100 protein-coding genes, 1 tRNA gene and 2 pseudogenes (1 of these 103 running past the window's edge) are annotated in these 115343 nt (G+C 71.2%); 58 read left to right on the top strand and 45 right to left on the bottom strand.

Translation table 11 applies throughout. The annotated features are described in order from the left end of the window. On the top strand, positions 1-744 hold the 3' portion of the coding sequence (locus FF096_RS14595) for an HAD-IIA family hydrolase (RefSeq protein ID WP_155218356.1). The gene continues 36 nt to the left of window position 1, outside the view; the window shows 744 of its 780 coding nt (coding positions 37-780); its start codon lies off the left edge, out of view; the stop codon is at positions 742-744. A 194-nt stretch (positions 745-938) separates the two neighbouring features. On the opposite strand, the gene FF096_RS14590 is transcribed toward FF096_RS14595, so the two are convergent. After that, complete coding sequence (locus tag FF096_RS14590; RefSeq protein WP_155218354.1) at positions 939-1733, bottom strand: hypothetical protein; 795 nt, start codon at positions 1731-1733, stop codon at positions 939-941. A 203-nt stretch (positions 1734-1936) separates the two neighbouring features. Here FF096_RS14590 and FF096_RS14585 point away from each other — a divergent pair, with 203 nt between their 5' ends. Together FF096_RS14585 and FF096_RS14580 are read left to right on the top strand one after the other, a co-directional pair. Further along, positions 1937-2749 carry a DUF3097 domain-containing protein gene (locus FF096_RS14585; protein WP_155218352.1) on the top strand — a complete coding sequence of 271 codons (813 nt, stop codon included), beginning with the start codon at positions 1937-1939 and terminating at the stop codon, positions 2747-2749. Positions 2750-2824: 75 nt separating this feature from the next. Further along, positions 2825-4108, top strand: coding sequence for an AI-2E family transporter (locus FF096_RS14580; RefSeq protein ID WP_309223314.1), 1284 nt, complete (start codon positions 2825-2827; stop codon positions 4106-4108). An 18-nt stretch (positions 4109-4126) separates the two neighbouring features. Here FF096_RS14580 and FF096_RS14575 read toward each other — a convergent pair whose 3' ends face one another. Next, complete coding sequence (locus tag FF096_RS14575; protein WP_309223358.1) at positions 4127-5446, bottom strand: serine hydrolase domain-containing protein; 1320 nt, start codon at positions 5444-5446, stop codon at positions 4127-4129. Positions 5447-5529: 83 nt separating this feature from the next. Between FF096_RS14575 and FF096_RS14570 the strand changes: the two genes are divergently transcribed. The 4 genes from FF096_RS14570 to FF096_RS14555 all read left to right on the top strand — a co-directional run bounded on the left by FF096_RS14570 (position 5530) and on the right by FF096_RS14555 (position 10493). Next, on the top strand, positions 5530-6003 hold the full coding sequence (locus tag FF096_RS14570; RefSeq protein WP_309223313.1) for an NfeD family protein: 474 nt from the start codon (positions 5530-5532) through the stop codon (positions 6001-6003). A 3-nt stretch (positions 6004-6006) separates the two neighbouring features. After that, complete coding sequence (locus FF096_RS14565; protein WP_155218345.1) at positions 6007-7116, top strand: SPFH domain-containing protein; 1110 nt, start codon at positions 6007-6009, stop codon at positions 7114-7116. 220 nt (positions 7117-7336) lie between these two features. Then, positions 7337-8146, top strand: a complete 810-nt coding sequence (locus FF096_RS14560) for a hypothetical protein (protein ID WP_155218344.1) — start codon at positions 7337-7339, stop codon at positions 8144-8146. A 157-nt stretch (positions 8147-8303) separates the two neighbouring features. Further along, complete coding sequence (locus FF096_RS14555; protein WP_155218342.1) at positions 8304-10493, top strand: transglycosylase domain-containing protein; 2190 nt, start codon at positions 8304-8306, stop codon at positions 10491-10493. A 120-nt stretch (positions 10494-10613) separates the two neighbouring features. On the opposite strand, the gene FF096_RS14550 is transcribed toward FF096_RS14555, so the two are convergent. Beyond that, the gene (locus FF096_RS14550) at positions 10614-12470 is read right to left on the bottom strand and encodes a thiamine pyrophosphate-requiring protein (RefSeq protein ID WP_309223312.1); all 1857 of its coding nucleotides are present in this window, start codon (positions 12468-12470) and stop codon (positions 10614-10616) included. Positions 12471-12802: 332 nt separating this feature from the next. Here FF096_RS14550 and FF096_RS14545 point away from each other — a divergent pair, with 332 nt between their 5' ends. From FF096_RS14545 to FF096_RS14515, 7 genes are all read left to right on the top strand, one after another. After that, positions 12803-13279 (top strand): hypothetical protein, encoded by a 477-nt coding sequence (locus FF096_RS14545; protein WP_155218340.1) that lies wholly within the window; start codon positions 12803-12805, stop codon positions 13277-13279. 142 nt (positions 13280-13421) lie between these two features. Continuing rightward, entirely contained in the window at positions 13422-15683 is a 2262-nt protein-coding gene (locus FF096_RS14540; RefSeq protein ID WP_309223311.1) for a tetratricopeptide repeat protein, read from the top strand. Between the two features lie 114 nt (positions 15684-15797). Continuing rightward, positions 15798-16088, top strand: a complete 291-nt coding sequence (locus tag FF096_RS14535) for an RNA 2'-phosphotransferase (protein WP_155218338.1) — start codon at positions 15798-15800, stop codon at positions 16086-16088. A gap of 33 nt (positions 16089-16121) precedes the next feature. After that, positions 16122-16418: a metalloregulator ArsR/SmtB family transcription factor gene (locus tag FF096_RS14530; RefSeq protein ID WP_309223310.1), complete on the top strand. Its 297-nt coding sequence runs from the start codon at positions 16122-16124 to the stop codon at positions 16416-16418. Beyond that, on the top strand, positions 16418-16804 hold the full coding sequence (locus FF096_RS14525) for a VOC family protein (RefSeq protein WP_309223357.1): 387 nt from the start codon (positions 16418-16420) through the stop codon (positions 16802-16804). Before FF096_RS14530 ends, FF096_RS14525 begins: the two co-directional genes overlap by 1 nt. A gap of 63 nt (positions 16805-16867) precedes the next feature. Then, positions 16868-17752, top strand: a complete 885-nt coding sequence (locus tag FF096_RS14520; RefSeq protein ID WP_230462627.1) for an RNA methyltransferase — start codon at positions 16868-16870, stop codon at positions 17750-17752. A 24-nt stretch (positions 17753-17776) separates the two neighbouring features. Then, a complete protein-coding gene (locus FF096_RS14515) occupies positions 17777-19690 on the top strand; it encodes a PucR family transcriptional regulator (protein WP_375335347.1) in 1914 nt (637 codons plus the stop codon). A gap of 63 nt (positions 19691-19753) precedes the next feature. On the opposite strand, the gene FF096_RS14510 is transcribed toward FF096_RS14515, so the two are convergent. Beyond that, positions 19754-21121, bottom strand: a complete 1368-nt coding sequence (locus FF096_RS14510; RefSeq protein ID WP_309223308.1) for a hypothetical protein — start codon at positions 21119-21121, stop codon at positions 19754-19756. Positions 21122-21204: 83 nt separating this feature from the next. Between FF096_RS14510 and murD the strand changes: the two genes are divergently transcribed. Beyond that, positions 21205-22554: a UDP-N-acetylmuramoyl-L-alanine--D-glutamate ligase gene (murD, locus tag FF096_RS14505; protein ID WP_309223307.1), complete on the top strand. Its 1350-nt coding sequence runs from the start codon at positions 21205-21207 to the stop codon at positions 22552-22554. A gap of 27 nt (positions 22555-22581) precedes the next feature. On the opposite strand, the gene FF096_RS14500 is transcribed toward murD, so the two are convergent. After that, positions 22582-24036 (bottom strand): acyltransferase, encoded by a 1455-nt coding sequence (locus FF096_RS14500; protein ID WP_155218331.1) that lies wholly within the window; start codon positions 24034-24036, stop codon positions 22582-22584. A 244-nt stretch (positions 24037-24280) separates the two neighbouring features. On the opposite strand from FF096_RS14500, the gene FF096_RS14495 reads away from it, so the two are divergent. Genes FF096_RS14495 through FF096_RS14475 form a run of 5 tightly spaced genes read left to right on the top strand, consistent with a single transcriptional unit; the run spans position 24281 to position 29360 of the window. After that, positions 24281-25243 (top strand): MurR/RpiR family transcriptional regulator, encoded by a 963-nt coding sequence (locus tag FF096_RS14495; protein WP_155218329.1) that lies wholly within the window; start codon positions 24281-24283, stop codon positions 25241-25243. Further along, complete coding sequence (locus FF096_RS14490) at positions 25240-25989, top strand: sugar isomerase domain-containing protein (protein WP_155218327.1); 750 nt, start codon at positions 25240-25242, stop codon at positions 25987-25989. The genes FF096_RS14495 and FF096_RS14490 overlap by 4 nt, the downstream gene beginning before the upstream one ends. 27 nt (positions 25990-26016) lie before the next feature. After that, positions 26017-27420, top strand: coding sequence for an N-acetylglucosamine/diacetylchitobiose ABC transporter substrate-binding protein (ngcE, locus tag FF096_RS14485; protein WP_155218325.1), 1404 nt, complete (start codon positions 26017-26019; stop codon positions 27418-27420). Between the two features lie 22 nt (positions 27421-27442). After that, a complete protein-coding gene (locus FF096_RS14480) occupies positions 27443-28384 on the top strand; it encodes a carbohydrate ABC transporter permease (RefSeq protein ID WP_155218323.1) in 942 nt (313 codons plus the stop codon). A gap of 13 nt (positions 28385-28397) precedes the next feature. Continuing rightward, a complete protein-coding gene (locus FF096_RS14475; RefSeq protein WP_155218609.1) occupies positions 28398-29360 on the top strand; it encodes a carbohydrate ABC transporter permease in 963 nt (320 codons plus the stop codon). Positions 29361-29433: 73 nt separating this feature from the next. Here FF096_RS14475 and FF096_RS14470 read toward each other — a convergent pair whose 3' ends face one another. Beyond that, entirely contained in the window at positions 29434-31035 is a 1602-nt protein-coding gene (locus tag FF096_RS14470) for a DUF6194 family protein (protein ID WP_155218321.1), read from the bottom strand. Positions 31036-31089: 54 nt separating this feature from the next. Here FF096_RS14470 and FF096_RS14465 point away from each other — a divergent pair, with 54 nt between their 5' ends. Further along, positions 31090-31848, top strand: coding sequence for a TioE family transcriptional regulator (locus tag FF096_RS14465; protein WP_309223306.1), 759 nt, complete (start codon positions 31090-31092; stop codon positions 31846-31848). 61 nt (positions 31849-31909) lie between these two features. After that, positions 31910-32287, top strand: a complete 378-nt coding sequence (locus FF096_RS14460; RefSeq protein ID WP_155218319.1) for a nuclear transport factor 2 family protein — start codon at positions 31910-31912, stop codon at positions 32285-32287. A 41-nt stretch (positions 32288-32328) separates the two neighbouring features. Here the strand turns inward: FF096_RS14460 and FF096_RS14455 are convergent, their stop codons facing one another. Further along, a complete protein-coding gene (locus tag FF096_RS14455; protein ID WP_309223305.1) occupies positions 32329-32937 on the bottom strand; it encodes a class I SAM-dependent methyltransferase in 609 nt (202 codons plus the stop codon). A 64-nt stretch (positions 32938-33001) separates the two neighbouring features. Beyond that, a complete protein-coding gene (locus FF096_RS14450) occupies positions 33002-33652 on the bottom strand; it encodes a GyrI-like domain-containing protein (RefSeq protein ID WP_155218317.1) in 651 nt (216 codons plus the stop codon). 186 nt (positions 33653-33838) lie between these two features. Between FF096_RS14450 and FF096_RS14445 the strand changes: the two genes are divergently transcribed. The 4 genes from FF096_RS14445 (at position 33839) to FF096_RS14430 (ending at position 38821) form a co-directional block, all read left to right on the top strand. Next, positions 33839-35548 (top strand): bifunctional 3'-5' exonuclease/DNA polymerase, encoded by a 1710-nt coding sequence (locus FF096_RS14445; RefSeq protein ID WP_309223304.1) that lies wholly within the window; start codon positions 33839-33841, stop codon positions 35546-35548. A 251-nt stretch (positions 35549-35799) separates the two neighbouring features. Further along, positions 35800-36882, top strand: coding sequence for a saccharopine dehydrogenase (locus FF096_RS14440; RefSeq protein ID WP_309223303.1), 1083 nt, complete (start codon positions 35800-35802; stop codon positions 36880-36882). Next, positions 36879-38051 carry a saccharopine dehydrogenase NADP-binding domain-containing protein gene (locus tag FF096_RS14435; protein ID WP_309223302.1) on the top strand — a complete coding sequence of 391 codons (1173 nt, stop codon included), beginning with the start codon at positions 36879-36881 and terminating at the stop codon, positions 38049-38051. The genes FF096_RS14440 and FF096_RS14435 overlap by 4 nt, the downstream gene beginning before the upstream one ends. 176 nt (positions 38052-38227) lie before the next feature. Then, positions 38228-38821, top strand: coding sequence for an NTP transferase domain-containing protein (locus tag FF096_RS14430; RefSeq protein ID WP_155218313.1), 594 nt, complete (start codon positions 38228-38230; stop codon positions 38819-38821). Positions 38822-38882: 61 nt separating this feature from the next. On the opposite strand, the gene FF096_RS14425 is transcribed toward FF096_RS14430, so the two are convergent. From FF096_RS14425 to FF096_RS14400, 6 genes are all read right to left on the bottom strand, one after another. After that, the gene (locus FF096_RS14425; protein ID WP_309223301.1) at positions 38883-39800 is read right to left on the bottom strand and encodes an amidohydrolase family protein; all 918 of its coding nucleotides are present in this window, start codon (positions 39798-39800) and stop codon (positions 38883-38885) included. Beyond that, positions 39797-40606: a metal-dependent hydrolase gene (locus FF096_RS14420; protein ID WP_155218311.1), complete on the bottom strand. Its 810-nt coding sequence runs from the start codon at positions 40604-40606 to the stop codon at positions 39797-39799. The genes FF096_RS14425 and FF096_RS14420 overlap by 4 nt, the downstream gene beginning before the upstream one ends. Positions 40607-40828: 222 nt before the next feature. Next, entirely contained in the window at positions 40829-41407 is a 579-nt protein-coding gene (locus FF096_RS14415; RefSeq protein WP_155218309.1) for a DUF1707 domain-containing protein, read from the bottom strand. Between the two features lie 33 nt (positions 41408-41440). Beyond that, complete coding sequence (locus tag FF096_RS14410; RefSeq protein ID WP_375335339.1) at positions 41441-43213, bottom strand: protein kinase; 1773 nt, start codon at positions 43211-43213, stop codon at positions 41441-41443. A gap of 82 nt (positions 43214-43295) precedes the next feature. Next, the gene (locus FF096_RS14405) at positions 43296-44627 is read right to left on the bottom strand and encodes a glycosyltransferase family 4 protein (protein WP_155218305.1); all 1332 of its coding nucleotides are present in this window, start codon (positions 44625-44627) and stop codon (positions 43296-43298) included. Positions 44628-44767: 140 nt separating this feature from the next. Next, positions 44768-46702, bottom strand: coding sequence for an amylo-alpha-1,6-glucosidase (locus FF096_RS14400; protein WP_155218303.1), 1935 nt, complete (start codon positions 46700-46702; stop codon positions 44768-44770). A gap of 41 nt (positions 46703-46743) precedes the next feature. Here FF096_RS14400 and FF096_RS14395 point away from each other — a divergent pair, with 41 nt between their 5' ends. The 3 genes from FF096_RS14395 to FF096_RS27090 all read left to right on the top strand — a co-directional run bounded on the left by FF096_RS14395 (position 46744) and on the right by FF096_RS27090 (position 50379). Next, on the top strand, positions 46744-49446 hold the full coding sequence (locus tag FF096_RS14395) for a glucosidase (RefSeq protein ID WP_155218301.1): 2703 nt from the start codon (positions 46744-46746) through the stop codon (positions 49444-49446). 74 nt (positions 49447-49520) lie between these two features. Further along, positions 49521-50105 (top strand): TetR/AcrR family transcriptional regulator, encoded by a 585-nt coding sequence (locus tag FF096_RS27305; RefSeq protein WP_309223300.1) that lies wholly within the window; start codon positions 49521-49523, stop codon positions 50103-50105. 139 nt (positions 50106-50244) lie between these two features. Further along, positions 50245-50379 carry a hypothetical protein gene (locus tag FF096_RS27090; RefSeq protein ID WP_255456646.1) on the top strand — a complete coding sequence of 45 codons (135 nt, stop codon included), beginning with the start codon at positions 50245-50247 and terminating at the stop codon, positions 50377-50379. A 91-nt stretch (positions 50380-50470) separates the two neighbouring features. On the opposite strand, the gene FF096_RS14380 is transcribed toward FF096_RS27090, so the two are convergent. Together FF096_RS14380 and FF096_RS14375 are read right to left on the bottom strand one after the other, a co-directional pair. Further along, positions 50471-50740, bottom strand: coding sequence for a hypothetical protein (locus tag FF096_RS14380; protein ID WP_155218299.1), 270 nt, complete (start codon positions 50738-50740; stop codon positions 50471-50473). Between the two features lie 47 nt (positions 50741-50787). Then, the gene (locus FF096_RS14375; RefSeq protein WP_309223356.1) at positions 50788-51219 is read right to left on the bottom strand and encodes a hypothetical protein; all 432 of its coding nucleotides are present in this window, start codon (positions 51217-51219) and stop codon (positions 50788-50790) included. 672 nt (positions 51220-51891) lie between these two features. On the opposite strand from FF096_RS14375, the gene FF096_RS14370 reads away from it, so the two are divergent. Genes FF096_RS14370 through FF096_RS14355 form a run of 4 tightly spaced genes read left to right on the top strand, consistent with a single transcriptional unit; the run spans position 51892 to position 56212 of the window. Then, complete coding sequence (locus FF096_RS14370; protein ID WP_155218297.1) at positions 51892-53178, top strand: ABC transporter substrate-binding protein; 1287 nt, start codon at positions 51892-51894, stop codon at positions 53176-53178. Further along, the gene (locus FF096_RS14365) at positions 53175-54158 is read left to right on the top strand and encodes a sugar ABC transporter permease (RefSeq protein ID WP_309223299.1); all 984 of its coding nucleotides are present in this window, start codon (positions 53175-53177) and stop codon (positions 54156-54158) included. The genes FF096_RS14370 and FF096_RS14365 overlap by 4 nt, the downstream gene beginning before the upstream one ends. 1 nt (position 54159) lies before the next feature. After that, positions 54160-54993, top strand: a complete 834-nt coding sequence (locus FF096_RS14360) for a carbohydrate ABC transporter permease (protein WP_155218295.1) — start codon at positions 54160-54162, stop codon at positions 54991-54993. 10 nt (positions 54994-55003) lie between these two features. Beyond that, positions 55004-56212: a sn-glycerol-3-phosphate ABC transporter ATP-binding protein UgpC gene (locus tag FF096_RS14355; protein ID WP_309223298.1), complete on the top strand. Its 1209-nt coding sequence runs from the start codon at positions 55004-55006 to the stop codon at positions 56210-56212. Between the two features lie 77 nt (positions 56213-56289). On the opposite strand, the gene FF096_RS14350 is transcribed toward FF096_RS14355, so the two are convergent. From FF096_RS14350 to FF096_RS14340, 3 genes are read right to left on the bottom strand one after another with little or no spacing between them, the layout of a single operon-like run. Next, on the bottom strand, positions 56290-58017 hold the full coding sequence (locus FF096_RS14350) for an IlvD/Edd family dehydratase (protein ID WP_155218294.1): 1728 nt from the start codon (positions 58015-58017) through the stop codon (positions 56290-56292). A 15-nt stretch (positions 58018-58032) separates the two neighbouring features. After that, positions 58033-59556 carry an aldehyde dehydrogenase (NADP(+)) gene (locus tag FF096_RS14345; protein WP_309223297.1) on the bottom strand — a complete coding sequence of 508 codons (1524 nt, stop codon included), beginning with the start codon at positions 59554-59556 and terminating at the stop codon, positions 58033-58035. Continuing rightward, the gene (locus FF096_RS14340; RefSeq protein WP_155218292.1) at positions 59553-60737 is read right to left on the bottom strand and encodes a fumarylacetoacetate hydrolase family protein; all 1185 of its coding nucleotides are present in this window, start codon (positions 60735-60737) and stop codon (positions 59553-59555) included. The genes FF096_RS14345 and FF096_RS14340 overlap by 4 nt, the downstream gene beginning before the upstream one ends. 161 nt (positions 60738-60898) lie before the next feature. Here FF096_RS14340 and FF096_RS14335 point away from each other — a divergent pair, with 161 nt between their 5' ends. Next, positions 60899-61657, top strand: a complete 759-nt coding sequence (locus tag FF096_RS14335) for an IclR family transcriptional regulator (RefSeq protein WP_155218290.1) — start codon at positions 60899-60901, stop codon at positions 61655-61657. 98 nt (positions 61658-61755) lie between these two features. Here the strand turns inward: FF096_RS14335 and FF096_RS14330 are convergent, their stop codons facing one another. Then, positions 61756-62010 (bottom strand): flavin reductase, encoded by a 255-nt coding sequence (locus tag FF096_RS14330; RefSeq protein ID WP_230462610.1) that lies wholly within the window; start codon positions 62008-62010, stop codon positions 61756-61758. Then, a complete protein-coding gene (locus FF096_RS14325) occupies positions 62007-62306 on the bottom strand; it encodes a hypothetical protein (protein WP_309223296.1) in 300 nt (99 codons plus the stop codon). Before FF096_RS14325 ends, FF096_RS14330 begins: the two co-directional genes overlap by 4 nt. 307 nt (positions 62307-62613) lie before the next feature. On the opposite strand from FF096_RS14325, the gene FF096_RS14320 reads away from it, so the two are divergent. The 4 genes from FF096_RS14320 to FF096_RS14305 all read left to right on the top strand — a co-directional run bounded on the left by FF096_RS14320 (position 62614) and on the right by FF096_RS14305 (position 65370). Further along, positions 62614-63414, top strand: coding sequence for a helix-turn-helix transcriptional regulator (locus FF096_RS14320; RefSeq protein ID WP_155218288.1), 801 nt, complete (start codon positions 62614-62616; stop codon positions 63412-63414). Beyond that, complete coding sequence (locus FF096_RS14315; RefSeq protein WP_155218286.1) at positions 63405-63596, top strand: DUF397 domain-containing protein; 192 nt, start codon at positions 63405-63407, stop codon at positions 63594-63596. The genes FF096_RS14320 and FF096_RS14315 overlap by 10 nt, the downstream gene beginning before the upstream one ends. A gap of 71 nt (positions 63597-63667) precedes the next feature. Next, positions 63668-64576: a DUF2268 domain-containing protein gene (locus FF096_RS14310; protein ID WP_155218284.1), complete on the top strand. Its 909-nt coding sequence runs from the start codon at positions 63668-63670 to the stop codon at positions 64574-64576. Between the two features lie 26 nt (positions 64577-64602). Continuing rightward, positions 64603-65370, top strand: a complete 768-nt coding sequence (locus FF096_RS14305) for a MerR family transcriptional regulator (protein ID WP_155218282.1) — start codon at positions 64603-64605, stop codon at positions 65368-65370. Here the strand turns inward: FF096_RS14305 and FF096_RS14300 are convergent. From FF096_RS14300 to FF096_RS14265, 8 genes are all read right to left on the bottom strand, one after another. Further along, positions 65341-66348: an oxidoreductase gene (locus FF096_RS14300; RefSeq protein ID WP_155218280.1), complete on the bottom strand. Its 1008-nt coding sequence runs from the start codon at positions 66346-66348 to the stop codon at positions 65341-65343. The genes FF096_RS14305 and FF096_RS14300 overlap by 30 nt on opposite strands. Before the next feature lie 117 nt (positions 66349-66465). Beyond that, positions 66466-67590 (bottom strand): winged helix DNA-binding domain-containing protein, encoded by a 1125-nt coding sequence (locus tag FF096_RS14295; RefSeq protein ID WP_309223295.1) that lies wholly within the window; start codon positions 67588-67590, stop codon positions 66466-66468. A 278-nt stretch (positions 67591-67868) separates the two neighbouring features. Continuing rightward, positions 67869-68456 carry an HAD family phosphatase gene (locus tag FF096_RS14290; RefSeq protein WP_155218587.1) on the bottom strand — a complete coding sequence of 196 codons (588 nt, stop codon included), beginning with the start codon at positions 68454-68456 and terminating at the stop codon, positions 67869-67871. A gap of 52 nt (positions 68457-68508) precedes the next feature. After that, positions 68509-68997 carry a GNAT family N-acetyltransferase gene (locus FF096_RS14285; protein WP_155218278.1) on the bottom strand — a complete coding sequence of 163 codons (489 nt, stop codon included), beginning with the start codon at positions 68995-68997 and terminating at the stop codon, positions 68509-68511. A 65-nt stretch (positions 68998-69062) separates the two neighbouring features. Next, the gene (locus FF096_RS14280) at positions 69063-69686 is read right to left on the bottom strand and encodes a response regulator transcription factor (protein WP_155218274.1); all 624 of its coding nucleotides are present in this window, start codon (positions 69684-69686) and stop codon (positions 69063-69065) included. Further along, entirely contained in the window at positions 69683-70975 is a 1293-nt protein-coding gene (locus FF096_RS27300) for a sensor histidine kinase (protein WP_309223294.1), read from the bottom strand. Before FF096_RS27300 ends, FF096_RS14280 begins: the two co-directional genes overlap by 4 nt. Further along, on the bottom strand, positions 70933-71766 hold the full coding sequence (locus FF096_RS14270) for an ABC transporter permease (RefSeq protein ID WP_155218273.1): 834 nt from the start codon (positions 71764-71766) through the stop codon (positions 70933-70935). The genes FF096_RS27300 and FF096_RS14270 overlap by 43 nt, the downstream gene beginning before the upstream one ends. After that, positions 71763-72503 carry an ABC transporter ATP-binding protein gene (locus FF096_RS14265; RefSeq protein WP_309223293.1) on the bottom strand — a complete coding sequence of 247 codons (741 nt, stop codon included), beginning with the start codon at positions 72501-72503 and terminating at the stop codon, positions 71763-71765. The genes FF096_RS14270 and FF096_RS14265 overlap by 4 nt, the downstream gene beginning before the upstream one ends. 245 nt (positions 72504-72748) lie before the next feature. On the opposite strand from FF096_RS14265, the gene wrbA reads away from it, so the two are divergent. After that, entirely contained in the window at positions 72749-73366 is a 618-nt protein-coding gene (wrbA, locus tag FF096_RS14260) for an NAD(P)H:quinone oxidoreductase (protein WP_155218272.1), read from the top strand. 94 nt (positions 73367-73460) lie between these two features. On the opposite strand, the gene FF096_RS14255 is transcribed toward wrbA, so the two are convergent. Further along, positions 73461-75371, bottom strand: coding sequence for an anthranilate synthase family protein (locus FF096_RS14255; RefSeq protein ID WP_155218270.1), 1911 nt, complete (start codon positions 75369-75371; stop codon positions 73461-73463). 254 nt (positions 75372-75625) lie between these two features. On the opposite strand from FF096_RS14255, the gene FF096_RS14250 reads away from it, so the two are divergent. The 3 genes from FF096_RS14250 to FF096_RS14240 all read left to right on the top strand — a co-directional run bounded on the left by FF096_RS14250 (position 75626) and on the right by FF096_RS14240 (position 80058). After that, entirely contained in the window at positions 75626-77008 is a 1383-nt protein-coding gene (locus FF096_RS14250) for an FGGY family carbohydrate kinase (RefSeq protein WP_155218268.1), read from the top strand. A gap of 237 nt (positions 77009-77245) precedes the next feature. Beyond that, a complete protein-coding gene (locus tag FF096_RS14245) occupies positions 77246-79639 on the top strand; it encodes a nitrate- and nitrite sensing domain-containing protein (protein ID WP_230462609.1) in 2394 nt (797 codons plus the stop codon). Positions 79640-79644: 5 nt separating this feature from the next. Continuing rightward, positions 79645-80058, top strand: coding sequence for a roadblock/LC7 domain-containing protein (locus tag FF096_RS14240; RefSeq protein WP_155218583.1), 414 nt, complete (start codon positions 79645-79647; stop codon positions 80056-80058). Positions 80059-80139: 81 nt separating this feature from the next. On the opposite strand, the gene FF096_RS14235 is transcribed toward FF096_RS14240, so the two are convergent. Beyond that, positions 80140-81633, bottom strand: a complete 1494-nt coding sequence (locus tag FF096_RS14235; protein ID WP_230462608.1) for a GH1 family beta-glucosidase — start codon at positions 81631-81633, stop codon at positions 80140-80142. Between the two features lie 975 nt (positions 81634-82608). Between FF096_RS14235 and FF096_RS14230 the strand changes: the two genes are divergently transcribed. Then, positions 82609-85500, top strand: coding sequence for a glycoside hydrolase family 48 protein (locus FF096_RS14230; RefSeq protein WP_196222536.1), 2892 nt, complete (start codon positions 82609-82611; stop codon positions 85498-85500). 279 nt (positions 85501-85779) lie between these two features. On the opposite strand, the gene FF096_RS14225 is transcribed toward FF096_RS14230, so the two are convergent. Next, the gene (locus FF096_RS14225; protein ID WP_309223292.1) at positions 85780-86493 is read right to left on the bottom strand and encodes a DUF3159 domain-containing protein; all 714 of its coding nucleotides are present in this window, start codon (positions 86491-86493) and stop codon (positions 85780-85782) included. Between the two features lie 83 nt (positions 86494-86576). Here FF096_RS14225 and FF096_RS14220 point away from each other — a divergent pair, with 83 nt between their 5' ends. Further along, the gene (locus FF096_RS14220; protein WP_309223291.1) at positions 86577-87464 is read left to right on the top strand and encodes a phosphatase PAP2 family protein; all 888 of its coding nucleotides are present in this window, start codon (positions 86577-86579) and stop codon (positions 87462-87464) included. Next, a complete protein-coding gene (locus tag FF096_RS14215) occupies positions 87461-88162 on the top strand; it encodes a maleylpyruvate isomerase N-terminal domain-containing protein (RefSeq protein WP_155218264.1) in 702 nt (233 codons plus the stop codon). The genes FF096_RS14220 and FF096_RS14215 overlap by 4 nt, the downstream gene beginning before the upstream one ends. A 28-nt stretch (positions 88163-88190) precedes the next feature. Here the strand turns inward: FF096_RS14215 and FF096_RS14210 are convergent, their stop codons facing one another. Next, complete coding sequence (locus FF096_RS14210) at positions 88191-89054, bottom strand: DUF1028 domain-containing protein (protein ID WP_309223290.1); 864 nt, start codon at positions 89052-89054, stop codon at positions 88191-88193. A gap of 149 nt (positions 89055-89203) precedes the next feature. Here FF096_RS14210 and FF096_RS14205 point away from each other — a divergent pair, with 149 nt between their 5' ends. Next, entirely contained in the window at positions 89204-90184 is a 981-nt protein-coding gene (locus FF096_RS14205; RefSeq protein WP_155218573.1) for an LLM class F420-dependent oxidoreductase, read from the top strand. After that, on the top strand, positions 90181-90975 hold the full coding sequence (locus FF096_RS14200; protein WP_309223289.1) for an SDR family oxidoreductase: 795 nt from the start codon (positions 90181-90183) through the stop codon (positions 90973-90975). Before FF096_RS14205 ends, FF096_RS14200 begins: the two co-directional genes overlap by 4 nt. A 2-nt stretch (positions 90976-90977) precedes the next feature. On the opposite strand, the gene FF096_RS14195 is transcribed toward FF096_RS14200, so the two are convergent. The 5 genes from FF096_RS14195 to FF096_RS14175 form a co-directional block, all read right to left on the bottom strand. Next, positions 90978-93314 (bottom strand): transglutaminase domain-containing protein, encoded by a 2337-nt coding sequence (locus tag FF096_RS14195; RefSeq protein ID WP_155218262.1) that lies wholly within the window; start codon positions 93312-93314, stop codon positions 90978-90980. Then, positions 93290-94489, bottom strand: a complete 1200-nt coding sequence (locus tag FF096_RS14190; RefSeq protein WP_309223288.1) for a DUF58 domain-containing protein — start codon at positions 94487-94489, stop codon at positions 93290-93292. The genes FF096_RS14195 and FF096_RS14190 overlap by 25 nt, the downstream gene beginning before the upstream one ends. 15 nt (positions 94490-94504) lie before the next feature. After that, positions 94505-95500, bottom strand: a complete 996-nt coding sequence (locus FF096_RS14185; RefSeq protein WP_309223287.1) for a MoxR family ATPase — start codon at positions 95498-95500, stop codon at positions 94505-94507. 24 nt (positions 95501-95524) lie between these two features. After that, on the bottom strand, positions 95525-98140 hold the full coding sequence (locus tag FF096_RS14180) for a fibronectin type III domain-containing protein (RefSeq protein ID WP_375335346.1): 2616 nt from the start codon (positions 98138-98140) through the stop codon (positions 95525-95527). Positions 98141-98327: 187 nt separating this feature from the next. Further along, positions 98328-98750 carry a fibronectin type III domain-containing protein gene (locus FF096_RS14175; RefSeq protein WP_309223355.1) on the bottom strand — a complete coding sequence of 141 codons (423 nt, stop codon included), beginning with the start codon at positions 98748-98750 and terminating at the stop codon, positions 98328-98330. Between the two features lie 556 nt (positions 98751-99306). On the opposite strand from FF096_RS14175, the gene FF096_RS26330 reads away from it, so the two are divergent. After that, positions 99307-99672 carry a hypothetical protein gene (locus FF096_RS26330; protein ID WP_196222539.1) on the top strand — a complete coding sequence of 122 codons (366 nt, stop codon included), beginning with the start codon at positions 99307-99309 and terminating at the stop codon, positions 99670-99672. Positions 99673-100952: 1280 nt separating this feature from the next. Here FF096_RS26330 and FF096_RS27490 read toward each other — a convergent pair. After that, positions 100953-101135, bottom strand: a pseudogene (locus FF096_RS27490) (hypothetical protein); the annotation flags it as partial. A 195-nt stretch (positions 101136-101330) separates the two neighbouring features. Here FF096_RS27490 and FF096_RS14165 point away from each other — a divergent pair. The 3 genes from FF096_RS14165 (at position 101331) to FF096_RS14155 (ending at position 104140) form a co-directional block, all read left to right on the top strand. Continuing rightward, positions 101331-101414: transfer RNA gene (locus tag FF096_RS14165), tRNA-Leu, on the top strand. Positions 101415-102602: 1188 nt separating this feature from the next. Beyond that, positions 102603-103295 (top strand): hypothetical protein, encoded by a 693-nt coding sequence (locus FF096_RS14160; RefSeq protein WP_155218259.1) that lies wholly within the window; start codon positions 102603-102605, stop codon positions 103293-103295. Positions 103296-103303: 8 nt separating this feature from the next. Continuing rightward, positions 103304-104140, top strand: a complete 837-nt coding sequence (locus FF096_RS14155; RefSeq protein ID WP_155218258.1) for an AbiV family abortive infection protein — start codon at positions 103304-103306, stop codon at positions 104138-104140. Between the two features lie 162 nt (positions 104141-104302). Here FF096_RS14155 and FF096_RS14150 read toward each other — a convergent pair whose 3' ends face one another. The 4 genes from FF096_RS14150 to FF096_RS14135 all read right to left on the bottom strand — a co-directional run bounded on the left by FF096_RS14150 (position 104303) and on the right by FF096_RS14135 (position 106895). Next, positions 104303-104710 carry an arsenate reductase ArsC gene (locus FF096_RS14150; RefSeq protein WP_155218563.1) on the bottom strand — a complete coding sequence of 136 codons (408 nt, stop codon included), beginning with the start codon at positions 104708-104710 and terminating at the stop codon, positions 104303-104305. Positions 104711-104889: 179 nt separating this feature from the next. After that, positions 104890-105636: an MIP/aquaporin family protein gene (locus tag FF096_RS14145; RefSeq protein ID WP_155218257.1), complete on the bottom strand. Its 747-nt coding sequence runs from the start codon at positions 105634-105636 to the stop codon at positions 104890-104892. Positions 105637-105739: 103 nt separating this feature from the next. Beyond that, positions 105740-106444 (bottom strand): helix-turn-helix domain-containing protein, encoded by a 705-nt coding sequence (locus FF096_RS14140; RefSeq protein ID WP_155218256.1) that lies wholly within the window; start codon positions 106442-106444, stop codon positions 105740-105742. Between the two features lie 100 nt (positions 106445-106544). After that, positions 106545-106895, bottom strand: a complete 351-nt coding sequence (locus FF096_RS14135) for a helix-turn-helix transcriptional regulator (protein ID WP_155218255.1) — start codon at positions 106893-106895, stop codon at positions 106545-106547. A gap of 63 nt (positions 106896-106958) precedes the next feature. Between FF096_RS14135 and FF096_RS14130 the strand changes: the two genes are divergently transcribed. Then, on the top strand, positions 106959-108083 hold the full coding sequence (locus tag FF096_RS14130; protein WP_309223285.1) for an NAD(P)/FAD-dependent oxidoreductase: 1125 nt from the start codon (positions 106959-106961) through the stop codon (positions 108081-108083). Positions 108084-108137: 54 nt separating this feature from the next. Here the strand turns inward: FF096_RS14130 and FF096_RS14125 are convergent, their stop codons facing one another. Then, positions 108138-108521, bottom strand: a complete 384-nt coding sequence (locus FF096_RS14125; protein WP_155218251.1) for a metalloregulator ArsR/SmtB family transcription factor — start codon at positions 108519-108521, stop codon at positions 108138-108140. Positions 108522-108689: 168 nt separating this feature from the next. Between FF096_RS14125 and FF096_RS14120 the strand changes: the two genes are divergently transcribed. From FF096_RS14120 to FF096_RS14095, 6 genes and pseudogenes are all read left to right on the top strand, one after another. Next, on the top strand, positions 108690-109016 hold the full coding sequence (locus FF096_RS14120; protein ID WP_375335338.1) for an ArsR/SmtB family transcription factor: 327 nt from the start codon (positions 108690-108692) through the stop codon (positions 109014-109016). Next, positions 109016-109521: pseudogene (locus tag FF096_RS27295) on the top strand (GNAT family N-acetyltransferase). The gene FF096_RS14120 and the pseudogene FF096_RS27295 overlap by 1 nt, the downstream one beginning before the upstream one ends. Positions 109522-109595: 74 nt before the next feature. Beyond that, positions 109596-111011 (top strand): FAD-dependent oxidoreductase, encoded by a 1416-nt coding sequence (locus FF096_RS14110; protein ID WP_155218249.1) that lies wholly within the window; start codon positions 109596-109598, stop codon positions 111009-111011. After that, the gene (locus FF096_RS14105; protein WP_155218247.1) at positions 111011-111256 is read left to right on the top strand and encodes a hypothetical protein; all 246 of its coding nucleotides are present in this window, start codon (positions 111011-111013) and stop codon (positions 111254-111256) included. Before FF096_RS14110 ends, FF096_RS14105 begins: the two co-directional genes overlap by 1 nt. A 938-nt stretch (positions 111257-112194) precedes the next feature. Then, positions 112195-112332: a hypothetical protein gene (locus FF096_RS14100; RefSeq protein ID WP_155218245.1), complete on the top strand. Its 138-nt coding sequence runs from the start codon at positions 112195-112197 to the stop codon at positions 112330-112332. Positions 112333-112711: 379 nt separating this feature from the next. Further along, positions 112712-114310 (top strand): hypothetical protein, encoded by a 1599-nt coding sequence (locus FF096_RS14095; protein ID WP_155218243.1) that lies wholly within the window; start codon positions 112712-112714, stop codon positions 114308-114310. 101 nt (positions 114311-114411) lie between these two features. On the opposite strand, the gene FF096_RS14090 is transcribed toward FF096_RS14095, so the two are convergent. Beyond that, positions 114412-115140, bottom strand: a complete 729-nt coding sequence (locus tag FF096_RS14090) for a hypothetical protein (RefSeq protein ID WP_155218241.1) — start codon at positions 115138-115140, stop codon at positions 114412-114414. Between the last annotated feature and the right edge of the window lie 203 nt (positions 115141-115343).

The raw sequence follows: 115343 nt of genomic DNA, 5'->3' as shown, positions 1-115343 counted from the left end.
GACATGGACGGGGTCCTGGTGCACGAGGGCCAGCCGGTGCCGGGCGCGCCGGAGTTCATCAAGCGGCTGCGCACCTCCGGCAAGCCCTTCCTGGTGCTGACCAACAACTCCATCTACACGCCGCGTGACCTCCAGGCCCGGTTGGCCCGGATGGGCCTCGACGTGCCGGAGCAGGCGATCTGGTCGTCCGCCCTGGCCACCGCCCAGTTCCTGGCCGACCAGCGGCCGGGTGGCACGGCGTACGTCATCGGGGAGGCCGGGCTGACCACCGCGCTGCACGCGGTGGGCTACGTGCTCAGCGACTTCGCTCCCGACTACGTGGTGTTGGGGGAGACCCGCACCTACAGCTTCGAGGCGATCACCAAGGCGGTCCGGCTGATCAACGACGGGGCCCGGTTCATCTGCACCAACCCCGATGCCACCGGCCCCTCGGTGGAGGGTGCCCTGCCGGCCGCCGGCTCGGTGGCCGCGATGATCTCCAAGGCGACCGGGGTGGAGCCGTACTTCGTCGGCAAGCCCAATCCGATGATGATGCGCTCGGCGCTGAACACCATCAACGCGCACTCGGAGAGCACCGCGATGATCGGGGACCGGATGGACACCGACATCCTCTGCGGTCTGGAGGCCGGGCTGGAGACCATCCTGGTGCTGACCGGGATCAGCTCCCGTGTGGAGGCGGAACGCTACCCGTACCGGCCCTCCCGGATCGTCAACTCCGTCGCCGACCTGATCGACGAGATCTGAGCCGCCGCGACCCCGCAGCGCCGCCGCCGCGACCCCGCAGCGCCGCCGCCGCGACCCCGCAGCGCCGCCGCCGCGACCCCGCAGCGCGGTCGACGGCCACCCGGCAGCGCCGCCGCGCCGTGGCGGGTCGAGGGCGTGGCGGGCCGAGGGCGTGGCGGGTCGAGGGCGTGGCGGGTCGAGGGCGTGGCGGGATGTCAGGGGCGCAGGGGTGCGTTGCAGGCGGCGACGAGCGCCTGGCGGCAGGCGGCGGTGAGCGGGCGCAGGGCGGCGTCGCGCTGCTGGGCCTCGTAGTTGTTGATCGCGCCTCCGGGCGCGGCGTGCCCGGCCAGGGCGAGGACCCGGTCGAGCACGGCGGCGCGGGCGAACAGCCGACGCGACCGGGGGTCGAAGCCGGGGGGCAGATCGGTGGTGCCGTCCGGGCGACGCAACGCCTCCAGCGCACCGGCCAGCTCCGGCCGCCACTGGGCCACGTCGAGCCGGGTGAGCGCGGCGGTGGTGTCGGCCAACGCGGCGGCCAGCTCCGCCTCCGCCTCGGCGGCCCCGGGCAGGGTACGGCAGGCGGCGGGAGCGTCGGCCGGCAGCGGGTGGACCCGCCACAGCACCGTCTCGAAGGTGTCGCCGGAGCCGGAGGTGTGTACGCGTACCTCGGGGATCAGCCCCAGTGGACCGGCGATCACGGCCTCACCGGCGAGCAGCGCGGCACCGGCGAAGTCACCCGGGCCGGGCAGGCCGCGCGGGTCGCCCGGTGCCGGCAGCACCAGACGGATCTCGTCCGGTGAGAGTTTGGCCAGGGCGGGGAGCGCTTCCCGCAGCGGCACGTCCGTCCAGGTGCCGGGCGCGTCGGCGACCAGGTGCTCCTCGGTGCCGGCGACCGCCTCGGCGACCTCGTCGAAGGGCACCAGCCCGGCGCGCCACGCGCGCACCCAGGCAACGAACCGGCTCGACCGGCGCGGCGCGAGGATGGCCGCACCCGCAGCGGGGGTGGACATGCGGAAAGAGTACGTGGTGACCACCGCCCCTGTCTCGACTGCCGCGCCCCCACCTCCCCGCCGCGCCGATCAGGCAGTGGTCTGGGCGGTACGTCGATGTTCACGCCGTTTGTGACATACCACAACCGCATGATCGCGACTGGGAGGGAGGGCGGGGTGTGTCGCGGTTGGGGGGTGTCGGGGAGGGGGATTAGCGTGACGGGATGGGGCGGCGGTACGGCGAGGACGTGTTGGCGGGCAACTGGCGGCGGCGGACGGTGACCCCGGAGGTCGACGCCGAGATCGACCTCGTGGTCGAGGACGCCGAGTCGGGTTTCTGCGGGGCGGTCGTCGGCTTCGAGTCCGGCGCCGTGGTGCTGGAGGACCGGCACGGCCGACGGCGCAACTTCCCACTGCTACCGGCGGCGTTCCTGCTCGACGGCCGTCCGGTCACCCTGCGTCGGCCCACTCGGCCGTCGGTGCCGGCGGCCCGGCGGCGTACCGCGTCGGGCTCGATCGCGGTCGACGGGGTCCGCGCGCGGGTGGCGCGGGCCAGCCGGATCTGGGTCGAGGGTGTGCACGACGCCGCCCTCGTCGAGCGGATCTGGGGCGACGACCTGCGCATCGAGGGTGTGGTGGTGGAGCCGCTGTCCGGCATCGACGCCCTCGCCGCCGAGGTACGCGACTTCGGCCCTGGGCCGGGTCGCCGGCTCGGCGTGCTGGTCGACCACCTCGTACCGGGCTCCAAGGAGAGCCGCATCGTGGCCCAGGTCAACTCGCCGCATGTCCTGGTCACCGGTCACCCCTACATCGACGTGTGGCAGTCGGTGCGGCCCGCTGCGGTGGGCATCGCGGAGTGGCCGGTGGTGCCCCCCGGGCAGCCGTGGAAGGAGGGCGTCTGCGCCGCGCTCGGTGTGGCCGAGCCGGCCGACATGTGGCGGCACATCCTGTCCCGGGTCAACAGCTTCGCCGACGTGGAGACGCCATTGATCAACGCGATGGAACGGCTGATCGACTTCGTGACCGAGCCGGACTGACCCACTCGCGCGGCCGACATGGTCGGCGACCGTTACCGTGAACGACCTGATCCCTACCACCCCGGGGGTGCACACGTGAGCCGGTTCGGGCAACTGCGGCAGCGGTTGCGTCAGGCGTACGCGAAGGGACGCGAGTCGGTGCGTACGGCTCGGGAGCGGGAGAGCGCGCGGCGCGCCGAGGAGGCCGCCGAACGCGATCGGCCGATCCTGGAACCGGTGTCGCCGACGGGCGAACCGGCCGTGTCCACCACGAGCCGCGACGACGCGGACGTGCCGAGGGGCCTGCGGATCGCCGCCGCCTGGTCGTGGCGGATCATCGTCATCGGGCTTCTCGGCTGGGCGTTGCTGCGGGTCTTCGGCGCGGTCCGGGTCGTCATCGTCCCGTTGCTGGTGGCGTTGCTGCTCGCCGCCCTGTTGGCGCCGGCCGTCGGTTGGCTGTTGCGGGCCCGCTTCCCGCGTACGCTGGCCACCGCCGTGGTGCTCATCGGCGGGTTGGCCGCGGTGGTCGGCACGTTGACCCTGGTGGTCAACGAGTTCATCGCGGGCCTGCCCGAGCTGAGTTCCAGCGCCGCGGCCGGCATCGGGCAGATCCAGGACTGGCTGCGCGACGGCCCGCTGAATCTCTCCGACGGGCAACTCGACCGGTACATCGAGGCTGGACAGAACTGGATCAACGAGAACTCGCAGGCGTTGACCAGCAACGCGATATCGACGGCCGGCACCGTGGTCGAGGTGTTCACCGGCGCGCTGCTGGTGCTGTTCGCCACCTTCTTCTTCCTGCGGGACGGGGACCGGCTGTGGCGCTTCCTGGTCGGGCTGTTCCCGGTCGCCGCGCGCTGGCGGGTCGACGACGCCGGGCGCGCCTCCTGGCAGACCCTGGTCGCCTACGTACGTGCCACGGTGCTGGTGGCGTTCATCGACGCGGTGGGCATCGGCATCGCGCTCGTGCTGTTCGACGTGCCGTTCGCCTTCCCGCTGACGGCGTTGGTCTTCCTCGGCGCGTTCATTCCGATCGTCGGTGCCACGCTGTCCGGCGCGGTCGCGGTCCTGGTGGCCCTCGTCGACGGCGGCTGGGTCACCGCGTTGATCATCCTCGGGGCCGTGGTCGTGGTGCAGCAGGTGGAGGGCAACGTCCTGCAACCGTGGATCATGGGTCGGGCGGTGGCGCTGCACCCGTTGCCGGTGGTGCTGGCGGTGACCGCCGGAGTGGTCCTGGAGGGCATCGTCGGTGCGCTGGTCGCCGTACCGTTGATCGCGGTGATCAACACCGCGGTGCGCCGCCTGGCCCGGCAGCGGCCGTCGTCACCACCACCGCCACCGGTGCCGGAGGCCGTGGTGGTCCGGTCCACCCCGCCCTGACGGGTCAGGGCGGGCCGGTCAGGGTTCGTCGTCGGGGGTGCGGGTGAATACGAAGGTGGCGATGTCGAGGGCGACCGGGCTGCCGGTCTCGTCACGCCGCACGGCCAGCACCTCGCCGTTCTCGACGCCGCCGACACCGCGCCAGCGGTCGAGGCCGTCCGGGGCGTAGCGGCTGATCCGGTCGCCGCGCAGGGCGCCGACCAGCTCGCCGGTCGCCGCGTCCCAGCTGACGTCGAGCGGGATACCCATCCACCACCAGCGGCCGGTCAGCTCGGCCAGGTCGGCCGGGGGCGGCGTCCCGGCCGGTGACCACGGCCGGGCCGGCACCGGCTCGGCGTCGAGCACCTGGGTGAGGATCCGGTGGCCGAGTGGCCCGATCCCCCCGGTGCGGAAGCCGTAGGCGTTGGCGAAGCCGACGACGCCGGTGCGGCTGGGGCGGTGCACCGCCACCGTGGCGAGGTAGCCGGGCATCGAACCGCCGTGCCCGACGTGGACCCGGTCGCCCTCGCGGGTGAGCTGGATGCCGAGGCCGTACCCGCCGCGCCAGGAGTCCACGTCGCTGAGGATCACCGGTACACACATCTCGTCGAGGGTGGCGGGGTCGAGCACCGCCGGGTCCGGTTCGGCGAGGAAGGCCGCCCAGCGGGCGAGGTCCGTGACGGTGGACCAGAGCTGACCGGCCGGTGCCATCGACCGGGTGTCGGTACGCGGCTCCTCCCGCAGCGTGTCGTACCACGGGTGCACCACGTAGCCCCGGGCGAACGGCTCGGTCGCCGCGTACGTGGTGCGGCGCAGGTCGAGCGGATCGAGGATGCGCTCCCGCACCAGCTGCGCCCAGGGCGTACCGGTGATCCGTTCCAGCGCCCCGCCGAGCAGCCCGTACGCCAGGTTGGAGTAGTGCCAGACGCGGTGCGGCGGGTGCGCGATCTTCGCGGCGGTGAACCCGGCCAGCAGGGTGTCCAGGTCGACGCCCTCGCTGCGTTCCCACCACGGACCGTCGGGTTCGCGTTGCAGCCCACCGGCGTGCCCGAGTAGTTGCCGCAGGGTGACCGCGCCGGCCGCGCCGATCTCCGGCAGGTGCTTGCGCAGCGGGTCGTCCAGGGTCAGCCGGCCGGCGTCGCGTTCCCGCATGACCAGCACGGCGGTCATCGTCTTGGTGATCGAGCCGATGCGGTACTGCAGGTCGGCGTCGGGGCACGGCTGCGTGCCGGCGGTGGACAGGTGCACCAGCGCACCGTCACGGACCACGCCGATGATCAGCGACGGGACGTGGCCGGCGGACTGCGCGTCGGTCACCATGGCGTCGACCTGTCGGGCCGTTTCGGGACTCAGCGGCACGAAGTCTCCCTCGGTGTCGGCGATGATCGCTCTGAGATCATGACAGTTCGATGACACGTGCACGGACATGTCACGATCGTTACGTGGATGCCGTGCTGTGGATCGTTCTGGGTGTGGTGCTGGCGGTCGCTGAGGTCTTCACGGCGACCCTGTTTCTGATCATGTTCGCGGTCGGCGCGTTCGCCGCCGCGGGTGCCGCCGCGCTCGGCGCACCGGTGGCCGTGCAGGCGGTGGTCTTCGCGGTCGTCTCCGCGCTGACCGTCTTCGCCGCGCGGCCGGTGGTACAACGACACCGGCAGACCAGCTCCGACAGTGAGGACAACACCACCTTCGGGATCGAGGCGATCGAGGGCTCGACCGCCCTGGTTCTGGAGCAGGTGGACGCCGATCAGGGCATGGTGAAGATCGACGGCGAGGTGTGGACTGCTCGCGCCTACGACGCCACTCAGGTTTTGGCACCCGGCGAACGGGTGCAGGTTATCCAGGTCAAGGGAGCGGTAGCCCTGGTCTGGCGGGACGTCACTACTCCCGGTGAGCTACCCGAAGGTGAAAGGTGAACGATGGAACTCGTAGTTCCCGCCCTATTGATAGCGGTGGCGCTGATCGCGGTGGTCACCCTGGCCAAGTCGGTGCGGATCGTGCCGCAGCAGCGGCAGGACGTGGTTGAGCGGCTCGGCCGGTACAAGCGCACGTTGAATCCTGGCCTGAACATCCTCGTGCCCTTCATCGACGCGGTGCGTACCAAGGTCGACATGCGCGAGCAGGTGGTCAGCTTCCCGCCGCAGCCGGTGATCACCTCTGACAACCTGGTCGTGTCGATCGACACCGTCCTCTACTTCAAGGTGGTCGACTCGGTCCGGGCCACCTACGAGATCTCCAACTTCCTCCAGGCGATCGAGCAGCTGACCGTCACGACGCTGCGTAACGTGATCGGCTCGCTGGACCTGGAGCGGGCGCTGACCAGCCGCGAGGAGATCAACCGTCACCTCTCCGGAGTGCTCGACGAGACCACCGGCCGCTGGGGCATCAAGGTGACCCGGGTGGAGATCAAGGCGATCGAGCCGCCGCCGAGCATCCGCGACTCGATGGAGAAGCAGATGCGCGCCGAGCGGGACCGCCGGGCGGCGATCCTCAACGCCGAGGGGCACAAGCAGTCGCAGATCCTCTCGGCCGAGGGTGAGAAGCAGGCGGCGGTGCTGCGCGCCGACGGTGACCGGCAGGCCCGCATCCTCCAGGCCGAGGGTCAGGCGAAGGCGATCCGGACCGTGTTCGACGCCATCCACCAGGCCAACCCGAGCCAGAAGGTGCTCGCGTACCAGTACCTCCAGGCCCTGCCGCAGATCGCCAACGGCACGGCCAACAAGGTGTGGATCGTGCCGGCCGAGCTGACCAAGGCGCTGGAGGGCATGGGTGGCGCTCTCGGTGGGCTGAGCCAGATGGTCGGCGACGCGCCGACCAAGGAGGCCTCCGACGACGCCAGCGCCGTGGAGCGGGAGGCCGCAGAGGCCGCGCAGGCCGCCGCGCTCGCGGCCCAGGAGATCCACGACGAGGTACGCGTCGCCGAGGCGCAGGCCACCGGCGGTAAGGGCCCGCAGGGGCTGCCCGCGCCGGAGCCGGTCTCCCCGGCGAGCCTGCTCGACAACGCACCGGACCAGCGCGAGCGCGGCTGAGATCGCGGGGCGGGCCGTCCTGACCCGGCCCGCCCCGTTCGATTTGCGCTGCCCTGCTCCGTCCGGTCGGCTTCGGTCGAGCGGGTGGATCCGGACAAACGCGAGAATGACTCACGAGGCGCTCCGGTGCCTGCCACCATCAGTCCTAGTACGGGTGGTGACCAGGCATCGGGGCGCCTCGGCGGGTCCCGGCGCCGCTCGTGGATGAGCGAGGTGACGCATGGAGCCGGTGCGGCGGTTGTGGTCCACGCCGGAGGTGCCCGGAGCCCACGACCCGAAGGGCCCGATCGGCACCCGGCGTACCGGTGGGGGATTCGGCGTGCTCCCCTTCGTCGACGAACCGCCGCCGCCCGGACCCGCCACCAACGCCAGTTGGGCCTGGTCGCTGCGGCGGCTGGCCCGTGCTGCGGTCTGGCTGCTGCCGGCGTACGCGATCCTCTACGGCGCGGTGGCGATGGCCAGCGACGGCGGGGTGGGCAACGACCCGTATCCCGCCGACGGGCGGGCGTTGTACCTGATCGGCTGGGTGGCCGCGGTCTGGCTCGGCCTGCTGGCCCTGCTCGGGCTGACCGGGCTGCTCGCCGCCACCCGCAGTCGGCACGCTGCGGTGTCCGGCCTGCTGGTCAGCATCGCCGGCACGGTGCTCATGCTGCCCTTCGCCGGGCTGTCCGAGCAGACCCCGGTCTTCGGCACCACCGCCCGGTCGCTGGTGCTGGTCGGCGCCACCTGCTACAGCGCCGGCTGGCTGCTCACCGGGTGGGCGGTGGCCCGCTCGGGGATGTTCAGCATCGGCGACGGGGTGATGCTGATGATCGCCAGTCCGCTGCTCGGCCTCGGCGGTGCGTTGATCGGATCATTGCAGACCTTCGGCGCGATCTTCGTGCTGATCTCCGGTATCGGCATCTGCTACCGCTCGGGCCGCCTGCTGCCCCGGGAGATCCTCCGGGACGCCACCAGCGCCAGCGTGGCGACCGCCGGTCCGAGCGCGCCGATGGGGCCGGGCGGCGCGGGGCCGCTGGGAGCGGCCTGACCATGTCGGCTCTGCGACCGGCTGCGTCGGCTGTCCGAATGACAATCCGGTGGTCAGGCCGACGAGGGCGCAGGTGGCTGGCAACTAGCGGTGAATTGCCTGACAAATGGCCAAATGTGGTGGCCGGAACGCGGCTTTCGCGGCAATCCTGGTGACCATGGCCACCCCTACGCCGCTGTCGCGGCTGTTCACCGTCGTACTGGCCGGCGTACTCGCCGGCCTGGTCCTGGCGGTCGCCGCACTGCCGGGAAACCTGCTGCTCGGGTTCGCCGCGCAGGCGGCGCTCGGGAACTACGCCGCGCTGCCGGACGCGCTGCGGACCCCGGTCACCCCGCAGCGGTCGTTCCTCTACGCCAACGACGGCAAGACGTTGATCACCACGTTCTACGACGTCAACCGCACCGACGTGGCGCTGGCGGAGATCGCGCCGGTGATGCGTCAGGCGATCGTGGCGGCCGAGGACCGCCGCTTCTACGACCACGGCGGGGTCGACCTGCGCGGCATGGCGCGCGCCCTGGTCAGCAACGTCACCGAGGGCACCGGGCAGGGCGGCTCGACGCTGACCATGCAGTACGTGCGCAACGTGCTGAAGACCGACCCGAGCCGTACGGCGGAGGAGCGGGCGGCGGCCACCGAACCGACCATCGGGCGCAAGATCCAGGAGATCCGGTACGCCAACGCGTTGGAGCAGCGGCTCGGCAAGGACGAGATCCTCAGCCGCTACCTCAACATCGCCTACTTCGGCTCCGGGGCGTACGGGGTCGCCGCCGCGAGCCAGCGCTACTTCTCCAAGGCGCCGGCCGACCTGACCCTCGCCGAGGCGGCCCTGCTGGCCGGACTGGTGCAGTCGCCGGAGGCGTACAGCCCGCTCGACGGTGACGCCGACGCGGCGCTGGCCCGTCGGGCGTACGTGCTGGACTCGATGGTCGCCACCGGGGCGATCACCGCCGAGCAGGCCGCCGAGGCCCGCGCCGAGAAGCTGACCCTGAAGCCGAGTGAGCAGCCCAACGGCTGCGCCGCCACCGCCGGTGGACGCGACGGATGGGGCTTCTTCTGCGATTACCTGCGTCGCTGGTGGGTCGCCCAGCCGGAGTTCGGTGACACCGTGCAGGAGCGGGAGCAGGCGCTGCGACGCGGCGGCTACCACGTGGTGACGACGCTGGACCCGCAGCTCCAGGCCACCGCGCAGCGCCAGGCGATCGGCATCTACGGGTACGACAACCCGCGCGCGGTGCCGATCGCCGCCGTGGAGCCCGGCACCGGTCGGGTCCTCGCGATGGCGGTCAACCGCCACTACAGCCTCGACGCCAACCCCGACGGGCAGGCGAACTACCCGAACACCGTCAACCCGTTGATCTCCGGCGGTGCCGGGGTGGCCGGCTACCAGGCCGGTTCCACGTTCAAGCTGTTCACCATGCTCGCCGCGCTGGAGTCCGGTCGTACCCTGTCCACCGGCTTCCACGCGCCCAGTCGGCTGCCCACCCGATACGCGGCCGAGGGGGAGAGCAGCTGCGGTGGCCGCTGGTGCCCGGCCAACGCCAACCCGGAGTGGATGGACGGCTACCGGATGATGTGGGACGGCTTCGGCCGCTCGGTGAACACCTACTTCGTGTGGCTGGCCGAGCAGGTGGGGCCGGAGAAGGTGGTCGAGATGGCGCAGCGGCTGGGCATCACCTTCCGCGCCGAGGCCGACGCCCGCTTCGCCGCCGACAACGCGGCCGACTGGGGTGCGTTCACCCTGGGCGTGGCCGCCACCACCCCGCTCGACCTGGCCAACGCGTACGCGACCGTGGCGGCGGAGGGGACGTACTGCGCGCCGCTGCCGGTGGTGTCGGTGACCGGGCCGGACGGCCAGCGGCTGGCCCTCGGTGACCCGTCCTGCCGACGGGTGCTCGACGCCGACGTGGCCCGCGCCGCCACCGACGCGGCCCGCTGCCCGGTGGGGCAGCAGTCCGCCTTCGGGCAGTGCAACGGCGGTACCGCCACCGCCGTGAACCGGATCCTCGACGGGCGCCCGGTGGCCGGCAAGACCGGTAGCTCGGACCGGGCCGCCACGGAGAGCTTCGTCGGGTACACCCCGCAGGTGGCGGTCGCCGGTATCGCGGCCAATCCGGACGACCCCACCGACTCGGTCGGCGCCGCCGTGCAGGCCCGGGTGATCGACGCGGTCGCCCGGATCATCGCCACGGCGGTCGACGGTCAGCCGGAGCAGGCGTTCACCCCGCCCAGCCGGGAGGTGGTCGGCACCCCGCGCCGCCCCGTCGAACCCGACCCTCGCACCCCGCCCCGCCGGGCCCCCGACAACCCCCTCTCCGACTTCCTCCCCTGGCTCCAAAACCGCCGCTAACCCCCACCCCCCAACCCCCCCACCCAACCCTGCGCACCGTTGATCAAGAAGTTTTGGTCATGAATGGGGCCTCAGCCGACCAAAACTTCTTGATCAACACGAAGGGATGGTGGGCGGCGGTCAGCGGGAGGAGGGGCGGGGGCGGTAGGTGGTCATGACGGTGGGAATGCCGCGGCGGATGATGCCGGCCCAGTCGGTGTCACCGCGCAGCACGGCGGCGGCCGTCTTGCGGGCCTGCTCGGCGGTGAAGTGTGGCGGCATCATCAGCTCGGCGGGGTCGACCAGCGCGTTGATCACCGTGGGGCGGTCGGCGTTCAGCGCCCGGTCCCACACGTCGGCCACCTGGTCCGGGTGGTCGACCAGCTCGCCGCGCATCCCCAGCACCTCACCCCACCGGTGGTACGCGATGTCGGGCAACTGCTGGCTGTCCGGGAACATCGGGGTGCCCTCGGTGGAGCGTTGCTCCCAGCTGACGAACGCCAGATCGCGGTTGTTGAGCACCAGCACCACGAACCGTGGGTCGGCCCAGCTCTGCCAGTACTTCGCCACGGTGATCAGCTCGTTGACCCCGTTCATCTGCATCGCACCGTCGCCGATCAGGGCCACCAGCGGGCGCTGCGGGTGGGCGAACTTGGCCGCCAGGGCGTACGGCATCGCGCCGCCCATGGACAGCAGGGTGCCGGACAGACTGGCCAGCATCCCCGGGCGGACCTTGAGGTGCCGGGCGTACCAGGCGGTGGTGGTGCCGCAGTCGACGGCGAGCATCACGTCGTCGGGCAGGCGGTCGCTGAGGCGGGCGAAGAGCAGCTGCGGGTTGACCGGGTCGGCGTTCTGCTCGGCCAGTTCCCGCTGCGACTGCCGCCACGCGGCGGTGGCCCCGGCGATGGTCTGTCGCCACCGGGTCGGTCCCGGGCCGGGGCCGAGCGCGGCCAGCAGCGCCCGCAGGGTGGGCGCGGCGTCACCGGTCAGGTTCACCTCGGTCGGGTAGCGCAGTCCCAGTTGGGTGCCGTCGTGGTCGATCTGCACCGCCCGCGCCTGCCCGGGCGGCGGGTAGAACTCCGAGTACGGCATGTTGCTGCCGACGATGAGCAGCCGGTCGCACTCGTTCATCAGCTGCCAGCTGGGGCGGGTGCCGAGCAGACCGATGGCACCGGTCACCCACGGCTCCCGGTGGTCCACGGCGGTGAAGCCGAGCAGTGCGGTCGCCACGCCCGCGCCGAGGCGGTGGGCGATCTCGTGTACCTCGTTCTCCGCGCCGAGCGCACCCTGCCCGACCAGCATGGCCACCCGCTCGCCGCTGCCGAGCACCTCGGCGGCGTGCCGGATGTCCGCCTCCGGCGGCACCGTCGGGCCGCTGCTCGGCACGCTGCTGGTGTGGAAGAAGCCGTGCGCGTGCGGCGGGTTGGGCACCGCCGGCAGGTCCTGCACGTCGAGCGGCAACACCAGGGCGGTGACGGTACGCCGGGCCAACGCGGTCCGGCACGCCCGATCCACCAGGTGGCGTACCTGGGACGGGTGGTCGAGCTGGGCCAGGAACGCCGCCGCCACGTCCTTGTAGAGGGCGAGCAGGTCCACCTCCTGGTAGTAGCCGCCGCCCTCGGCGGTGAGCGCGGTGTGCCCGACCAGGGCGACCACCGGTTGGTGATCCAGCTTCGCGTCGTAGAGACCGTTGAGCGCGTGGATGGCACCCGGGCCGCTGGTGACCAGCACCGCGCCGAGTGGTCCGCCGCCGTACTTGACGTGTGCCGAGGCGGCGAACCCGGCGGTCTCCTCGTGGCGTACCTGGACGAACTGCACCTTCTCGGCGGTGCGTTGCAAGGCCGAGGTCATCCCGTTGATGCCGTCGCCGGGGAAGCCGAAGTAGCGGCGTACGCCCCAGCAGGCGAGACGTTGCACCATGTGGTCCGCGACGGTGGCGTCACGGGGCAGCGGCCACGGGTCCTCCGGCACGAAGGTGCCGATGTGCTCTGTGCTCACCTGGATCGCCTTTCCGGCCGGGCCTCCTCAAACACCGCTCTCGGACGAGAGTGCCGCGACATTCCCCGTCTCCACCCGGCGAAACGCGCCGCGCACGGTGCCGGCGGCAGCTTCCTGCCGGTCAACTGCCGGTCAATCTCCTGGATGACCCTTCAGCGTGGAAATAGCGTTCTGGGCAAGTGCTGCGGGTGACGATTTTGTCAACGGGACCCTCCCGCAGCGGGGTGATGCGCGGCGATCAGGCCGCCTGACGTGAACCCGGTGGTCCGGGCGGCGATCCCGCCCGGACCACCACCGCGAACTCCAGTCGACCGAGCGAGATTGGACGCGATATGACCGAAACCGTCGTCAGGCCCGCTGAGGAACTCCGCTGGGACGTTCCCCCCAACACCTCGACCAACCGGATCACCGACCTCGCCGAGGTGCGGCGCTACATCGACGCCATCGACTTCGGACCGCTCAAGCACCGACTCACCCAGGGACGCGACATGCTGGGCGGTGCGTGGAGCCCGGCCCGGGCGGACTACTACGAACGGCTCTACAAGAACTGGCTGTACCTGCGACGCAGGTACGAAGGGGAGCTGCTGCCGCCGCACATCGACATCGACGAGTTCTGGCACGGCCACATCCTCGACACGTACGCGTACTTCGCCCACTGTGACCGGATTTTCGGCTACTACCTGCACCACCTTCCCTATGTCGGTACGGGTGGGCCGGTCGACCGTACGAATCTGTCGAACGCTTGGCAGCAGACCCAGGATCGGTACCACGCCGAATTCGGTGAGTACATCTACGACTTTATGGAGTAGACCGGGACACCCACCGCCACTGGCCCGGCCGACCGCAGTCCCGGCCGTCGGGCCTCCGCTCGACAAGGGGATCTCCATCCAGTAGAAAACATCACCGGACATCCTTTTCCCGTCGAGGGGCTGGCCGGTCTACTCAGACCCGGTGGGCCATGAGTGGATGGGTATGGCCCGGTTTAGTCAGATGGTGACCGCCCACCGGCGGCGGCTCGGGTTGACCCAGGAGGACGTCGCGGCCGCCACCGGCCTCGCCGTACGCAGCATCCGGGACGTGGAGAACGGACGCGTGGCCCGGCCGCGCAAGTCGACGGTCCGGTTGCTCGCCGAGGCGTTCAACCTGTCCGCCGCCGACCGGGTCCACTTCATCCACGCCGCCGACCCCGACCTGGCCGGGCCGGAGGGAGAGCGGCCCCAGCAACTGCCGCTGGCCGCGCCCGGCTTCGTCGGCCGCTGCGCCGAGCTGGCGACCCTCGACGCCGGACGGCCGACGGAGGCGTCGACACAGCCGACGGTCGCGATCTTCACCATCTCCGGCATGGCCGGGGTCGGTAAGACCGCCCTCGCCCTGCACTGGGCGCACCGGGCGTCCGGCTGGTTTCCCGAGGGCCAGCTCTACGTCAACCTCCGCGGCTACGACGAGGCCGACGTCGTCGATCCCAGCGACGCCCTCCGGGGCTTCCTGGAGGCGCTCGGCGTGCCGGCCGCCGGGATACCGGCCGGTCTGGAGGCCCGCATCGGGCTGCACCGCAGCCTCCTGGCCGGTCGTCGGATGCTGCTGGTGCTCGACAACGCGCGCGACTCGGCGCAGGTGCGACCGCTGCTGCCCGGTGCCGGCGGTTGCATGGTCGTGGTGACCAGCCGGGACGAGCTGTCCGGGCTGATCGCCGCGGAGGGAGCGCACCCGATCCGGCTCAACGTGCTCACCAGCGACGAGTCGATGAGTCTGCTCGCCAGTCGGCTCGGTGCCTGTCGGCTGGCCGCCGAACCGGCCGCCACGGCGGACATCATCGACTCGACGGGGCGGCTGCCGCTGGCGCTGTCGATCGTGGCGGCACGGATGGCGCTGCATCCCAGCTTCCCGCTCGACGCCTTCGCCGCCAGCCTGCGCCCCGACGAGGCGATGCTGGACGCGTTGGCCGACGGCGACGTCCGCGCCGTCTTCTCCTGGTCCTACCTGGCGTTGAGTCGACCGGCGGCGCGGCTGTTCCGGCTGTTGGGGTTGCACCCCGGGCCCGACCTGACCGCCGAGGTCGCGGCGGCGCTGGCGGGGGAGACCCCGGCGACCATCACCGCGCCGTTGCGGGAGCTGACCCGGCTGCACCTGCTCACCGAACACCTGCCCGGCCGGTACGCCTTCCACGACCTGCTGCGCGCGTACGCGGCCGAACTGACCCGCACCGCCGGGGAGGCCGAGGAGTCGCGGGAGGCGCGCCGCCGGCTGTTCGACTACTACCTGCACAGCTCCTACCCGGCGGCGCTGCTGCTCCAGCCGCAGTGGCCGGCGATCGACCCGATTCCCGCGCTGCCGTCGAACGTCAGGTCCCCGGCGGAGAACCACGACGCGGCGCTGAGCTGGTTCGCGGCGGAGGGTCAGGTGCTGCTGCGGGCGGTGCGCCAGGCCGCGGAGACCGGCTTCGAGGCGTACGCCTGGCAGCTGGCCTGGGCGTTGACCACCTTCTTCGCGCCGCACGGCCTCTGGCGGGATCAGCTCGCCGTCCAGCAGGTCGCGCTCGCCGCGGCGGAACGCATCGACGACCTGGCCGGACAGGCTGTGGCCAACCGGTTGCTGTCCCGCGCGGAGACCCGCCTCGGTGACCTCGACGTGGCCGAGAGACGACTGCTGCGCGCCCTGGACCTGCACCGGCGACTGGACGACCCGACCGGCCAGGCGCTGACGCTGCACAACTACGCCGAGGTCTGCTACATGCGGGGGCGGCCCGAGGAGGGGCTCCGGCACGTGCAGGAGGCGTTGCGGTTGTACCGGTCGGCCGGCAACAGCGCCGGAGAGGCTCGGGCGATGAACGCGGTCGGCTGGCTCTACGCCGCCACGGGCGACTATCCACGGGCTATCGAGAGCTGCTCGGCGGCGCTGGCCCGCCAGCGTGCCAGCGGTGACCGCAACGGCCAGGCGGCGACGCTGGACAGCCTGGGCTTCGCCCACGGCCGCCTGGGCGAGCACGATCGGGCGGCCGAGTGCTACGAGGAGGCCATCGCGCTGTTCCGGGAGTCCGCGGACCGGTACCACGAGGCCGAGACCCTTCAGCGGCTCGGTGAGGTACGGGAGGCGATGAGCGACATCACCCGCGCCGTCGACGCGTGGCAACGGGCCGCGCAACTCCTGGACGATCTCGGTGACCCGGCCGCCGAGCACGCCCACCAAGCGGTGGCGCGGCTGTCGCCGCCCTGAGCACCGTGGCGGTGCCACGCGGGTGGCACCGCCACGGCGGCGCCCGCGCGGCCCGGTGCGTCAGCGCTGCGGTGCGCGGCTGGTCGGGCTCCCGGCGCGCAGCGTGGCGACGACATGGCGTTCGATGTCGTGCCGCCGTCGCTGCTCTACCACGGCACGGTGGCCCGCAACCTGCCTGGCATCCGTGCCGACGGGCTGCGGCCACGCGGTCGTGTCCACGTCCACCTGTCGGTGGACCGGGAGACCGCCGCCACGGTCGGCGCGCGCCGGGGTGACCCGGTGGTGCTGACCGTGGACGCGACGGGCATGCACCGGCACGGGTTCGTCTTCTACCGGGCCGTCAACGGTGTCTGGCTCATCGACCACGTCCCGCCGCGCTGGATCACCTTCGGTGAGTCGGCTTGACATGCAAGTCACTACTTGCCTATAACTCTGTCTGTGGACTCGGACGCCGACCTGTTCAAGGCCATCGGCGACGCGACGCGACGCGCGATCCTGGACGAGTTGACCGACAGGGACGGTCAGACGCTCTTCGAGATCTGCGGCCGACTCACCATGAAGCACAACCTGACCTCGTCACGCCAGGCCATCTCGCAACACCTCGCGGTGCTCGAACAGGCCGGCCTGGTGCACACCCGCCGACAGGGTCGCTGCAAGTTCCACTACCTCGACACCAGCCCGCTGCGTTCGATCATCGAGCGGTGGGACATCGACCGAGAGGCACCAGGCTCATGATCCGCATCCATCTCACCAGCGTTCTCGTCGACGACCAGGCCAAGGCGCTCGCCTTCTACACCGAGAAACTGGGGTTCATCAAGAAGACCGACATCCCCGCCGGTGACGCCCGCTGGCTCACCGTCGTGTCGCCGGCCGACCCCGACGGGGTCGAACTGCTGCTGGAACCGGACGGTCACCCGGCGGCGGGACCGTTCAAGAGGGCCCTGGTCGCCGACGGCATCCCGGTCACCCAGTTCGCCGTCGACGACGTGTACGCCGAGGTCGAGCGACTCAAGGGACTGGGTGTCCAGTTCACCCAGGAGGCGTTGGACCTGGGACCGGTGGTCACCGCCGTCCTCGACGACACCTGCGGCAACCTGATCCAACTCGCCGCCATGAAGTAGCCGCCCGGCGAACCCGCCGCGCGTCGCTGGCCCGCCGACCTGCTGGCCCCGCTGCCGGTCGGCCTGCTGGTTCCGTGCCGGTCGGCGTACCGGGGCACCTGCGGCGTCCGGCGTGGCGGGGTCCGGCAGAATCGGCGGGTGCCCGTCCACCTGATCACCGAGCCCGACGACGAGCGGATCGCCGACTATCGGGCGCTGACCGACGTCGAGCTGCGTACCCGCTGGGAGCCGCCGCACGGCCTGTTCATCGCCGAGGGCGAGCTGGTGCTGCGGCGGGCGCTGCGGGCCGGCTACCCGGCCCGGTCCTTCCTCGTCGACGCCAAGCGGGTCGACCAACTGGCCGACCTCGACACCGGCGAGGCCCCGGTGTACGCGGCCACCCCCGACGTGCTGCGCGAGGCGACCGGGTTCCACGTGCACCGGGGCGTGCTCGCCTCGTTCCGGCGCAAGCCGCTGCCGAGCGCCGCCGAGGTGCTCGCCACCGCCGGGCGTGTGGTGATCCTCGAAGACGTCAACAACCACACGAACCTGGGCGCGATCTTCCGGGCGGTGGCGGGGCTGGGGGTGGACGCCGTACTGCTCTCACCGACCTGCGCCGACCCGCTCTACCGGCGCAGCGTACGGGTCAGCATGGGTGAGGTCTTCGCCGTGCCGTACGCGAAGCTGGAACCGTGGCCGGCGGCGCTGGCGGACGTCCGGGCCGCCGGGTTCACCGTACTGGCGATGACGCCGGCACCCGACGCGGTGCCCCTCCAGCGGTTGGGCCCGGCCCAGCGGTCCCGCGCCGCGCTGCTGCTCGGCGCCGAGGGCGCCGGGCTGACCGGCGCGGCGATGGCGGCCAGCGACGCACGGGTGGTGATCCCGATGCGCCGTGGCGTCGACTCGCTGAACGTCGCCGCCGCCACCGCCGTGGCCTGCTGGGAGCTGGGCCGCGACGACCCGCTCTGAGCGCGTCGGTGCGGAGGCCGTGCCCTGCTGTGCCCGCCACCGCTACGAGCGAGCCGCCGCACACCCGCGCCGAGGCACCGGCAGGCATCCGTGGTCACGGGCGGTAGCGTGTCGCGAGTGTTCCCTACCGTGCGTGAGGTCCTCGCCCTGGACCCGGTCCGCCACGGCGCGCCGCGCCTGGTCGCCGGGGAGGTCGGGCTGGACCGTCGGGTGCGGTGGGTGCACGTCGCCGAGGTGCCGGACATCGCCACCCTGCTCGGCGGCGGCGAGTTGGTGCTCACCACCGGTATCGGGCTGCCCGGCGACGACGCCGGGCTGCGGGCCTTCATCGGGGACCTGGCCGGCGTCGGCGTCTCCGGGCTGGTGGTCGAGTTGGGTCGGCGCTATCTCGACGGCGTACCCCGGGTGATGGTGGCCGCCGCCGAACGCCACGGCCTGCCGTTGGTGGAGCTGCGCCGGGCCACCCCGTTCGTGCGGGTCACCGAGGCGGTGCACGCCCTGATCGTGGACGCCCAGCTCACCGAGCTGCGGGCCACCGAGGAGATCCACCAGCGGTTCACCGAGCTGTCGGTGGAGGGAGCCGAACCCGGCGAGGTGGTCCGGCAGGCGGCCGAGCTGTCCGGCTGCCCGGTGGTGTTGGAGAACCTGTCCCGCCAGGTGCTCGCCTACGACCCGGTGGGGGAGAACGCCGAGTTGCTGCTCGACGGCTGGGAGCAGCACTCACGGCGAATCCGGGCCGACGGGCGTACGGCGTACGACGCGGACCGAGGGTGGCTGGTCACCATGGTGGGTGCGCGGGGACAGGACTGGGGTCGGCTGCTGTTGCGCTGGCCGCCCGGCGGTCACCTGGCCGGTGGGCCCCCGCCGGTGCCGGACAGCGGGCGGCCCGCCCCGGTGCCGGCCACCCGGCGGGACGTGTCGACCCCGGCCGGGCGTGGCGGCTCGCCCTCGGCACCGCCGACCAGGCTGACCATCCTGGTGGAGCGGGCGGCGTCCACGCTGGCCCTCGGTCGGCTGATCCGTCGGGACGCCGAGGGGTTGGAACGCCAACTCCACCGGACCCTGCTCACCGCCCTGCTCGACCACTCCTGGCCGGTGGACGAGGTGGCCCTGCGGGCGCGGGCGCTCGGGGTGGCGCTGGAGCGCCGTCATCTCGTCGGGCTGGTGGTCCGCCACCGGGTGGACGCGGCCGGAGGGGAGCCGGGGCATCCGGGCGACGCGGCCGACCACGTACCGGACGCCGGGCCCACCTGGCTGCGCGACCTCGCCGAGGCCGTCGGACAGGCGCTGCGCGAGGCCGGGCTGACCGGGCTCACCAGCGCCCTGGACGACCAGACGGTGGGTGTGCTGCTCGCCCTGCCCGACGCCGCGACCGAGGAACGGGCGTTGTCCGCCTTCGCCGCCGCGCTGCGCCGCGCCCGCCCGGAACTGGCCGGACGCGCTGAGGTGTCGGGGCGTACCGAGGACGCGCCGGGTCGGCGTCCCGGCCCCGGGCTGCTGATCGCCGCCGGATCCGGGGTGGGCGGTCTGCGGGAGGCCCGCCGGTCGCTGATCGAGGCGCGTCAGGTCGCCGACGCGGCCCGCCGGGACCGGCGTGACCTGCCGATCTTCCGGCTGCCGCACGTCGGCCTGGCCGGACTGCTGCACCTGTTGCGCGATGAGCCCCGGGTGCAGACCTTCGTCGAGCGGCAACTCGGGGCGCTGCTGACGTACGACGCGCAGCACCCCCGGGAGCAACTGCTCGGCACCCTACGGGCCTACCTGGAGCAGGGCCGGAACAAGTCCGCCGCGGCATCCGCCGCGCACCTGTCCCGCCCGGCGTTCTACGAGCGGTTGGCCCGCATCGGCCGGATCCTGAACGTCGACCTCGACTCGGTCGACGCCTGCCTCTCCCTCCACGTAGCCCTCCTAGCCCTAGACGCCATCCGCACCTCCTGACCCGCCGTGTTGATCAAGAAGTTTTGGTCATCAGGGAGATCGAAAATGACCAAAACTTCTTGATCAACCCGCTTGGGGGTGGGTGAGGGTTTGGAGGGTCTTCTGGTAGGCGGGGGGGATGTGGTGGTTGGCGGCGGCGGGGGTGAAGGTGTCGGAGGCTGCGGCGGTCGACCACGCCTGCTCGGGTACGGCGGCGACCAGGGCGGTCACCACCGGGGTGCCGCGCCACTCCGGCTGCTGGGCGAGCAGGCTCAACGCGACCACCGACTCCTCCACCTCGCCGACGCACTCGAACGGCTTGTGCCCGTCGATGCCGAGCAACTCGCGGTAGCCCGGAATCTGCGTCGCGTCGGCGAGCAGGTCGCCGCCGAAGATCCGGCTGATCCGCTCGCGGGGCATGAACGGGGCCATCGCCAGGAAGACGAACCGGCACTTGGGGCAGTCGCGGCACCACCGCTCGCTGGCGTCGCGGAGCTTGAACGCGGCGTTGCAGCTGGTGACCACGTCGTCGTAGCGGTCGATGGTGGCGAACAGTCGGGCGATGTGCAGCTCCGACAGCGGGCGCAGCAGCGAGAAGTACGGCTCGACCAGCCCGGCGTGCTCGGCAAGGGCCGCCCGCAGCAGCCCCTCGGCAGCCACCCCCTTGGACCACTGGTGGTTGATCTCGTGACCGTTCCAGATCAGGTTCGGGTCCGAGGCGGAGCGTTCGTTGGACATCACCACCGGACCCAGGCCGTGCAGGACGGCGGTGGCGACCGCGATCAGCGAGTTGATCGCGGTGACCGGGATGTGCCCGTTGCGCGCGCCGGCCGCGTTCAGCTCGAACAGCACCGGGTCGATACGCCGCCGGGCCGCCAGCGGAGTGAGCCCGGAGGCCGCGTTCACCGCGTTGATCACGTGGTTCGGGTTGACCGAGAAGGGCACCGGATCCAGACCGGCCCGGCGCAGCGCCTCCAGACTGACGATCGAGTCCTTGCCGCCCCCCACCGCCGACAGCGGGCGTCGGTCGGAGTTGTCGTACTCGGCGGCCGGCTTCACCCGTCCCTCGGGCACGCGCGGGGCCAGCTCCAGCACATACGGCAGCCGGTTGCGGTACGCGTACTCGGCGAGGCCCTTGGTGTAGACGGCCGTGACGAACTCGACGGCGGCCGGGCCGAGCGGTGCCGGCAGGAGCAGCTGACCCGGCGCGGCCGTCTTGTAGTAACTGACCCCGGCCACCACGTGCAGCAGCTCCAACACCCGGCCCAGCGCCGCCACGGCGGCGTCCGACGGGGACTCCTCCGGCACCGGGAACGTGACCACCTCGGTGAACCGCTGCTCGCCGTCGGGCCCGGTCAGGGCGTAGTCGAACAGCGCCTCGCCGGTGGACAGGTCGATCGAGTAGGACGAGAAGGTGAAGGCGTCCATCCGCGCCAGCTGCGTGTTGAGCACACGCCATACTAGGCCCTGGTTCGTCCGGCCGTGCCCGGCTCGGCTGGACCGTGACCTGTCGCCGTCGTATCCGAGGAGTGCCTGTGCGCCTGTCTGACCTGCGCGGACGTAAAGTCGCCGTCTGGGGGGCCGGCCGGGAGGGTCGGGCCGCGGTGACCGCCATCGCCGCTCACGGCCCGGCCGACCTCGTCGCCGTCGACGACAGCGCGAACTTCCTCTCCCTGCCCTGGGACGGGCCACTGGCCGAGGCCGCCCCGCTGGTCACCGGCGACGAAGGCTTCGCCCGGCTGGCCGCCGCCGACGTGGTGGTCCGCTCGCCCGGTGTGCCGCAGACGCATCCCTGGCTGATCGAGCTGCGCGGCCGGGGCGTGACGGTCACCCAGGGCACCTCGCTCTGGATGGCCGACCACGGCGAACGCACCATCGGGGTGACCGGCAGCAAGGGCAAGAGCACCACGTCCAGCCTGATCAGCCACCTGCTGACCGCGGTGGACCGGCCGAACGTCTTCGGCGGCAACATCGGCGTACCGACGCTGGACCTGCCGGATGCCGAGCTGTACGTGCTGGAGCTGTCCAGCTACCAGTGCAGCGACCTGACCGACTCGCCTCGGGTGGCGGTGGTCACCGCCCTGTTCCCCGAGCACCTCGACGCGCACGGCGGCGAACGGGAGTACTACCGGGACAAGCTCAACCTGCTGGCGAACGGGCCACGCACGGTGGTGGTCAACGGCACGGACCCACGGTTGGCGTTCGAGCTGGGTGACCGCGCGGCGGTGCGCGCCGGCACCCCCGAGTCGGTGCACGTGGCCGCCGGTGCGGACGGTACGCCCTGGTTCCACCTGGTCGACCAGCCGCTCTTCCCCCGGGCGGTGCTGCCGCTGGTCGGTCGACACAACGAGGGCAACCTCTGCGTGGCCCTGGCGGTGCTCAACGCGTTGGGCATCGACCTGGTCGAGCGCAAGGACGCTCTGGCCGTGGCGGTCGCCGGGTTCCAGGGACTGGCCCACCGGCTGACCGAGATCACCGACCCGTCCGGCCTGACCTTCGTCGACGACACCCTGGCGACCAGCCCGTACGCGGCCATTCACGCCATCGACGCGTACGAGGGGCGACCGTTGACCGTGATCGTCGGCGGCAACGACCGGGGCGTCGACTACACGCCCATGCGGGAGCACCTGGCCGAGCGGGAACTCAACGTGATCGGCATCCCGGACAGTGGTGCGCGGATCATCGAAACGCTCGACGGGCTGCCGAAGGTACGCACCGATCTGGTCGACGATCTGGTCGACGCCGTCCGGTTGGCCCGCCAGGTCACTCCCGCCGGTGGCGTGGTCCTCCTTTCCCCGGCCGCCCCCAGCTACGGCCGCTTCCGCAACTTCGAACACCGCTCCGAGGTCTTCGCCGAGGCGATCCGCAGCACCGTCCCCGCCTGACCACCCGCCCCGACGGTCACGGAGGGGTCACCCTCGGCTGCCCCACCCGGCTCTGAGCAGGCGTAGCGTGCCCGCCCCGGCCAGGTACGCCACCAGCGCGGGCACCGGCCAGCCGAGCGGCTCGGGTGCGGTCTTGGCCGTCGTGGCGTTGACCACCAGGGCGTACCCGACGGCGGCGAACCCGGCGACGGTGAGCACGGCGCGAACACCCGCCCGTCCGGTCGGTGACCTGAGGTGCCGGGGACGGCTGGTGGACGCCTCGATCGGACCGAAGATGGCGACCAGCACGGCCAGCACCACCGCCAACATCAGCACCCAGGGCAGGCGCCAGGCCAGCCAGGCGGCCGTACCGGCCTGTGGGGTGGGGAGCAGACCGAGCCCGTGCAACGCGCCGACCAGCAGTACGGCCGCGCTCAGGTGCCACAGGAAGACCGTCAGCACGACCGAGTTGACGCCGATCACCAGCTGCCAGGGGCGGGAGCGGCGTAGCCACCGGTGTGCCGGTTCCCGCAGCAGCAGGATGAGCCCGAGCTGGGCGGTGGCGACCGCGAGCAGGGCCACGCTGGGCGGGGCGGCGTTCGCCAGCCGCTGACCAGGGAGATTGATCATGCTCACCGGGTACGGGCCGGGGCCGGTGAGCAGCGCCGCCACGGCGAGACCGCCGAGGAGCATGAGGCTCGCGGCACGACGGGACATCGGCAGGCACCGGGTGCGTACGCCGGTTGCCGGGCCGGTGTCGTTCGGTGCTGGATCGCCGTCGACGGCTGCGTGGCCGTCGTCGGTGCGCGACACCTCGGTGGCGGGTCGGCCGGCCGGGTGGCAGTGGCCCCGGTGGGCGTCGTACCAGGCGAAGCCGACCTGGTGGACGGCGAGCCAACCCAGCAGGTAGTTGGGCAGGGCCAACCCGGCGGGCCCGAGCGCGCGGCCCAGGTCTCCGGCGGCGACCAGCAGGGTCAACGCCAGTGGCACCAGCAGCCCGAGGCGGCGGTGCAGCGCGTACATGACCGGGGTCAGCGGCAGGACGGCGAGGTAGGCGGCGAGGAACCACAGCGGGATGGTGGCGAACCAGACGATCGGGCGGACCTCGTCCGGCTGCGCGCCGGCCAGCCGGGCGACCAGCGCGCCTCCGGCGAGCACCAGCACCAGGGCACTGGTCGGGCGCAGCAGGCGAGCGCTGCGGCCGAGCAGCCATCCGATCGCGTCACCGCCCCGGCGTCGGTGGGCGGCCAGCGAGGCGGCGTTGGCGTACCCGCCGACCAGGAAGAAGACGGGCATGACCTGGACCGCCCAGGTCAGCGGGTAGGCCCAGGGGATGGTGGTCAGTGCCGAGTGCCCGTCGGGTCGGCCGTTGTCGTCGTACTCGACTGCCGCTATCGCCCAGTGCCCGAGGACCACCAGGATGATGGCCAGCGCCCGGAGTAGGTCGAGGTAGCGCTCCCGATCCGGCGGCGTCCGGGCGGCGAGGCGGGCCAGGCGGCGCATCCTCCGAGCGTAGGCCAGGACCGCAGCGGGTCGGACCGAGGCACGGATGGTTGATCAAGAAGTTTTCGTCGTCAGGGAGATCAACTACGACGAAAACTTCTTGATCAACCCGGGTCTGACGGGGCGGGGTGGGGTTGTGTGCCAGGTAACAGTTTGAAAACTTCGCCCACGGTCTTGACATCGAGGGGGCTTTAGTAAGAACTTTTACCACTAACAGTTAACAGTCTTTTCGGAAAGGCATCTCATGGTTGATCACCAGTCGGACATCGCCGCGGTCGCCGCGGCGACCGACGCCGACGGGATCGACCGGCGAGGTGCCCTCGGCGTCGCCTCCGACGGGACACTGGCCCGGGTCCGCACCGGTGCCGCCGAACTGACCGGCGCGCTGCGCCGGGTCGCCGAGCATGTGCTCAGCGATCCGGAGGCGGCGGCCCGTGCCACCATCGTGGAACTGGCCGAGCGCAGCGGCACCTCGCCGGCCACGGTCACCCGGTTCTGCCGGGCGATGGGCTTCGACGGCTACGCCGACCTGCGACTGGGCATCGCCGCCGAGACCGGCCGGGCCCGATCGGCCGGTTGGACGGTCGACATCGGACGCGAGATCCAGCCCAACGATCCGCTGGAACGAGTCCTGGAGCAGATCATCGCGGCCGACACCCGGGCCATGCACGACACCGCCGCGCTGCTCGACCTGGCCGAGGTGGAGCGGGCCGCGGTGGCGATCGCCGGGGCCGAACGGGTGAACATCTTCGGTGCCAGCGGAAGCGCGCTGGTCGGCGAGGAGATGCAGTTCAGCCTGCATCGCATCGGCGTGGCCGCGTGGGCCTGGAACGACGTGCACTCAGGACTGGCCGCCGCCGCGCTGCTGCACCCCGGCGACGTGGCCTTGGGCATCTCGCACAGCGGGCAGACCCGCGAGGCCATCGAGATGCTCGCCGAGGGCGGTAGCCGGGGCGCCACCACCATCGCGCTGACCGGGTTCCGCCGCTCCCCGTTGGCCGAACTGGCCGACATCGTGCTGCTCACCGCCAGCCAGGCCACCACCTTCCGGCCGGACGCGCTGTCCGCCCGGCACCCCCAGCTGGTCGTCCTCGACCTGCTCTACATCGCCGTCGCCCAACGCACCCACGACCGCGCCCACGCGGCCTTCCGGCGTACCGCCCAGGCCGTCGACGGGCACAAGGCCGCGCGGGAGGCCAACGCATGATCAGCGCCCAGGGGTACGCGGACGCGGTCCGGCCACTGCTCGACCGACTGGTCGAGCGGGGAACCGAACCGCTGGGGCGGGCCGCCGACCTGATCGCCGCCAGCCTGCGTGACGGCGGGGTGCTCCAGGCGTTCGGTGCCGGGCACTCGGAGGTCTTCGCCGCCGAGTTGGTCGCCCGCGCCGGTGGGCTGGTGCCCACCAACCGGATCTCCCTATCCGACCTGGTGTTGCACGGCGGGGCATCGCGTCAGGTGCTCGCCGACCCCAAGCTGGAACGCGACCCGGCCGTCGCGCATCAGCTCTACGCGATCGCCGCTCCCCAGCCGCAGGACGTCTTCGTGGTGGCGTCCCAGTCCGGGATCAACGGATCGGTGGTCGAACTGGCCCTGCTGGCCATCGAGCGCGGTCACCCGTTGATCGCGGTCACCTCGGTCGAGCACACCGGACGGGTGGCGCCCCGGCACCCCTCCGGTCGGCGGCTCGTCGATCTCGCCGACGTCGTGCTGGACAACGGCGCGCCGTACGGCGACGCACTGCTGCCGCTCGAGGGCGGCGGCGCGGTCTGTGCGGTCTCCTCGGTCACCTCGGCGCTGTTGGCGCAGCTGCTGACCGCGGAGGTCGTCCGACGGTTCCACCTGGCCGGAGAGGTACCCCCTGTCTACCTCTCCGCCAACGTCCCCGGTGGGGACGAGCACAACCTCGCCCTCGAGTCGCGGTACGCCGGACGTCTCCGGCGAACCGCCTGACCCCGACATCACAAGGAGAGTCACACGATGTCCGTTACCCCCGATCTCGACCGCCGGACCCTGCTGCGCCGCGCGGCGGCCGCGGGCCTCCTGGTGACCCCGGCTGCCGGTCTGCTCAGCGCCTGCGCCGGCAGCACGCCGAGCCAGAACAACGACAACGCCGGGGAGAAGAGCGACGACAACCCCTTCGGCGTGCAGGACGGCAGCTCCGTGAAGGTGGTCATCTTCAACGGTGGGCTGGGTGACGCCTGGGCCAAGGAGGACCAGGCGATCTTCAACGCCAAGTACCCGAACGTCACCGTCAACATGAGCTCCACCCAGAAGATCAAGACCGAAGAGCAGCCCAAGATGGCGACGCAGCCCAGCGACGTCGTCATGAACTCCGGCGCCGACATGATGGACATCAGCACCCTGGTCAACGAGGGCGCCATCGAGCCGCTGGACGACCTGCTCGCCGCCCCCGCCTGGGACGGCGAGGGCACCGTCGCCGACAGCCTGTTGCCCGGCACCGTCGGCGACGGCACCTACCAGGGCAAGTTCTTCGTGGTCAACGTGGCCTACACGGTCTGGGGCAACTGGTACAACGACGCCCTGTTCAGCAAGGAGGGCTGGACGCCGCCGAAGACCTTCGACGACTTCTTCGCCCTCGCCCCGAAGATCAAGGCCAAGGGCATGGCCCCCTACGTGTACGACGCCGTGCACGGCTACTACCCGCGCTGGGCCCTGATGGCGACGGTCTGGAAGTCCGCCGGCAAGCAGGCCGTCATCGACATCGACAACCTCAAGGAGAACGCCTGGCGTGCCGAGGGCATCCTGCCGGCGCTGGAGGCGTGGGAGAAGCTGGTCAAGGACAAGCTGCTGCTGCCCGGCAAGCTCGACCACACCCAGTCGCAGCAGGCCTGGCTCGACGGCAAGGCCGCCTTCATCCAGGTGGGCACCTGGCTGAAGAACGAGATGGCGGCGACCATCCCGCCGGGCTTCGAGATGAAGATCTCCGACTACTGGGGCCTGGGCGCCACCGACAAGGCGCCCAACGACGTCTACGCCGGTGCCGGCGAGGGCATCGTGGTCCCGGCCAAGGCGCCGAACAAGGCCGCCGCCAAGGAGTTCCTGCGCGCGGTGCTCTCCAAGGCCGGGTCGGCGAAGTTCGCCGAGCTGACCAAGTCGCTGGCCTCCACCAAGGGCTCCGGCGACAACGTCCAGGACGCCGCCCTCGCCAGCGCCAACGAGCTGATGAAGAACGCGGGCTCGGACCTGATCTCGATCAAGCTCTGGAACTTCTACGCCGACCTGGACAAGGAGAGCCAGAACCTGTCCGCCGAGTTGATGGCCGGCCGGTTGACCGCCGCGCAGTTCGTCGACAAGATGCAGGCCGCCGCCGACAAGGTCGCCAAGGACTCGTCGATCACCAAGCAGACCCGCGACGCCTGATCCGAACGAAAGAGTGAGTCCCATGCGGCACGGTGTTGCACGTTTCGTCACGGGTTTCCTGGCCCTGCCGGTCGGGCTGTACCTCTTCTACGTGGTGTGGCCCTTCCTCCAGGCGGCCGGGTACTCGCTGACCGACTGGGGAGGCTACTCCGACAAGCAGCAGTTCGTCGGGCTGGACAACTACCTCCGGCTCTTCTCCGACGAGCTGATCAGGAAGGCGTTCTGGCACAACGTCTTCTTCCTGATCACCGTGCCGCTGTTCACCATCGCGCTGGCCCTGTTCCTCGCGTTCCTGCTCAACGTGGGCGGACGCGAGGACAAGGCCGGTATCCGGGGCGTGTTCGGCTCCGGTCTCTACAAGGTGATCTTCTTCTTCCCGCAGGTGCTGTCCCTGGTCGTCATCGCGGTGATGTGGCAACAGATCTACCGCGCCGACGGCCAGGGCCTGATCAACGGCATCCTGATGAAGATCGGGCTGGTCGGCGAGGACGACCCGATCACCTTCATGCACGACCCGGAGCCCTTCCTCGGCGTACCGGCGGTGCTGTGGTGGCTGCTGCTGATCGCGGTCTGGAGCGGTGCGGGCTTCTACATGGTGCTCTTCTCCGCGGCCATGCAGTCCATCCCGAAGGACGTCTACGAGGCGGCCATCCTGGACGGAGCCGGCCGCTTCCACACGTTCTTCCGGATCACCCTGCCGCTGCTGCGGGACACCGTCTCGGTGGCCTGGGTCTACCTGGGCTTCATCGCCCTGGACATGTACGCCCTGGTGTTCGTCATGACGCCGAGCCAGGGTGGCCCGAACCACGCCAGTGAGATCTTCGCGTCGGTGCTGAACTTCACCGCCTTCCAGAAGGGCCAGTTCGGCTACGCCTGCGCGATGGGTGTGGCGTTGGCGATCTTCACGATCCTGCTGGCCGCTCTCCAGCTGAGGATCACCCGTCGTGAGCGGATCGAGTACTGAGGAGACCTGGACGATGAGCACGGTGACCCACACCCCGGGTGGCCTGGCCGGCCCCGACCAGACTCCACCACCGACCCGTACGCCGGCATCGCGCGCCGCCCTCGGCGGAGGCCGCGCCGGGGCACGGTTCTTCAACGGCTTCTCCCACCTGTTCCTCGCCGTCTGGGCGATCATGGTGGTCTACCCGTTGCTGTGGGTGGTGATGTCGGCGCTCAAGACCGACGCCGAGGTCATCCGCAAGCCGCTGTCGCTGATCCCCGAGCGGTTGCAGTGGGACAACTTCGCCCGAGCCTGGACCGAGGGGCAGATCGGGTCGTTCTTCCTCAACACCGTCCTGGTGCTGACCGGCAGCGTCTTCCTCACCATGCTGCTCGGCTCGATGGCCGCCTACGTGCTCGCCCGCTACGAGTTCCGGGGCAACCGGCTGATCTACTACATGTTCCTGTCCGGGCTGACCCTGCCGATCTACCTGGCTGCGGTGCCGCTGTTCAAGGGCGTCTACAACACCGGCGTGGTACTGCCGTTCCTCGGCCCGAACAGCCACTTCATGCTGATCCTGGTCTACGTGGCCTGGTCGCTGTCGTTCACCGTCTTCTTCATGCACTCGTTCTTCCGTACCCTGCCCAACGCGATCGCCGAGGCGGGCATGGTCGACGGCGCGTCGCACAGCCGGTTGTTCTTCAGCGTGATGTTGCCGATGGCGAGACCCGGCCTGATCAGCATCGGCATCTTCAACGTCCTCGGCCAGTGGAACCAGTGGTACCTGCCGACCCTGCTCATGCAGTCGGTGGCCGGTGAACCGAAGAACCAGGTCATCTCCCAGGGCCTGATCGAGCTGTCGGTCAACCAGGGCTACCGCTCCGACTGGTCGGGGCTGTTCGCCGGGGTGACCATGGCGATGCTGCCGGTGCTCATCGTCTACATCGTCTTCCAGCGGCAGGTGCAGTCCGGCCTCACCGCCGGGGTGGGAAAGTAGCCCCGGTACGCCCGCAGCGGCGGCCGGTGGCTTCTCGGACGCCACCGGGCCGCCGTGACCACGCTCGGCGGGCTCAGAGCACGTCTTGGTTCTGCTGGTCGGCGGTCCGACGCGCGGCGCGTTCGTGGCGGTCCACTGCTCGGGCGTGGGCGATGGTGAGGAGCCGATCGATCTCGGGCAGCATGTGCGGGCCGGGCATGACGATGCTGCCGAAGCCGTACACCGCGTAGCCCGGGTGCGGTACGAAGGTGTCCAGTCGGGCGAAGTCGAACTCGTGCCGGTGGTCCTCGAAAGCCTTCGGTGGGAAGCCGAACAGGTTCTCGAACTCGGTTCGGCCCAGGTCCAGGTTGAGGCGGAAGACGCCGGGACGGTCGAGCTGGGAGGCGTCGTCGAAACCGGGCACGTCGTGCTCGACGATGGTGGCGAACGGCTGGCGGCGGTCGGGGCCGACGTAGAAGAACCGGTCGCCCCAGGCACCCTCGGGTGACCCGTTCTCCTCGCTCGCCACGACCTGCTCGACGCCGGGCAGCGCGAGAATCCGGTCGGCGAGTACTGCCGCATCGACGCCGGTCGGGATGTGCAGCACCGCGTCGGCGTGGTCGATGGTGGCCTGATCCAGTGGGAAGTAACGGTAGTCGTGCGTTCTCCGCTCGGCCGCTGCTATCTCGGCTGCCCGGACGTACCGCGGAAGTGTGGTGTCCTGCTGGAGTCTGCCCTCGTAGGTCGACCGGGCGGGGGCCTCGATGCCCAGCGCGGGGGATGCGCCGAGGCTGCCGACGACCACCGCGTACCTGTCGGTGAGCAACGACGCGACGATGGCGCCCGCACCGGCCCACGAGACGTCCGTTCCGGCCATCGTCATCGTGCTCGATTGACGCTGGAGGTGAGTGTTGTGCGCGAAGACCAGCGTGGGTCCGCGGTGTGCCTCGGCCGAGCGGATCGCGAGCAGGTTCTCGGCCATCAGCGCGTCCCGGACCCCGGCCAGGCGGGCGAAGCGTTCTTCCTGCCGCAGCGGCGCGGCGGCCGCTGCGTGGTAGCGCAGCACCGCGACAGCGGACATGGCGTGCACGAACGCTGTCGGCCAGCCCTCGGCCAGTCGGGGTGCGTTCAGGTACAACTCGGTCAGCAGGTCGTCGGCGATCACCCGGAGGCGCTGGGCGTCGGTCGAGCGACCGATCGACCTACCGGGCTCCCAGATCGCTGCCGTGTCGCTCCACCGGGCCTCGTCCCCGACCAGACCGTCGATCTCCGCTGATCGATCGAGGCCGAGGAAGTCGCAGACCCACCTGAGGTAGCGCCGAGGGCTGGGCGCACCCTCGATCTCCAGCGGGGCGTCGAAGCCGTGGAACGTCAGGCGCTCGGCGGCCGGTCGCCCCGCGTTCCATTCGCGCATCCGCAGCAGCAGGTCACGGTTGGCCGGGGCGGCACCGAGCCCGTGGCTGAACCCCTCGGCGAGCGCCCGGTCGAGGGTGACGGCGGTGTCGCCCTGGACGAACTCGTTGGCGATCAGCGCCGCCGCCCGGTCGCTCTCCAGCGCGATCGACCGGTAGCCCTGCTCGGCCAGCGACATGAAGGTCTCGTTGCGGATCTGGAGGAAGGCGGACTCGCCGTGCGTCGGCTCGCCGAGCGCGAGCAGCGCCGGTGGTACGGCAAACAGGTCGAGAAGGGAGATCATTCCATTAACCGTATCGTTGAACCTCCGGTTGAGACTTTCGAGCAACGGAGCGCGGTGAAAGCCACCAAACCCTCCAACCCGGGGGTACGCCGACCAGTCGACCTCGCGCGCCGGCACGGCCTCTCCGCGCAGGCCGTGCGCAACTACGAGCGCGACGGCGTCCTGCCGGCGGCCCAGCGCACCCCCACCGGCTACCGTCTGTTCACCGAGGTGCACGCCAGAGCGCTGAGCGCCTACCTGGCACTGATCGCGGGCCACGGCTACCCGGCCAGCGGCGAGATCATGCGTGCCGTCAACCGGGGCGACATCGACGCCGCCCTGCGCACGATCGACGACAGCCACGTCCTGCTCCAGCGCGACCGAGAAACCCTGGACGCGGTCGAGGCGGCGGTCGCCGTCCTCACCGGCTCGCAGCGGCAACCGCAGAGCCGGCGAGCCGTGCCGATCAGCGTGCTGGCCCACCGCCTCGGCGTACGACCGGCGACCCTGCGCAAGTGGGAACGGGCTGGCATCCTGCAGCCGGCGCGGGAGCCGGCGACCGGCTACCGCCGCTACTCACCGGACGACGTCCGCGACGCCGAACTCGCGCACCTGCTGCGCCGTGGCGGATACCGGCTCGACCACATCGCCGGGGTGCTGAGTCGGTTGCGCGAAGCCGGTGGCACCGAACCGCTCGTCGCGTCGCTGCGCCAGTGGCGGGAACAACTCACCACCCGTGGCCGAGCCATGCTCACCGGTGCCGCCCGGCTCGCCGAGTACATCGACGCCGCCGACGTCGGGTCCGACGAGCCCGCCACGGGCAACGTCCCCTGACCGCGCCACGCGGGCCTGCGACGTCCCCATCGAACGCCGCGCCGATGGCAAGGTGGTGCCCATGGACAGGACGCAGGTCGCCGACTGGATCGCCGGCTACGAGCGGGCCTGGCGGACGCCGGGCACGCAGGCGCTGGCAGAACTCTTCACCGAGGACGCGAGCTACCAGCAGGGGCCGTACTGGACGCCGGTCGTCGGTCTGCCGGCCATCGCCCGGATGTGGGAAGAGCATCGGGACGGCCCCGACGAGGTCTTCCAGATGACCACGGAGATCGTCGCGGTCGACGGGGACACCGCGGTGTCGCGCCAGGAGGTCCGCTACGGCGACCCGGTCGACCAGGAGTTCCGCGATCTCTGGGTGATGTGCTTCGCCGCCGACGGACGGTGCCGTTCGTTCGAGGAGTGGCCCTTCTGGCCGGGGCAGCAGCCGAGCAGTTGATCGGAGCCCGGCCACGGGCGCTGTGCGGTGGGGTTCAGGGTTCAGGTGACGCGTGCCGCGACGGCCGCGTACCTGCGGTCCGGGGTGTCCGGGAACTGGTGGCGCAGGCGCTGAAGCTCGGTGAAGCCGGCCCGGGTCAGGTGGGCGGAGAACACGTCGACCGGCCAGCGGTACGCGGTGAGCACCTTGTGGTCGAACGCGGCCACCTCGTCGTCGCTGTCGAAGAAGCCGATCACCAGCCGCCCGGACGGTTTCAGCATCCGGCGGAACTCGGTGAGCACGTCGTCCAGTTCCTGCGGTGGAAGATGAATCGTCGAGTACCAGGAGAGGATGCCCGCCACCGTGTGATCGGGAACGTCGAGCTCGGTCATCGAGCCGAGTTGGAAGACCGGCCCGGGGACGTTCGCCCGGGCGTGGTCGATGAACTCGGGAACCAGATCGACGCCGGTCACGTCGACGCCGAGGGAATGCAGGTAGCCGCTCCAGTGGCCGGGGCCGCAGCCGAGGTCGAGCACCCTGCCGTCCAACCCGGCGAGATGGGTCCGGACGAGGGACGTGTCGTCCTGGTGGTCCTGCCAACCACCATCGGAGAGCGCGATGTACCGCGCGAACACGGACGAGTAGGCATCACGGACCAGTTGGCTGCGCACCGCGACACTGTAGATCCGGGACCCGACACTTCAGCGACGGTCGGTCAGCCGACGAGGGGGGCGTCTATTCGGCAGTCTCGGCGTCGGGCACCCGGGCGTCGGCGACGACCGGCTGTCTGAGGATGGTGCGCCGTTTCTCGGGGGCCACCCGGCGGAAGTCACTCAGATAGATCTCGTGGTGTTTCCCGGTCATCCGCAACCCGTGGTTCGGGATGAACTCGTCGTGCAGGTGGGCCAGCACGGCTGCCTCGTCGTCGAAGGAGCCGACGTGCAGCGTCTGCACACACCGTCCTTCGGACAGGGTCTCCAGCCGGATGTCATCAAGGCGCGCTGGCCGGTTCTTCGCACCGGCCTGCTCGACCGCGGTGTCGACCATGGCCCGGTCGATCCAGTCGGGGACCATGAGCAGCAGGGTCCAACTCCACAGCGACTTGTCCCGCGAGGTGGTGAAGGCAGCCATGTCGTCGGCCCACCACAGGCCCTCCAGGGGCGGGACGACGTAGTCGCGCCCGAGGTCGCGCTTGCTGGCGAACTTGAGCTTGTACGCCACCGGATAGAGCGCCTCGACCGCCGCGGTGAAGGCGGGTGAGGTGTTGGGATCGCCGTGACCGTCGATCATGAGGTATCGCATGTCGGGCACGTCGACGATCCGGAACCGTCCCCGTGGTGCCTGGTAGGCGTCGACGGTCTTCTTGAAGTCGGTCTTGTCTGTCATCGGGTACCTGAATCCGGGCTGGTCATTCGAGTGGGGCACCGCCGAAGCCGACCCCGTGCGGGTCGGTCAGCTCCGGGGCCAGCCGATGCCAGCCCCAGGCGCGGCCACCGCCGTCGTGGATCAGAACGAAAGTCGCCACGCCCCGGAGCCTGCCACCCGGGTACGACAGCAAGGGCCGACGCCGGTGTGTCGCACGGCGCGGGCAGAATCGCGTTCGTGCTGGTGGCGGTGGTGTCCGACGAGCAGGGCGGGGGAGTGCTGCAACCTCTCGACCCGGCGGGCGCGCCGCTGGGCGGGCCCGAGGTGGTCGCCGACCTGCCGGCTGCGGTGGCGGCTCGGGAGCGCGCCGACCAGCCGCGCTGGGTCTGGGCGTCCGGCGCGTCGCTCTATCCGGCGCTGTTGCGCGCCGGGGTCGAGGTGCGGCGGTGTCACGACGTGGAGCTGACCGAGGCGCTGCTGCTCGGCTACGCCGGCCGGTGGGGTGAGCCCCGCGCGCTGGCGGCGGCGTGGGCGCGGCTGACCGGTGCGCCGGTGCCGCCGGATCCGCCACCCCGGGCTGCCGTTCCGCCCGGCACCGGTCAGGTCGCGCTCTTCGACGCCGTGCCCGGTCCGCCGGGCCCCGGCATCACCGCGCTGACCCGGGTGTACGCCGACCAGCTCGACCGTATCGCGGCGACCGCCGACCCGGGGCGGTTCCGGCTGCTGGTGGCGGCCGAGTCGGCGGGTGCGCTGATCGCTGCCGAGATGGGTGCGGCCGGGCTGCCCTGGCGGGCCGACGTGCACGACGCGGTCCTCGCCGACCTGCTCGGTGAGCCGTCTCCGGTGGGCGGGCCGCCCCGTCGGCTGGCGGAGTTGGCCGGGCGGATCGCCGAGGCGTTCGGGGTCCGGCAGGTGCACGCGGACAGCCCGGCCGAACTGCTGAGGGCGTTCGCGCGGGCCGGGATCGAGTTGCCGAACACGCGGGCCTGGGTGCTGCGCGGTGTCGACCATCCGGCGGTGCCACTGGTCCTGGAGTACAAGGAGCTGTATCGGATCTGGACGGCGCACGGCCGGGCGTGGCGGGACGCCTGGGTGCGCGACGGACGGTTCCGGCCGGAGTACGTCCCGGGCGGTGTGGTGTCGGGGCGGTGGGCCACCCGGGGTGGCGGCGCGTTGCAGATCCCGAAGGTGATCCGTCGGGCGGCGGTGGCCGACCCGGGGTGGCGGTTCGTGGTGGCGGACGCCGGGCAGTTGGAGCCTCGGGTGCTGGCGGCCGTCTCCGGTGACTCCCGGCTCGCCGCCGCCGGGGCGACCGGTGACCTTTACGCGGCGCTGGCCCGGGACGCGTTCGGCGGTGACCGGGGCCGGGCGAAGCTGGCGCTGCTCGGCGCGATGTACGGGCAGACCGGCGGGTCGGCGGTGCCCGCCCTGGCGGTGCTGCGGCGCAACTATCCGACGGCCTTCGGGTATGTCGAGGCCGCCGCGCGTACCGGCGAGACGGGTGGGTTGGTGCGGTCCTGGCTCGGGCGGACCTGCCCGCCGGGTACGGCGGGTTTCGGTGCCGACGAGGAGGGCCCGGTGGCCCCGGACGCGGCCGGTGACGGTCAGTCGCTCCGGGCCCGGGCGGCGCGTTCCCGGGGCCGGTTCACCCGCAACTTCGTCATCCAGGCCAGCGCGGCCGAGTGGGCGTCCACGCTGCTCGCGGTGCTTCGTGGCGAGTTGGCCGGCACCGGGGCGGAACTGGTCTTCTTCCAGCACGACGAGGTGATCGTGCACTGTCGGGCGGAGCGGGCCGAGTGGGTCGCCGAGACGGTGGACCGGGCCGGTCGGCGAGCCACCGCGCTGCTGTTCGGGGACACCCCGGTCCGGTTCCCGCTGGATCTGTCCATCGTGGAGTGTTATGCCGACGCGGCCTGAGCCGGCCACTCGTGCGGGACTGTCCGCCGCACCGGCACCGGCTATTTTGTGAGCACGCATCGGCGACCGGGTAGCGGCTCTGTGGGGAGATCGCGCACCTGTCACCCGCCGCGCGGGTGCGAGCGGGTGTCCGGCGGATGACGGCTCGCACCCGGTGTGCCGACCAGAAGGAGCAACGCCAGATGAACCCTGCTGAACATCGCCGCGCGGTCCCCGGGACCAGGCGGTCGGCGGAGGCGGGCCCCCGCCGCGTGCTCCGGTCGGTCGAGGGCTCACCGGGAGGCTTGGCGCTGCGGTTGCGCAACGAGGCCAGTCCGCAGGAACTGCGTGCCGTGATCACACCCGACGACGCGCGGCGGCTGGTCGACGCGGGCGTCACCCTCACCGTCGAGGAGTCGCCGCAGCGGATCTTCCCGACGGCCGAGTACGCGGCGGCGGGCGCGCGGATCGCACCGGCGGACAGCTGGGGTGAGGCTCCGACCGACGAGATCGTGGTCGGGTTGAAGGCGCCCGGCCCGCTGCCCTCGGCGCTGCGTCACCGGCACGTCTTCTTCGGTCACGCCTACAAGGGACAGCAGGGTGGCGAGGCGCTGCTGCGTCGTTTCGTCGAGGGCGGCGGGGCGCTGCTCGACCTGGAGTACCTCACCGACGACACCGGTCGGCGGGTGGCGGCCTTCGGGTACTGGGCCGGGTACGTCGGTGCCGCGTTGGCGGCCCTGCACGTGCGGGGTGACCTGACGCCGCCGTTGCGGGCGACCTCCCGGGCCGACCTGGACCTGGCCCTGGGCAAGGGCGCCGGCGACCCGGTACGGGCGTTGGTGATCGGTGCCCTGGGCCGTAGTGGTCAGGGCGCGGTGGCGGCGCTGTCGGTGGCGGGGATGGCGGTGACCGCCTGGGACATCGCGCAGACCCGTCAGCTCGATCGGGCTGCGCTGCTCGACCACGACATCCTGGTCAACACCGTGCTCACGCAGGTGCCGGCACCGCCGTTCGTACGCCCCGAGGACCTCGACGACCCGTCTCGTCGGCTGGCCGTCATCAGCGACGTCACCTGCGACGTGACGTCCGAGTGCAACCTGCTGCCGATCTACGACCGACCCACCGACTGGGCGCAGCCGGTACGGCGGTTCAGCGGCACGGCGTCGCCGCTGGACCTGATCGCCATCGACAATCTGCCGTCGATGCTGCCGCGCGAGGCGAGCACGGCGTTCTCCGCCGACCTGCTGCCACACCTGCTGGCGCTCGCCGAGGGGTCACCGGTCTGGCAGCGCGCGTACGACCGTTTCGTGGCGGCCTCGACGGCGCTGCACGAGGGACTTGGGAGGACATCGTGACGGCTACCTCGATTCCGCCGACGGGGCGGGTGCACTGGCTCGGCACCGGGCTGTCGACCGGAAGCGGTCTGCGGATCGTCTGCGACCTGGCGGAGCGGACGACGGTCTGGGGGCGTACGGAGGCGAAGGCGGTGGCCTGCCTCGAACGGCTGGACCTGGCCGGGCGCGCCGACACCCGGGCGTACACCCCGGACGCGCTCGCGGCCGAGGTCGGTGCGGGTGACCTGGTGGTCTCGATGCTCCCGGCCACCGAACACCCGGCGGTCCTGCGGGTCTGCGTGGATCGCGCGGCGCATTTCGCGAGTTCGAGCTATGTCACGCCGGAGGTGGCCGAGCTGGCCCGGGAGGCGGAGCGGGCCGGGCTGATCGTGTTGACGGAGGCGGGGCTGGACCCGGGCATCGATCACCTGCTGGCCCATCACCTGGTGGAGCTGGCGGAACGGGCGACCGCCGACGCCGGTGCGGTCAGCGTTCGCTTCGCCTCGTACTGCGGCAGTTTCCCGGCGGTGCCCAACGACTTCCGGTACCGGTTCAGCTGGGCCCCGCGCGGGGTGCTGACCGCGCTGCGTGCCCCGGCGCGTTACGTCGAGCAGGGTCGGGAGCGGACCGCCGCCCAGCCCTACCGTGACCTCCGGGAGGTGGTCCTGGACGGGGAGCGGTTCGAGGTGTACCCGAACCGGGACAGCGTGCCGTTCATCCCGACGTACCGGTTCCCGGCGTCGTGGAAGGTGGACACCTTCATCCGGGGCACGATCCGGCTCGACGGGTGGAGCGACGCCTGGGAGACGGTCTTCGCCGCGCTGGAGACCGGCAGCGACGCGCAGATCGACCGGCTGGCCGGTGAACTCGCCGAGCGGTATCCGACCACCGGCGACGATCACGACCGGGTGGTGATGTACGTGCTGCTGGAGGTGACGACCGCCGACGGGGGCAGCTGGTCCGGCGAGTACAGGCTGGACATCCAGGGCGACGGTCGGGAGAACGCGACACCCCGGACGGTCTCGGTGACGTTGGCCGCTGGCGTCGCGGACCTGTTGGCCGGGCGGATCGGGCCCGGTCTGCACCAGGCCGCCGCCGACGGGGAGGCGGTACGACGGTGGCTGGACTTCCTCGCCCGGCACGGCATCACCTGCGAGTCGCGGGTGTCGACGCAGGAGCCCGTCGAGTGACGTGACGGGGGGTGTCGCCGGGCGATAGCCTGATAGATACCCAATTTAGACCATTTGCCCCGCCACTCTCCTCCGACCGCCGTCGTTGCAAACGGTGTGCGTAGGACGGGAGGGTCGGGAGTCACCCCGACCGCTCCCACGCTGGAGGGAGCGCAGCTCTGAACCGGATCGCAGGAATGATCATCGCTGCGGGGGGTGGCCGTCGAATCGGCGGGCCGGAGGCCCTGCTGCACCAGGGTGGCAAGCCACTGGTCGACCAGATGATCGACACGCTGACGGAGGCGGGCTGCGGGCAGATCGTGGTCGTCCTGGGTGCCGCGGCCGACCAGGTCCGCGAGACCGCTGACCTGAGTCGCGCCACCGTCGTGGTCAACCGCGCCTGGGGCACCGGCGTCGGCTCGTCCATCCGGGCCGGGCTCGCCGGGATCGACGACGACCGGGTCGAGGCGGCGGTGGTGGTGCCGGTGGACATGCCGGGGCTCACCGCAGCGGCGGTGCGGCGGGTCGCCGCGCTGCCCTTCCCCGACGTGCTGGTCTGCGCCACCTACAACGGGCTGCGCGGCTATCCGATGCTGTTCGGTCGTCGGCACTGGCCGGGCATCGCCACCCTGGCCAGCGCCGACGTGGGTGCCCGGCCCTACCTGCTGGCGCACAAGGACCAGATCGTCGACATCGCCTGCGACGCGGTGGCCGACGGCAGCCGGGTCGACACCCCCGAGCTGATGGCCCTCTACGGCCTCTCCGTCCCGGAACAGCGCGTCGGCGTCTGACCCCGGCGGCTGCCCGGGGGCGGGCAGCCTGCCGCCGGGTGGTCCGGCAGGGCGGCGCATGTCAGTGTGCGGGCAGGTCGAACAGGTCGGCGGCGGCCTGCCAGCAGACCGTCCGCAGCCAGTCGTCGCCCAGGTCGAGGCGGGCCAGACCGGTCAACTGGTCGGCGTACGGGTAGGGGATGTTCGGGAAGTCGCTGCCCAGCAGCACCTTGCCGGCCAGCCCCAGCTCACGCAGCCGGGGCAACTCCTCGCTCGGGAACGACACGAAGTGCTCGAAGAACGAGGTGAACACCATGGTGGTGTCCAGCCGTACCCGCTCGTGGCGCTCGGCGAGATCCAGGAAGGCGGCGTAGTCCGGCGCGCCCATGTGGGCGACGATGGCGGGCAGCCGAGGGTGCCGGGCGAGCAGCGCGGCGAACGGCTCCGGCCCGGTGTGCGCGGCACCCACCGGCGCGTGCCCGGCGTGCACGACCACCGGTACGTCGGCCTCGGTGAGCAGACCCCACACCTGCTCCAGGGCCGGGTCGGTGGGTGCGAAACCGCCTACCTGGAGGTGCACCTTGAACACCCGGGCGCCGGCATCGATCGCCGCGGCGACGTAGCGCGCTGCCTGCGGCTCCGGGAAGAAGGTGGCCGAGGGCAGACATCCGGGGGTGTGCCGCGCGAAGTCCAGCGTCCACTGGTTCAGCTGCTCGGCCATGCCGGGCAGGTGGGCGTACGCCAGCGCGCTGAACGCCCGAACGCCCAGCCGCCGGAGGTGCTCGACGCGGTCCTCGTCGCTCCACCGGTAGCGGATCGGCCACTCCACCCCGACCAGCGGGCCGGCGGAGTCGAAGTGCTCCCACACCCGACGGCGCATCCTCGGCGGCAGGAAGTGCACGTGGACGTCGGCGAGGCCGGGCAGTCCGAGGTGCTGCCAGAACCGTGGCACACCCGCGTCGGCGGCCACCACCGCCGGCTGCACGGCCTCGACGCTCACAGGTCGAGACTAAGTTTCTGCAACACCGAGGGAGCGACCAGCCCGACCGCGGCCAGCACCGACACGATGGTCAACGCGGTGCGGACCACGACGACCTCGGTCTTGCCGCCGGCCCGCAGGGCGATCTTGTCGGGCAGGCTGATCGGTTTCCACATCCGGCGTTTGATCGGGATCGGCCAGAGGATCGGTACGCCGGCTCGGGTGATCATGTCGCCGAGGATGTGCACGAAGCAGCCCACGCCGACCGCCAACCCGATCATCGGATAGCCCCGGTCGCCCGGCAGGTTCGCGGCGGTGAACACGGCGGCACCGGCGGAGACCAGGGTGACGACGAGCCAGCCCGCCCGCTCGGCCCACTCGTCGAACAGGCCACGCAGGGCCAGCCCGATCATGAAGAACAGGATGCCGATGACCGCCCACTTGCCGTAGCGGGCGCAGAGCGAGGTGGTGCCCCAACCCACCAGCACGGTGAACGGGATGGTGTGGGTCAGCGTCCGGTGGCCGTTGTTGCGCTTCGGGTCGCGGCTGAGCTTCGTGGCGTAGTACACGCCGAGCGAGATCTTCTCCACCACCTCGGCGACGAACAGCGAGAAGACGCCGAAGGTGCGGGCCACGGTCGCGCCGCCCTTGTTGCGGGTGACCTTGCCGGACAGGTCGAGGTCGGGCAGCAGCGCCCCTCCGGCGCAGACGGCGGTGCCCACGGCCAACGCCAACGTCGACTGCTCGTAGTCGTAGAACTGCTGTAGCGCCCAAGACCCACTCAGCCATACCGCCGCGCCGGACAGCGCGTGCGACGGTCCCATCATCTCGGCTCGCCCTCCCCAGGGATCTTGAGCGCCAAAACTACGTCACTGTAGTTCGCGGCGACGCCGCAGGGGGACCACCTGCCGCGTCCATTCCAGACGGTGACCGGCGTCGACCGACGGGCCGGGCCGATCACCAGGGAGTATGGCAGCGCGTGACGGTCGGCCAGCACGATCTGTCGGCCATGGGACGCCCTGGACGTCCGAGGCTGTCGGTGGGTCGGGTCACCACCGACGCTTGCGGGGCGCGCGGACGGTCACGTCGCCGAAGATCGCGCGGCAGTGCACCTCGACCACCGGAGCTCCCCGCGCGACGGGGCCGCTCAGCTTGGACTGCTTGCTGCCGAAGACCGCACTGCCGGTGAGCCGGACATCCGTGCCCTCCGCCACCACGATCGTCACGTTGCCGAAGATCGCGTTCGCGTCGATCCGGGTCACCCGCCCCGGCAGCCGGGCCTCGTGCAGCTCGATCCGGCAGTCGCCGAAGACCGCCCGCGCCTCGATGCGCTCCGGTGCCGGCCAGGCACCCTTGCGCACCTCGTTGCCGAAGATGGCCAGGAGTTTCTCCGGCGCGGGCACCAGCGCGCCGGTTGCCGGTCGGGCCGGCGCGTCCGGCAGGTCCCGGGTCACCCGGGCCAGTTCGCCCCGGGTCTGTGCGGCGTGGGCGACACCGGCCCGCTCGGTGTACTCGTCCAGGGTCAGCCGGCCCTCGGCCGTCGCCCTGCCGAGCAACTCCACGACCTCCTCCCGTTCCCGGTCGGAGACTCTCAGCTGGTCAGCGTCGTCGTAGCGGTCCGGTTCCACGCCTGGAGCCTAACGGCGTCCCGCGACACCTCACTAGCCGCCGGGTCGGAAGCTGAGCCGTACCGTCGCCAGCTCGCTCGCCGCGACCGCCCAGTCGTCCTCGTGGGTGATCCAGCTCAACGTCCAGGAGCCGCCCGGCGGGTCCGACACGATCCGGGTGGCGTGCAGCCGATCGCCGTGCGGTGTCAGCCACCCGAACTCCCACTCGGTGGCGTCACCGACTCGGCCGAGGCGGAACTCCTGGTAGCCGGGGAGGGTGCCGCGTGCCAGCTCCCGGTCCCGTACGGCGGCCAGACGCGCGGTCGGCTCGGCGGTGGCGTCGGTGCCGGCCGCGACCGTGAACGCGCGACCGGTGGCCGGGTCCTGGAAGCACGCCACGTCGTTGTCCCGGAAGTACCGCCAGTCGGCGGGCAACGCCACCCGGAAGCCCCCGGTGTCGGCGTGCCACACCCATCCGGCGGGTGGCCGGAACTCGTCGCCGGGCCGGTGCGGTGCGGTGCGCAGCGCCTCGCCGTCCACCCACGGGCGTACGCAGGGCAGCGGCGGGGGGACGTGCCGACCGGGCGGACGGCGTCCGTCGCGGGGGAGAGGGCCGCCGGGCCCCGGCCCGCCCACGTCGTACGCCGGTGGGCTCTGCCCTTCCGAACCGGGCTGGTCCGGGCCGGTGCCGACCACCGTCAGCGCGGTGCCGATCCCGGCGGCCATCGCGACCAGGACGGCGACCGCCGCCAACGCCCACGGCCGGGCCCCGGCCCGTCGACGGTGCTCGGCCTCCGGTGTCGCCTCCCGGGCGGCGGCGGGCGACGGCGGTCCGTCGCTCCGCACCGGGCCGGTCCCGGACGGCGGGCCGTCACCTCGCTGCGGGCCGGTCCCGCTGGGCGGCCGGGTCCGCTCGTGGTCGCCCGGGTGGCCGCTCGCCTCGCTGCCGACCGATCCGGCGGACGAGCCGGTCGGGGGGAGCGGAGCGGTGTCCTCACCTGCCCGCTCGGGCACCTCGGTCGGCTCGGGCCCGACCGCGATCAGCAGCCGACGGCGGGTCTCCAGGTGGTCGATGCGGTGCGCGGGGTCGCGGCGCAGCAGCCCGGCCAGCACCGCCGCCAGCGGCCCGGCGTGCGGTGCCGGGTCCGGTGGCGCGGACGCCAGCGCGCTCAGCGTCGCCATGGCGGTGCTGCGGGCGTACGGCGCGCGACCCTCGACGGCGGCGTGCAGCGTGGCACCGAGCGACCAGAGGTCGGCCCGTTCACTGGACACCCCCTCGGCCACCCGTTCCGGCGCGACGTACTGCGGCGAGCCCAGGATGGTGCCGGGCCGGGTCATCGTCTGGTCGGCGTCGTCGAAGACGGCCAGCCCGAAGTCGGTCAGCAGCACCCGACCGTCGTCGGCGACGAGGACGTTCGCCGGCTTGACGTCGCGGTGCAGCACCCCGGCGTCGTGCGCCGCCCGCAGCGCGTCCAGCAGCGCCAGGCCGATCCGGGCGGCCTGCTGCGGAGGTAGCGGCCCGTCGGTGTCGAGGAGATCCTGGAGGGTGCGTGACGGGACGTACTCCATGACGATCCACGGCGCGTCGGACTCGGAGACCACGTCGTAGACCCGGACCACGTTGGGGTGGTTGAGGCGCGCCGCCGTGCGCGCCTCCCGCAGTGTCCGGGCACGCAGCTGGTCCAGCTCGTCACCGCCGAGCCAGGTGGGCAACACCACCTGCTTGATCGCCACCTGGCGGTGCAGCAGCTCGTCCTCGGCCCGCCAGACCGTGCCCATCCCGCCGCGCCCGACCAGATCGAGCAGCCGGTACCGGCCGGCGATCACCGTTCGCATGCTCCCCCTATCCGCCGCCGTCCGGCGTACACCCTAGCCAGCGGATCGGGGGCCACCTATGCCATGGGTCCACTTAGGAGGCAGCCCCGCCGACGGTGAGGAGGTTGCCGTCCGGGATGTCTATCGTCTGTCGGCGCACGGGCATCTCGGCGGCGGCGCGCCGGGACGGTGGCGCAGCGTGGTCGCGGCGCGCCGTGGCGTAGGTGTCGGCGGTACGGGCGGCGATGGTGGCCCAGCCGTACCGTCGACCGACCATGCTGCGCGCCTGTCGGGCGACCCGCCGGGCGAAGACCTCGTCACCGAGGAGGTGCCCGACGGCTCCGGCCAGCGCCGACGGGTCGCTGTGCGGGAAGGTGACGCCGGTGACGCCGGGCTCGACGATCTCGGCCAGGCCGCCGGTGCGGGCCACGGCGAGGGGTGCTCCGGCCGCTGCGGCCTCCAACGCCACCATGCCGAAGGGCTCGTAGAGGCTCGGCACCACCGTCGCGTCGGTCGCGCCGAGCACCGCCGGCAACTGGGTGTTGTCGAGGAAACCGGCGAAGCGCACGGTGTCGGCGAGACCGAGCTGACGGGTCCGGTCCTCCAACTCGCCCCGGAAGGGGCCGTCTCCGGCGATCAGCACCCGCAGCCCGGGATGCTGTGCGCGCAACGTCGGCACCGCGTCGACCAGGTGTTGGACACCCTTCTCGTAGACCAGACGGCCGGCGTACCCGACCAGTGGGCCGTCCCCGGCGAAGCGGGCGCGGGCCGAGGCGACCGCGCGGGGCCGGGCCCGCCAGGCTCGGTCGTCGACGCCGTTGGGCACCACGTCGACGCGGTGCTCCGGTGTGCCGAAGAGGGTGGTGACCTGGTCGCGCATGTAGCCGGAGCAGGCGATGACCCGGTGCGAGGCGTTGCTGAGCCAGTGCTCGACGCCGTGGATGGTGCGGTTCATCTCCTCCGGCAGCCAGCCCTGGTGCCGACCGGCCTCGGTGGCGTGGATGGTGGTGACCAGCGGCAGGTCGAGGTGGTCGCGCAGGGTGATGGCGGTGTGGGCGACGAGCCAGTCGTGGGCGTGGATGACGTCGTAGTCGCCGGTGGTGGCGGCGTGCAGCGCGGCGCGGGTGAGGGTGTGGTTGAACGCCATCGTCCAGGCCAGCAGCGAACCGGTGGCCAGGGGGAAGGTGACCGGGTCCTCGGCGGCGCGGACGACGCGTACGCCGTCGACGTATTCCTCGAGCGGTGCGCCGTCGGCGTGCCGGGTGACGACGGTGACGTGGTGACCGGCGGCGGCCAACGCCACCGACAGCGCGTGCACGTGTCGGCCGAGACCACCGACGAGGACGGGTGGGTACTCCCAGGACAACATCAACACCCGCTGCGACCGTGCGGGGTTGATGTCGACGACGACGGCGTTCGGTGACATACGCGCCCCCTTTGAGTTGTCTCCGCGCACCCCGCAGCAGGCCCCTGACAGGCGGCTTTCGCGTTGCGGCTGGATCGGGACCAATCCTGGTCGCGGCTGGATAACCGGTGGAGACGTAGCCGTTGCGGGGGTGTAAAGCGCTACCGGCGTACGCGCAACAGCTCCGCGACCGACCATGCCTGGAACGGACATCCGGTGGCGGTGTGCGGGGCGGTGCCGTCGGCGGTCTCGCTGACCGACCCGAGGCCGTACTCGCCCAGGTGCGCCTCCAGACCGGTGAACAGGTCGTCCACCGGCAGCCCGGCCCGGCGGCTGGCGTCGACGTACGGGCCGATCAGCCACGGCCAGACCGTGCCCTGGTGGTACGCGGTGTCCCGCTCGGCCGGTCCGCCCCGGTGCCGACCCAGGAAGCCGGGACAGTCGGGGGCGAGGCTGCGCGGGCCGAGCGGAGTGAGCAGCCGGTCGCCGATGCGGCCCAGCGTCCGCGCATCCGGTTCCATCGGCGCGAACGGCAGCGACCAGGCCAGCAGCTGGTTGGGGCGCAGCAGGTCGTCGTCGTGCTGGGCACCGCCACCGAGCGGGTACGTCGGCGCGGGCGCGTCGACCACGTCGTACAGCCAGCCCGCCGGGGTGGGGAACCGGCTCCGGAACGCGCTGACCGCCCGCTCGTGCAGCCGGTGCAGCCCGTCGGCGTCCTGCCCGGCCAGGTCGGCCAACTCGGCGACCCCGGCCACCCCGTTGACCCAGAGCGCGTTGACCTCGACCGGCTTGCCGTGGCGGGCGGTGACCGGCACCCCGTACACCCGGGCGTCCATCCAGGTCAGCGCGGCACCGGGGGCACCGGAGGTGAGCAGTCCGTCGGCCGGGTCGACAGCGATGCCGTACCGGGTGCCGGCCACGTGGGCGTCGACCACCGCGCGCAGCGCCGGCAGCAACTCGTCGCCGAGGTCGGTGTCACCGGTGACGGTGACGTGTCGGCTGACCGCGTGCAGGAACCACAACGTGCCGTCGACGGTGTTGTACTCGACCCGCCCGGTGTCGGCGGTGTTGGCCAGCATCCCCTCCGACAGCGTCGCCGCGTACGCGCGCAGCAGCTCACGGCCGAGGTCAGCCCGGCCGGTACGCAGGAACAGCCCCTCGTAGGAGATCATCGTGTCCCGCGACCAGGCGCCGAACCACGGGTAACCGGCCACCACCTCCACCGGGTTGCCCCTGGTCCGCACCACGAACGCGTCGGCGGCCAACGCCAGGGTCGCCGTCACGTCGTCGGTGGGCTTCGCCGCCGCCACCACCTCCCGGTTGCGCCGTCGGGCCGCCGCGACCACCTCGACGGCCGGTGGCGGCGCTGGTGCCGGATCGTGCGCCCAGGCCAGCACCGACAGCGTGTCGCCCCGGCGGTGCAGGGTGTCGCGGAACTGGCCCGCGTACCACAGGTCCTCCTGCGGGTGCAGGCCACGCTCGGCCTCCTCCCGGTGGTACACCCCCCGCCACCAGTGGCCCTGCGGCGACCAGCCGGGCCCGGACAGCCGGTACGCCCCCTCGATCACCGCACCGCCGTCGACCGGGTCCATCCGTAGCGGTGGCCCGTCGCCGCGCCGCTCGGCGTGCGCGTCCCGCCAGGTGCAGGCGGCGGCCAGCTCCAGTTCCACCGGCCCACCGCTGATCAGCCGGTGCACCACCGCCACGCAGGAGCGGCCGGGCAGCATGGCCAGCTCCCGTTCGATCACCACGTTGCCGACGCGCCACCGCCAGCGGGGCAGCCCGTCGGTCAGGTCGAAGCGTTCCAGCAGCTCGAAGCCTCGCGGATCCACGTCACCGGAGGCCCACTCGTGCGTGCCCAGACGTACCCGGGCCCCGGAGGGCAGCAGCACCGCCGGATCGAGGCTGACCAGTCCCACCTTGCGGGCGGCCGGGGTTTCCCCGGGGACCACCAGCAGCCCGTGGTAGCGGCGGGTGCGCAGGCCGCCGACGGTGCCCATGGCGTACCCGCCGAGGCCGTCGGGCACCAGCCACTCGCGGCTGGCGGCGCTGGTCAGGTCGCCGCAGACCTGCGAACCGTAGCGAATCTCGATCAACTTTCCTCCATCGCGGCGAGGTGTAACACGACACGACGACAATGGCCGCTGTGGTGAAGTACCCCGGCGGCGTCGAAGATGTTCAGGTGATCAGTGACGGTTCGCCCTCCGCCCCGGCCCCCGACGCCGAACGGCTCCGGCTCGCCCAGGCCGACGCCGGGGAGCAGGACTGGCGCGCATGGGGTCCCTATCTGTCCGAGCGGGCCTGGGGGACGGTACGGGAGGACTACAGCGAGCACGGCACGGCCTGGGACTACTTTCCCCACGACCACGCGCGGTCCCGAGCCTACCGGTGGTCCGAGGACGGCATGGCGGGCGTGTGCGACGACCGGCAGACGTTCTGTTTCGCGCTCGCGTTGTGGAACGGGCGCGATCCGATCGTCAAGGAGCGGATGTTCGGCCTCGGTGGCGACGGCGGCAACCACGGCGAGGACGCCAAGGAGTACTGGTGGTACGAGGACTCCACGCCGACCCATTCCTGGATGCGGTGGCGTTACCACTACCCGCAGGCCGCCTTTCCGTACGACGAGCTGGTCGCGGTGAACGGCCTGCGGGGCCGGGACGACACGGAGTACGAGCTGGTCGACACCGGCATCTTCGACGACGACCGGTACTGGGCGGTGACCGTCGACTACGCCAAGGCCGGGCCGACCGACATGTGTGTCGTGGTGACCGTGGCCAACCGAGGCGACGAGGCCGACCGGCTGCACGTGCTGCCGCACCTGTGGTTCCGCAACACCTGGGCGTGGGGGCTGCCCGGCGGTGACCGGGTGCCCCGGATCGTCGGGTCCGGGCGGCGGCTGGTCGGCGAGCACTGGGTGCTCGGCCAGATCGTGCTGGAGGGCGACGGCGACCCGACCCCGCTGCTCTGCGACAACGACACCAACGCCGAGCGGCTGTGGGGGTTGCCGAGCCGCACCCCGTACCCGAAGGACGGCATCAACGACCACGTGGTCGACGGTGCGGAGACGGTCAACCCGCGCCGGGAGGGCACCAAGGGGGCGCTGCACTACGTGCTGGACGTGCCGGCCGGCGAGCAGCGGAGGATCCGGCTGCGGCTGACCCGTACGGCCCCACCGCCGGGTGGTGGCGAGCCGCCGCCCGCCGACCTGGGGGACGGCTTCGACGCGGTGGTGTGGGCCCGGCGTGCCGAGGCGAACCGGTTCTTCGACACGGTCATCCCGGCCAAGGCCAGCGCCGACGAGGCGTTGATCGCCCGGCAGGCCATCGCCGGGCTGATGTGGGGCAAGCAGTTCTACCACTTCGACGTCAAACGGTGGCTGGAGGGCGACCCCGGCTCGACCCCGCCGGCCGGTCGACGGCACGGGCGCAACAGCCACTGGTGGCACATGACCAGCTTCGACGTGATCTCCATGCCGGACCCGTGGGAGTACCCGTGGTACGCCGCCTGGGATCTGGCCTTCCACTGCGTGAGCATCGCCCGGGTCGACCCCGGCTTCGCCAAGGAGCAGTTGCTGCTCCTGCTGCGGGAGTGGTACCTGCATCCCAACGGGCAGATCCCGGCGTACGAGTGGGCCTTCGGCGACGTCAACCCGCCGGTGCACGCCTGGGCGGCGTTGAAGGTGTTCGAGATCGACGGCCGCCGGGACCACGACTTCCTGGCCCGGGTGATGCACAAGCTGCTGATGAACTTCACCTGGTGGGTCAACCGCAAGGACACCGGCGGCAACAACGTCTTCGAAGGCGGGTTCCTCGGGCTGGACAACGTCGGCCCCTTCGACCGCTCGGCCGCGTTGCCGGTCGCCGGGGTGCTGGAGCAGTCCGACGGCACCGGCTGGATGGCGATGTACGCGCTGAATCTGCTGGACATCGCCATCGTGCTGGCCGAACACGACCGCACCTGGGTGGACACCGCGACGAAGTTCTTCGAGCACTTCGCCTACATCGCGGCGGCAGCGTACGACCAGGGGTTGTGGGACGACGAGGACGCCTTCTTCTACGACGTGCTGCGGCTGGCCGACGGCACGAAGGTGCCGTTGAAGGTGCGCTCGGTGGTGGGTCTGCTGCCGCTGGCCGCAGTGACCCGACTGTCGGCGCGGACCCTGCGGCGGCTGCCGGAGCTGGGCGCCCGCCTGCGGTGGTTCCTGACCAACCGGCCCGAGTACGCCTCGGTGGTCGGCGGACGACGTCTCGGCCCGGACGGACGCCAGCAGCGGCTGTTGTCCATGTGCGGTCAGGAGCAGGTGATCCGGCTGCTCGCCCGGATGTTGGACACCGACGAGTTCCTCTCCGAGTACGGGCTGCGTACGCTGTCCCGCGCCCACCTGGACAAGCCGTTCGCGGTGACGTTGGGCGGGCAGGAGTTCTGCGTCGGCTACGAGCCGGCCGAGTCGACCAGCGGCCTGTTCGGCGGCAACTCGAACTGGCGTGGTCCGATCTGGATGCCGACGAATTTCCTGCTGATCAGCGCGTTACGGGACTACGCCGCGTACTTCGGCGACGACCTCCAGGTGGAGTATCCGACCCGGTCCGGGGTGAAGCGGACCCTCGACGAGATCGCCGACGACCTGTCGGCCCGGTTGATCGCGCTGTTCACCCGCGACGGCTGGGGCCGTCGGCCGATCTACGGTGCGGCGCAGTTGTTCCAGACCCACCCGGACTGGCGTGACCTGATCGCGTTCCCGGAGTACTTCCACGGCGACAACGGTGCCGGTCTGGGCGCCTGGCACCAGACGGGCTGGACCGCCCTGGTCGCCGACCTCATCCTCACCCTGCGCCGCTGACCCGGTATCCGCCTTCAGTCGCCAATCCGTCGCGACGCGATGACCCTGAGTGAGGTGGGGCTAGCATCGGCGACGTGTCCGGAGCAGACGAACCAGACACCGGGCGGGACGGCGACGCGATCGTGGCCACCGCCTGGCAGCTGGCCGAGGCCGAGGGCCTGGCGGCGGTGACCACCCGCCGGCTCGCCGAACGGGCCGCCGTCGACCTCGGTGCCCTCTACCAGCGCTTCGCCGACCGGGAGGCGGTGGTCGCCGCCGTCGCGGTCCGGGGCTTCGCCGACCTGGCCGCCACGCTGACCGCCGCACGGACGTCGGTGGACCGGCCGACCGAGGTCTGGCCGGCGGTGATGGCCGCCTACCTCGATTTCGCGTACGCGAACCCCGAGGTCTATGACGCGATGTTCTCTCACACGCCGGAGCTGACCCTCGGCGCGGAGCAGGTTCCCGAGACGGTGGCGGCCACCTTCGGGGAACTACGCTCCGCGCTGACACCCCTGGCCGCCGGCCGTGACGTCGACACCCTCGCCGAGCTGGGTTGGAGCGTGCTGCACGGCCTGGTGATGCTCACCCGGGGCGGCCGCCTGCGCCCCGAGGCCCAGGACCACCGCGAACACCTGCTCAGCAAAGACCTCTTCCGTCCCCACCCCTCGTCCCGGTGATCAAGAAGTTTGCGTCTGCTTTCGCGACCCGGGACGACGCAAACTTCTTGATCAACCGGCTGGGGTGGGTGACGCGCCGTTCGAGTGGAGAGGAGGTCAGAACCTGACCCGACGATCGTCTGCATTCCAGTGACCCGACATGCCGATACGGCAGTCACTGGAATGCAGACGATCAAAGGATTATTCGGTCGTCGGTCCGCTGCTGTTGACCAAGGGTGAGCGCGAGGAACAGCAGCGCAAGCTGGACGCGTGCGGGCTGCTGCGCCACTTCTGATCACCGTCGGCGACGACGTCGCCCGTCGGGTCAGGGCCGGAGCCACACACTCCGGCCCTGACCCGGCCTGGTCAGCCCGGTGCGACGTCGATCAGGTGGTCTCGCCGCGCACGATGGCGACCGCCACTCGGCAGAACTCGTCCATGTCGGGTTCGAACCCGGCCGCGATGTCGGGGTGCAACCCGGCGCGTGTCTCGTCGAGTAGCCGCTGGCACACCTGCTCCACCGGCTCACCGGAATAACTGTCGCGGACTCGATCGGCCGCCGCCTGAAGGGCAGAGGTCAGCTGCTCCTCCAGCGGCCCGCGCAGCTTCTCCTGCACCGGGTCACGGGGTTCCAGCGTGACATGTGGCTCCGACATCGGCGCTCCCTTCGTCGGCGGCTGCGGTACCCCACCGCTGCTGTCGGTCAAACCCCGTCCGGTACGGCGGCGACGCGTACCTGGTACGAGAACTCCTCGGCCGGTTGTTCCAGGTAGGACAACCGGCGGATCTGCTTGTCGTCGCCGTAGAGGGCGACGTCGACCAGCACGCCGAGGTGGGCCAGGCCGATGCTGGAGACCCGCTTCTTGTCCTGGAGCACCGCGCACACCCCGCCCAGCAGGGTGCTGGCGTCGGAAGTACGGTGCCCGGGCGGACAACGCAACGTCAGGTCGACCTCGATCGGGCCGGACAGCGGCGTCCAGCCTGTCTCCTGCGCGGCCGCGCAGGCGGCTTGGAGCAGGGCGCGTACCCTCGTCGCCTGCCGATGTCCGGCGGCGAAGATGGACAATGCTTCGGTTTTGACCGGTGGCAGGCCGCTCACCTCGAAGGTGAGGGTGAGAGCGCGGGTGTCCTGCACCACGGCGGCACCTCCTCGTTGGGGACGATCCTGCCCAACCGGAAGCCGGTGAGGGGCTGTTCCCGCGAGAACCAACCGATTGGACGGATCGGGGTCGGCCGGTGGCGTATCGACGGCGACGGCGTACGCGCTGGCGACGATAAACGCTAGTGCACCTGACGGTCGCTCGGGTACCGCCTACGGGGTCGAACAGTGACTCGCCCGGCTCGATATCGATTTCCAACGCATCTGATGCGTCGACAAGGCGCACGGGAACTGCTTACGAGAGGCGCGTGATGCGACAACCTGACTCGGACGAAGAAGGCATTGGCGGGCGGGTTTTCATTACTCGCAGTAATTGTTGCGGTAGTGCTCGACCTCGGAATTCAAATGAGACGCAGCGAAGTTCCACCGGGTTAGGGCCAGGGGGGATAGCGAGCGTGATCCGGACCACTCGACCGGATGTTTGAGTCGTCTCATCCTGGTGAGGTTTCGCGGCTTCGCAGCTAGGGCAGTGATGCAGCCAGCGGTGTTGGGGGCGGTGACCAGCTGGTCACCGCCCTGAGCGTTCCGCCGTGCGCCGGGGCACGGAGCCTTCCCGGCGTTGCCCACGTGCGAGGGGGAGGGTCATGGGCGAATGGCCAGGAGTACACCGGGCTCGACGTGCTGCCTCAGGGCGCAGCGGAGGTCGACATGAGCACGCGTGACCAGGTCCCGACCCGTCGTCGGGGCCGCGTCCGCGCGGCGGCGACGGCCGCGGCGCTGACGTTGGTGGCGCCGATGGCGGCTTGTGCCTCCGGCGGCGACGGCGGGATACCCACGATCAACCTTTACTACCCGCCGGAGCAGAACCTCCAGCAGGTGGTCGACCGGTGCAACACCGAGGCGGACGGGCGGTACCGCATCGTCAACCGGGTGCTGCCGCGCGAGGCCGACGAGCAGCGGGTGCAGTTGGTGCGCCGGCTCGCCGCCTCCGACGACGGCATGGACGTGCTCGGTCTCGACGTGACCTGGACCCAGGAGTTCGCCGGCGCGAACTGGATCCGGGAATGGACCGGTCAGGACCGCGCCGAGGTGGAGGAGGGCACTCTCGAAGGCCCGCTGGAGACCGCCCGGTACGAGGACAAGCTCTACGCCGCGCCGAAGAACACCAACGTCCAGCTGCTGTGGTACCGCAAGGACCTGGTGCCCGAGCCACCGGCCACCTGGGACGAGATGATCTCGACGGCGCAGCAGCTGCGGGAGCAGGGCAAGCCGCACCAGGTGCTCACCATGGGCGCCCAGTACGAGGGGCTCGTGGTGCTCTACAACACCCTCGTAGCCAGCGCTGGCGGCAACATCCTCAACGACGACGGCACCGAGGCGTTGGTGGACGAGGGCGCCGTGCGGGCGCTGGAGGTGTTGCGCAACTTCGCCACCTCCGGGGTGACCTCACCGTCGTTCAGCAACGCCACCGAGGACCCGGTGCGGTTGGAGTTCCAGAACGGCAGCGGCGCGTTCCAGGTGAACTGGCCCTTCGTCTATCCGGCGATGCAGGAGGCCAACCCCGAGCTGGCCGAGAAGGTCGCCTGGGCGCGGGTGCCCGGCGTCGACGCGGACACCCCGGGCCGGGTCACCATCGGCGGGATCAACCTCGCCGTCAGCCGGTACTCGCCGCACCCGGAGGAGTCCTTCGAGGCGGCCCGCTGCCTGCGTAACGCGGAGAACCAGAAGTTCTCCGCGATCAACGACGGGGTGCCGCCGACCATCGAGAGCGTCTACGACGACCCGGAGATGGAGGAGGCGTACCCGATGAAGGAGACCATCCTCGAACAGCTGCGGGATCCGGCGGTGCGGCCGTTGACCCCGGCGTACCAGAGCATCTCCACCGTGACCTCGGCGATCCTGTCGCCGCCGTCGGCGATCGACCCGGAGTCGACCGCCGAGGAACTGCGCGAGGCGGTCGCCGCCGCGCTGGAGTCGAGGGGAGTCCTGCCGTGAGCGAGCGAAGCACCCCGGCCGGTGCGGACGTGGCCACCGACGCCACCCGCAGCGGCCGATCCGTGGCCGAGCCGGAGCGTCGACGCGGCAAGGCGCCGTTGAGTGAGAACAAGCGGGCCGAGCGTCGGCTGGGCTGGCTGCTCTGCGCCCCGGCCGCGCTGGTCATGCTGGCGGTGACCGCCTATCCGATCCTGTATTCGGTGTGGCTGTCGCTGCAACGCTACGACCTGCGTTTTCCCGCCGAGCGGGAGTTCATCGGGTTGCAGAACTACGCCACGGTGCTGACCAACGAGTTCTGGTGGACGGCGTTCGGGGTGACCATGCTGATCACGGTGGTCACCGTGGCCGTGGAGCTGGTGCTCGGCATGGGGCTGGCGCTGATCATGCACCGTACGCTGATCGGGCGCGGCATCGTGCGGACCTCGGCGCTGATCCCGTACGGCATCGTCACGGTGGTGGCCGCCTTCTCCTGGCGGTACGCGTGGACGCCCGGCACCGGGTATCTGGCCAACCTCTTCTCCGACGGGGCGCCACTGACCGAGCGGGCCAGCTCGCTGGCGATCATCATGCTGGCGGAGATCTGGAAGACCACGCCGTTCATGGCGTTGCTGCTGATGGCGGGTCTGGCGTTGGTGCCGGAGGATCTGCTCAAGGCGGCCTCCACCGACGGCGCGACCGCCTGGCAGCGGTTCACCAAGGTGATGCTGCCGGTGATGAAGCCGGCGATCCTGGTGGCGCTGCTGTTCCGCACCCTGGACGCGTTCCGGGTCTTCGACAACATCTACGTGCTCACGTCGGGGGCCAACGAGACCTCGTCGGTGTCGATGATCGCCTACAACAACCTGATCCGGGGTCTGAACCTCGGCATCGGGTCGACGATGTCGGTGCTGATCTTCATCACGGTGGCGATCATCGCGTTCGTCTTCGTGAAGCTGTTCGGTACCGCTGCCCCGGGCAGCGACGACGGAGAGAGGCGCTGACATGGCTGACACCACCACCCGGGCCAAGGCGCGCTGGGGGCTGCTGGACCTCGCCGTGGTCGTGTTCGCGCTGACCCCGGTGCTGTGGATCATGTCGCTGTCGTTCAAGACGCCGGCGACGTTGACCGACGGCAAGTTCATCCCACGCGAGTGGACCCTGGAGAACTACCGGACGATCTTCGCCACCGACCAGTTCGTCCGGGCGCTGGTCAACTCCATCGGCATCGCGCTGATCGCCACCACCATCGCCGTCGTGCTCGGTGCGATGGCCGCGTACGCGATCTCGCGGTTGGACTTCCCCGGGAAGCGGCTGCTGATCGGCGTCTCCCTGCTGATCGCGATGTTCCCGCAGGTGTCGCTGGTCTCGCCGCTGTTCGAGATCGAGCGGCAGCTCGGCCTCTTCGACACCTGGCCGGGGCTGATCCTGCCGTACATCACCTTCGCGCTGCCGTTGGCGATCTACACGCTGTCGGCGTTCTTCAAGCAGATCCCGTGGGATCTGGAGAAGGCCGCGAAGATGGACGGGGCCACCCAGGCGCAGGCGTTCCGGCGGGTGATCGCCCCGCTGGCGGCACCGGGCCTGTTCACCACGGCCATCCTGGTCTTCATCTTCTGCTGGAACGACTTCCTGTTCGCCATCTCGCTGACCTCCACCGAGCGGTCCCGCACGGTGCCGGTGGCGCTGTCGTTCTTCACCGGTGCCTCGCAGTTCGAGGACCCGACCGGCGCGATCTGCGCCGCCGCTGTGGTGATCACGGTGCCGATCATCCTGTTCGTGCTGTTCTTCCAGCGTCGCATCGTCTCCGGCCTGACCTCCGGCGCCGTCAAGGGATAGGTGAGTACTCGTGGCTGACATCGTGCTCGACAAGGTGAGCAAGAAGTTCCCGGACGGCACCACGGCGGTGCGGGACGTCGACCTGGAGATCGCCGACGGCGAGTTCGTCATCCTGGTCGGCCCCTCCGGCTGCGGCAAGTCCACCACGCTCAACATGATCGCCGGCTTGGAGGACATCAGCTCCGGTGAGCTGCGCATCGGCGGGGAGCGGGTCAACGACAAGGCCCCCCGGGACCGGGACATCGCCATGGTGTTCCAGTCGTACGCGCTGTACCCGAACATGACCGTCCGGGAGAACATGGCGTTCCCGCTGCGGCTGGCGAAGCTCGACCGGGCCACCATCGACCAGAAGGTCGAGGAGGCGGCCAAGGTCCTGGAGCTGACTCCGTTGCTGGACCGCAAGCCGGCGAACCTCTCCGGTGGGCAGCGGCAGCGGGTGGCGATGGGCCGGGCGATCGTCCGGCAGCCCAAGGCGTTCCTGATGGACGAGCCGCTGTCCAACCTGGACGCCAAGCTGCGGGTGCAGATGCGGACCGTGGTGTCCCGGTTGCAGAAGCAGCTCGCCACCACCACCGTCTACGTCACCCACGACCAGACCGAGGCGATGACCCTCGGCGACCGCGTGGTGATCATGCGGGGTGGCGCGATCCAGCAGGTCGGCCCGCCGCAGGAGCTGTACGACCACCCGACCAACCTCTTCGTGGCCGGCTTCATCGGCTCACCGTCGATGAACTTCCTGACCGCCACGGTCGAGGAGGGCAGGCTGCGTACCGCCCTGGGTGACATGCCGATCGGCGACCGGATCCGCCGCGAGCTGGAAAGCGCGGACGCCCCTCGGGAACTGATCCTCGGCATCCGTCCCGAGCACTTCGAGGACGCCGAGCTGATCGACGACGAGGCCCGCCGTCGGGGCATGGAGTTCACCGCGCCGGTGGACATCGTCGAGTCGATGGGCTCGGACAAGTACGTCTACCTCGGCGTCGAGGGCGAGCGGGCCACCTCGGCCGAGCTGGAGGAGTTGGCCGCCGACGCGGGCGCGGCCGACTTCAGTGGTGCCGGGTCGAACCTCGTCACCCGGTTGTCGGCGGAGTCGACCGTCACCGAGGGGGAGGACCGGCGGGTCTGGTTCAACCTGGAGAAGATCCACCTGTTCGACCCGTCGGACGGCCGCAATCTGACCCTGCACGAGGGCCGCGCCGCCGGGGCCCTCGCCGACTGAGCCGACTGACCGGTCGCGACGACCAAGTGGGTACATCTGTTGTCGCTGGGACGACAACAGATGTACCCACGACCGGGTCAGTGTGAGTGGCGGGGCACCGCGCTGCCGCTGCCACCGACCAGGAAGTCCAGATCCGCGCCCGTGTCGGCCTGCTGGACGTGCTCGCTGTACAGGCGTACCCAGCCCCGCTTGGCCACCAGCGGCGGCGGCTGCCAGGCGGCGCGGCGGTGCGCCAGTTCCGCCTCGTCGACCAGCAGGTCCAGTCGGCGCGCCGGGACGTCGAGGTGCACCAGGTCGCCGGTGCGTACCAGCGCCAGGGGGCCGCCCACCGACGCCTCCGGCGCCACGTGCAGCACACAGGTGCCGTACCCGGTGCCACTCATCCGGGCGTCGGAGATCCGGACCATGTCGGTGACGCCGGCGGCGAGCAGCCGTCGGGGCATCGGCACGTTGCCCACCTCCGGGAAACCCGGGTAGCCGCGTGGCCCGGCGTTGCGTACCACGATGACCGTGTCGGCCGTGACGTCGAGATCCGGGTCGTCGGCGGCGACGGCGTAGTCCTCGATCCGGTCGAAGACGAGCGCCGGACCGGTGTGCGTGAGCAGGTGCGCCGAGGCGGCGGAGACCTTCAGCACCGCCCCGGACGGCGCGAGTGACCCTCGCAGCACGACGGTGCCGGAGCCGGCGGGCTGGAAGGGCTCGGCGAGGGTGCCGATGACCTGCCGGTTCCAGCACTGGACACCGTCGATGGTGTCGGCCACGCTTTTTCCGCTCACCGTGACGTGGTCAAGGTGCAGCAGCGGGGCGATCTCCTTCATCACCGCCGGCACGCCGCCCGCGTACGCGAAGTCCTCCATGAGGTATCGGCCGGACGGCATCAGGTTGACGAGCATCGGAACGTCGGCGGTGAGCGTGTCGAAGTCGTCGAGCGACAGGGGGACACCGACGCGTCCGGCGATGGCGAGCAGGTGTACGACGGCGTTGGTGGAGCCACCGATCGCGGCGTTGACCCGGATGGCGTTCTCGAACGCCTGACGGGTGAGCACCGTGGACAGCCGCTGGTCCTGTTCGACCATGGTGACGATCCGCCGCCCGGCGGCGTGTGCGAGCGCGTACCTGCGCGAGTCGACCGCCGGGACCGCTGCGGCCCCGGGCAGTTGGACGCCCAACGCCTCGGTCACGCAGGCCATCGTGGAGGCGGTACCCATGGTCATGCAGTGCCCCCGGCTGCGGGACATGCAGACCTCCGCCTCCGCGCAGTCGGCCACGCTCATCCGCCCGGCCCGCAGTTCCTCGGTGAAGCGCCAGACGTCGGTGCCCGATCCGATGTCCTGGCCCCGGAACTTGCCGTTCAGCATCGGACCACCGGTGATCATGAGGCTGGGGAGGTCGACGCTGGCGGCACCCATCAGCAGCCCGGGTGTGGTCTTGTCGCAGCCGGAGATCAGCACCACGCCGTCGAGGGGGTTGGCCCGGACGAGTTCCTCCAGCTCCATCGCCAGCAGGTTGCGGTAGAGCATGGTGGTGGGCCGCATGAGCGGTTCGCCGAGGCTCATCGCCGGGAACTCCAGCGGCAGGCCGCCGCTCTCCCACACGCCCCGCTTCACCGATTCGGCCAGCTCGCTGAGGTGGGCGTTGCACGGGGTCAGCTCCGACCAGGTGGTGGCGATGCCGATCACCGGGCGACCGTCGAAGACGTCGTCGGCGAACCCCTGGTTACGCATCCAGGATCGATGGATGAACCCGTTGCGGCCCTCGGCACCGAACCACTGGGCGCTGCGCAGTGGTCGACTCGTCATCGACATCGGCACACCTTTCTGTCAACCGTGGCTGTCCGACCCGGGTGCAAGCCGTCCGTCGACTCGCCGGGGGATGGCGGTGTACTCGTCGCGCAGTTCCTCGGGTAGGAGCCATTCCGGGGCGTCCTGCCACGCCATTGGGCGCAGGAAACGTCGGATCGCGGTGGCACCCACCGAGGTGTGCACGGCGTTCGTCGACGGCCAGGGCCCACCGTGGTGCTGGGCCCAGGACACCCGGACACCGGTGGGGTAACCGTCGAAGACGAGGCGACCGGCGCGGGCCGCGAGCACGTCGGCCAGCCTGCGGACGACGTCGGGGTGGTCGCTCGGCCCCCGGTGCACCGACCCGGTCAGCGACGGCGGCACGACGGCCAATGCGGCGTCGAGGTCGGCGACGTCGCGGTAGCGGACCACGACCAGGAGCGGGCCGAAGCACTCCTCGGCGATCTCGGCGGTCAGGCCCGGCAGGTCGACCTCCAGCAGCGTCGGCGCGACGGTGAAACCCGCGCCCGCGTCGATCGGGGGGCGCGCCGCGAGGCGGGCACCGGCCCGCTGGAGGGATTCGGCCCCCTGCTCGTACGCGTCCCGGATGCGCCGGTTCAGCAGGACCACCCCGCCGGACGCGGTGACCTTGTCCCGGAGCGCCTCGACCAGCCGGTCACCGGCCGCATCGGACGCGACGAACGCCAACCCGGGCTTGGTGCACAGTTGACCGCCCGACCCGGTGAAGGAGGCGTACAGCCCGTCGGCGATCTGCTCGGCCCGGCTGGCGGCTGCCCCGGGCAGGACGACGATCGGGTTCACGCTGCCCATCTCGGCGTAGAGCGGCACCGGGTCGGCGCGTTCGTCGATGGCCGCCCCGATGGCGCGGGCGGCACTGGCCGAGCCGGTCAGGGCGACCGCCCGGATCGCCGGGTGGCGCACCAGCGCGAGACCGGCCTGTTCCCCGTACACGATCGAGGTGACCCCGGCGGGCCCACCGGTGGAGCGGACGGCCGCCTCGATCGCGTCGGCGCTGGCACGTGACGTCAGGGGATGGGACGGGTGGGCCTTCACCACCGTGGGGCAACCGGCGGCGAGCGCCGAGGCGGTGTCGCCACCGGCGACGGAGAAGGCGAACGGGAAGTTGCTGGCACCGAAGACGGCCACCGGCCCGAGGGGCACCAACATCCGCCGTACGTCGGGGCCGGGCCCGATCGGTGTGTCGGCGGCGTGGTCGATGGCCGCCTCCAGGTACCCGCCGTCGCGCAGCACCGCCGCGAACATCCGGAACTGGACCGCCGCGCGGGTGAGTTCCGTGTCGAGTCGGGTGTGGCTGAGGCCGGTCTCGGCCTGCGCGGTGGCGACGAGGTTCTCACGGCGGGTACCCAGGGACGTGGCGATCGCCTCCAGCACCTGAGCCCTGCCGAGTCTGCCGAGGTCGGCCAGCCACTGATTCGCCCGGGACGCCTGACCGACGATCGTCTCCACACCGGACTCGTCGGTCTCGGTGAGATCCGTCGGGCGTGCTCGGCCGTCGCGCGGGTCGATGGTGGTGACGTTCACAGCAGTCCTCTCCTCGCCAGGTTGCCCATCAGGTCGCGGACGCCGAACCGCCAGGGCTCGCACCGCTCGGCGTGCTGCACCCGGTTGACCAGGGTGCCGAGCGCCGGGCAGCTGATCCGCACCACGTCGCCGATCTGGTGGGTGAAGCCCTCACCGGGGCGGTCCCGGTCCTGGGTGGGCGCGAACATGGTGCCGAGCAGCAGAACGGCACCGTCGGGGTACTGGTGGTGCGGGCCGATCAACTGCCGCACCAGCGCCTCCGGGTCGCGTGACATCCGGGCCATCTGCGAGGTCGCCGCCAGGTGGAAACCGTCCACCCCGTCGACCCGCAGGCCCACGTCGAGCGTGCGTACCCGGTCGAGCGGGAACCGGGTGTCGAACAGCCGGATCATCGGACCGAGGGCGCAGGAGGCGTTGTTGTCCTTCGCCCGGCCGAGCAGCAGCGCCGAGCGGCCCTCGACGTCCCGCAGGTTCACGTCGTTGCCGAGGGTGGCGCCGACGATCCGGCCGCTGGACTGGATGACGAGCGCGACCTCGGGTTCCGGGTTGTTCCAGGTGGACGCGGCGAGCACGCCGACCTGGACGGCGGTGCCGACGGCGGAGAGGACCTGTCCCTTGGTGAAGATCTCGGCGTCCGGCCCGATCCCCACCTCCAGGTACTGACTCCACAGCCCTTCCGCGATCAGCAGGTCCTTGAGTCGCTCCGCCTCCGCCGAGCCGGGGACCAGGCTGTGCAGGTCGGCACCGAGGTCGGCGAGCATCCGGTGACGGATGTCCGCGGCGAGCGTCAGGTCGCCCCGGGCCCGTTCCTCGATGACGCGTTCGATCAGCGAGACGGGGAAGGTCACCCCAGCGGCCTTGAGCGCGTGCAGGTCGACCGGGGCGAGCAGTCGGGGTCGGGCGCGGTCCGGGTGCGGGGAGCCGGTGTTGGTGAGGATCTCGGCGAAACCGCCGACCCGGGGACCGTCCAGTTCGGCCACCGTGGTGGCGGGGTCGGGCAGCTCGCAGACGTCCCGCACGGTCGGGAAGTGGTGGCTGAGGTCGATCACCTCGCCGTCGCGGACGGTCACGGGTGAGGGCCCGTCGACGGTCGGATCCCAGATCCGACCGATGAGGACGCTGTGGTCGACGTCGTCCGGCAACGCCTCGGCGGCGGTGCCGAACCAGGGCTCCTGGCTCATGGTCACTCTCCCCGCGACAGGTCAGAGTCGCCGAGCTGGAAATCTGCAACGATCGTAGCGCTATGTGCAACGACGTCAAGGGCGTGTTGCGTCAGGCGCGGAGTGGCATTGCATATGATGCAACCAATGCGCGCTGAGCTGCCGTGGAGGGAAGCAACGTCGTGTCGCAATCGATTCGCCGCGCGGTCGACCTGATCCGCCGCACCGCGCAGTCCCCGCTGTCACTCACCGAGGCGGCGGAGGTGCTGGGCGTCCACAAGTCCACCGCCCTGCGGATCCTCCACACACTCGAAGCGGAGCGCTTCGTCCGCCGGACCGGTGCCGGGAGCTACGTGCTCGGCAGCGGCATCATCGAGCTGTCGGAACTCGCCCTCGGCTCGATGGACCTGCGCCAGTTCGCCGCCGCGCCGCTGCGGGCGCTCCAGCGCCAGACCGGCCACACCGTGCACCTGGCGCAGCTCACCGGCGACGAGATCATCTACATCGACAAGGTGGACAGCCCGGCCTTCGACGCGGTCAAGCTGCCGTCGCGGATCGGGCGTGCGGTCTCCAGCTACGCCAGCGCCGTCGGCAAGGTCATCCTGGCGTACCTGCCCACGGAGGAACGCGACCGCCTGCTCTCCCACGTCGTCTTCGAGCGGTTCACCGACACCACGTACGCCGACCGCGAGGCCCTGGAAGCCGAACTCGGCCGCATCCGGGAGCAGGGCTGGGCCGTCGACAACGGCGAGCACGACGCGTACGTGATGTGCGTGGCGGCGCCGATCAGAGATTCGCGCGGTCGGGTGATCGCCGCCGCCTCGATGACAGCGATCGAGGTCATCGCCAGCCTCGACCAGCTCAAGAGTGGTCTTCCCCTCCTGCTCGACACCGCGAACCAGATCTCCCGCGAGCTGGGCCACACCGCCGAGTCGGGCTGAACCGACGGCGGGTCGGGGGCGGGCCGCGTACGCCGCCGTCGGTCTCCGGGCCCGCCCCGGGCCCACGCCGGGGGAGGGCGCGGACCCGGGACGGGCGGCTAACCGGAGCGCACCGGCACCCAGTCGGTGAACCGCCGATGCAGGTCGGTCGGCGGCCTCCCGCCATCCGACGCGGCCAGTTGCTGGGCGGCCTCCTCCCGCAGGGTCACGAGGTAGACCATCAGGCCGGGCATGTTGCCCCGGTATCCGGCGAGCAGACTCAGCTTCGCCGGGGAACAGGGCCAGGCGATCCCGCACGCCCGGCAGCGCCAGGTCGGACGCGACGGCACGTGCTCGATCGGTCCGCCGCTCACCGGTACGCCCGCGCGGGACGCCGGCGGGGCGGATGCCGACGCGCGGCGTAGGGGACCGGTGCCACGTTCACCGGACGTAGCCCCTGCGGCATCACGAACAACTGTCGCTTCTGAGTCGCGTCGCCGTGCCGATCGAGCTGATAGCAGTCGATCCAGGTCCACCCGTGCGGCGGGTGCCGGTCGAGCAGCTCGCGGATCACCCGTACCAGGATCGGGTTGCCGAACTGCGGGGAGGCGTCCCGGGTCAGGAGGTACACGCCGGGGGTGAGCCGGGGCGTGCCGTCCTCGCGCGTCACCGGACATGGGCGCGGTCGGTAGGCCGGCCCGGCGCGGGTGCGACGTGGACGGGCTTCGGAACGGGCACGACGGACCTCCTCGGTCGGCACGGATCGGGGAGGGCCGCCCGAGAGTGCTCGCCCGTCGGGCGGCCCCGCGCGAGTCCCGTCGACGGGTGGTGCCACGCCGACGGGCTGCGCTGGTGACACTCTGGTATGGACACCACTACTCTCGGAAGGTGCTTCCGCTGTTCGGGCTGAGCTGGCGAAACGACCGCCGTCCCGGTGGCGACGCGGGTAGTTGACCTTCAAAGGTGGGGAGTCCTGAATGGCTGACATACCGAACCCCGTGGCCGCCTTCATCGTTGGCGAGATCCGCCGGGCGCGGGGCGCGGCGGGCATGACGCAGGAGGCGTTCGGGCGCGCCGCCGGGTTCAGCGCCTCCCACGTCAGCGCCGTCGAAGGTGGTACCCGGGCGGTGACGCTGGACTTCATCCGAGGAGCCGACCGCGCGCTGGGCAACGGTGGTCTCCTGGAGCGGCTGGCGACGAAACTCGGTGCACCCGCCTGGTTCCTGCCCTGGCTCGACGCCGAACGCAGCGCCACCCAGCTCCGCTACTTCGAACCCAACCTGATCCCCGGCCTGTTGCAGAGCGAGGCGTACGCCCGTGCCGTCCTACGGCTTGATCCCCGGCTGACCGATGACGAGGTGGATCGTCGGGTCGCCGGTCGGCTCGAACGGCAGGCGATCCTGACTCGGACGTCACCACCCCAGCTCGTCGTTGTCGTCGACGAGGGGGCGGTCCGTCGGGTCGGCGACGGGAGCGAGAAACAGATGGCTGAGCAGCTCTTGCACCTTGCCGCCTGCGCGGAGCGACCCAACATCAACGTCCACGTCATTCCAGCCGACGTGGGCCTTCACGCCGGGCTGTCCGGCCCGCTGTCCCTGGCGCACATGCCGGACGGCAGCTGGATCGGATACCTCGAAAACCAACTCGGCGGCGATGTCGTGCACCGGCCAGCTGACCTCGATACGCTCTTCCAACGGTGGGAGAGCGTCCGCACCGAAGCCCTGTCCCGGCGACAGTCCCTGGACCTCATCAAGGAAGCGGCGAACCAATGGATCTGAACGGCGCGCGATGGCGCAAGGCCACCCGCAGCGGCACCAGCGGCGGTAACTGTGTCGAGGTCGCCGACAACCTTCCTGGCGTCGTCGGGGTCCGCGACTCGAAGGACCCGACCGGTCCGGCGCTGACCTTCGCTCCGGCGGCGTGGCGTGCGTTCGTCGCCCAGGTCGCCGACCGGGCCTGAACGCACCGCCTTCCTGTCGCCGAGGTTCGAGGTTGACCTTGTCGTAGCGTCAATGTTTACCGTCGCTGGTCATGACGATCTCGGTGATGGACAGCGCCTCGGGGATGCGCCGCGTGTTGGCCGCGAGCCCGGACCAACGAGCGGACCTGGTACGCGAGATGTGGACGCCGATGGCGGGGATGTATCACTTCGTCCCCGGTGGCCTCGACCTGGCCGAGGTGCACCGACAGAACTTCGGGTTCGACTGGAACGGCCCGACCGGGCAGCTACAGGAGGGCCTGGACGCCCTGGTCGCCGCCGACGCGTGGACCCGCCTGACGAAGGCCCTCGACGCCGGGGCCGCAGCCCTGTGGTCCGCCGATCCCGACCTGGAGATCCCCGACCTGACCGTGCTGCTCGTGCTGGGCGATCCCACCAACGGCCACTTCCTCGACGAGGCGCAGGGACTGTCCGGGTTCGGCGGCATCAGCGGCTACATCGCCATCACCGTCTGGCCCACGCCACGCGTGCTCGACCGGCTGGAGGCGATCGCGGTGCACGAACTGCATCACAACGTGCGGTACTCGCCGGGCGGTGTCGACTGGGATCCGGGCACGGTGACCGTGGGCGAGCAGGTCATCTCCGAAGGGCTCGCGGACGTGTTCGCGGCCGAGCTGTACGGCGACGCGGGCTACACCCACTTCGTGAGCGAGCAGACGCGTACCGATGACGAGGTCCTGGCGAAGGTCGTGACCGGACTCGGTGTGACCGGGATGCAGAACTTCGCCGCCTGGGTGCACGGTGACGCCACCGCGCGGCTCTTCGGGGGCGAGCCGGTCGGTCTGCCGACCGGGGCCGGGTACGCGGCCGGTGCACGGATCGTCCAGGCGTACCTCGACGTCACCGGCACGACGGCGACGCAGGCCGTCCGTACTCCCACAGCCGACATCCTGCGCATCGCCCTGCCCCGGCTCGGCCGCAGCGCCGACGCGGGACACTGAGCGGATCGCGGCGGCGGGAGCCCGAGATGGAGTGGACGGTGCACCAACTCGCCGAGCGTGCCGGGGTCAGCGGCCGGACGCTGCGGCACTACCACCGGATCGGGTTGCTCACGCCCGACCGCGTCGGGTCCAACGGCTACCGCTACTACGGACCCGACACGGTCGCGCGCCTGCAACGCATCCTCCTGCTCCGCGACACCGGCCTGGCCCTGGCGGAGATCGCCCGGATCCTCGACGCGCCCGAGACCCCCACCGCCGAGGTCGAAGCCCTACAGGCGCACCTGACGCAGCTCGCCCAGGAGCGGGAGGCCCTGGAACGACGCATCAGCGCGGTCGAGCACACCCTGGAGATGCGTCGCCAGGGGCGCGAGCCACGGATGGACGTGATGCTCGACGGCTTCAACGACCGCTACGAGGCGGAGGTCGTCGAACGGTGGGGACGCGACGCCTTCGACGCGTCGAACCGGTGGTGGCACCGCAAGTCCATCCGCCAGCAGCGGGACTGGAAAGCCAACACCGAAGCCCTGATCGCCCGGTGGCGTGAGCTGCACGACGAAGGCCACACGCCGGACTCCGCCGCCGCCCAGCAGCATGCCGCCACCCACCTGGCCTGGTTCGCCGAGATCCCCGGCACCCCCACCCACGACGGCGACGCGGCACGATCGGCCGCGATGGTCTGCGGTGTCGCCGACCAGTACGAGACCAACCCCGACTTCCACCAGCTCTTCGGCGGCGAGGCGGCGGCGCGGTTGGCCGCGAACGCGTTACGCATCCACGTCCGGCACCTGGCTTAGGGCGTCGAGCAGTGCGGCCTCGCGGTCGGCGCTCAGTCCGGCGCGCCGGTCCCGGTCCAGGCCGAGCTTCCGCTCCCAGTCGAGGGTGTCCGCCAGCAGGTCCGTACGCGGCCGGTGACACAGCCCGGCAGCGACGGCCGCCGCGCCGCTGCGCGCCGACCACCCGGACCACCCCGGCTCGACCAGCCACATCGGCAGCGACTCCGGGCCCATGTACTGGGCCACGCCCTGGGCCACCAGCCAGTCGGCGTCGACGTCGACCACCGGCCCGGTGTGCCCGCCGACGGCCCGGCACAGGGCGATCCACTCACCGAAGGGCACCACCGGTCCGACCACGTCGAACGTGCCGACGGTGCCGGCCGTCGCGCTGTCCAGCAGCCAGGTCGCCAGATCGCGTACGTCGATCACCTGGGTCGGCAGGTCGGGGGTACGGGGTACCAGCATCGGTCCCCGGGGATCACGGGCGGCGCGGGCGACCCAGTAGCCGCAGCGGTCGGATCGGTCGCCGGGGCCGCCGATCAGCCCGGCGCGCGCCACCAGCAGCCGGTCTCCCACCTCGGTCGTGGCGAGGTGCTCGCAGGCCACCTTCGCCTCGCCGTACTCGGCGCGGTCGACCACGTCCAGACCGGTTGGCGGCAGGGTGGCCGCGGACTCGTCGGCACCGGGTGTGTCCCGGTCGGCGTAGACGTTCACCGACGAGACGTAACTCCAGTGTCGGGCCCGGTCGCCCAGTGCCCGGAGAGCCTGCCGGACGAATCCGGGCTGCCACGACACCTCGATGACGGCGTCCCAGTCGCGGTCGCGCAGCACGTCGTACGCCGTCGGGTCGCTGCGGTCCGCGGCGACGAGGACCGCGCCGTGGGGTACCGCCCCGCTCTTTCCACGGGCCAGACAGGTGACGGCATGCCCCCGGTCGACGGCCTGTCGGGCCACCTCCCGCCCCAGCCACGCCGTCCCGCCCAGCACCAGTGTCCGCATGGTGCCCAGCCAAGCAGCGGTGGCACGGCGCGGCCAAGGATCTCTGCCGTGGGCAGAACGCGTAGTCCCCGAGCGCGGCGCCGACCGCGTTGGAGGCCCGAGCGACTCAACGGCTATTCAGTCGTTCCAGTCGAACCGGGGCGGCAGGGCGAGGAAGTCGGCGTACCGGTGCAGTGCCTGCTCCACCTGCTTGCGACGGGCCGGGCCGAGGTCGACCAGCGGCTGCACGGTGAGGGTGACGCGGGTCTTGGCCAGCCGACGTCGCCAGGTGCCGACCACCCGGCCACCGACGACGACGGTGGCCTGGAAGACGCCGTTGCCGCCCGGGATGATGGCCTGCTTGTGCTCCGGGTCGAGCATCAGCGAGCGGTCCTTGTAGCCGAGCAGGTACTCGTCGAAGCCGGGCAGGGTCAGCACGTCGTCCACCTCGACGCGGGGCGCGTCCAGCAGCGGCGTGTGCAGCACCGCCTCGGCACCGTCGACCAGGACGGTGGTCAGGTCGGCACCGGCGGCGGCGATGCCGCGTTTGGCCTCGGCGGCCGTCAGGCCCGACCAGCCGGCGAAGTCCTGCCGGGTGGTGGGACCGTGGCTGCGGAAGTAGCGCAGCGCGAGAGTGGCCAACGCCTCGTCGCCGTCGAGCTGTCGCTGGTCGGGCGCCCACTCGTCGAGCAGGGCGAAGGTCTGCTCGGTGCCGATGTTGGGAGCGATGCAGGTGACACCGCGCTGGGCCGCATACCACAGCAGGTGGTAGCCGCGTTGACCGGTCGCGTCGATGCCGGCCTCGACCAGCGTCGCCACGCACTCGGCGCGGGTCAGCCGACCACCACCGGCGAGGGCCTCGCCCAGCACCTCGGCGGCGCGGTCCGCATCCGCCTCGGACAGGCCGAGGTGCTCCCGGCGCTTCGCCACCCCGACGAGCGCGCGTACGCCGGTCAGCTGCAACTGCCAGCGGACGTCGCGGGCCGGCACCAGGTGGATGGTGCCGCGCATCGGCCAGGTGCGCAGGGCTTCCCGCCGCTCCAACGCGGCGTGCACGTCGGCGTGGGTCGACCCGGGCAGGCGCGCCCCCAGCGACCACATGCCGCTGGCCAGGTCCTGGGCCTGCATGGCACCGAACCACTCCACCACCTCGGCCACGCTGCCCGGCGCGGCGATGGTGGGGTGTGGGCGTAGCAGCAGACTGGTCATCCGCAGTGCGAGGGCCTCGGTGCCGCTCAGCGCGGTCGTACCGGTGGATGCCACGTCGTCGGCCGCCTTCCTTCGGTGGTCGACGGCAGCATAGGCGTCGGCACCGACATCACGACCGTGCCGCGCTACCGAAGGCGGCCCCTGATCGCGCTACGCCAACATCGTTGGTGGCGGAGCGCGATCCCCCGTTCAGGCCAACAGGTGCGAGGGCGGCGACAGGATCACCGGCACCAGTGTCAACAGGATGACGTTTTCCCACCTGGTCGAGAACTGTGATCCGAGCAACTTGCGGATATCTTGAGCATGTTCGGCGCGGCGACGGTGGGCTCGTGTCAGCCCCGGCGCGGCGGTGGCACCCGGACGGCGGCCATGCCCGCCGCGGTCGCGGCCTCGATGCCCAGGTCCGCGTCTTCGAAGACCAGGCAGGCCTCCGGCGGCACGGCGAGCAGTTCGGCGGCCCGCAGGAACGGCTCCGGGTCGGGCTTGGGGCGGGAGTAGTCGCCCGCGCAGACCAGCACGTCGAACCGGTCGAGGATGTCCAACGCGGTCAGCGAGGCGGTGACGGCCTCCCGGGTGCTGCCGGAGACCACGGCGAACGGGATGCGTCCGTACGCGTCGTCGATGTGCCGCAGCACCCCGGGGATGCCGGACGCGGTGGGCAGCAACTCCTGGAAGCGCGACTCCCGGTCGGCGACCACGACCTCCACCGGCATGTCCAGCCCGTGCTGTTCGTTGAGGGCGACGACGATGTCCGCCGTCGGCCGCCCGGCCCAGGCGTAGAAGAGATCCTCGGGGAAGGCGCAACCCCACCGGTCGAGAGCGTCCCGCCAGGCGAGGTAGTGCTGGGGCATCGAGTCGACGATGGTGCCGTCGCAGTCGAAGAGGTACGCCTTGAAGTCACCGGTCGGCAGGGGCAGCATCACCGGCCCAGGCTATCCGGCGGTGGGCGAGGGTCGGCTCACCGGCTCCGGCTCAGAGCCGTCGGTACATCACCAGCAGATCGACGTAGCCGTCGGTGGGGTGTCGGAAACCCTCCGGCACCCGCCCGACCACCTCGAAGCCGAGGGAGCGCCACAGCGACACCGCGCGGGTGTTCACCGCCACCACCGCGTTGAACTGCATCGCCCGGTAGCCGTCGGCACGGGCCAGGTCGAGCACGAACTCGCCGAGGGCCCGCCCGACCCCGCGCCCGGCCGCCGTCGGGGCGACCATGAAGCTGCCGTTGGCGACGTGTGCGCCGGGACCGAGCTGGTTGGGGGTCAGCTTCGCCGAGCCGAGCACCGTGCCGTCCCGGTCGACGGCGACCACGGTGCGTCCGGGTGGCTCTACCAGCCACATCTGCCGGGCCCGGGTCTCGTCGACGTCCCGTGGCCAGGTGTACGTCTCACCAGCGGCGACGATCTCCCGCAGGAAGGGCCAGATGCCGGGCCAGTCCTCGGCCGTCGCGATCCTGATCTCCATCACCGACAAGGTTGCCAGCCCACCGCCCCGCCCGGCCACCCGAAAATCGGCCGACCGGGCGCGGCTCACAACAGCCCGGCGGCCATCGCGGTGGTGACCGCGGCGGTGCGGTCGGAGACGTCCAGCTTGTTGAAGGTACGCAGCAGATGGGTCTTCACGGTCGCCTCGCTGATGTGCAGCTCGCGCCCGATCTCGGCGTTCGACAGGCCGCGACCCACCAGGCGCAGCACCTCCACCTCCACCTCCCGGGCGGACAGTGTGCCTCGGGTCGGTCGCCGCACCTGGTGCAGCAGTCGGGTGGCCACCGACGGGGCGAGGACCGTGCCGCCCCGCGCGGCGGTGCGGACGGCGGCGATCAGATCCGCCCGCGCGACGTCTTTGAGCAGGTAACCGGCGGCGCCGGCCTCGACGGCCCGGAGGATGTCGGCATCGGTCTCGTAGGTGGTGAGCACCACCACCCGGGTCTGCGGTGACTCGGTGCGGATCCGGGAGGTGGCGTCGACGCCGTCCGCGCCGGGCAGCCGCAGGTCCATCAGTACGACGTCGGGTCGCCGGTGGCGGACCTGGGTCACCGCCTCGGCCGCGTCACCGGCCTCGCCGACGATGGTGATGTCCTCCGCGCTGGCCAACATGCCGGCCACGCCAGCCCGGACCACGGGGTGGTCGTCCACCAGCAGCACAGTGATCATCGGTAGGGCACCTCCACCCGGATCGTGGTCCCGGCACCGGGTGTGGAGCGTACGACCAGAGCGCCGCCGGCCTGCTCGACGCGGGCGCGTAGCCCGGTCAGACCGTAACCGTCGGCGGCCCGGTCGACGTCGAACCCGGTCCCGTCGTCGGCGACCTCCAGGGTGACCCGCTGGTCGTCGTGGCGGAGGAGCACGGCCACCGCGCGGGCGTCGGCGTGCCGACGGATGTTGGCCAGCGCCTCCTGCGCGGCGCGCAGCAGCACCACTTCCCGGTCGGTGCCCGGCGGCGGGCCGGTGCCGGAGACGACACAGCTCGTCGGCACCCCGGTCTCCGCGCGGAACCGCTGTGCCAACCGGTGCAGCGCCTGCTCCAGCGGGGCGTCGGTGAGCTGCGCGGGCGTCAACGCGGCCACCAGCGTGCGGACGTCGATCAGGTTCTCCCGGGCCGTCTGCCGGGCCAGCGCCAGGTGCCGGCGGGCCCGCTCGGGGTCGTCGTCCAGGTCGGCCTCGGCGGCCTGGACGAGCATCACCACGCTGGACAGCCCCTGGGCGACGGTGTCGTGGATGTCGGCGGCGAGCCGTTGGCGTTCGGCGGCGACCCCCGCCTGATGGGACAGCTGGGCCAGCTCCGCCCTGGTCCGCTCCAGTTGGGCGATCAGGTCGGCCCGCCGGGTGCTCTCCTCGACGGTGCGTTGCGACCAGACCCCCAGGACGCAGACGACGAACACGATCATCACCGCGATCAGCAGCGGCCCGACGAGGTCGTGCGGGTCCGGCAGCCGGATCGCCAGGACGACCAGGTGCACCGCGTTGAACAGCACCACCGCGAGCACCGCCGGTACGGCTGGCAGCACCATGAACACCTGCGGGCAGAGCACGAACAACAGGAAGGAGGCGTTGCCGTTGAGCAGCACCGCCGGTACGTAGAGCAGGGCCGCACCGGCGAGGTAGAGGTAGCCCCGCCAGTCTTCGACGGACTCGCGCATCAGTCGACGGCCGAAGCCCGCGTACCAACCGGCGAGGGCGAGGAACAGCGCGAGGCAGCCGATCCGGGCGACCGGCGACGACCACGCGTCGACCGCCACGGCCAGGCCGACCCCGGCCCCGGCCAGCGCGAAGTAGATGTCCCAGAGCCGGAACCGCCCGCTCCACGGGTCGGCAGCGGCGACGTCTCCCCGGCCGTCGTCGACCACCGGGGAGACGTTCGCGGTCGGCGCGGTCACCGCCCCGGCGGTCACCGGCGTGGTCACCGGGAGCGACGACTGCGCCAGCGGAAGGTGGTCAGGCACAGCACCATCCCTCCAACGCACCAAGCGGCCAGCACGAGCGCGATCCGGCCGTGTTCCCAGGAGGGTACGACCTCCTGGGTGAGGATGCTGTCCGGCAGGAACACCGACCGGAAGCCCTGCGCCATCCACTTGAGCGGGAAGAGGGAACCGACCGTGCGCAGCGGCTCGGGCAGTTGCCCGACGGGGGTGTAGAAGACCCCCGAGATGAAGGCGAGCACCAGGTAGGGCAGGTTCATCACGGCCCCGGCGCTGCGCGCCGAGTTGGCCAGGCCGCTCGCGGCGATGCCGGTCAGGGCGCAGGCGGTGGCACCGAGCAGGAACACCCAGCCGAAGGTGAGCCAGCGGCCCGGGTCGGTGGGCAGGGACAGGTCGAAGGCGGCCACGGCGATGCCGAGCAGCACGACCGTCTCGCCGACGGTCACCACCAGCGCCATCAGGATCTTGCCGATGAAGTACGCCGACGGCGGCATCGGCACCCCACGCAACCGGCGCAGGGTTCCGTCGTCGCGGTCCACGGCGATGCCGGTGCCCAGGTTGACGAAGGTGGTGGAGGCGACCCCGGCGGCGATCATGCTCGGTGCGAGGTACTGGGCGGAGGTCACGTCGCTGCCGGGATAGACACCGTCGAAGATCGTGCCGAGCAGGGCGAGGATCACCGCCGGCATGGCGAAGGTGAACACCACGGCGTCGCGTTCCCGGAAGAAGCTCTTGATCTCGATGGTCGCGCGGTGCGCGCCGAGCCGGAGCGCCGACGGGCGTCGAGGCGTACCACGCTGGACGGTGGCCGTCATGACACCTCCGCGATCAGGTCGAGGTAGACGTCCTCAAGGCTCGGTCGACTGACCGTCAGCTCCGGCACCGTGCCGCCGTAGCGGCTGGTCAGCGCCGCGACGAGCGCGGCCGGGTCGTCGGTCTCCTGCCGTCCGTCGGCCCACCGCACCACGGCGCGAGCGGCGGCCTGCCCGACAAGGGCCTCCGGCGTGGCGTCGGCGACGATCCGACCGCCGACGATCACCGCCACCCGGTCGGCCAACGCCTCGGCCTCCTGGAGGTAGTGGGTGCTCAGCAGGATCGTGCTGCCTCCGGTACCGGCCAACTGCCGGATCAGCGTCCAGAACCGGCGGCGGGCCTGCGGGTCGAAACCGGTCGTCGGTTCGTCGAGGAACAGCAGGTGAGGGCGGCCGACGATGCCGAGGGCGACATCGAGTCGGCGGCGTTGGCCGCCGGAGAGGGTCCGTACCCGGGCGGTCGCCTTCTCGGTGAGGCCGACCAACTCGACGACCTGCTCCGGGTCCCGGGGGCGGGGGAAGTAGCGGGCGAAGTGGGTGACCGCCTCCCGGACGGTCAACTCGCCGAGGTCGCCACCGTCCTGGGTGACGATGCCGATGCGGGCCCGCCAGTCCAGGTCGGCGCGGCCCGGATCGTGGCCCAGCACGCTCACCTCACCGGCGTCGCGGCGACGGTGGCCCTCCAGGATCTCGATCGTGGTGGTCTTGCCCGCCCCGTTGGGGCCGAGCAGGGCCACCACCTAGCCGGCACCGACGTCGAGGTCGAGTCCGGCGACGGCGACGGTGTCGCCGTACGTCTTGCGTAGTCCGCGGACGCGGACGGCGGGGGTTGCGGTCATGTCCCGATCGTCTGCCGGTCGGGGTGCGCCACGGGACGACCGGTGGACGGAACGCCGGTGTCCGTCGATCGGTGGACACGACCGCAGTTTGTCGACGCGAAGATCGGGTAGTCGCCGAAGCTGATCCCGATGAGGAAGGACGAGCGATGGCGGCACAGGTCAAGGCGGCGGTGATCTACTACAGCGCCACCGGCATCACCTACCAGATGGCGTCGGCGGCCGCGGAAGCCGCCGGTGAGGCGGGCGCGGAGGTACGGCTGCGCAAGGTACCCGAACTGGCGCCGGAGGAGGCGATCCGCTCCAACGCGGGATGGCACGCGCACCGGTTGGAGACCCAGGACGTGGAGGAGGCGCAGCCGGACGACCTCGACTGGGCCGACGTGGTGATCATGGGCGCGCCGACCCGCTACGGCATGGTCGCGGCGCAGCTCAAGCAATTCATCGACACCACCGGCCCGTTGTGGGCCCAGGGGGCGCTCGCCGACAAGGTCTACTCGGCCTTCACCTCCACCGCCACCGAGCACGGCGGGCAGGAGTCGACCCTGCTGTCGCTGTTCAACGTCTTCTACCACTGGGGTGGGATCGTGGTCACCCCCGGATACACCGACCCGAGCCAGTTCACCGCCGGAAACCCGTACGGGGCGTCGCACACCAGCAACAACGGCGAGATCCCGCCCGACCATGTCGCGTTGGGAGCGACCGCGTTGACCGCCAAACGGGCGGTACGCATCGGTGCGGCGCTCAAGCAGGGCCTGGCCGGCTGACCATCCCGGCACTACCGGACCGACGGTCCGGGCGGGGGCTCTCAGACCCGCCCGGACCGTCGGCCGTTCACAGCGCTACCCCCGATCGGCCCGGCTATGCCGGTGCCGCCGGGGACAACTCACCGGCCGGTGCGGGCAGCAGTTCGGGCACCAGGTCGGCGAGGACCGCCACCCCGTCGGGGCTGAGTACCGACTCGGGATGGAACTGCACTCCGGCGAAGGTGCGCCCGCGCAGCGCGTGCACCGAGCCGTCGGTGGCGTCGCGGGCCACCTCCACCGGCCCGTACCGGCTGTCGTGGCGGTCGGCGGTGGCACGGGCGGTGAAGGTGGCGTAGAAGCCGACCCGGCGGGGCGTGCCGAACAGGCTGACCGTGCGTTGCAACCCCTGGTACGGCGCGTCCCGGCGGTGCACGGGCAGCCCGAGCAGACCGGCGAGGAGTTGGTGGCCGAGACAGACGGCGAGCGTCGGATGCCCGGTGTCGAGCAACTCCGTGAGCAGGGCCCGCAGCCGGGCCATCTTCTCCGTGCCGCCGGTCGGGTCACCCGGCCCCGGGCCCACCACCACCAGGTCGTACGCCCGGATCGGCTCCTCGGCCTGCCACGGCCGGACGGTCACCGCCAGCCCGAGCGCGCCGAGCTGGTGGGCCAGCATCCCGGTGAAGGTGTCCTCCCCGTCGACGATGAGCGCCCGACGCCCGGCCAGCGCGGGCACGACCAGGGCGTCCGGCGGTCGTTGGTCCAGCCAGAACCGGGCCAGTGGGGCGTTGCGGGCGGCGAGGGCGGCCCGCACCTGCGGATCGTCGGCCAGCCGTGGGGCCGGGTCCGGCCCGGCCGGTGCCTGCGGGCCGAGGCCGAGGGCGGCCAACACCCCGGCGGCCTTGGCGTGGGTCTCCGCGACCTCGGCGGCGGGGGTGGAGTGCCGCACCAGGGTCGCGCCGACCGGCACCCGCAGCTCACCGGCGGGGGAGATCTCGGCGGTACGGATCAGGATGGGTGCGTCGAGGGTCTGCCGTCCCGCCTCGTCGTGGCCGAGCAGAGCCAACATCCCGGAGTAGTAGCGCCGCCCGACGCCTTCGTACCGGGCGATCACCCGGCAGGCGTTCTCCATCGGGCTGCCGGTCACCGTCGGCGCGAACATCGTCTCCCGCAGCACCTCGCGGACGTCCTTCGAGCCCCGCCCGGCCAGCAGGTACTCGGTGTGCGCCAGGTGCGACATCTCCTTCAGGTACGGCCCGACCACCTGCCCACCCCGCTCGGCGACGGTGGCCATCATCTTCAACTCCTCGTCGAGGACCATGTACAGCTCCTCGGTCTCCTTGGTGTCGGCGAGGAAGCGCAGCAGCGCGGCCCGGTCGGCGGCGGCACCGGTGTGCCGGAAGGTGCCGCTGATCGGGTTCATCATCACCAGGCCGTCATCGACGCTGACGTGCCGTTCCGGGCTGGCGCCGACCAGGGTGCGGGTGCCGGTGTGCACCACGAACGTCCAGTACGCCCCACGCTCGCGCACCAGCAGCGAGCGCAGCGCGGCCAGCGCGGCGGTCAGCGGGACGCCCTGCACCTGGGCGCGCAGGGTGCGGTGGATGACGAAGTTGGCGCCCTCGCCGTGACCGATCTCGTCGGCCAGCACCCGGGCCACGATGTCGGCGTACTGGTCGTCGCTGATGTCGAAGGCGGCGTCGGTGGTGCGTACCGGGGTGCTCGGCAGCGCGTCGAGCACCCCGGTCAGCGGCAGCCGGTGGCGACCGTCGATCCGCAGGCACTCCAGGGGCACCGCGTCGTCGACGCAGGCGAAGCCCCGCTCGACGACCTGCCGGTACGGCACCAGGGCCAGCGTCGCCGGGCCGACCGGGTCGGCGGGCAGTGGGATGTCGGCGAGCCGGTCGACGGTCGTCACGGTGCCGGTGAACAGGTCGACATGGTCGGCGCCGTCGCGTCGTAACAGGGCGAACGGACCAGGGTCGAGGTCGGCGGCGAGCCTGTCGAGCAGGTCGGTCAGCTGGTGCATCGGTCTCCTCGGGCCGGGCCGCCGCCGTCGGTGGCGGCCCGGTTACCGGGACTTACCGGCGGCCGCCTCGTCGGGCGGCCGCGTGGGATGAAGCTACGCGCGGGGGAGGGCCGCCGGGTAGGCGTGCCACCAGAAGGTCACGTGCGCGAGCATGCGAACACTCTACGCGTCGGTCGGTCGGTGGGGAAGCCGATCGGCGGACCCGGTGCGCGGTGACGTTCCGGCGTCACGATCGCCGGGTACGTTGACCCGCGATGAAGATTCTCGCGCTGGACCTGGGCACCTCGTCGGTGCGTGGGCTCGTGCTGGGTGACGCCCGACCACTGCCGGGGGCGTTGGCGCGTCGCCGCGTGGTGCTCACCGTCGACGACGAGGGCGCCGGCACCCTCGACGCCCGCCACTACCTGGCCTGTCTGGTCGAGTGTCTGGACGAGTTGCACGAACGGGGCTGCCTGGACGGCGTCGAGCTGGTGGCGATCAGCGGCCAGTGGCACTCGGTGGTGCCGTTGGACACCGACGGTGAGCCGCTCGGGCCGGTCCTGACCTGGTTGGACACCCGACCCGAGCCGTCGCCCACGGCGGTCGGCCCGGCCGACCCGGAAGCCTTCCACCAGCGCACCGGCACCTGGTGGCACCGCTGTTACTGGTCGATGCGGTTGCCCTGGTTGCGGGAGCGTACCGACGCCCGGGTGACGCGTTTCGTCGGCCTGGTCGAGTACGTGCTCGGTCGGCTGCTCACCGAAGCGCCGATGTCGATCTCCCAGGCTTCCGGCACCGGCCTGCTGGACCTGCACACCCTGGACTGGGATCCGGAGGCCTGCGCCCTGGCCGGCAGCGACGGCTCGGACCTGCCCGAGCTGGTCACCCGCGACTGGTCCGGAGCGCTGTGCGCCGAGTACGCCCGGCGGTGGCCGGCCCTGGCCCGGGTCCGGTGGGCGCCGCCGATCGGTGACGGCGCGGCCTCCAACGTCGGCTCCGGCTGTGTGGACCCCAGCCGGGCGGCGGTGACCGTGGGCACCTCCTCGGCGGTGCGGTTGTTGCAGCGGATGCCGGCGCACACCGAGTCGTCCGCACTGCCGCACCGGCTGTGGCGCTACCGTGTCGACCACGACCATGTGGTGACCGGGGCGGCGTACTCCTCCGGTGGGAACCTGTTCGCCTGGGCCAACCGGGAGTTGCGGCTGCCGACCGGCAAGGCGCTGGAGCAGGCGTTGGCGCTGCTGCCGCCGGACGGCGGTCGGCCGGCCAACATCCGCTTCGGCGGTGACCGTCCGCCGAGTCGCCAACCGGCCGGGCTGGGGATGCTGTGCGGGCTGGGCTTCGGCACCACCGCCGTGGAGATGCTGGCCGGGCTCATGTACGGGGTGTGTGAGCAGGTCGTCGGCGACCTGGTGGTGCTGGAGTCCACGGTGGGTCGGCCGGTGGAGGTGGTCCTCGGCGGCGGTGCGATGGCCGCGTCGACCTGGTGGCGGCAGGCGTTCGCGGCGGTGCTGGCGCCCCGGACGGTCGGCTTCGGGCGGCACCCGGAGATCGGGGCCACCGGTGCGGCGCTGGTGGCGACGGGGCGGATCGCCGATGCTGTGGTGGTGGCCGACATCGGCCGGACGGATGATCAAGAGTCGGCACCCTCGGCATAGGCTGGCGACCAGCAGTATCCTTCCTGAACCATTCTTAAGGGCTAGCGTTGACACTGCTCTCGGGCCTGGTTGGATGGACGGCGCTCCCCGGACCGCGGCGGACGCGTGGGGGAGGAGGAGCGGGTGGGTGTAGGACCGGAGCAGACGCACGGGGTGTCGCAGCATCGCCGTCGCCGGTTCGACGTCCGAGTGGTACCCCACCGACGTCGCTCCCCCCTGCGCCTGCAGGACTGGCGGATGCGCACCAAGCTGGCCACGGTACTGGTCATCCCGTCGGTCGCCTTCCTGGTCCTGGCGGGGGTGCAGACCCAGAGCCTGGTCACCCGGGCCAGCACTCTGAGTGACTTCGCCGCCCAGGTCGGCATCGGCCGGGAGATCGCCGCGCTGACCCACCGATTGCAGATCGAGCGCGACCGTACCGCCGGTGAGCTGCCCGCCCTGCGCGACGCGGTCGACGAGGAGGCGAGCGAGAAGCGGTTGGCCGTGTTGCAGCCCTACCGCGACGCCGCCGACCAGGCGGCGGCGGAGCTACGCGCGGCGGCCGAACCGCTGGCCGACGCGGATGGCGTCTGGCGGGACGTCTACGTGGTGGCCTCGCGGGCGTACGAACAGGTCGGATACATCCGCGACACGCTGAGCACGGTGGTGCTCAGCGACGAGACCATCATCGGCAGCTACCACCGCGCGATCGACGCGCTGCTGAACCTGCTCGCCCACCCGACGCCGGGCGCCGACCGGCCGGAGCTGGCCGACGCGGTGCAGCGTTACGTGCAGTTCGCCCGAGCGAAGGACCTCTCCTCGCGGCTGCGGGCGGAGTTGTACTCGGCGGCCCGGGTCGGCAGCTACGAGACCGGCGACGAGACCGAGCTGCCCGAGCTGCGGGCGCGACAGCTGGCCGCCCTCGGCGTGTTCCGGATCGCCGCGACGAACGCGCAGTCGGCCCGCTTCGACGAGATGAGCCTCGATCCGGCGTTCGCCGAAGCCGCCCGGCTGGAGGAGCAGGCGCTGTCACCGGGTACGTTCGCGGTGCTGGACGCGGAACAGTGGTGGACCGCCAGCGAGACCCGGCACGAACTGTTGCAGCGTTTCGAGTCGGAGCTGTTGGCGAGCTCGGCACGCCAGGCGGACGAGGCGAGCGAGGCCCAGCTGCGGGAGACGCTGCTGGTCGTCGGCGTCATCATCACGGTCCTGTTGACGGCGGTGCTGATCTCGGTGCTGATCGGTCGGTCGCTGGCCCGGTCGATCCGGTTGCTGCGTTCGCAGGCGCTGCGGATCGCGCAGATCGAGCTGCCCGAGGCGTTGGCCCGGCTGCGGTCGGTCTCCGGGGGCGTGCCACAGATCGAGGTCGCGCCGGCGGTGGTGCGTTCCCTCGACGAAGTCGGTGAGCTGGCCGAGGCGTTCGTCGCGGTGCACCGCAGCGCGGTCGGGGTGGCGGTCGAGCAGGCGAACATGCGCCGCAACGTCAACGCCATGTTCGTCAACCTCGCTCGACGGAGCCAGGTCCTGGTGGAGCGGCAGTTGGAGCTGCTCGACGACCTGGAACGCGAGGAAGGCGACCCCGAGCAGCTGGAGAACCTGTTCAAGCTGGATCACCTGGCCGCCCGGATGCGCCGTAACGACGAGAGCCTGCTGGTGCTGGCGGGTACGGAGTCGACCCGCCGGTGGAACCGGCCGATCGGGTTGAGCGCGGTGCTGCTGGCGGCCAGTGCCGAGATCGAGCAGTACCAGCGGGTGCGGCACGAGGCGGTGGCGGACCTGCACGTGGTCGGGCACGCGGTGGGTGAGCTGGTGCACCTGCTGGCCGAGCTGCTGGAGAACGCGACCACCTTCTCCCGGCCGGACACCGTCGTGCAGGTGATGGCCCGGGCGGAGGGGGCCGGAGCGGTGATCGAGATCGCCGACCAGGGCCTCGGCATGAGCCCGACGGCGCTGGCCGAGGCGAACGCGGTGCTGGCCGAACCGCCGGCCGCGGACGTGGCGGCGGTCGAGCGGATGGGTCTGTTCGTGGTCAGCCACCTCGCCGCGCGGCACGGCATCGAGGTGCGGTTGCACGGTGGCGTCGGTGGCCTGGTGGCCCGGGTGCGGCTGCCCCATCCGCTGCTCGCCCCGGCACCGCCGCCGAGCCTGGACCCCGAGCCGTCGCCACGGGGACTGCCCGCCGTGGCGCCTCGGTCGATCGCTCCGGCCAATCCGGGGCCGGCGGACCTGCCGGTGGCCGGGCGACGCCCCACCACCGTGCCCCGCCAGGCCCAGCCGGTGCCGGTACGCGCCGAGGACGTGCTCGCCCCGGCGGCCCCGGTGACCGGCGGTGGCGGCTGGTGGTCGCGGGAGGGGCCCTCGTCCGGGGTGGCCGCGGTAGGTGCCGGGGCACCGGCACCACCTGCCGTGCCGGTGACCGCCGGGACGAACGAGCGGGGACTGCCGATGCGGGTGCCCATGGCGCAGCTCAGCGCGGTGACCCAGCCGGCCCGCCCGGGGCAGCAGCCGGCCGCCCGTAACGATCCGGATCCGGAAGCCGTCGGCGGGATGTTGTCCAAGTTGTACAGCGGTGTGCGGCGGGCCGAGGCCGAGGAGACCACCGAGTTTCCCGTGCCACCGTTCGGGGCGTGGAGCGAAGGAGGACGGAAGTGACCACGTTGTCGCAGGAGGCTCGGGACCTGAGCTGGCTGGTCAGCGCGTTCGCGGAGCGGGTGCCCGGGGTGGCGCACGCGGTGGTGGTCTCCTCCGACGGGCTGCTGGTCGCGATATCCGACCATCTGCCCCGGGATCACGCCGACAAGCTCGCCGCGGTGACCTCGGGGCTGATGAGCATCACCGCCGGTGCCGCCCAGATGTTCGACGGGGACGTGGTCAAGCAGACCGTGGTCGAGATGGGGCGCGGCTACTTCCTGGTTATGCAGGTACGCGACGGCTCGATCCTGGCGACCCTGGCGGCGGCGGACGCCGACATCGGTGTGGTGGGCTACGAGATGGCCCGGCTGGCCAAGCAGGCGGGGGAGATGCTGACCCCTGCCCTGCGCGCCGAGTTGCAGCAGGCGCTGCCCCGCTGAGCCGCCCGGGTCACCGCACGCATTCGGGGATCGTACGTGCCTCGGCGGCGGCCCGGTTCGGGGCCGCCGCCGAGGTGTCGGTCAGATCGCGTTGTCCGCGATGACCTGGCGGTACCAGTGGGCGCTGCGCTTGAACACCCGACGCTGGGTGGGGTAGTCGACGTAGATCAACCCCCACCGCTGCTCGTAGCCCTCGGCCCACTCGAAGTTGTCGAGCAGGGACCAGACGTGGAAGCTCTCCAGCGGCACGCCATCGGCGATGGCCTGGTGGGCGGCGGCCAGGTGGTCTCGCAGGAAAGTGATCCGCCCGTGGTCCTCCACGGTGCCTTCGGCGCTGAGCACGTCGGGGGTGGGTAGACCGTTCTCGGTGACGGTGAGCGGGATCTGCCCGTAGTCGCGGGTGACCCGGGTCAGGATGTCGTACATGCCGTCCGGGTAGATCTGCTGCCACTGCGCCTCGGAGGTGGGCCAGCGGCGCGCCATGCCGCCGGAGGCGGTGACGTAGATCGGGGTGTAGTACTGCACGGCGAGCAGGTCGATCGGGCTGGAGATGATCTCCAGGTCGCCGTCGCGGATGCCGCGGACCATGCGACTGTTCGGCCCGAGGTCGGCCAGGACGTCCTCCGGGTAGCTGCCGGTCAGCGCGGAGTCGAGGTAGAGCCGGTTCTCGTAACCGTCGTAGAGGCGGGTGGCCTCGGCGGCCTCGGTGGAGTCGTCGGCGGGGTAGCAGGGGTGCAGGTTGAAGGCGGGGCCGATGCGACTGTTGCTGCCGGTGGCGCGCAGGGCGCCCACGGCGAGGCCGTGGGCGAGCTGGAGGTGGTGGGCGACCAGGTACGCCGCGTCGGGGTCCTGCCGGCCGGGAGCGTGGTGACCGGAGAGGTAGCCGTTCTGCACCACGGTCTTCGGCTCGTTGATGGTCAGCCAGACCGGCACGCGCTCGCCGAGGGCGTCGAAGACGATGGCGGCGTAGTCGGCGAACCGGTAGGCGACGTCGCGGGACTCCCAGCCGCCGGTGTCCTGGAGGCTCTGCGGCAGGTCCCAGTGGAACAGCGTGGCCATCGGGGCGATCCCGCGTTCGTGCAGGCCGTCGACGAGACGGCGATAGAAGTCGAGGCCGCGTTGGTTGGCGGCGCCGGTTCCGTCGGGCTGGATGCGCGGCCAGGAGATGGAGAACCGGTAGCTGCGCAGCCCCAGGTCGCGCATCAGATCGAGGTCTTCGGCATAGCGTTGGTAGTGGTCGGCGGCCACGTCGCCGGTGTCGCCGTTGCGGGTGCGTCCGGGGGTACGGCTGAACGAGTCCCAGATCGATTCGCCCCGGCCGTCCTCCTTGGCCGCGCCCTCGATCTGGTACGCGGAGGTCGCGGCGCCCCAACCGAAGTCGGGCGGGAAGGACCGTCGGATGTCCGGGCTCGTCGCGGTGGCCGGGTCAGCGGCCGAGTCGCCGGGCTGGCAGGCCGCGAGTCCGGTGGCCGTGGTGGCCGCGGCGCTGACGCCGAGGACAGCACTGACCGGGGTGGCGGCGGTGGCCGAGAGCGCCGCACGGCGCAGCAGGTGCCGCCTGGTGAGTATCGACATGGGTTCTCCTCATGGAAGGGATGACCGCCTGAGCCCGGGAGCGCTCCCAATCAAGGGTAGAGGGTAGGCGGTTCCGCTGTGACCGAGTCGTCGCGAGGGGTAGCGGCGGACGGCGTCGGGGGGCGGAGTGGGAGTGGGTGGAAAGGGCGCTGTCCCGGTCGGGCAGCTGGTGCGAACGGAACCGGGTGCGCCGAGTACCGCAGGCGGACCGGCGGTGCGCGCCCGGGCGGTCGGCGGGGCGTCGCGGATGGCGGTCGGCGGGCGGTCGACTGCCGTGCGGGGGCGCGCGGGTGGTGCGCGTCTGACCCGTCGGCCTCTTTTCCCATCGTGAACGGGGGTTTAGTGTGGGGACGGGGGAGGGCAACCCCCGTCCCCACCGTGTTGCGGTACACGCACGTCGGATTTGGCGTCCCAGTTGTGCGTGTCGCGCGGGAGCCGGGCCACGCGAGTGGCTGAGGATCCACCTCCCTCCACTGTGGTGGGTTACGGCTGACGGCGGTGTCCGGGCTGGCCCGCCGTCGGCCTGTGGTCTGTTCCCCGGAGCCGTGGGCACAGCACCGGGTGATATTCCGGGTGGAACTCTGTCGATGGAAGCGCTCCCATCGACGTTGCTGCGACTGTAACGCCCGTCACGGCTTTGTGAAACCCCCAAAATGAGATCGAAACAAGTCGGTGTTTCCGGAAGTCCCCGTGCTGGCATTGGGAGCGCTTCCATGGCACACTGTCGATCGACCGCGCGGAGCCAAGGTACGCGTGAGCGCGGGTCGCCGAGGGCTTCCGGCTCGTCCGGTACGGCGTCCCTGCCAGCAGCGGGAAGTAGCCGTCCAGGACGGCATCCCCGCCGTGTGTCGGCCCACCCGGGCCGCAGCGACCACCGTCCACTGACGCCTTAGTCGGACACGTTGTCCAAGGCGTCACCGCCGGGGCGCCACCGCCACCGGCCTGGTCCGAGGAGACACCGCGCAGATGAGAAACCTGGCTAGACGTCGGCGCCTGGCGTGGCTCGCCGCCGCGGCGCTGGCGCTCGGTGGGGCGACCGTCCCTGCCGCCGCCGCACAGGCCGCACCGGCCTGCGACGTGGACTATACGACGAACGACTGGAGCAACGGCTTCACCGCCAACGTCACCATCCGCAACACCGGTGACGCGATCAACGGCTGGACCCTGAAGTTCGCCTTCCCCGGCGACCAGCGGGTCACCCAGGGCTGGTCGGCCCGGTGGAGCCAGAGCGGCAACGAGGTCACCGCCGTCAACGAGTCGTGGAACGGCAGCATCCCCGCTGGCGGCAGCACCAGCATCGGCTTCAACGGCTCCTACTCCGGCACCAACGCGAAGCCGAGCTCGTTCTCGGTCAACGGCGTCACCTGCGGTGGCGCGGCGCAGCAGCCCCCGACGGTCAGCCTGTCGGTGCCCGCCGGCCCGTTCACGGCCCCGGCGACCGTGCCGCTGACGGCCACCGCCAGCGACCCCGACGGCACCATCGACCGGGTCGAGTTCTACCGCAACGGCCTGCTGGTCAACACCGACACCACCGCGCCGTACGCGTACACCCTGGAGAGCCTGCCGGCCGGTGACTACACCGTGCAGGCCCGCGCGTTCGACAACAGCGGTCTGTCGGCGGTCGCCGAGCGGTCGTTCACCGTCGCCGGCAGCACCGCGCCGGCACTGGTCGCCACGCCGGCCGCGTTGTCCGTCCCCGAGGGCGACAGCGCGACGTTCACGCTCACGCTGAGCCAGGCGCCGACCTCGAACGTCGCGGTGACCCTGGCCCGCACCGGCGACACCGACATCACCGTCTCGCCGACCTCGGCGACGCTGACCACGTCGAACTGGAACACCGGCGTCGAGGTGACCGTCAACGCGGCGGAGGACTCCGACACCGTCGGCGGCACCGCCACCATCACCGCCTCGGCCACCGGCCACACCCCGGCGACGGTCACCGTCACCGAGATCGACAACGATGTGCCCGGCGGTGACGACGAGTACGTGCAGCGCTTCCTCACCCAGTACAACAAAATCAAGAACGCGGGCTACTTCAGCCCCGAGGGCGTGCCGTACCACTCCATCGAGACGCTCATCGTCGAGGCGCCCGACCACGGCCACGAGACCACGTCCGAGGCGTTCAGCTTCTGGCTGTGGCTGGAGGCCTACTACGGCCGGGTGACCCAGAACTGGGCCCCGTTCAACAACGCGTGGAACGTGATGGAGAAGTACATCATCCCGTCCGACGCCGACCAGCCGACCGCCGGCTCCGCCGGTGACGCCACCTACGCCGCCGAGCACGACCTGCCCAGCCAGTACCCGTCCCAGCTGGACGAGAGCGTGCCGGTCGGCCAGGACCCGCTGCGGTCGGAGCTCCGGTCGACCTACAACACCGGTTCCATCTACGGCATGCACTGGCTGCTGGACGTCGACAACGTCTACGGCTACGGCCGCTGCGGTGACGGCACCACCCGCCCCGCGTACATCAACACCTTCCAGCGGGGCACCCAGGAGTCGGTGTGGGAGACCGTGCCGCAGCCGTCCTGCGACACCTTCGCCCACGGTGGCCAGTACGGCTACCTCGACCTGTTCATCAAGGAGTCCGGCACCCCGGCGAAGCAGTGGAAGTACACCAACGCTCCCGACGCCGACGCGCGCGCCGTGCAGGCCGCGTACTGGGCGCTGACCTGGGCCAAGGAGCAGAACAAGGAAGCCGACGTGGCGGCCACCGTGGCCAAGGCCGCGAAGATGGGTGACTACCTGCGGTACGCCCTGTTCGACAAGTACTTCAAGCGGATCGGCAACTGCGTCGGGGCCAGCACCTGCCCGGCGGGTAGCAACCGCGAGTCCGCCCACTACCTGCTCTCCTGGTACTACGCCTGGGGTGGCGCGTACGAGACCAGCCAGAACTGGTCTTGGCGGATCGGCTCCAGCCACAGCCACTTCGGCTACCAGAACCCGTTCGCGGCCTGGGCGCTGACCAACGTCGACGAGCTCAAGCCGCGCTCGCCGACCGCGGCGGCGGACTGGACCAACAGCCTCAACCGGCAGCTGGAGCTCTACACCTGGCTCCAGTCGGCCGAGGGTGGCATCGCCGGTGGCGCGACCAACAGCTGGGGCGGCCACTACGGCCAGCCGCCGGCCGGCACGGCCACCTTCTACGGCATGTTCTACGACGAGGACCCGGTCTACAACGACCCGCCGTCGAACCAGTGGTTCGGCATGCAGGCCTGGTCGATGCAGCGCATCGCCGAGCTGTACCTCGTCACCGGCAACGCCAAGGCCAAGGCGCTGCTGGACAAGTGGGTGCCGTGGGCCATCGAGCACACCGAGCTCGGTGAGGACTGGTCCATCCCGTCGGACCTGAAGTGGACCGGCCAGCCCAACAACTGGGACCCGGAGAACCCGCAGCCGAACAACAACCTGCACGTCGAGGTGACGGTCCAGGGCCAGGACGTCGGCGTCGCCGCCGCCTACGCCCGCACGCTGATCGCCTACGCGGCGAAGTCGGGTGACGAGGAGGCGAAGGCCACCGCCAAGGGTCTGCTGGACGCGCTGCACGAGCACAGCGACGCCCAGGGTGTCTCGACGGTGGAGAAGCGTGGCGACTACCGGCGCTTCGACGACGTCTACGACGCCTCCACCGGGCAGGGCCTGTACATCCCGCAGGGCTGGACCGGTGAGATGCCCAACGGTGACGTCATCGCCCCCGGCAAGAGCTTCATCGACATCCGGTCGTTCTACAAGAACGACCCGGACTGGCCGAAGGTGCAGGCGTACCTCGACGGTGGGCCGGAGCCCGAGTTCCGTTACCACCGGTTCTGGGCCCAGGCGGACGTCGCCATGGCCTACGCCGACTACGGGAAGTTGTTCCCCAACGGCTGAACGAACTCCTCCGGGTGGGCACTGTCCCACCCGGAGGCACCGGTCGGGCCTCGGGGGTAGAGGCAGGTCCGGTTGACGGCCTGACACCCACGGTCAGGCCGGGGTGGGTCGGCCCTCTGGCCGACGCAGCGGAGCGGTCGGCCCACCCCACCACCCCCGACTCGCCGGGCACGGCGCGCACATCGCGAAAAAAAGTGACCGCCCCGGGATCACAACCCGGCCCGGGACGGAGTAACGTACATCACCGGAGAGGCCGCTCCCCCCGTGGCGGCCTCTCCCTTATTGTCCCGGCCGTGGATCGTCCCGATCCGGCGTCGGCCCGGCCGGTGCGACCTGCGACACCGGGTGACGCAGCCCCGGATGCCCGGCCGGCAACGACCGCCGCAGCACCGCCCAACTGACCGCCAGCGCCGCCGCGACCAGCGGCCAGCTCAGCCCCACCCGGGCCCCGGCCAGGGCGAGCACATGACCGCCGAGATACAGCGGCAGGAACACCGCCACCCGCAGCAGGTAGATCCCCGCCCACACCCAACTGGCCCGGCCGTACGCCCGCAGCAACGCCGGGTCACGTCGCCAGCGCCCACGCTGTCGAAGCGCCGTGCCGACGACCACCCCGAGCAGCGGCCACCGCACCACGATGCTCACCGCGTACCCCAACGCGCTGGCCGCATTGGCCAGCAGTTGCACGAGGAAGAAGTCCTCGGCCCGCCCGGTGCGTACCACCACCAACGCGGCCACGCAGACCGCGAGCATCCCGACCAGCACCGACCGGGGTCGGTCACCGCGACGCAGCCGCCAACCGGCCACCACCGCCCCGGCCACCAGGGCCGCCACCACCGCGACCGGCACCGACCGGTCGGCGACCAGCCAGCCCGCCGTGAACGCGACCGGCGGCACGGAGGCGTCCACGGCACCCCGACGCCCGCCGAGCAGGTCGGCCAACGACTCGGAGCGCCCGAGGGCGGTCACCTCCCGCTCCGACGTACCGGTCACCAGATCCTCCTTCACCTGCGGCCAACCTATCGCCACGCCACGGGCAGGCCACCGCTCGGATGCCCGGCGGGTGCCGCTAAGTTGTGCGAGTGCGCGTGACGCCCCGGGGTGGTACTGCGGTCTGGCTGGTCGTGCTGGCCCTGATCCAGATGGCGGCTTTCCTCGCCGTCTGGCGATTCGCCCTCCACACGGAGGTCGGCCAGTGGATCGACACGGTCGCCCTCACCGGCAACCGGATCGGCCGCGACCACATCGAGGAACCGGTCGACCGGCTCCTCAACGCCATGTCGGTGGTGTCCCTGCTGGCAGCCACCGTGACGATCGGGTTCATCGCGCTGATCCGAGGTCGGGTCGCCCTGGCCGTGGCGGCGACCCTGCTGATCGCAGGCGCCAACGTCACCACCCAACTGCTCAAGTACGGGTTGGGTCGCCCCGACTACGGCATCGACCTGGAGCGGGCGTACGTCGGAAACAGCCTGCCCAGCGGGCACACCACCGTCGCCGGTTCGGTGGCGGTGGCCCTGGTGCTGGTGCTGCCGCCGAAGGCACGGGCGGTGGCCGCCGTGATCGGCGCCGGGTACGCCGCCGCCGCCGGAGTGGCGACCCTGTCGGCGGGCTGGCACCGGCCCAGTGACGCGGTCGCCGCGTTTCTGGTGGTCGGCATCTGGGCGGCGCTGGCCGGTCTGCTGCTGCTGATCACCCAACGGGAACGGGCGGAGGTCGCCCCCGGCGACGCGCACCGGCTCACCGCCCTGCTGCTGGGCGTGGTCGGGCTGCTGGCCGTCGTCGGCTGTGCCCTGGCCCTGTGGTGGTTGATGGGGGTGCGGTCCACCCCGGTGACGGACCTGTCCCGCCGACCGCTGTTCGTCGGGTACGCGGGCAGCGCCGCCGGCATCGCCGGCACCATGGCGGTGGTGATGGCGCTGGTCCTCACCGCCGTGCACCGTCTCGTCCCCCGCTACAAGGGATGAACCAACTGATCGCCGTACGGGCGGCGTTCCACGACGAGTGCGACCGGCTCGGCACGGTGCTGCGTACCCTCGACCGGGCGGACCTGGACCGTCCGACCCGCTGCACGCCGTGGACGGCGGCCGACCTGCTGGCCCACATCCGCACCGGAGTCGCCCGGCTGGCCGACATGCTCGGCGACACGCCGCCCGGCCCCGCCCAGGTCGACGCCGCCGGCTACTTCGGCGCGGCGAAGTTCACCCGGCAGGTGGACGCCGACCGGATCGAGTCCGCCCAGTCCGAGGCCGCCCGACACCGCGACGCCGCGCCGCCCACCCGGCCCGGCACGGTGCTCGACGCTGACTTCGACCGGGCCTGGCGGGCCACCCTCAGCGCGGTCGACGCCCACCCCGCCGACCGGGTGGTCCGCACCCGGCACGGTGACGCGATGACGGTGACGGAGTTCCTGCGTACCCGGGTGGTGGAGGTCGGGGTGCACGGCCTGGACCTGGCCGAAGCGCTGGAGCGGCCACCATGGTTGACCCCGGCCGCCGCCCGGTTGATCGCCGACCTGCTCACCGGCGGGCAGGCACTCCCGGCGGACCTCCACTGGGACCGACTGACCCTGATCCGCAAGGCCACCGGCCGCAGCCCACGCAGCCGAGCCGAGCAGGACGCCCTCGACGCCGCCGGCATCCGCCTGCTCTCCTTCAGCGGCTGACGCCACCCGCAGCGACCCGGTCCCCGAGTCAGACGGCGGTGCGGGGTGCCGGCACGTGCGGGGCGGCGGACCGCAGCCGGGCCAGGACCACCGGGTCGATCCGGCCGGGCGCCAGCCGCTCCTCCAGGTTCTCCAGCCCGGCCCAGTCGACCAACGCGTCCTCGGGCTCCGCCGGGTCGGCCGGATGACCGAGCGCGGTCAACAGGCCGGCGACCTCGGCGGCCAACGCGCCGGTCAGCTCCAGCAGGGTGGCCGGGTCGGGTCGGCTGAACAGCAGGGTGTGCACCGAGAGCAGCCGGTCGAGTTCGGTGATCGGGTCGGGGTGGTCGTCGACCCGCAGGTCGATCATGACGTCACCGGTGCCGCCGTACCCGCCGCCTCGGCGCACCACCAGCAGCCCGGCGCTCTGCCGGCCGCGCCGGTCACCGCCGGCCGCCTCACCGGCCCGCAACGCCGCGAGCAGCCGCTGCGGGAACCCTAGGTCGGTGCCGGCCAGCCAGGCGTCACGCAACGCGTCGACGACCTCCGGACCGGTGAGGATGTTCCCCTGCGCCGCCCAGCCGTCACCGGCCTGCCCACCGGCCCAACCCCGGCAGTGCTCCCCGGTCCAGGTGGCACCCGGCCCGGTGGCGGCCACCACACCAAGCTGCCGGTGATCGCGCTCCGGGTCGGCGGCGACCAGGCCGGCGACCACCCCGGCGGCGGAGACACCGGTCCGCAGCAACGCCAGCCCCTGCGGTCGGTAGGCCAGGTTCACGTGCGCCTGGGTGGCGAGCGCGCCGACGTCGGCCGCCGCCGCCGGCACCAGGGCACCGGCGGCCAGGAAACGGCTGGCCACGACGACACCGTGCAGCCGACCGTCGTCGGAGCGGGCCACGAGCGAGAACGTCACGCCTGGAAGGTTAGCGCTGGTGACGGCCCCGCTGCCGCCGCCGTGACCGGCCCCGACGAGAGCCAGTGATCTTTCCCGACGACCGTGCCGTGACCTTGCCCGACGACGTCGACGGCGGGCACCATCGACCGATGACGACGCGATGGGCAATGACGGTGCCGTTGAGCGGAATCCCGCTCGCTGACCACGCCGCGGTGTACGCGGCCCTCGCCGACGCCGGTTACACCGACGTGTGGTCCTCCGAGGTCAACGGGTACGACGCGTTCACCCCGCTGACGCTGGCCGCTGCCTGGCAGCCCGGACTGCGGCTGGGAACCGCGATCACACCGGCCTTCACCCGAGGGCCCGGTCTGCTGGCGATGAGCGCCGCCGCGCTCGCCGACATCGCCCCCGGCCGGTTCGCCCTCGGCATCGGCGCGTCGTCGCCGGTGGTGGTCTCCGACTGGAACGCCGTCGAGTTCACCGAACCGTTCAAGCGCACCCGTGACGTGCTGCGCTTCCTGCGGTCGGCGCTGCGCGGCGAGACCGTCGACGGCGCCTTCGACACCTTCGCCGTACGCCGGTTCACCCTGGAACGCCCCCCGGCGGTGCCGCCGTCGCTGGTGCTGGCCGCGTTGCGGCCCGGCATGCTGCGGCTGGCCGCCGCCGAGGCCGACGGAGTCATCCTCAACTGGCTCGCCGCCACCGACGTACCCCGGGCGATGGCCGAGCTGGGGCAGCGGCACGAGCAGTTCGAGGTGTCCGCCCGGATCTTCGTCTGCCCCACCGAGGACGCCGCGTACGCCCGCGCCCTCGGCCGCCGGATGATCACCAGCTATCTGACCGTGCCCGCGTACGCGGAGTTCCACCGCTGGCTCGGTCGGCAGGAGGCCCTGGCCGACATGTGGTCGGCGTGGGCGGCCGGGGACCGGCGCGGTGCCCTGGCCGCGATCCCGGACGAGGTGGTCGACGCGCTGATCCTGCACGGCTCGCCCGAGCAGTGCCGCGACCAGGCGAGGCGCTACGCCGACGCCGGGGTGGACGTGCCCATCCTGGCGCTGCTGCCGACCCCGGAGCTCACCGCCGCCGACCCGGTGGCCCTGGCCACGCTGATCGCCCGGCTCGGGCTGGACGCGAAGGAGGCGGCGTGAACCTCACCGACCGGGTAGCGGTGATCACCGGCGGGGCCGGAGGCATCGGCGCGGCGCTGGCCCGACGGTTCGTCGCCGAGGGGGCGGCGGCGGTGATCCTGGCCGACCTGGACGGCGCCGCCGCCGAGGCGGTCGCCGCAGAGGTGGGCCCGTCGGCCCGTGGGGTCGCGGTCGACGTCACCGACGAAAAACAGGTACGCGACCTGGTCGCCGACACCGAACGCCGCCACGGCCGGATCGACGTGTTCTGCGCCAACGCCGGGGTGACCACCGGCGGGGGAGTGGAGGTCGACGACGCCGGTTGGGACCGGGCCTGGCGGGTCAACGTGCTCGCCCACGTCTACGCCGCCCGCGCGGTGCTACCGGCGATGCTCGACCGGGGCAGTGGCTACCTGCTGCACACCTGCTCGGCGGCGGGCGTGCTGACCGCCGTCGGGGACGCCGCCTACACGACCACCAAACACGCCGCGGTGGGCTTCGCCGAATGGCTGTCGGTCACCTACCGCGACCGGGGGATCCGGGTCAGCGCGCTGTGCCCGCAAGGCGTCGACACCCCGATGCTGGCCGACGGGCTGGCCGCCGGGCACCTGGGCGCCCGGGTCATCGCGGCCTCCGGCACCGTGCTGAGCCCCGACGACGTGGCTGCGGCGGCGGTGGCCGGGATGGCGGAGGAACGGTTCCTGATCCTGCCGCACCCCGAGGTCGCCGACTACGCCCGCCGCCGTGCCGAGGACCCCGACGGCTGGCAGTCCGGCCTCCGCAAACTCATCCGCCGCCTGACCACCGCCTAGCGTCAGTGGGGCCAGCGCAGGGGGCCCGGGTGCACGGACCAGAGGACCCGCCGCCAGCGGGAGCGGGCGGCACGTAGCGCCCCGCTGTAGGTGGTGGCCGCCTCGGCGGCTGCCCCGGCCTGCTCCACGGTGGCCGCCCCCGGTGCGAAGCCGACCTGGTTGATCAACCGGGCCAGGTCGTCGACCGCCCGGTGCGCCGCCACCGGCCCGTCACCGCCACCGCCACCGCCACCGCCAGCCTCGGCGGTGGTGGTGCTCCGGTCGAACGCTTCGGTCAAAGCGTGGTGGGCCACCGTGGCGACCTCGCTGGCGGACAGGTCGGCGGCTACTGGTCGGCCGGCCAGCCGCAGCGCGTCGGTCAGCTCCCGCCAGGCACCGGCGATGCGCTGCGCGGGATCACCCCGGTGCAGCCGGGCCCGGGTCCGAGCCCGACGTAGCCCGGCGAGGACCACCAGCGCCGCCCCGACCAGGAGCAGCAGGCCACCAGCGGCACCACCGGCCAGCACCGGCACCGGTACGCCTCCGGAGTCCGCCGCATCACCGGCAGCGGCCGGTGCCGGTGGCGAGGCGGTCGGCTCCAGGGTGGGCTCCGGCTGCTCCGACGGCGGCGGATCCTCCGGCTTGGGACGGAAATCCTCCTCCACCGGTCGCGGTTCGTCGTCCGGTCGGGGCAACGGGTCGAACGCCACCCAGCCGAGGCCGTCGAAAAGCACCTCCGGCCAGGCGTACGCGTCGGCGGCCCGCACCGGACCCGACTCGGCAGCGGCGAACCCGACCACCACCCGGGTCGGCAGCCCGGCGAGCCGACCCAGCACCGCGAACGACGCCGCGAACTGCTCGGACGTGCCACGTTGGCCACCACCGTTACGCGGGCCGAACAGGAAGAACGCCAGGTTCGGGTAGGCGTGGCCACTCGGCGCGTCGGCGACCAGCCGGTAGTGCTCCGCCAGCCACTGCTCGATCGCCGCCGCCCTCGCGTACGGGGCGCCGTTCTCCTCAGCCAACTGCGTGGCGAGCCGCCGCAACTGTTCGGGCGCGCCGTCCGGGACGTGCAGCACCCGGGCCACCGCGTCACCGGCCGGGGTGCTGGCGGTGGCCAGCAGGTTGACGTCCGGACGCTCCCGAGCCGAGGTCACCGTGTAGCGCAAACCCGGGACGAGACCGTCGGGACGGATCAGGGTGCCGGTGCCCGGGTCGTAGGCGACCCGGGCACCGCTGACCTCACGCGGGGTGGGGACCGCGGGCAGCAACCGCCCACTGAGATCACCGACGGTGATCTCCTGCCGGACGGTCTCGACAGTGGCGTACGGGGCCGGTTCGGCGGCGGGCAGGATCCGGCCCGCGTTGCGGTAGGTCGCGCCCACCCGCCAGGTGACCCCGTCGTAGTCGCTGAGCACCGCCAGGCGGATCCGCACCCCGCCGCCGCCCGCCGCCGAACCCGGCGGCCCGTCGGCCGGGGCCGTCGAGTCAGGGGCATCGGGGCGCTCGGTCGCCACCTGGAACAGCTGCTGCTCCGGGTTCAGCGCCCAACCGGAGATCCGGATCAGCGGATTCTCGTCCAGCGTCTCCACCTGCGGCGGCTCCACGTAACGGCGCGGATCCACCGGCCGGGAATCCACCAGGGCGGCCACCGCCGGGCCGAGCAGCGCCGCCAACGCCACCACCACGGCCGTACCGGCGGCCGAGGCGACCGCCAGCCGGGCGCGTACCCCGGAACGCGCCGTCGGATCGAGCCCGTCGACCGGATCGTCGCCCGCTGCCCGCGACGGCACCGCCAACCCGAGCGCCGCCGCCACCACCAGCGCCACCGTCGCACCGATCGCCGGCTCGGCGTTCGGCCCGACCACGTACACCGCGCCGACGTGGAGCAGCACCGGCGGCAGGTAACCCAGCAACACCCGCCCGGCGCGCAGCGCCACCTCCGAAGCGGCCAACCCGGCCAGCCAGGCGGCGACCACCGGCAGCAGGATCGTGTCCGGCGTCGGCTCCACCGGGATCATCGCGGTCAGCAGCCGGGGGATGGCGTTGCGGGCGGCGTCACCGGCCACCTCGACGAACCCGCCGGGCACCTGCGCCTGCGTGGCAGCCACCCGCAGGCTCACCACCGTCCACCCGAACATGGCCAGCACCGACACCGGCGCCACCAGCCAGGACGGCAACCGACGGGTCACCACACTGACCGCCACCGACCCGACCGCCGCGCCCGCCACCAGCATGGTCAGCAGCGACCCCGCGTACACCCGACCGAGCACCACACCGGCCAGCGCGATCATCACGACCAGCGTCACCGGCACCACGGTCGCCCGCAGCAGCCTCACCACCGGCGTACCCCGTCCCATTCGGCGGCGAACGCCGCCCCGTCGGCCGCGTCGATGACGACCAGGCCCGCCGCGTCCGGCGGCGTCGGCTGCGCCGCCCCGAAGATCCCGACCACCACCGACGGGTACGCGCGACGCAGCGCGCCGAGATGCCCCAGATCCTCGGTCGCACCCGGCCCGGTGAGGACGACGAGGGTGTCACCGAGCCGGTCACGGCGCAACCGCGCCGCCGCAGCCTCCAACGTGCCCTCGCCGGTCAGCGTCACCGCCGCCAACCGGTCCAACGGCCCGGTCGGACCGGTACCCGACCCGTCGGGCTGATCCGCCCCGTCGCCGCCCGACGCCGCACCACCTGCCCCGGCCTCCTCGGCCGCCACGAACAGCAACACCACCGGCAGGTCCTCCCGAACCGCCGCGGTGACCACCGACGCCGCCGCCTCACACGCCGACTCGAAGGACTCCGCCACCCCACGGACGCGGTCCGGATGCGCGACGGCCCGGTTGTCCACCAGCACCACGATCCGGGGCAGGCTGGTGTCCACGTTCTCCCGCACCATCAGCTCACCCACCCGGGCGCTGGTACGCCAGTGCACCCGACGCAACTCGTCACCGACGACGTACTCCCGCAGCGAGTCGAAGGTGATCGAGCCGTGCGGCACCGCGTCGACCCGCCCGTCGAGACTGCGGCCCGCGCCGGTCGGCACCGCCCGCAGCGGATGGATCCGCGGGTGCACCCACACCGGCACGACCCCGCCGTACGAGCGGGCCAGCACCACCAGACCGAGCGGATCGCGGCGGGTCACCCGCAACGGCCCGACCGGCACCACCCCACGCCGGCTCGTCGGCACGGCGTAACTGACCGTGGTGTCCGCGCCCGCCCGCAACCGCAACACCGGCACCGGCACCGGCAGGTCGCCGCACCGGTCGGTGGCCACCATGCTCACCGCCCGCACCCGACCCGCGTTGTGCACGGTCAACGTCATCGCCGCCGGCTCGCCCCGCGCCACCCGATCCGGATCGGCCTGCCGCGACACCAGCAGCCGAGGCCGCCGGGCCGCAGCGACCAGGGCGACCGCCACGGCGGTACCGGCCGCCGCGCCGAGCAGCGTCAATTCCGGGTACCCGAACCGGAAACCGACCCCCAGCAGCAGCACAGCCGCGCCGAGCAGACCGATGCCCCGGGCGGTGATCCCCACGCCAGACCCCGCCGATCAGCGGTGCGCCGGGGCCGGCTGCCCCGACGGCAGCGGCACCGGCACCGACGCGACCGCCTGCCGCAGCACGTCGGCGGCGGTCACCCCGCGCACCTGAGCATCCGGCGTGAGCAGCAACCGGTGCGCGAAGACCGGCTCGGTGAGCGCCTTCAGATCCTCCGGCATGATCCAACCCCGGCCGTCGATCAACGCGTACGCGCACGCCGCCCGGGTCAACGCGATCACCCCACGAGGACTGACACCCACCCGGACCTGCGGATGGGTTCGCGTGGCCGCCGCCAGCCGCACCGCGTACGCGTACAACGGCTCGGCGATGTGCACCCGCCGAGCCATCCGGACCATCTCACCGACGGTGGCGGTGTCGGTTATCGCCGCGAGCGCCTCGGGGGAGCGGACCGTCGCCCCGCGCAGCACCTCCACCTCCACCGACTCGTCCGGGTACCCCACCGACAACTTCACCAGGAACCGGTCCAGCTGCGCCTCCGGCAGCCGGTACGTGCCGTCCATCTCCACCGGGTTCTGCGTGGCCACCACGAGGAACGGCTGCGGCACCGGATGACGCACCCCGTCGACGGTGACCGTCCGCTCCTCCATCACCTCCAGCAGCGCCGACTGCGTCTTCGGCGACGCCCGGTTGATCTCATCCGCGATGACGATGTTGGCGAACACCGGACCAGGGTGGAACTCGAAACCACGGGTGGCCTGGTTGAAGATGGTCACCCCGGACACGTCGGAGGGCAGCAGGTCCGGCGTGAACTGGATGCGCCGCCACTGCCCCTTCACCGTCGCCGCGATCGCCCGAGCCAGGGTGGTCTTACCCACCCCGGGCACGTCCTCCAGCAACACGTGCCCCTGGGCGAACAACGCCGTCAACGCCAGCCGCACCACCTGCGGTTTGCCGAGCACCACCGTGTTGACGTTCTCGGCCAGCCGGGCGGCCAGGGCGGCGAAGCCCTGCACCTCCTGCTGGGTGAGCGGTTCCTGGCTGTTCACGGCGGTGCTCCTCGGCTGGGTCGATCAGCAGGTGGGTAGGACGTTGATGTCGTCCCCGCCCTCCAGGTTGAGCCAGGCCCAGGGGATGTAGTTGCGTCCGCTGTACTCGACCTGCACCCACCAGGTGCTGCGCTTGTCATTGTTGTAGATGTACGCGTACACCTCTTCGCCCCGCTGCTTGCAGTACGCCTTCAACCGGGTGCCCGGCTTCGCCCAGCCGACCTGCCGGTCGTTGTCCTGCCGGGTCACCGAGAAGATCTCGTTGCCGTTGCGGCCGTCCCGGTCCCGGTCGCAGTAGGTGGCCTCGGCACCCGAACTACCGTTGTTGCAGGTGGCGATGCCGTACAGGGCGTCGGTCTGCTGCGCCCTGGTGGCGGTGCCGCTGCCGGCGGCGTTGGTCGCCGTCACCGTGAACGTGTAGCTGGTGCCCGGCGTCAACCCGCTCATCGTGATGCTCGAACACGGGCCGCTCTTGGCCTGCTGACCCGAACGGGACAACGTGCAGGTGGCCTGGCCACCACCGGCGTCCACGGTGAACGTCACCGTCGCCGCCGTCGCGGTCGCCGACGACCCGGTCACCGTCACCCGAGGCACCGCCACCGTACGCGCCGTCGTCGTCGCCTCCGCACCCTCACCGGCCTCGTTGACCGCCCGGACCCGCACCGTGACGTTCTGCCCGTCACCCAGCCCGCCCACAGTCGCCCGGGTGTCGGTGACCTCGCTGCGCCGGCCACCCACCTCCAGCACATAACCGGTCACCGGTCGACCGTTGGCCACCGCGGCAGCCCACTGCACCGCCACCGTTCCCGGCTTGTCGGCCACCGTGCTCGCCCGCAACTCCAACGGCTCACCGGGCACCGTGAACGGCACCACCGTGTTGCTCACCGGCGACGCCTCCGACGCCGCGCCCTTGTCGTTGACCGAGACCACCGTGAACGCGTACTGCGTGCCGTACTCCAGCTCACCGGCCTTGACCACCAACTCGGTGCCGGTCGCCTCACCGACCGGTGCGTTCGTGCCCGCCGACGTGGCCGACACCGCGTACCGGGCGATCGTGTTGCCCTGCCCGTTCGCCTCCGGCCAGCTCACCACCACCGTGCCGTCCGCCCGCGCCTCGGCGGTCACCTCGGTCGGCGGGTCCGGCACGTCAGCGGTCGGCGTCACCGGATTACTCGTCCGGGACGGCCCCGCACCCTTCGCGTTCACCGCGTGCACCGTGAACCGGTACGTCTCACCGTTGGTCAGCTCCTTGACATCCACCGACCGCTGGTTCGCCCCGACCTCCAACCGCTGCCCGGCACCCTCCACCACGTACCGGATGATCTCGGCACCGTTGGCCGCCGCCGGCCGCCAACTCACCCGGGCCTGCGCGTCACCGGCCGCCGCCGTCACGTTGCGCGGCGCACCCGGCTTGCTCACCTGAGGCTTCTTCGGCGGCGGAGGTGGCGGCGGCGGCGCGGGCTCCGGCGGCGGATCACCACCCAGCACGTCGTTGGCGTACTTGTCGACCTCCCGCACCAGGTGCGAAGCGTCGACCACCCGCGCGGTCGCCGCGTCCGGCGCGTTGATGAACAGGTAGTTCTCCCGCACCTCCAACTCCAGCGGGCCGTCCCACCTGCCCCGGATCGTGTCGGTCAGCTGGCCCGTCGCGTCGAACGCGTACACCGCGCCCGCCGCCTCGTCCGCACAGTAGAACCGCCCTGACCAGGCCACCGCCGGACCCAGCCGGTCACCGTCGCCCGGCACGGTGAACGACCGCACCTCGCCGGAGTCCGCGATCGCGTGCACCTGCCGCTGCCCGGGCACCGTCACCGGCACCACCGGCCCGCTGGTACGCACCGGCAGGATGCCGGGCCCGGTCAACGTCGAGGTCAGCGCCGTGCGTCGAGTCTTACCGTCGACGACCGTCACCAACGCCCCGGCCGTGCGGTCCAACACCGCCACACCGTCATCCAACGTGGAGACCACCAGCTCGTGGCTCGCCTCCGCCACGTCGTACGACTCGACCCGGGGCGAACCCACCGGCGTGTCCGCGCCGCCCGAGGGCAGCACCGCCGGGGTGATCGCCGACACCGTGCCCTCCGCCGGCACCGCGATCCACAACCGGCCCGCGCCGTCGAACGTGCCACCCGTGATCCCCGGCGGGTAGCGCACCGGCTCGCCCACCGGGGCCAACGTCTGCGGGTTCAGCTGCCGCACCACACCCTGGACCGCGTCCACCACGAACGCCGCGTCCTCGTGCAACGCCACACTCACCCCGAGACCGGGAGTGGTCGGTGTGGTCGCGGTGATCTGCAACGTGGCCAGATCCAACGCGCTGATCTGACCCGTGTTCAGATCCCGCAGCACCAGCAACCGGTCCGTCTGCGTTACCTGCATCGGATGCTGCCGCGCCGCCGGCACCTCCATCCGGGTGTCCACCCGGGCGGTGACCCCGTTGACCCGCGCCAACTCACTACGCGCCGCGCTCCACAACCAGGAACTCGCGTCGAAGCTGGCCACCGCGTTGTCCGCCGAACCGAGACCGAGCACGGTCAAACCCATCGCCGCCAGCAGCGCCACCACCGTGCCCACGGTGACGAGACCACCGCGTACCCGGGATCGGGATCGCGGGGTGCGGGTCGGAACGGCCTCGTCGATGCTCGCCACAGCCGGCAGCCTCCCGTGTCATCTCGGCAGGTGGCGCCCCCGTACGGCGACCCCTCCCCTGAGCCGGGAGCCATCATATGGTCACCCCGTTGACCTCGGGAACCCGCACCGTCCGGCTGTGGACACCCAGCGTGGCGTGTCGTCGGCGTGTCCCGCCACGTCTGTCCGACCGGGAGCCTCAGTCGTTCGGGTCGGTCTCCCGAGAGGTGCACACCTGGTCGGACGTGGCGAACTGATCGGTGTCGTAGACGGCGAGCACCGCGAAGCAGTAGTTCACCCGGGTGCTCAATCCGTTGACCGTGTAGCTGGTCCGCCCCGGATCCACCGTGGCCATCATGCCGAGCGACTGCCCGGTCCGCCCACCGGCCACCATGAACGGCACCAGCCCGTCCGACGGATCCGTCCAGGTCAACGTGATCGTCGTGGTGTCGTCGCGCATCGTCAGGTTCCCCGGCGGCGGGCCGACCGAGTCCGGCGACGCCGACGGGGTGGCCGGTGGCGCGGGAGGCTGCGCGGTCCGTCGGTCCAGGACCAACAGACCCACCCCGATCACCGCGGCCAGGGCCACCAGGACCGCCACCACCGCCACCACGATCGCCACCCGGTTACGGCCCGACGACGGCTCCCGGTACGGCGAGCCGACCCCCGGAGGCTGGGAACCGGGCTGCCCCCAGGCCGGGGGCGTGGCAGACCCGGGATAGGGCGGGGCAGCGCCGTGGCCGCCAAGCTGTGAGTATCCCGGTGAACCCTGCGGCTGGAAACCATGACCCGGATCCTGCGGCCGTGGGCCATCCTGCTGGTCGCCCCCCGGACCGTACGCTCCGGCACCGCTGACCGACCCGGACGGACCGCTGACCTGACCGTGCGGGCTGGACGGGCTGGCACCGCCGAGCTGCGGGTGTGGGCCGGACGGGTGGGCACCGCCGACCGGGCCGTATGGGGCGGGTGCCGGGTGGGGGGATCCACCGGGCGGCAGGTAGCTCGCCGGTCCACCGGTGGGCGCTCCACTGGTCGGCGACGCGTAGCCGGTGCCGCTGGTCGGCGCGTACCCGGACGGGGCGCTGGTCGGGCCGGGTTGAGGCAACGGCGCGGTCAGTTCGTACGGACCCGCCGTCGGACTGGCCAGCGCGGGCGGCGCGCTGGCCGGCGGTGCGCTGGTGGGTGGCGCGCTGACCGGCGGTGCGCTGGTGGGTGGCGCGCTGACCGGCGGTGCGCTGGTAGGTGGCGTGCTGGTCGGTGGTGCGCTGACCGGCGGGGCGCTGGTGGGTTGGGTGTGGCTCCATGCGGTGCCGGTGGGGTGGCCCGGTGTGGGTAGCACGCTCGTCGGTTCGGTGTGGCTCCACGCGGTGCTGGTCGGTGGCGCGCTGGTGGGTGGCGCGCTGGTGGGTGGCGCGCTGGTGGGTGGCGCGCTGACGGGCGGGGCGCTGACCGGTTGTCCCGGGGGCGACGGCTCGGTGACCGCCGACGGGGCCGGGGAGGTGCTCACCGGCGTTTGTGGGCCGGCGGCTTCCGCCGAAGGCTGAGCTCCACGGCCGCTGCGCGCCGCTTCCTCTTCCAACAGGGGGCCGATCTGCTGGACCCGGATGGTGGGCCGGGACCACCCGGGATGCCCGGCCGCGGCAGCCGCGGCGTCGGCCGAGGCCGGGCCGTCCGCTGCCGGGAACGGCCGCAGCACGCCGGTCGGTTCGTCCTCCTCCATCGACTCACGCGGAGCTGGCAACTCGCGCGGAGCCGGTCCTGCCTCCGCTGTCCGCGCCGGTTCCGCGTGAGCCGACGGCGCGGTGTGCGGCGAAGGCGACGGTGCGGTGTGCGGCGGTGCGCTCGCGGGCGGTGCGCTGTGCGGCGGAGCAGGTGGCGTGGTGTGCGGCGGTGTGGTGTGCGGTGGTCCGCTGTGCGGCGTGTCGCCCGGCTGCCCGGTCACGGCGGTGGCCGGAACCGGCGGCACCACCGGCGCGGGTGGCATCGCCACCGACCGGGCCTGGTCAACCGGAGACGCGACGGACCCAGCCGACTGATCATGGAAGGGGGTCCGCGCCTGCGGCACCACGGGAGGCGGCGGGACCTGTGATGGGGCAGCCGGTCCTGGCGCGGTCACCGGACCTCGAGACGGGTCAGGCGGCGCGGCGGGCTGCGGAATCCGCGGGGGCGGCGGGATCTGCGGGGTGGTGGTTGGTGGTACGGGGGGCGGCGGTGGAATCTGCGGGGCCGTGATGGGCGGCGGCGGAACCTGGGGTGGGGCGGGTGGCCCTGCCTCCACTGCGACCGACGGTGGCAAGGGCGCGACCGGTTGGGCCGGTGCGGTAGACCCGGATGCTGGGCCGGAAACAGGAGAGGCGGCAGCGGCTCCGGGGCCACCGGGAGTCGGATGGGCGGCGGTCGGCGTGGCGGCCGAGACGGAGCGAGCCGGCGCGGCCGTGGACGCATCATGGGGTTTCCACATCGTGGAAAGCGCAGCCAGAGAAACTGTCGGCTCGTCCAGCGCACCCCGGCCCGGCTGGTTCGCCGGGCTGGTGGGGGAGGCCGCAGGGGGTGGAGGCTGAGGCGCGGGAGCGGCATCGCCGAGGTACTCCCGTGCGGTGCGTACCGCCGGATGGTCGGCGCCGAGCACGGCGGGCCCGGCGGCGGCCACGCGGGTGTAGTTCCGGCGCGCCTCGTGGCGGTTGCCCAACTCGTCGGCGACGGACGCCAACTCGAAGGCCAACGCCAGCATCAACGGATCGGCGTGCGGCCAGCGGCGTTCCCCGGCGGCGAACGCCTCCTCCAACACCCGTCGGGCCGCGCTCGGGTCGTCCGCCTCCCGGTGCAGCCTGGCCAGCAGATGCGCGGTGCTGAGCATGTCCGGATGATCTTTGCTGAAGGGCGGTTGAGCGGACTCGACCGCGTCGGTCAGCAGGTCACGGGCGGCAGCGAGGTTACCCGCAGCACGCAGCGCGAGGGCCCGTTGCTGAGCGACGGCCAGGGGAGAAGCATGGGGCACGACGCCCATGCTGCCGGGTACGGGCACCTTGACGCTACCCAGCCGTCAACGGCTCGCCGCGAGCTCGCGTGCGATCCGCGGGACAGGCCCCGGTACCGATGTGCATGATCCATCTGCGGCGTGTACAGTAACTCCCCGTGCAGCCCACCGGGCAGCCTACGGGTGATGAGACACCGAGGCTGGCGCGATAGGCTGGGCAAGTAGGTCCGGGTGGCGGAATGGCAGACGCGCTAGCTTGAGGTGCTAGTGCCCGTATAGGGCGTGGGGGTTCAAGTCCCCCCTCGGACACAAGTTTTCCGCATCGGTGCGCACATTGAGTGCGCATGCGCTGATACTACAGCCCGCCGGCGGAGCGGCAGCGAGCGCGTCCGGCGGGTGTAAGCTTTGCCGCCATTCGGCTGGCCGTCGGTAGGCACAGCCTGGCCTGCGCTTCGGTCGCAAACGTCGAGGCTCGTATCGATCCAAGCTGTTCGGCTCGCGCAGGTTCGACTCCTAGGCAGGGGACGCAGAACAGCCTGCCCTGATGACAGTGACCGCGTTGTTCGGCAGGTCATCTCTGAGCACAGCATTGCCCTACGGAAGTGGATAAGGCAGGCCGGGTTGTGACCCTTCGATGGGGCGTGAACAACTGCTGGATTCGAACAGATGTGGGTAAGCCGGGCATCTGACTACGGATCAGAAGGTTAGGGGTTCGAGTCCCTTCGGGCACGCAAGACGATCAAGGCCGTGACCAGCGGAAACGCCGGTCACGGCCTTGATTAATTCCCAGCATGTGCCGCGATCTCCCGTCATGTGGGACGTCGGTGCTCCGTTGGTGCTTCAAAGTTCGAGTGCTGCGTGAGTGGCGGTTCGTGCGTGTGGGTGCGGGCCGGTGCGTTTGCGTGTCGCCTAGTCTGGATCATGGCTGAGGTGTCCGTCGGGCCGACCGTAGACGAGTGTCCATTATGGCCAGTGATGTGGATCTTAGTGGTTGGGGTTGCTGCGGGGGTCGCGGTCGGTGCTGAGCTGGGTCGGTGCCCTGGCGTGGTGGGGCGGCACCGTCGGCTGGTGGCGGGTGGTTGGTGGTGACGGTCGTGGTCCGCGCATCTGATTTCGGCACAGCTGATTTGGTGGTGTGGCGGAGGCGAGGCAGCCGGCCAGGAAGGGCCGAACAGTGGCATCGGTGGCCGAACCCCGACCCGCGTCACTCGTGGGGTCAGGTGTTTGATCGAGGCCCTGCATGCGGTGACGTGCGGCCCGCAACACGGCGGCGCCGACCGTGAGGGCCGGTAGGCCGACGCCGGGGTCGGCCAGCCGGCGCGGGCACCGAGTCGGTCAGCCGACTACCCGCGAACATTGTCCCGACGAGCGTTGCATCGGTCGGCGCTGGTAGGCGACCACCGCAAGCTTCCGGACGTCTCGCTGCACTGGCACCGAGCAGGCAATCGAGCGCCTACCTACGAACCAGGGGTGCGGCAGTAGGGCATCATGCCCAGCGTGGAACCGTACCCTGAGGACGGCGACCGAAGGCAAGGGCTCGCGAAGTCCGCCGAGATGGCTATTTCGTTCGTGCCCGTGGCGGGCAGCGCCCTCCAGGTCGCCTTCAATGAACTCGCTGGCCGGCGCCTTGCCGACCGACGTACCCGATGGCTCAACGAGCTTGCTGGGAAGGTGCACGAGCTCGAACAGCAGGTCGGTGACTTCGCACAGCTCACCAGCGAGGACGCTTTCATGGATGCGCTGACCACCGCCGCGCAGATCGCCGACCGCACTTCACGCGCCGAGAAGCTCGAGGTGCTGCGCAACGCGGTCGTCAACTCCGTGATGCCCGACGCGCCGGACGTCGACACGCAGCAGCTGTTCTTCGACATGATCGATCGGTTCACCCCGACCCACGTGCGAATGCTGAAGCTGCTTTCCGATCCGCCTGGCTGGTTCGACCGCCACGGAATGCCTCGGCCGAGTATCTCCATGGGCCCGAAGACCGCCATCATCGAGGCCGGTATGCCTGAGCTTGCCGGCCGTCGCGATCTGATTGATCGGTACGCAGCGGCGCTTAGCACCGCTGGCCTGGTCAACCAGTCGATCAGCGGGATTATGTCCGCTGGCGGACTGTGGGGGCCGGCGACGACTCCGCTCGGCGTCGAATTCCTGGCGTTCGTCTCGGATCCCGAGGGCAAGGTCGACTAGGGCGAGTCATGCCTGTACGGAAGCTACCGAACCTGTCACCGGCCCGGGTGGTCGAACTACAGGACGCTCTCCTGGCCAACGCGGACCGGCTCCTGACCGCCGCGCTGGCCGTACTCGATCTCGGCACCGTCGGGCTCGCGCGGTCGCTCGCCATCCTCGCCATGGAGGAATCGGGGAAGGCTATCGCCCTCCACGAGCGGCGCGTGGAGATGGCCTATGCACCGGAGGGCGAGCCGTTTGTAAACGCCCGACTGGAGAACCTGTGGGCAAGCCACCAGGAAAAGCTGAAACTGGTCCACACCTTCCTTGCTGAGGAGCGGTACTGGTTCGGCACCGAGCCCGCAGATCCAGAGAGGAACCTTGCCTACCTGGGAACCATCAAGCGGTGGGCTCTGCGGCACGACAGGCTGAAGCAGCGAGGCTTCTACGTGGACATCGATGGAGCGGGGGGCGTACTTGAACCCACAGGCGTCTCCGATCGAGAGTCGCTGATTGACGTCATCAACCATGTCCACCAGATCGGCTGGCAGCTTCGGCTAGGCGAGCACATCGAGGCCAAACAACAGGCTGAAGAAGCGCGGGGCGTACCGCCCAGGACCGAGGCCGAGATCGAGAAGATGCGTGACATCTTCTCCCGCCTTCCCGGCCGTGCCGCAGACGAGGAACTTTACGACTCCATGCGGCAGGGGCGTGAAGGCCGAAAGTTGAACAACGACGACTACAGACTGCACTTGCCAGAACCCGGGAGCAACCCCTTCGAGAACCTCGGCAAGCCGGGCTATGAAGCCGAAACGCGTGAGCTGAGGCGGTTGGCCGAGGAGTTGGACCGGCTGGAGAGCCAATGAGCACGGTAGCCCTCGCCATCATTGGGGCTCTGACCGGCCTGGTTGGCGCCTTAGAACGCGGCGCGGCCGGTGCCAGTGGGTCCAGTTCGCCGCCCGCTGCCGAACGATCCTCCGAAACAGGCCAGCCGCTGCCAGTTCGCGTTGTTCCTTCGCCGCTGCAGTTCAGGCAGTGGGGTTGAGATCGGCGAGGAGGTTTTCCACCCGGGTGTGGATCTCGTCGCGAATGTGACGCGCTGTGGCGAGGTTCTGGCCGGCGGGGTCGTCGAGCTTCCAGTCTTCGTACCGTTTGCCCGGGAAGGCCGGGCAGACGTCGCCGCAGCCCATGGTGATGATGACGTCGGAGGCTTCGGCGGTGGCGTAGTCGAGGATCTTCGGCTTGTTGGCGGTGATGTCGATGCCGACCTCGCGCATGGCCTCGACGGCCATCGGGTTGATGTGGTCGGCGGGCTCGGAGCCGGCGGAGCGGACCTCGACCTCGTCGCCGGCGAGGTGGCGCAGCCAGCCGGCGGCCATCTGGGAACGGCCGGCGTTGTGGACGCAGACGAACAGGACGCTGGGTTTGGACATCAGATGCCTTCCTTGGATTAGCAGGTCATAGGGCCGGTTCGTGGGTGCCTCGGAAAGGGATACGGGCAGGGACTGGTTCGGGTCGCTGTTGCGGTCGAGCAGCCGGTAGCGGCCGGCGGAGCATGGTGGGTTGACCGGGTCGCGGTCCTTGTCCGCCCCACCGTGCTCGGGGCCGAAGATGGTCATGGTCGGCGGTCCAATGCCGGGTCACGTTCGTTGGCGGGAACGACGACCTGGTCGGCGGCCTGCCCGGCGTCGGGGTAGAGCGCGGCGAGCAGGCCGACGCCGACGGCCAGGCCGAGCAGTTGGGCGGCGAGGAAGCCGGGGACTGAGGCGGGGGCGATGCCGGCGAAGGTGTCCGTGAAAGCCCGACCGATGGTCACCGCGGGGTTGGCGAACGAGGTCGACGAGGTGAACCAGTAGGCCGCGCCGATGTAGGCGCCGACTGCGGCGGGGGCGACCGGGGCGCGGCCGGAGCGGGCGAGGGCGAAGATCAGCAGGATCAGGCCGGTGGTGGCGACGACCTCACCGAGCCACAGGTTGCCGGCGGCGCGGTCCTTACTGGAGAGGTCCACGGCGGCGAGGTCGAACATGAGGTTCGCCAGCACCGATCCGGCGATCGCGCCGAGGACCTGGGCGACCGTGTAGCCGGCGAGGTCGCGGACGGTCAGTCCGGTTCCGACGCGGCGACCGAGGAACCAGTCGGCGGCGGAGACAACGGGGTTGAAGTGGGCGCCGGAGACCGGGCCGAAGATCAGGATCAGCGTGCCGAGCGCGAGAGCGGTGGCGATCGAGTTCTGCAGCAGCTGGAGCCCGACGTCGCCAGGGGAGAGCGAGGCCGCCATGATGCCGGAGCCCACGACGGCGGCGACGAGCAGAGCAGTGCCGATGAACTCGGCCAGCAGGCGCCGCCGGAGTGCGATGGTCATCAGTCTGTTCTCTCCCAGAGCGTTGTGCTGTGGCAGCGGTCCCGACGAGGTCGGACTACCGGGTGACGAGACGTTCAGCTGGGTGTTCGCGCACGGAGCGGACTCATGTCACCCACGGCCGTCTTCCGAACTCGTGGCCGCTGATGGCGGGAGCGACGCGGTCGACGCGGGCGGCGAGATCGGCGAACGCGGCCTCGAACGCCTCGTCGGTGTCGACCCGGACCGGGTCCGGCACAGACCAGTGCAGGCGGGGGCGGACCGGTCCGGTGAGGTCTTCGTGGGCGTTGTCGCAGACGGCGATGACCAGGTCGTCGTCGCGGACGACGTCGTTGACGTGTGCAGTGCCGGCAGGGTTGAGGTTGAGGTTGTGGCGGTGAGCCACGGCAATCGCGCGGGGATGCACTCGGGCGGCAGGCTTGGTGCCGGCCGAGGCGGCTTCCCCGCGGGTGCGTCGCTTCCACAGGGCGGCGGCCAGCTGGGAGCGGGCGGAGTTGTGGGTGCACACGAAAACTACCCGTCCCACATCGGCCATCCGGGGAGGGATGAGAGCCGCCAGGGCTGCCGGCTGGAGTCGCAGGTAGGTGCGCCGCCGGTCGCCCTCGGACCGGCCGCGCAGGACGAGGCCGGCTTCGGTGAGCACCTTGACGTGGTGGGCGACGAGATTGGTCGGCATGTTGAGCGTGTGGGCGATCTCCCCGGGGGAGGCGTCGCCGAAGGTGAGCGCGTCCACGATCGCCAGGCGCGCGGGCTCGCCGAGTGCGGCGTGGATCCGTGCGCGCTCGGCCAGGGAAATAGGCTCAGCGTCCATTGACTCAACTTTCGCTGAGTAATTATCTGACGTCAAGCCTGCTGCTGGCATAAGCCTTGCGGTTGGGCCTCGGGGAGGGGTGGGGTCGGTCGGCGATTGGTCAGCAGCAGGTCGCCAGGTAGGACTGCAGCTCGGTGAGCGCGGCGAGCGCGCCGTCGCGATCCGCCCGGTAGTACACGGTCTTCCCGTCGCGGCGGGAGGTGACCACCCGTCCGCGTCGAAGCAGTGTCAGTTGCTGCGACGCTGTGGCCTGGCTGATGCCTGTCCGCTCGGCCACCTCGCCCACCGACAGCTCAGCGCCCTGTGCGAACAGCATCATGATCCGCTGCCTGGTGGGGCTGCCCAGAGCTTTGAGGAACTCCTGCGTCTGCGGCGCCAGGCCTTCAGGGGCTCCGGCCGCGTGCGCGGGCGAGGGTGCCCCTGTGGACTGCCCGGCTGTGGCGTCGCTCATGGCCCTACCTTCCCCCGTCATCATCATATTGTCATTCAGCAAAACGACGATATGATCATTCCTGTGACAGCTCGAACCAAGCCAGTGATCATCATCGGCGGCGGCCAGTCAGGCCTGGCCGCCGCCCATGCCGCCCTGACCGCGCGCCTGCGGCCTGTCGTCCTGCAGGCCGGCAGCGAGCCCCTTGGCTCCTGGCCCGACTACTACGACAGCCTGACCCTCTTCTCGCCCGCCCGCTACAGCGACTTGCCCGGCATGCCCTTTGACGGTGATCCGGACCGCTACCCCCGCCGTGACGAGGTCACGACCTATCTGAGCCGGTACGCCCATACCGTGGACGTCGACATCCGCACCCGCACCCGCGTCACGGCCGTGCACCCTCGCCGCGACGGGGGATACCTCGTCCACACCGACACCGGCGACGAGATCGCCGCGGCCGGCGTCGTCGCCGCCAGCGGATCCTTCGGCAACCCCTACCTGCCGAGGCTGCCCGGCCAGGATGACTACGCCGGCGATGTCCGGCACGTCGCCCAGTACCGCCGGCCGGAGATGTATGCGGGCAAGCGGGTCATCGTCGTGGGTGCCGGCAACTCCGCCGTCCAGGTCGCCTACGAGATCGCGGCCCACGCCCGGGTCACGCTCGCCACCCGGGAACCCGTGCGCTTCCTGCCCCAACGCCTCGGCGGGCGGGACCTGCACCACTGGCTGCGGGTCACCGGCGCGGACCGCCTGCCCCGTCGCATCCTCACCCGCCTGGTCCGACACGCGGCCGTGCTCGACACCGGCGTCTACCGCGACGCCCTCGCCTGCGGGCTGCTCTCCCGGCGGGACATGTTCACCGCCTTCGCCCCTGATGGCGTCATCTGGGCCGATGGCACGCCCGAGCCGGTCGACGCGGTCATCTTCGCCACCGGTTACCGCCCCGATCTGGCCTACCTCACGCCCTTGGGCGCCCTTGACCAAGGTGCGCCCCGGCAGGTGGGCGGGATCTCCACCACCCATCCAGGGCTGGTCTATCTCGGGTTGGAATTTCAGCGATCCTTCGCCTCGAACACCCTGCGCGGCGTCGGCCGCGACGCCACCCATGTCATGACTGCCCTGGCGGCTCACCTGTCCGGACGGCCCCGCCGAGGCCGGCAGCGGAGGGCGGACGCCGTCTCGCGCACGGGACACGGCGCTCAACGCTGATCGCGTTCGGCGATCGGCGTTCGGCGCTGCCAGGTACGGGAGCTGCCCGGCGGTTTACGCCTGCGACGAAGGGGCCGGCTCGACCGACAGCAGGGCGGCGAGCTGGCGCAGGATGCCCGGGCGGGCCCGGTAGTAGACCCACGTACCGCGCCGTTCGGCGTCGACCAGGCCCGCTTCGCGCAGCGTCTTGAGGTGGTGGGAGATCGTCGGCCCGGTCAGGTCGAACGCCGGCGTCAGGTCGCACACGCACACCTCGCCGTCCTCGGCGGAGGCGATCATCGACATCAGCTGCAGCCGTACCGGGTCGCCGAGGGCCTTGAATGCGGGGGCGAGCACCGCGGCCGTCTCGGCCGGGACCCGACGCTGAGCCAGCGGGGGGTAGCACGGCGCGTCGGCGTTGAGGTCGATGACGGCGAGGGGCGCGCCTTGCTTTGACATTCCTCTAGGTTGACATCTCTCTAATCAGCGTGCAACTCTCTGGTTAGACGGACGTCGAGGCAGGCCTCTGGAGGAAGGGAAGCAGCATGTTCGGCAACCACCCACCTCGCCAGGGCGGCACCTGTTAGCTTCATCGTTAATCGGCGATAAACGATAGAGGGAGTGGTGGTGGGCGAACTCCTCGACCGGGACACCGCGCAGACCTACGCCTCGTGGTTCCGGGCCCTGGCGGACCCGACCCAGGTGCAGATCGTGGAGTACCTTGCCCGGCACGCCCGGCCGATGAGCGTGGGGGAGATCGTCGCCGCCGTCGGGCTGGCCCAGTCCACCGTCTCGCAACACCTGAAGATCCTGACCGAGGTGCGGTTCGTGCTCGTCGCGCCGGTGGGCACCGCCCGTCACTACCGCATCAACGACGCCTGCGTCGGCTGCTTCCCGTCGGCCGCCGACGTGGTCATGGGCCGCCCCGCCCCGCAGCCGATCGGAGTCTGCTGATGGCCGACATCACCGTTCGTCCGATGACCCCGGACGACGCCGATCGTGTCCTCGCCATCTACCAGGCTGGCCTCGACGCCGGCAACGCCAGCTTCGAGACTACCGCCCCGACCTGGACAGCATTCGACGCGGCCAAGCTGCCTGACCACCGCCTCGTGGCCGTCGACGCGGACGGCATCGTCCCCGGGTGGGTGGCGGTCGCGCCGACGTCGCGCCGACGTCGAGCCGGCCGGTCTACGCCGGGGTGGTCGAGCACTCCGTCTACGTCGACCCCGCCGCCCAAGGACGTGGGGTGGCCCGGCTGCTGCTGGACGCGCTGATCGCCTCCACCGAGGTCGCCGGCATCTGGACCATCCAGTCCGGCGTCTTCCCCGACAACACCGCCAGCCTCACGCTGCACCAGCGGGCCGGGTTCCGCATCATCGGCGTCCGCGAGCGGGTCGGCCGGCACCACGGCCGGTGGCGCGACGTCGTCCTACTCGAGCGCCGCAGCCCTCTTATCTGAGCCCTCGGGCTCTGACCAACCCTGCACCACCGCACCTTTCTGATTCGACAGTTTTCAACACAGAGGAGTTTCCGATGATTGTCCTGGACGAGCTGCCCATCGTGGTGATCGGCGCGGGACCGGTCGGTCTGGCCGCTGCCGCCCACCTGCACGAGCGTGGCCTGCCCTTCCTTGTTCTGGAGGCCGGTGACACCGCCGGCGCGGCGGTGCGGCAGTGGGGGCACGTGCGGGTGTTCTCCCCGTGGCGGTACAACATCGACCCCGCCGCGCGTCGGCTGCTCGACGACGCCAGCTGGGTCGCCCCGGCCGAGGACGCCCTGCCCACCGGCGCGGACCTCGTCGCGGACTACCTGCAGCCCCTCGCGGAGCTGCCGCAGCTCAAGCCGCATCTGCGCTACGGCGCGCGGGTGGAGGCGATCAGCCGCCTCGGCCTGGACCGGCTGCGCACCGCCGGCCGCGAGCAGACCCCGTTCCTCATCCGCCTCGCCGACGGCGACGAGCTGCTCGCCCGAGCCGTCATCGACGCATCCGGCACCTGGAGCACCCCCAACCTCCTCGGCGCCTCCGGCCTGCCCGCCCACGGCGAAAAGAACGCGGCAGCGTTCCTCGAGCACGCCCTGCCCGACGTGCTCGGCACGGACCGAGACCGCTTCGCCGGCCGACACACCCTCGTCGTCGGCGCCGGCCACTCCGCCGCCAACACCCTGCTCTCCCTAGCCGAGCTTGCCGCCGCGGAACCGGGCACCCAGGTGACGTGGGCAATCCGCTCGGCGAGCCCGGCCCGCACCTACGGCGGCGGCGACGCCGACGCGCTGCCCGCCCGCGGCGCCCTCGGCTCCCGGCTACGCGAACACGTGGAAGCCGGCCGGATCCGGCTGCTCACCGGCTTCTCCGTGCACGCACTCACCCCGACCGACGGCCGCGTCGCCGTGGTCGTCCGCCACGCCGGCGGCAACGACGAGTCCATCACCGTGGACCGCATCGTCGCCGCCACCGGCTTCCGCCCCGACCACACCATCGCCGCCGAACTGCGGCTCGACCTGGACCCGGTCATGGGCGCCACCCGCGCACTCGCCCCGCTGATCGACCCCAACGAGCACTCCTGCGGCACCGTCCCACCGCACGGCGTCAACGAACTCACCCACCCCGAGACCGGCTACTACGCCGTCGGCATGAAAAGCTACGGCCGCGCGCCCACCTTCCTCATGGCCACCGGCTACGAACAGGTCCGATCCGTCGTCGCCGCCCTCGCCGGCGACTGGCAGGCAGCCCGCGACGTCCAGCTCGACCTGCCCGAAACCGGCGTCTGCAACAGCAACCCCGCCGACTCCACCGCCACCGACAGCTGCTGCGGAACCGCCCCCACAGCCCAGCCCGCCGGTAAGGGGTTGGCGACCGGCATCTCGGGCGGCCTGCTCTCCGCACCGCTCAACCTGGTCAGCCTCGACACCCGGATCAGCGGCCAGACCGGTGGCTGCTGCGCCAGCTGATGACCACCACCACGACGGCGCCCGCCGACGCCACGGTCGGCGGGCGCCACGGGTGGCGCATCGTCGCCGCCCTCGCCATCACCTCCACCGTCGGCTACGGCACCCTCTACTACGCCTACCCGGTCCTGCTCAACCCGATGGCCGACAGCCTCGATGCCTCCACCACTGCCGTCACCGGCGCGCTCACCGCCTCCCGCATGCCTTCTGGCCGCTGGCGGAATGCGCTCCGTAGGGAGCAGAAGTAGCCGCGATCCGCGCGCTTGCATTTTGTGGCGGCAGCAGCATTCGGTCTCGCTCTATGAGACAAGGGTGAGAATGTTCTTGACAGTTATGTGAATCAGCCTAAAAAGGCCGGAATCGGGCGCGTGGCTGTGATCTGATCAAGGCTCCGAGCTGGGCCATCTGACTTGTCGTCTACGGATCAGAAGGTTAGGGGTTCGAGTCCTTTCGGGCGCGCAAGACGATCAAGGCCATGGCCAGCGAAAACGCTGGTCACAGCCCTGACTGTTTCCCAGAATGTGCCGTGATCTTCCATAATGTGGGAGGTTGGTGCTCCGTTGGTGCTCCAAGTTCGAGTGCCGTCTGGGTGGGGTTCGTGGCGGTGCGTGTTGACCAATGCATTGTGTGCCGCCTGGTCTGGATCATGGGTTCGGTGCGCGTCGGCTGGCCGTTGGTATTCGTCTACTGTGGCCGGTGATGTGGATCTTTGTGGTGGAGGTTGCTGGGGGTGTGGTCGGTGGTCGATTGACCTGGGTTGGCATCCCGGCGGGGACGGGGCGGTGCGGTGGGTTGGGGGTGGTGGCTGGCGGTGACGGTGGCGGGGTCGGCGTATCTGATTTCCGCACGGCTGTCTTGCCCCAGGCTCCGCGCAGAGGGGGTCCTTGACCCGCCTGTGGAGAGGACGTTGACCATGGGGCGGATGGAGACCGCGACGGCTGGGGTTTGGCGGCACGAACCGCAGGCGCCCGGCTCGTCGGCGGGGTGCCCAGCGGGTTTGGACCGGGCCGGCGCCGGCTACGCGATGAACCGGCGGTGGCCGGAGTGGCAGCGCGGGTGGCTGTGAGCCAGCGAAAGGCCATCACCGGCGCACGCTCATGCCGATGATGGTGCGCCGGCATGATTGCGGAGAGTGGCTGACAGCGTCCGCCGGTCGCTGCATCCGGACGGGAGCGGCCAACTTTAGGTGACTACTGATCCGCCCGACCGCATCCGTGAGCTGGCTTCGGGTATCGGTATCGCAGTCTCCGCGCGCATCCATGCCGATCCAGATGCAGTAACTGCCAGCCTGATGCTCGCGATGTTCGCCTTCGCAGCGTTCTGAATGATCAACCGGACCATCTGCTCGTCCATCTCCCGACTCTGTCGTCAGATCGCGGGTCCCTCGGCGGCTTCGACTCGATGACCTGGTGCAACGCAGCGGAGGCGTCGCCCGTCACCACCGCTCGGCCGACAGACCCAATCGCCGTTTGCCTCAAGCGCCCCAACCAGCGATATTGCCTTGAATGCCTCGCCGAACCTTACCTATGGTTGCACAGGAATCAGTAACGGAGCGAACTCGGAACGGCGGATTAATCGGCGTGGCAGGCCAGAGCGGAGGGCGGCGGCGGGTCCGCGCGCGGACGGTTCGTCGCGCGGCTCAGCGTGCCCAGGCGAAGATTGGCCAGCGTGCGGATCGACGCGGGGAACGCGTTCCACTGACCGTGGCAGGGTTCGAGGCCGCCCTTCGCGACCGTGGGCATGACGGCATTGCCGAAGCGTTGATCGCTCGGCATAACCAGCGTATGCAGCGGATTGTCTACTCCGGACAAGTGATGCAGAGCATCGGTCTGCCGCTGTTGACAAGCCAGTTCCCTATGGGACTTGCCGCTGAGGAATTGGGAGCGGACCTGGGACGTCCTCCCTTCTGGTCCGGCCCGACCTGGCCGGACCATCTGGCCTGGGGCCTGGACAGTGTCATTACTGCGGTGCGTCTCATGCTTTGCCTGCAGCCGATCGGCGCGAGCATCGTCGCCCGTACCCAGTTGGAACGGTGGTCGTCGAACCTGCAGTTCAACAGCGGCATCGATCAGCAGCCCGGCGAATCGACCGTGGCCTGGCTCAACAGGCTTTGGGCCGAACCCGGTGTCCGGCCGCCGGATGGCGTCGAGACTCCGGTCGGTGAGCTGTTCGCCGATCTCAGCGAACTCCTACACGGGCGTGGCCGGCTGATGCCTCTCGTATGGCTCGATGTCGCTGACGTCACCGAAATGCCGTCGAGCGAACACGTGCAGATGCTGGAAGCCGTCGGCAATGCGTTGATCGTCAGCCTTAGCCACATCCGCACCTGCTTGGCGACCGCAGCAGAGCAGAAGGGCTATGAGGTCCTCGCGGAAACCATCAACCGGATACGGCTCGTCGCGCCCGCTCGAAGCTGGCTACCCGACCTTCGCACCTTCCTGTGGCCGCTGCTGCCGATGTTCATTCGACAGCCGGGTGTCGAGGGCCCGCTCGGCGCGATGGCCACCGCGCACCGGCGGGTGATATCGGCGATGCAGGCGGGCCGGGAACCAGCTGAGCCTTCAGAGCTGTGGCCTGCCTTTAGCTTCGGTGCCCACCGGTTCCGTGCGCTCCTCGCCGCCCAGCACGCTTATCAGTGGGAGCGGAAACTGCTCGGTGACCGGTTCGAGGAACAAGGCGTGGAAAACGCCTTTACCCGAGCCGTGCTTGCTGGCGAAATGGCGGCGGTCGTGGCTAGATGGCTCCGCCAGGACCCCGACAAGCGCTCTCCCGCCGATGCCTTGGCGGTCTGTGCCTCGGGTCTGCGATCCGCACAGTGGCTGTGGCTAGAAGACGACAACCGCGGCATGGGTTGCCTGCGTTCCGTCATCGAACAGGTGGCTCGCGCGCGGACCTGGCGGCTACGACCGGAACGAGCTCGCAAGACAGAAGCCAACCCGAACTGCACGCCGCGCGATTGGATCGAGGGAGCCGGCTGGCGGCGGTTGAATCTGTTGAACCGCGCACTTGGCGAGTTCGCGCACGGGTCGACAAAGACCAACTGGAACGTCGCCCGCAACGCGCTCGTCGCAATTCAGAACACCGAAGACGTCGAGCAAGCGCAGTACACCGGCCGCACCCACGCCCTGACCGCGATGATCTTCATTCTGTCCGTGGAATGCGCGGCCTGGGCCGACACCTTCGGCAGTCACCTAGGCGATGCGTACCGCCGCGTCGTTCGCATTGACGACGCACAGGCCGACCAGGCCATCGAGGCTCTCTTGAATAGAGCCTGGGAAAAGCGCCAGACACCCCTGCGGTGACGACCATCATCCACCACAGCATCTGCGTCAGGACCTAGACAGCCGAGCCGGCCAGACCGTGAGCTCGCCGCCGCGGGCCGACGTGGGCTTAACGGGTCCTGCTACTCGTCGTCGTACTGATCGCGGTGCTCTGCGAAGTACTCACGAAAGGCGTCGTCGTCCCACACGGCCGACACGAGCTCGGGTTCGGGTCCGATGGTCGCAGCTCCTCGCGGTTCGCTGAATGTCAGCAGCGACAGCAAGTACTCGTAGTTGTGCCGCACGAGGCCGACGTCGTCCGACCACATACCGAACTCGATGTGGCGGCGCGCTGCCTGGGTCCAGTTTGCTGACCCCATCCAAGTCGACTTTGGATGAAACTTCAGCACGTCGCCCGCGAACATCTCGTCGTCCTCGTAGTAGGTTGTCACCCCCAAGACCAACATCTTGGCGTGGAGCATCGGCCTTGTCGTCCCATCGATTGCTCGCTGCCACCCGGCTACGCGCACCGGCCCCAGTTCGACGGGTTGAAGCCGGCCGCTATAAGGGTGGATAATGGGTGGATTGCCTCTCTCGTCGGGCAGCGCCACCTCCTCGAAGCCGTCGAGGTAGGCGCTCGACAACGGCTTGCCCTCGGTCGCCAACCGCCGCACCGCGGCATACTCCGGCTGTTGCTTGTCCACAACAACGCAGCATTGATCGAACGATGCGAGAGCCTCGGCCACAGCATGGTCCGTCAGCCACGGCACACATCCAATCGCGGCCGCCCCGGGCTCCAAACGCCGCCAATACTCGGCAGACCAGTCTGTGCTGCCGTGTCGCGCCAACCCCGCCACCAGATCGTCGAGCACGCCCGAGCCGTGCACGACGGTCCCAGAGATCCAGGGGCGAGGGATCGATCCAAGTAGCTGCTCGTAGTCCCCGAGGGGCCGCCTGTCCATAGCCTCAGCGTGCCAGCAGAAGGCCGCAGCCGCTAACCTCGGTCTTTCGCTAGCTGTTGATCAAGGCCGTGATCTGGGCAGTTGATCTTCTCGGTTTGGGGTTGGGTTTCGCG

This window comes from Micromonospora sp. CP22, from assembly GCF_009712475.1.
Taxonomy (GTDB): domain Bacteria; phylum Actinomycetota; class Actinomycetes; order Mycobacteriales; family Micromonosporaceae; genus Micromonospora.
Note: the sequence above shows the minus strand (reverse complement) of the source record. Positions and strands in the feature narration are given on the sequence as shown.

What these genes read in the sequence shown, in the direction of transcription:
- FF096_RS14590 (WP_155218354.1), bottom strand. Translation starts at nt 1,733, where the DNA reads ATGTCCACCCCCGCTGCGGGTGCGGCCATCCTCGCGCCGCGCCGGTCG.
- FF096_RS14585 (WP_155218352.1), top strand. Translation starts at nt 1,937, where the DNA reads ATGGGGCGGCGGTACGGCGAGGACGTGTTGGCGGGCAACTGGCGGCGG.
- FF096_RS14565 (WP_155218345.1), top strand. Translation starts at nt 6,007, where the DNA reads ATGGAACTCGTAGTTCCCGCCCTATTGATAGCGGTGGCGCTGATCGCG.
- FF096_RS14560 (WP_155218344.1), top strand. Translation starts at nt 7,337, where the DNA reads ATGGAGCCGGTGCGGCGGTTGTGGTCCACGCCGGAGGTGCCCGGAGCC.
- FF096_RS14555 (WP_155218342.1), top strand. Translation starts at nt 8,304, where the DNA reads ATGGCCACCCCTACGCCGCTGTCGCGGCTGTTCACCGTCGTACTGGCC.
- FF096_RS14545 (WP_155218340.1), top strand. Translation starts at nt 12,803, where the DNA reads ATGACCGAAACCGTCGTCAGGCCCGCTGAGGAACTCCGCTGGGACGTT.
- FF096_RS14535 (WP_155218338.1), top strand. Translation starts at nt 15,798, where the DNA reads ATGGCGTTCGATGTCGTGCCGCCGTCGCTGCTCTACCACGGCACGGTG.
- FF096_RS14500 (WP_155218331.1), bottom strand. Translation starts at nt 24,036, where the DNA reads ATGCGCCGCCTGGCCCGCCTCGCCGCCCGGACGCCGCCGGATCGGGAG.
- FF096_RS14495 (WP_155218329.1), top strand. Translation starts at nt 24,281, where the DNA reads ATGGTTGATCACCAGTCGGACATCGCCGCGGTCGCCGCGGCGACCGAC.
- FF096_RS14490 (WP_155218327.1), top strand. Translation starts at nt 25,240, where the DNA reads ATGATCAGCGCCCAGGGGTACGCGGACGCGGTCCGGCCACTGCTCGAC.
- ngcE (WP_155218325.1), top strand. Translation starts at nt 26,017, where the DNA reads ATGTCCGTTACCCCCGATCTCGACCGCCGGACCCTGCTGCGCCGCGCG.
- FF096_RS14480 (WP_155218323.1), top strand. Translation starts at nt 27,443, where the DNA reads ATGCGGCACGGTGTTGCACGTTTCGTCACGGGTTTCCTGGCCCTGCCG.
- FF096_RS14475 (WP_155218609.1), top strand. Translation starts at nt 28,398, where the DNA reads ATGAGCACGGTGACCCACACCCCGGGTGGCCTGGCCGGCCCCGACCAG.
- FF096_RS14470 (WP_155218321.1), bottom strand. Translation starts at nt 31,035, where the DNA reads ATGATCTCCCTTCTCGACCTGTTTGCCGTACCACCGGCGCTGCTCGCG.
- FF096_RS14460 (WP_155218319.1), top strand. Translation starts at nt 31,910, where the DNA reads ATGGACAGGACGCAGGTCGCCGACTGGATCGCCGGCTACGAGCGGGCC.
- FF096_RS14450 (WP_155218317.1), bottom strand. Translation starts at nt 33,652, where the DNA reads ATGACAGACAAGACCGACTTCAAGAAGACCGTCGACGCCTACCAGGCA.
- FF096_RS14430 (WP_155218313.1), top strand. Translation starts at nt 38,228, where the DNA reads ATGATCATCGCTGCGGGGGGTGGCCGTCGAATCGGCGGGCCGGAGGCC.
- FF096_RS14420 (WP_155218311.1), bottom strand. Translation starts at nt 40,606, where the DNA reads ATGATGGGACCGTCGCACGCGCTGTCCGGCGCGGCGGTATGGCTGAGT.
- FF096_RS14405 (WP_155218305.1), bottom strand. Translation starts at nt 44,627, where the DNA reads ATGTCACCGAACGCCGTCGTCGTCGACATCAACCCCGCACGGTCGCAG.
- FF096_RS14395 (WP_155218301.1), top strand. Translation starts at nt 46,744, where the DNA reads ATGGCCGCTGTGGTGAAGTACCCCGGCGGCGTCGAAGATGTTCAGGTG.
- FF096_RS27090 (WP_255456646.1), top strand. Translation starts at nt 50,245, where the DNA reads ATGCCGATACGGCAGTCACTGGAATGCAGACGATCAAAGGATTATTCG.
- FF096_RS14380 (WP_155218299.1), bottom strand. Translation starts at nt 50,740, where the DNA reads ATGTCGGAGCCACATGTCACGCTGGAACCCCGTGACCCGGTGCAGGAG.
- FF096_RS14370 (WP_155218297.1), top strand. Translation starts at nt 51,892, where the DNA reads ATGAGCACGCGTGACCAGGTCCCGACCCGTCGTCGGGGCCGCGTCCGC.
- FF096_RS14360 (WP_155218295.1), top strand. Translation starts at nt 54,160, where the DNA reads ATGGCTGACACCACCACCCGGGCCAAGGCGCGCTGGGGGCTGCTGGAC.
- FF096_RS14350 (WP_155218294.1), bottom strand. Translation starts at nt 58,017, where the DNA reads ATGTCGATGACGAGTCGACCACTGCGCAGCGCCCAGTGGTTCGGTGCC.
- FF096_RS14340 (WP_155218292.1), bottom strand. Translation starts at nt 60,737, where the DNA reads ATGAGCCAGGAGCCCTGGTTCGGCACCGCCGCCGAGGCGTTGCCGGAC.
- FF096_RS14320 (WP_155218288.1), top strand. Translation starts at nt 62,614, where the DNA reads ATGGCTGACATACCGAACCCCGTGGCCGCCTTCATCGTTGGCGAGATC.
- FF096_RS14315 (WP_155218286.1), top strand. Translation starts at nt 63,405, where the DNA reads ATGGATCTGAACGGCGCGCGATGGCGCAAGGCCACCCGCAGCGGCACC.
- FF096_RS14310 (WP_155218284.1), top strand. Translation starts at nt 63,668, where the DNA reads ATGACGATCTCGGTGATGGACAGCGCCTCGGGGATGCGCCGCGTGTTG.
- FF096_RS14305 (WP_155218282.1), top strand. Translation starts at nt 64,603, where the DNA reads ATGGAGTGGACGGTGCACCAACTCGCCGAGCGTGCCGGGGTCAGCGGC.
- FF096_RS14300 (WP_155218280.1), bottom strand. Translation starts at nt 66,348, where the DNA reads ATGCGGACACTGGTGCTGGGCGGGACGGCGTGGCTGGGGCGGGAGGTG.
- FF096_RS14290 (WP_155218587.1), bottom strand. Translation starts at nt 68,456, where the DNA reads ATGCTGCCCCTGCCGACCGGTGACTTCAAGGCGTACCTCTTCGACTGC.
- FF096_RS14285 (WP_155218278.1), bottom strand. Translation starts at nt 68,997, where the DNA reads ATGGAGATCAGGATCGCGACGGCCGAGGACTGGCCCGGCATCTGGCCC.
- FF096_RS14280 (WP_155218274.1), bottom strand. Translation starts at nt 69,686, where the DNA reads ATGATCACTGTGCTGCTGGTGGACGACCACCCCGTGGTCCGGGCTGGC.
- FF096_RS14270 (WP_155218273.1), bottom strand. Translation starts at nt 71,766, where the DNA reads ATGACGGCCACCGTCCAGCGTGGTACGCCTCGACGCCCGTCGGCGCTC.
- wrbA (WP_155218272.1), top strand. Translation starts at nt 72,749, where the DNA reads ATGGCGGCACAGGTCAAGGCGGCGGTGATCTACTACAGCGCCACCGGC.
- FF096_RS14255 (WP_155218270.1), bottom strand. Translation starts at nt 75,371, where the DNA reads ATGCACCAGCTGACCGACCTGCTCGACAGGCTCGCCGCCGACCTCGAC.
- FF096_RS14250 (WP_155218268.1), top strand. Translation starts at nt 75,626, where the DNA reads ATGAAGATTCTCGCGCTGGACCTGGGCACCTCGTCGGTGCGTGGGCTC.
- FF096_RS14245 (WP_230462609.1), top strand. Translation starts at nt 77,246, where the DNA reads ATGCGCACCAAGCTGGCCACGGTACTGGTCATCCCGTCGGTCGCCTTC.
- FF096_RS14235 (WP_230462608.1), bottom strand. Translation starts at nt 81,633, where the DNA reads ATGTCGATACTCACCAGGCGGCACCTGCTGCGCCGTGCGGCGCTCTCG.
- FF096_RS14215 (WP_155218264.1), top strand. Translation starts at nt 87,461, where the DNA reads ATGAACCAACTGATCGCCGTACGGGCGGCGTTCCACGACGAGTGCGAC.
- FF096_RS14205 (WP_155218573.1), top strand. Translation starts at nt 89,204, where the DNA reads ATGACGGTGCCGTTGAGCGGAATCCCGCTCGCTGACCACGCCGCGGTG.
- FF096_RS14195 (WP_155218262.1), bottom strand. Translation starts at nt 93,314, where the DNA reads ATGGGACGGGGTACGCCGGTGGTGAGGCTGCTGCGGGCGACCGTGGTG.
- FF096_RS14155 (WP_155218258.1), top strand. Translation starts at nt 103,304, where the DNA reads ATGCCTGTACGGAAGCTACCGAACCTGTCACCGGCCCGGGTGGTCGAA.
- FF096_RS14145 (WP_155218257.1), bottom strand. Translation starts at nt 105,636, where the DNA reads ATGACCATCGCACTCCGGCGGCGCCTGCTGGCCGAGTTCATCGGCACT.
- FF096_RS14140 (WP_155218256.1), bottom strand. Translation starts at nt 106,444, where the DNA reads ATGGACGCTGAGCCTATTTCCCTGGCCGAGCGCGCACGGATCCACGCC.
- FF096_RS14135 (WP_155218255.1), bottom strand. Translation starts at nt 106,895, where the DNA reads ATGAGCGACGCCACAGCCGGGCAGTCCACAGGGGCACCCTCGCCCGCG.
- FF096_RS14125 (WP_155218251.1), bottom strand. Translation starts at nt 108,521, where the DNA reads ATGTCAAAGCAAGGCGCGCCCCTCGCCGTCATCGACCTCAACGCCGAC.
- FF096_RS14110 (WP_155218249.1), top strand. Translation starts at nt 109,596, where the DNA reads ATGATTGTCCTGGACGAGCTGCCCATCGTGGTGATCGGCGCGGGACCG.
- FF096_RS14105 (WP_155218247.1), top strand. Translation starts at nt 111,011, where the DNA reads ATGACCACCACCACGACGGCGCCCGCCGACGCCACGGTCGGCGGGCGC.